This window comes from Achromobacter sp. ACM04, assembly GCF_014851465.1.
GTDB classification, from domain to species: Bacteria; Pseudomonadota; Gammaproteobacteria; order Burkholderiales; family Burkholderiaceae_B; genus Achromobacter; species Achromobacter aegrifaciens.
In genome coordinates, this window is sequence record NZ_JACUZS010000001.1 from 559,854 (window position 1) to 672,695 (window position 112,842).

Consider the following 112,842-nt stretch of genomic DNA (forward strand, 5'->3'; position numbering starts at 1 on the left):
GATGGTTTCGTTGTCGTTGGCGCCAACTTGGATCGTCAGCTTGTTGTCGGCCGACAGAACCTTCACGCCGTTGAATTGCGTTTGGGTCGACACGCGGTCGATTTCGTCCAGGCGTTGCTGGATTTCGTCCTGGATCGAGCGCAGGTCGGAATCGGAGTTGGTGCCGCTGACCGCTTGCACCGACAACTGACGGATGCGCTGCAGGTTGTTGTTGATTTCGTTCAGGGCGCCTTCGGTCGTTTGAGCGATCGAGATGCCGTCGTTGGCGTTACGGGCAGCTTGGGTCAGGCCATTGACGTTGGCGGTGAAGCGGTTGGCGATGGCTTGGCCAGCGGCGTCGTCCTTGGAGCTGTTGATGCGCAGGCCCGACGACAGGCGCTCGATGGCGCTGCCCAGCGACGATTGCGACTTGTTCAGGTTGTTTTGAGCAACCAGCGAGAGGTAGTTGGTATTGATGACTGCAGCCATGTTCAGGCTCCCAAGAGAGAAAGGCTTCTTCAAACTGGGCAGCAAGGCCGCCCACTGGTGTTAACGGGAAAGTTCGTCGACTTGGTGTCTGGGAATCTCTCCGTTGCCAGGATTACGGCAGTCCAAAATCAATCTTTAGCGCTATTTCGCGAAAGTCGACATTTTTCTTCTATCCGGCCGGCTAGGGCGGGCATCAGAGCCAAGTCCGGCGGCTACCGCTACCGCTGCTGCTGCTGCTCCCTTAATGTAAAGACATCGTTCTTTGGAAGTTTGCAGGCAACGCATGTCCCCGATGTCGCTGTATGTGGTCTCTTCAGGCATCGCCCAATGAGAAACGGACGCGAAGTGCGTCCGTTATGTTGAGAGCCTTTCGTGGCGAGGGGGATGAGTGTGCGGCAAAGGTGCCTCCCCACCCGACGTTCTTCTATATCACCTGCGCAATCTGTCCATCCTGGGGCAATTCCTGCCAAGCCTGTTCCTTCAGCTTCGCCCGTATCCGCGCCGTCGCCTGCGACCTCAGTTGGCACACCCGTGCCTCGGTCACATTCAGGATCGCGCCGATTTCCTTCAGGTTCAGTCCTTGCTCGTAGCAAAGTGACAACAGCAACTTTTCACGCTCGGGCAGGGCGTCGATCGCGTGGATCAGCGCCTGGCGGAAGTCCCCGGCCAGCAGCGAATCCAGCGGATTGCCGCCGGCCGCGCCATGGTTCAGGGTGGCCGCCCAGTCGGATTGACCGCCAGCCGAGTCAGGCTCGGTGGTGAAGTCTTCGTAATGCACGATCTGCACGCCCTGGGCGTCGTGCAACAGTGTTTGATAGTCACCCAGGGGCATGTCGAGCTGTTGCGCGATTTCTGCTTCGGTCGGCGCGCGCATCAAACGCTGTTCGAGCTGCTGGATGGCCTGCTCGATCTTGCGCGCCTTGGCGCGCACGCTGCGAGGCAGCCAATCCTGTCCGCGCAATTCGTCCAGCATCGCGCCGCGGATGCGGGTGGTGGCGTAGGTCTCGAATTGGGCGTCGGCCGTTTCCTGGTAGCGGCGCACGGCATCGAGCAGGCCGATCATGCCGGCCTGGATCAGGTCGTCGAGCTCTACGCTGGCGGGTAGCCGGGCGAGCAATTGCAGGGCCAGCTTCCGCACTAGCGGGGCATATTCGACCAGGCTGTCATCTGCGTGAGGCATTGCGGGAGTGTCGGGCGGTGTCCATCGTGGCGCGTGGTCTGTTGTTGTCAATTTGCGACATTGTCGACAAACGCGCGTCGGCGCTAAAGCTAGGTGGATTTAGTGATCTGCAAGCTGCCATTGTCGGCAAACAACACCGTTTCATTCCCCAAAGTACGCAATGTTTTGAATGCTTATTTGCCAAATTGACGTAAATTCGTCTGAAATTTATATGTCAAGGTGTATCGGAAACGGTAAGTTGCGCAACATCAACAAAGTTTTGTCATATAAGTCATAGAAAATGACATCAGCTGTGGTAAATTTTACTTAAATTGCGAACAAATGATACATTTCGCATCAAAGCGGGATGTATCGAACGTAATGGCAACGGAATTCCGGTGCTTTTGCTTACACAAGCCCCCATCGGCGGGATAGGGAATAGGGAGTTGGGCGTGCAACAAGTCGAAAATTCATTGCTGACAGACATTCGCGAAGTGAATCTGTCCTATTTGTTACTGGCACAGCGCATGCTGCGCGACGACTACGCGGCGTCGATGTTCCGCCTGGGATTCAGCAATGAAGTTGCTGACATCCTCATGCGCCTTTCGCCGGCGCAATTGGTCAAGCTCGCAAGCTCCAGCTCGTTGCTGTGCCGCTTCCGCTTCGATGACTACAGCCTGCTGTCCGCGCTGACCCATGACGTTCTGGGCGGTGCGCTGCAGCAAGCGCACGCAACTATCCTGCTGGCCAAGCAGCCTGTCGAAGAATTGGCCTGACGGCCTGATCATTCCATCCGGAAGCACGTGTAATGGCCACCAAGAGCGTTTCGCAGGAAGCGGATGACATTCTGCTAGCCAGCTCCATGATCACTTTGGGAGCCCGGCTGCAGGTGCTGGAGGCTGAAACCAGCCTCAGCCATGACCGCCTGGCGCGCCTGTACCGCGAAATCCGCGGCTGCTCGCCACCCAAGGGCATGCTGCCCTTTTCGGTTGACTGGTTCATGACCTGGCTGCCGAACATCCATTCCTCGCTCTTCTACAACGTGTATTCGTTCCTGAATACGCGCACCAGCAGCAAGGGCATACGCGCCACCATCGACGCCTATCGCCTCTATCTCGAAAACGCCGGCACCGATGCCGCCGAAGGCGCAGAGCCCGTCCTGAGCTTCACGCGCGCCTGGATGCTGGTGCGCTTTTTTGATAGCGGCATGCTGCAAATGTCCGCCTGCCGCCAATGCGGGGGGCATTTCATCGCCCATGCCCACGATCCCCAGTCGGATTTCGTGTGCGCGATCTGCCGGCCGCCCCCCCGCGCTGGCAAGACCCGCGCTGCGGCCAAGGCGCGCTCCGGCACCCGCCCCGCACCCGTTGCGAATGCCGCCCGGCTCTGACCGGCGGTATTCAAATACATCAAAAGCCCTGGAAAACCCCCCGTAACCCGCCTTTTTGGGTCGAGGGGAACAGGGGATCATTGACGCCAGTTTTAGACTTCGTTGGCAGGGGCCTGATGTGTTGATTGTTATCGGTTTTCTCGTGGTGGCCGTGTCGGTCGTCGGCAGCTTCATAGCGCTGGGCGGCCATTTGGGCGCGCTATACCAGCCGTTCGAGCTCACGCTGATTTTCGGGGCGGCTTTTGGTGCCTTCCTCGCCAGCAACAGCAAGAAGTCGTTGATGCTGGTCAAGTCCGCCTTGCCCGACGCCTTGAAAAGCTCGCGCTACGGCAAGGACGTGTACATGGAGCTGATGGCGCTCTTGTACGTGCTGCTGAACAAGGCACGCCGCGAGGGCCTCATGGCCATCGAGTCGCATATCGAAGACCCGGAGTCCAGTCCGATCTTCAGCGAGTACCCCCGCATCGCCAAAGACGCCAAGCTGATGGAGTTCATCACGGACTACCTGCGCATCATGATCAGCGGCAACATGAGCTCGTTCGAAATCGAGACGCTCATGGACGAGGAAATCGAAACCTACCGCCATGAGCGCGAAGTTCCTGTGCGCGCACTGCAGCAAATGGCCGATGGCCTGCCGGCCTTCGGTATCGTGGCCGCCGTGCTGGGCGTGATCAAGGCGCTGGCCGCCGTGGACCAGCCTCCGGCGATCCTGGGCGACCTGATTTCCAAGGCCATGGTGGGCACGTTCCTGGGTATTCTGCTGGCCTACGGCTTCGTGGGGCCGCTGGCGTCGCGCATCGAGCGCCGCAGCGATGAGGCCACCAAGGTGCTGGAATGCATCAAGACCACGCTGCTGGCCAGCATGAACGGCTATCCGCCCCAGCTGGCCGTGGAGTTCGGCCGCAAGGTGCTGTTCTCCGCAGTGCGTCCGACCTTTGGTGAGCTGGAAGAGCACGTCCGGCAAGCCAAGTCCACCGCCACCGGCAAGGCCTGACGGAGCGGGCCATGAGCACGGTAAACAACCACCGTGTGGTGATCCGCCGCAAGAAGGTCCACGGCGGCGGGCACCACGGCGGCAGCTGGAAGATCGCGTACGCAGACTTCATCACGGCGATGATGGCGTTCTTCCTGGTGATGTGGCTGATCAGCGTGGTCCCGCGCGAAGAGCTCAAGGGCATTGCGGAGTACTTCCGCATGCCATTGCGCGTCGCCATTACGGGCGGGCCCAGCAGTTCGGCCGAAACCAGCGCGGTTCCAGGAGGCGGCAGGGATCCCTTGCGCAGCGAGGGCGATGTGCGCCGCGCGCAGGGCAACCGCGTCGAGGCCCAGCCCATGGGCGACGCCGAACGCCGCGAACAGCATCGCCTGGAAAATCTGAAAAAGCGGCTCGAAAACGTCATCGAGACCAGTCCGGTGCTGAAGAGCTTCAGGCCGCAACTGCTGATCGACCTGACTACGGAGGGTCTGCGCATCCAGATCATCGACAACCAGAACCGTCCGATGTTCGCCACCGGCCGCGCGGAAGTGCAGCCTTACATGCGCGACATCCTCAGGGAACTGGGGCCGGTCCTGAATGAATTGCCCAACAAGGTCAGCATCTCCGGTCACACCGACGCCTCGCAATACGCTCGCGGAGAGCGCGCCTATAGCAATTGGGAGCTGTCGGCCGACCGCGCCAATGCGTCGCGCCAGGAGCTGGTGGCGGGCGGAATGAACGAAAGCAAGGTCCTGCGCATCCAGGGGCTGTCGTCCAGCATGAGCCTGGTTAAAGATGACCCGTATGCGGCCGTTAATAGACGTATCAGCCTTGTGGTGCTCAACCAGAGCACCCAGCGGCGCATCGAAAGCGAGAACGCCGCGGCTGCGGACGTCAGCGCCAAGGATGCCCGCGAGGTAGGAACGGCGGTGGAAGCGGCGCAAGCCGCGGCCCAGGCCACGACGGCAACCAAACCAGGCGAGGCGGAGAGCAACCCGCCCGCGGAAGGGGTTCGATAGCAATGGCTGCAACGATTCTTGTGGCGGACGACTCGGCGACGATGCGCATGATCGTCCAGGCGACGTTGACGGGTGCGGGATGGAAAGTCCTGACGGCCGGCAATGGCCAGGAAGCGCTGGAATTGGCCAAGAGCCACCCGGTGGACCTGGTGGTCAGCGACTGGAACATGCCGGTCATGGGCGGTCTGGAGCTGATCCAGGGACTGCGCCAAGAGGACGAGTACCTGGACGTGCCGGTCCTGGTGTTGACCACCGAGGACGACGTGGACAGCAAGATGGCCGCCCGGGATCTGGGGGTCTGTGGCTGGCTTTCCAAGCCGGTCGACCCGGATGTGCTGGTGGAATTGGCGTCTGAACTGCTCGACGAGCAGGCTGGCGCGTAAGCAAGTTCATTTTTGAAGGCGTACGGGTCATGAGTTCTGGTTTGGACCTCAGTCAGTTTTACGAGACCTTTTTCGACGAGGCGGACGAGCTGCTCGCGCAGATGGAGCAGCTGCTGCTCGAGCTGGATGTGGGCGCGCCCGACATCGAACAGCTCAACGCGATCTTCCGCGCCGCCCACTCGATCAAGGGTGGGGCGGCCACCTTCGGCTGCTTCACGCAGCTGGCGGGCACGACCCATTTGCTGGAAAACCTCCTGGATGCGATCCGTCGCGGCGAAATGGCGCTGCGTACGGACATGATCGATATTTTCTTGGAAACGAAAGACGTGCTCAAAAGCCAACTGGATGCCTATCGGGCCTCCGAAGAGCCCGATGAAGCCGTGTTTGAGCGTATCTGCGCCGTACTGAGGCAGCTTGCGCTGGAGCATAAGGATCCCGCCGCGGCAGCCGCGCCGGCCGAGGCCCCTGCACCCGTGGCAGCGCCGGTTCCGGCCCCTGCTCCCGTGATCGCCCCGGCGCCTGCCCCCGAGCCCGCCGCGCAAGCGCCGGCAGCGGAAGCCGGCAGCTTGCCTCTGCGTGTGCGGATCACCAAGGTTTCGGACAAGGACGCCGCCTCCCTCCTCGAGGAAATGGGCAATCTCGGCAACGTCAAGGCCAGCGAACGCGCCGACGGCGCCCTGACCGTCTGGATGGACAGCACCTGCACGCCGGACGATATCGAGGCAGTATGCTGCTTCATCGTCGACGGCGACCAGCTGGAAATCAGCCGCGAGGCTGCTCCGGCGGGCGTAACGCAGGCTGCTGCTCCAATTGCGGCTGCGACGCCCGCGCCGGCTCCCGCACAGACGGCGCCCGAAGTGCCGGCCGTCGCCGAGTCGGCTGCGGCCGCCGAGGCCATCACACAGTCCACCCGCGCGGCCCGGCCCGCTGCGGCAGCTCCGGCGCACGCGGACAAGGAATCCACCTCGATCCGCGTCGGCGTCGAAAAGGTCGACCAGGTCATCAACCTGGTGGGCGAACTGGTCATTACCCAAGCCATGCTGGCCCAGACCGCATCCACGCTGGATCCGGTGCTGCACGACCGCCTGCTCAATGGCATGGAACAGCTTGAGCGCAATGCCCGCGACCTGCAGGAAGCGGTCATGTCCATCCGCATGATGCCGATGGATTACGTGTTCAGCCGCTTCCCACGCCTGGTGCGTGACATCGCCAGCAAGATGGGCAAGCAGATCGAACTGCAAACCCACGGCCGCGCAACGGAACTGGACAAGAGCCTGATCGAACGCATCATCGATCCGCTGACCCACCTGGTGCGCAACAGCCTGGACCACGGCATCGAGACGCCCGAAAAGCGCGTCGCCGCTGGCAAGGACCCCGTCGGACAGCTGGTGCTGTCGGCCCAGCACAACGGCGGCAACATCGTCATTGAAGTCAGCGACGACGGCGGCGGGCTGAACCGCGACAAGATCCTGAAGAAGGCGATCGCCCAGGGCCTGCCCGTCAACGAGAATTCGCCGGACGACGAAATCTGGCAGCTGATCTTTGCGCCGGGCTTCTCCACCGCCGAAAAGGTGACGGACATCTCCGGCCGAGGCGTGGGCATGGACGTGGTGCGTCGGAACATCCAGGACATGGGCGGCCACGTGCAGCTGTCGTGCGAACCGGGCAACGGCACCACGACGCGCATCGTCCTGCCGCTGACGCTGGCCATTCTGGACGGCATGTCGGTGCGCGTCGGCGAGGAAACCTTCATCCTGCCGCTGAACCATGTAACCGAATCGCTGCAGCCCTCCAATGACCAGATCTACTCGGTGGCGGGCAACGAGCGCGTGATGCACGTGCGCGGCGAGTACCTGCCGCTGGTCGAAATGCACCGGGTGTTCTCGGTCAGCGACGCCCAGACCGATCCCACGCAGGCCATCGCGGTCATCATGCAAGCCGAGGACCGCCGGTTTGCGTTGCTGGTGGATCACCTGATCGGCCAGCACCAGGTGGTGGTGAAGAATCTGGAATCGAATTACCGCAAGGTGCCGGGCATTTCCGCCGCGACCATCCTGGGCGATGGCAGCGTGGCCCTGATCGTCGACGTATTTGCGCTTGCGCGCGCCAACCGCGAGCGTTGGTCGCAGCCCGAAGCCATTCTGAATTGATGGAGAAATAAACCTCATGGCAGCCAAACCGCAAGCGCAAGCCGCGCGCAATGAAGATGTCGGCAGCGAGTTCCTGGTGTTCACGCTGGGCGACGAAGAGTACGGCATCGACATCCTGAAGGTGCAGGAGATTCGCGGCTACGACGCCGACACGGTCACCCGCATCGCGAATGTTCCGCCGTTCATCAAGGGCGTGACGAACCTGCGCGGCATCATCGTGCCGATCGTCGACCTGCGCATCAAGTTCAATCTGGGCCGCGTCGACTACAACGAGCAGACCGTGGTCATCATCCTGAACCTCGACCGCCGCGTCGTCGGTATCGTGGTGGATGGCGTGTCCGATGTGCTGATGCTCAATTCGGGCCAGATCCGCCCGGCGCCGGAATTCGGCGCCACTTTGTCCACCGAGTACCTGACGGGCCTGGGCACGGTGGACGAACGCATGCTGATCCTGGTGGATATTGAAAAAATGATGACCAGCGACGAAATGGCGCTGGTGGAGAAGGTCGCGTCCTGATCGGAACGGCCTGCTGGGAGGTAAAAGCGCCATATTGAACCCAATGTGGCGCTTTCCTTTAACGACTTCAATCTGGGAGTGGTTCTTGTGATGCGCAAGTTCTTCGCAAACATGACGATACGCAGCAGCCTGTTGTGGGTGCTGGCGTTTTTCTCATTCATGTTGGTGATAGGGGCCGCGTTGGGCGTGCTGTCCCTGCGCATCAGCAATGGCACCCTGGCGCAGATCAAGCAATCGCAAGAGCTGGATGACGCGGTCGGCCGCGTGGTCTCCAGCTACAAGGACACCATGACTGGCCTGGGCCGCGCGGCCGCCGCCAACTATGCGGACATCGTGAAGAGCGTGGGGCAGCCCACCTTGCTGACCCAGGGCTTGTCCTCCGAGGCGGCTGGCCTGCTGGAGCGGGCCAAGGCCTCCATGAACAAGGGGCAGGCCGAGTACGAGTATTACAAGAGCCTGGCTCGGCCCGCCGAAGCGGCCGACGCCCTGAAAGAAATCGACGAATCCTATGACGCGCTGGTCCGGCAAGGGCTGACGCCGCTGGTGGCCGCCTTGGAAAAGGCGGACATGCCTGCCTACCAGAAGCAAGTCCAGACAGTACAGGACGCTCTCGAGGGGCGGTACGCGCGCGCCATCGAAGGCTTTGATTTCTGGCGCGCCAGCAAGACGCTGGATGCGCACGAAGTGGCACAGGTGCGCTACCAGTTCGTCCTGATGGCAGTCGCCGCCGGCGGCGTGATCGCCGCGCTGCTTGTGTTCGCCACCTATGTGTTCCTGCGTCGCCGCGTGCTGCTGCCGCTGAAGGAAGCCGGTCATCACTTCGACCGCATCGCCGGTGGCGACCTCACCGCCCGCGTGGACGCGCGCAATACCAACGAAATCGGCCAGCTGTTCGCCGCCTTGAAGCGCATGCAGGAAAGCCTGACCCGCACCGTGGCGTCAGTGCGCCGCGGCGTGGATGAGATCAACGTCGGTTCGCACGAGATCGCGGCAGGTAATACGGACCTGTCCAGCCGCACCGAGCAGCAAGCGGCCTCGCTGGAAGAAACCGCGGCTTCGATGGAAGAGCTGGCCTCTACCGTCAAGCAGAACGCCGACAATGCGCGCCAGGCCAACCAGCTGGCGGCCAGCGCCTCGGACGTGGCAGAGCGCGGCGGTTCGGCGGTGTCGGAAGTGGTCCACACCATGCAGGAAATCTCGGCAAGTTCGCGCAAGATTTCCGAGATTGTGTCGGTGATCGACGGCATTGCCTTCCAGACCAACATCCTGGCGCTGAATGCGGCGGTGGAAGCTGCCCGAGCGGGCGAGCAGGGCAAAGGCTTTGCCGTGGTGGCAGGCGAAGTGCGCTCGTTGGCGCAACGCAGCGCCCAGGCGGCCAAGGAAATCAAGGGCCTGATCGAGGATTCCGTGACCAAGGTTGGCGCGGGCTCGCAGCAGGTGGAGCGCGCCGGCTCGACGATGCAGGAGATCGTGGCCTCGGTGAAGCGCGTGACGGACATCATGGGCGAGATCTCGGCGGCGTCCGAAGAGCAGTCCAGCGGCATCGAGCAGGTCAACCGTGCCGTGTCGCAGATGGACGAGGTGACGCAGCAGAACGCGGCGCTGGTGGAAGAGGCTGCAGCAGCTGCGGGTTCTCTGCAGGAGCAGGCGCAGCGCCTGGCCGAAGCGGTGTCCGTGTTCAAAATCAACGTGGGTGAGGTCATCGAGGTTCCGGCCCAGCGCCTGTCGTCGGCGCGTTCCGCCGGTGACGACACCCGCTTGCAGGCGCCTGACGCGCTTGCGCTTGGGCACTGAGGATCGCAGTGGCTACAGCAGCGGCAACCCAGGCGCCGTCCATTTCGGTGGAACGCCAATTCGATTTTCGCGACGCGGACTTTTCGCGCGTGCGCAAGATGATTCACGCCTATGCGGGAATTTCGCTGGGCACGCACAAGCGCGAAATGGTCTACAGCCGGCTTGCCCGGCGCCTGCGCGCGCTGGGCATGCAGGATTTCGGCAGCTATCTGGACCAGCTTGAAAACGAGCCGAATGCGGCCGAGTGGGAAGATTTCGTCAACGCATTGACGACCAACCTGACCGCCTTCTTCCGCGAATCGCATCACTTCCCCATCTTGGCTGACTTTGCCAAACGGCGCGGCGGCCCGGTGTCGGTGTGGTGCTGTGCGGCCTCCACCGGGGAAGAACCGTATTCCATCGCCATGACGCTGGTGGAAGCGCTGGGCCCTCGGGCCAGTGCAAGTTCGGTGCTGGCCACCGATATCGACACCAATGTGCTCACCCGTGCGCGCGCGGGGGTCTACCCGGCCGAGCGCGTGGACAAAATGGATAACGAGCGTCTGCGGCGCTTCTTCTTGAAAGGCCGGGGCGCCAACGAAGGGCAGGTCCGGGTGCGTCCCGAGATCGCCGACATGGTCCGATACGAGACGCTGAACCTGTTGGCGCCGACGTGGCAGATCAACGAACAGTTTGATGTGATCTTCTGTCGCAACGTCATGATTTATTTCGACAAACCTACCCAGGCCAGGATCCTGGAACGGTTTGTGCCGCTGCTCAAGCCGGGTGGCTTGCTGTTTGCTGGCCATTCCGAGAACTTCACCTATATCAGCCGGGACTTTCGTCTGCGCGGGCAGACTGTCTATGAATGCGCGGGCAGGTCCTGAGCGGGCCGAGGCAGCAAAAATGAAGAAAATTAGCGTTTTGTGTGTGGACGATTCGGCGTTGGTGCGTGGCCTGATGACCGAGATCATCAACAGCCAGCCGGACATGGAGGTGGTCGCAACCGCGCCCGATCCGCTGGTGGCACGCGAACTCATCAAGCGCCATAACCCCGACGTGCTGACGCTGGACGTGGAAATGCCCCGCATGGACGGGCTGGATTTCCTGGAAAAACTGATGCGCCTGCGGCCCATGCCGGTGGTGATGGTGTCGTCGCTGACCGAGCGAGGCGGCGAAATCACGTTGCGGGCCCTCGAACTGGGGGCCATCGACTTCGTCACCAAACCCAAACTGGGCATCCGCGACGGCCTGCTCGAATACACCGAGATCATCGCCGACAAGATACGCGCCGCCTCGCGCGCCAAGCTGCGCGCGCCAGCAGCGCACGCCGCGCCCGCCGCACCCGCGCCCATGTTGCGCCGTCCGCTGTCCAGCTCGGAAAAGCTGGTCATCGTCGGCGCGTCCACGGGCGGCACGGAAGCGATCCGCGAGGTGCTGCAGCCGTTGCCGCCCGACAGCCCGGCCATCCTGATCACCCAACACATGCCGGCGGGCTTCACGCGCTCCTTTGCGCAACGCCTGGATGCCCTGTGTGCGGTGACGGTCCGTGAAGCCGTGCACGGCGACCGCGTGTTGCCCGGGCACGTTTATCTGGCGCCGGGCGGTGACATGCACATGCGTCTGGGCCGCAGCGGTGCCAACTACGTGATCGAGCTTGAAGCCAGCGAACCCGTCAACCGCCATCGCCCGTCGGTGGACGTGCTGTTCAACTCGGCGGCCGTCGCCGCGGGCAAGAACGCCATCGGCGTCATCCTGACCGGCATGGGCAAGGACGGCGCGGCCGGCATGCTGGCCATGCACCGCGCGGGCGCCCACACGATTGCGCAGGACGAGGCCAGCTGCGTCGTCTTCGGCATGCCCCGCGAAGCTATCGCCTTGGGCGCCGCGGATGAAGTGGTTTCGTTGTCGGCGATAAGCGAACGCATTCTGACTCGCCTGGGCGATCGCGGGCACCGCGTCTGACGCGCAAGGCTCCCCGATCGGTCCAAGCTAAATTTTTTCTGGAGTAGAAGATGGTAGACAAGGGCCTGAAGATTCTGGTGGTGGATGACTTCCCCACCATGCGGCGGATCATCCGCAACCTGCTCAAAGAGCTGGGTTTCGAGAACGTGGATGAGGCCGAAGACGGCGCCATCGGCCTGGAAAAGCTGCGCAACGGCGGTTTCCAGTTCGTGGTGTCGGACTGGAACATGCCCAATCTCGACGGCCTGGAGATGCTCAAGCAGATCCGCGCCGACGCGGCGCTGGCCTCGCTGCCCGTGCTGATGGTGACGGCCGAGGCCAAGAAGGAAAACATCGTTGCCGCGGCCCAGGCCGGCGCCAACGGTTATGTGGTCAAGCCTTTCACGGCGGCGACGCTGGAAGAGAAGCTCAACAAGATCTTCGAGAAAATCGCCGGTTGAGGTGAGCCATGAGCACGACGGAACATGAGAGCCCGGGCGAATCCCCCGACCTGATCCACCGCATCGCGTCGCTGACGCGCATGCTGCGCGACAGCATGCGCGAACTGGGGCTGGATCAGGCCATCAAGGACGCAGCCAACGCCATTCCCGATGCCCGCGACCGTCTGCGCTACGTGGCGCAGATGACGGAGCAGGCCGCCAACCGCGTCTTGAACGCCACCGAGCAGGCCGGCCCCATCCAGGACGGCCTGTCGCGCTCGGCACAGGCGCTGGATGCGCGCTGGCAGCAGTGGTACGACCAGCCCCTGGAATTGCCCGAGGCGCGCGAGCTTGTGAAGGACACGCGCGCCTACCTGCAGGATGTGCCGAAGCAGGCGCAGCAGACGCAATCCCAGCTGATGGAAATCATCATGGCGCAGGATTTCCAGGACCTCACGGGCCAGGTCATCATGCGCATGATGGACGTGGTCGGCGCGATCGAGCGTGAACTGCTGCAGGTGCTGCTGGACAACGTCCCGCAAGAACGCCGCGACGAAGCCAACAGCCTGCTCAACGGGCCGCAGATCAGTCCGCAAGGCAAGACCGACGTAGTGACCAGTCAGGACCAGGTCGACGACCTGCTGGCCAGCCTGGGCTTCTAGCCGGGAGCCGCGCCGCCGGACTGGGACTCCGGCGGTGCATTTTCCGGGTGGTGCCGCCCGCGCATGAAGGTAGTCCCTAAGGGCGCAAAGCGCGCCTCGTGGATAGACTCCCCTCCAAAACAATAATCAGGGGCCGTGCAGCGTGAATCATGGCGCGCAATGCGCGCCAGGCAACGGATGCCCATAGAAGGCGATCCGGGCCGGCACAAGGAGATTGATCATGGCCAGATCCGTATTCCGCCTGGGCGGCATGTGGCGGTTGTTGCGGCGGCTCAATCGCGGCGACGCGACCCTGTCGGAACGTACGCTATCCATCAGCCCGGCCGTTTGGCCGCTGTACGGTTTCATGGCGCGCATACGCAGCCGCATCATGACCGTACGCCAATCCAGCATCGAAATCGCGCTGAACGCCGCCCGCACGCAGTTCCAGGCGGGCCATTGTTCGATCCTGGCACAGGAGCAGGCGCGGGCCGCGGAAGCGCTCGCGGCCAGCGGCGCGCAAATCGCCGCGTTGTCGACGTCAACCTCCACCCATGCGCGCGAGATTGCCGAGGTGTCAGGGCAAAATCTGCACGCGGCGCAGCAGGCGCTGGCCGAACTGTCCGACGTCAAGGCGCGGGTGGAGCGCATGACGCGGGAGATGGCCTCATTCACCGAGGTGGTCGGTCAACTGACAGACCGCGCCCACTCCGTTGGGGACATCAGCAAGCTGATCAAGGAGATCGCCTTGCAGACTCAACTCCTGGCCTTGAACGCCGGGGTCGAGGCGGCCCGGGCGGGGGATGCGGGGCGGGGATTCGCCGTGGTCGCCAGCGAGGTCGGGCGGCTGGCCGAGCGTGTGAACTCGGCTACCAGCGATATCGGCCGGCATACCGCCGAGATGTTGGAGCTGGTGGAGACGACCCAGCATCAGACCGGCACATTGCGCGAGGACGTCAACGCGTCCGGCTCAGTGCTGGATCGGACATGCTCCGGCTTTGAGCGTTTCGTGCGGGACTTCGACAGCATGAATCGCCAGGTCGGCGACGTTGTCCAGGCCATAGGCGAGGTGGACTCCACCAACCACGGTATGAGCGAGGAGGTGGGGCGGATAGCGGCGTTGAGCGCCGACGTGTTGAATCGCGTCGGCAACATGTCCAGCGAAATCGACCGCATCCGTCGCCAGACGGAGAGCGTGCAGGAGGTGCTGGCCGACATACGCACCGGCAATACCGCCTTTGACGGCCTGTCCCAGGCTGTCGAAGCCTTCCGCGACGCCGCTGTCAACCTTCTGGAAGACGCCAGAAGCCGTGGTGCCGATGTGTTCGACCGCCACTACCGGCGCATTCCCGGCAGCGAACCTGCGCGCTACCACACCAGTTACGACCGGCAGATCGATGAGACCGTGACGCAGTTGCTTGATAGTGTGCTGGATGGCGTGCCGGGCGGGATCTACACGATCCTGGTGGACGGCCGGGGATACGCGCCGGCCCACAATCGCCGCTTTTCGCAAGCGCCTACCGGGGATCCGAAGCAGGACATCCTGCGAGTGCGCAACAAGCGCATCTTCGATGATCCGGTGGGCTTGCGCCTGGCGACCAATACCGGCGGGATGCTGCTGCAGACCTATTCCCGCGATACGGGCGAAATCGTCAATGACATTTCCATCCCGGTCTATCTGGGGTCGGAACATTGGGGCGCGGTGCGGATCGGCCTGGACTTCAACCGCTTCCAGGCGGCGGCCGGAGAGGGCGAGGCAGACCGGCTGGCGGTCGCCACAGGCCACTGACGTGGCTGGCCTGCCCGGGCCTGGGGGCGTTCCGGGCGGGCCTGGAGCGCGCCGCCTGAAACGCATCCGGGAATAGCGCCGCTTTCCCCCCGTTTCTTGGCTTATCGCCAGACCCCGGGGCCTCCTAGAATCTCGGCGGGCAGCTCGTAATTCCAGAATCCGCGAGCCGCAACGACACCGCAGAGCATGGCCGAAGAAAGCGACCTCGAAAAAACCGAAGCCGCCTCTCCCAGGCGCCTGGAAAAGGCGCGCGAGGAGGGGCAGATTGCGCGTTCCCGCGAGTTGGGAACGTTCATGATGCTGGCGGCGGGCGTGGGCGCCATCTGGGTGGGCGGCAGCTCGCTCTACCGGACCCTGAGCGGCGTATTGCGCAACGGCCTGGCGTTCGATCAGCGCATCGTTCTCGATCCCGGCGTGATGGTCGAGCGTGCGGTGGAGGGTTTCGGCCAGGCCCTGCTGGTGCTGTTGCCGATTTTCGGGCTGTTGGCTGTCATCGCCGTGTTGTCCAGCGTGCTTTTGGGCGGCATCGTCATCTCGGGCAAGCCCCTGCAGTTCAATTTCTCCAAGCTCAGCCCCATTTCCGGGGTGAAGCGGATGTTCTCGTCACAGACGGTGGTGGAGCTCATCAAGGCGCTGGCCAAGGCCGCGCTGGTCGGCGGCGTGGCGGTCTGGGTCATCTGGCGCTACCACGACGACATGCTCAGCCTGATGCACGTGGCGCCATCGGCGGCGCTGATCAAGGCGCTGACGCTGGTGGCGATGTGCTGCGCCTTCATCGTGGCGTCGCTGATGATCATTGTCATGCTGGACGTGCCGTGGCAGATCTGGAGCCACCTGAAGAAGCTGCGCATGTCCAAGGAAGACGTGCGCCAGGAACACAAGGAAAGCGAAGGCGACCCTCACGTGAAGGCGCGCATCCGGCAGCAGCAGCGCCAGGCGGCGCGCCGCCGCATGATGGCAGAGGTGCCGAAGGCGGACGTGGTGGTCACCAACCCCACGCACTACGCCGTGGCCCTGAAGTACGACGAGGAAAAGAGCGGCGCGCCGCGGGTGCTGGCCAAGGGTACGGGCCTGATCGCAGCCAAGATCCGCGAGCTTGCCGCCGAGAACCGCATCCCCACATTGGAAGCGCCGCCCTTGGCGCGCGCATTGCATCAACACGTGGAGCTTGGGCAGGAAATCCCGTCCGAACTCTACACCGCGGTGGCAGAAGTGCTGGCGTGGGTCTTCCAGCTGCGCTCCTGGCGGGCCGGTTGGGGCGCCGAGCCGACGGCCCCGACCCGGTTGCCCGTGCCGGTCGAGCTGGACCCGCAAGCCAAAACCGCAGCACAAGGAGCTTAAGGAATGAGCGCTTTGCTCACCATGTTGAAAAGTAACGGGGCCACGCATGCGCGGCTGCTGGCAGGGCCCATCCTGATCGTGATGGTGCTGGGCATGATGGTTTTGCCCCTGCCCACGTTCCTGCTCGACCTGCTGTTCACCTTCAACATCGCGTTGTCCGTGATGATCCTGCTGGTGGCCATGTTTACGCGCAAGCCGCTGGATTTCGCGGCATTTCCGGCCGTGCTGCTGTTCGCCACGCTGCTGCGCCTGTCGTTGAACGTCGCTTCCACCCGCGTGGTGCTGCTCCATGGCCACACCGGGCCCGACGCCGCTGGCAAGGTCATCGAGGCCTTCGGCCACTTCCTGGTCGGCGGCAACTTCGCCGTGGGGATCATCGTCTTCGTGATCCTGACCATCATCAACTTCATCGTCATCACCAAGGGCGCGGGCCGTATCGCCGAAGTGGGCGCGCGCTTCACCCTGGACGCGATGCCGGGCAAGCAGATGGCGATCGACGCGGACCTGAACGCGGGCCTGATCGGCGAAGACGAGGCGCGCAAGCGCCGCGCGGAAGTCTCCCAGGAATCCGACTTCTTCGGCTCGATGGACGGCGCCAGCAAGTTTGTGCGCGGCGACGCCATCGCCGGCCTGCTGATCATGGCGATCAACATCATCGGCGGTTTGATCGTGGGCGTCGCCCAGCATGACATGTCGATGGGTGATTCGGCGCGCGTCTACACGCTGCTGACCATCGGCGACGGCCTGGTGGCCCAGATCCCGGCGCTGGTGATCTCGACCGCGGCGGGCGTGGTGGTGTCGCGCGTTTCGACCGACCAGGACATCGGCCAGCAGATTCTCAGCCAGCTGTTCTCCAACCCCAGCGTGCTGTTCCTGACCGCCGGTATCGTCGGCATCATGGGCCTGATCCCCAATATGCCGCACGTTGCATTCCTGACCCTGGCCGCCGCGCTGGCCTGGGGCGGCTGGATGCTGTACAAGCGACAAACCGCGGCAGCGGCCGCGGCGGCCGAGGTGCCGCCACAGGCGATTACGCAGGCGCAGGCCGCGGCGGCCGAGGCCAGTTGGGACGACGTGTCCATGGTGGACCAGCTAGGCCTTGAGGTCGGCTACCGCCTGATCCCGCTGGTGGACCACGCCCAGAATGGTGAACTGCTGCACCGCATCCGCAGCCTGCGCAAGAAATTCGCGCAGGACGTAGGCTTTTTGCCCCCGGTCGTGCATATCCGCGACAACCTGGAGCTCAAGCCCAACGATTACCGCATCCTGCTGTCCGGCGTGGAGGTCGGTCACGGCGTCGCCATGCCTGGCCAGTGGCTGGCCATCGACCCGGGCGGCGTGACCGTGCAGATCAAGGGCACGCCCACGACCGATCCCGCCTTCGGCTTGCCGGCGCTGTGGATCGACGGCAGTCTGCGCGATCAGGCGCAGGTGGCGGGCTACACAGTGGTTGATGCGGGTACCGTGGTCGCTACCCATCTGAATCACCTGATGCATCGTCACGGTTCCAATCTGCTGGGCCGCCAGGAAGTGCAGCAATTGTTGGACCGCATTGGACGCGATGCGCCCAAGCTGGTCGAAGATCTGGTGCCCAAGACCCTGTCGCTCACGGCATTGCAGAAGGTATTGCAGGGCCTGCTGTCGGAAGAGGTGCCGATCCGCGATATGCGCACCATCATCGACACCTTGTCCGAGCACGGTCCGCGCCTGGCGGCGCTGGCCGCGGGTACGGGCAGCCAGCCCGACATCAACGAACTGATCGCGCTGACGCGCCGTTCGCTGGGCCGCGCCATCACCCAGCAATGGTTCCCTGGAGAGGGCGAGCTGCGGGTGATTGGCCTGGACGTGAAGCTTGAGCGTGTGCTTTCGCAGGCGATGACGACCAGCGGCGGCCTGGAACCCGGGCTGGCAGATACCTTGCTGCGCGAAGCGCAGGCTGCGGTCGAACGCCAGGAATCGCAGGGCAACGCGCCGGTGCTGCTGGTGTCTCCGGTCTTGCGTGCGCCTTTGTCGCGCTTCCTGCGGCACCATCTGCCGCAGCTGGGCGTGTTGTCGAATACGGAAATACCCGATGAGCGCATGGTGCGTGTTACCGCGCTGATCGGCGGAGGTAATGGGGCATGAAGATAAGCCGATTTTTTGGGGCGAATAGCCGCGATGTGATGCGCCAGGTCCGGCAGGTGCTGGGCCCGGACGCGCTGATCGTGTCGAACCGCAGCGTCGATGGCGGTGTGGAGGTGCTGGCCACCGTCGAAGGCGCTTTTGACGATGTCGGCCATGAGGCCGCGCCGCGCCAGGACGCCGCGCCCGTCCGGCCGCCCGAAGCGCTGCCGCCTGCGGGCATGCGCTTCGATCTGCCTGAGCAGGCAGGGCGCGCGTCCACGCCTGTGATGCCGCAGGGCGGATATGCGACGCCGTCGCGTTCGATCGCCGCATACCAGACCGCCTACGCCTCTTCGACACAGCCTGAAGATGAGACGCCCCAGGTTGCTCCGATAGCGCCGCAGCCGGTGGCGCCGGTGCGCGTTGAGTTGCCATCCCTGCCGCCGTTGCGTCAGGTCCCCGCAGATCAGTCCGCCGCATCCGCTGCCGCGCCTGGCGCTTCTGCTGCATCATCCGCGTACGCTGCTGCGCCGGCTGGGCTGGCCCCGGCGGCGCCTGTGGCCTATGCGGGCGTCCCTGCAAGCGCAGCTCCGGCGCCTGCGGCTTTTACGCCAGCCGTACCCCAACCGGCGCCTGCGGCTTATGCGCCGGCTGCACCCCAATCGGCTCCCGCGCCTGCGATGGCCCGCATGCCGGACGCGCCGTTGCGCCAGCCGCCGGTCTTGCCGCCTGCGGCGATGCCGGCCGACACTGCAGCCGGACTGCAGGACGCCATCAGCGCGCTGCGTGGCGCGCTGGAAAGCCGCATGGACGGCCTGCTCTGGGGCGGCCGCCAAGGGCCAGGCCGGGAACCCGCGGGCGCGGCTCTGTTTCGCAGCCTGCTGGATGCGGGATTCAGCACCAAGCTGGTGCGTACCCTGGTGGAGCGCCTGCCGGAAGGAATGACGCCGGAAGCGGCGCTGAGCTGGGCCCGCAACGAACTGGTCACCCACCTGCCGGTGCTGCGTTCCGAAGATGAGTTCCTCGCCGGCGGCGTATATGCCCTGGTCGGCCCGACCGGTGTGGGCAAGACGACCACGCTGGCCAAGCTGGCCGCACGCTGCGTGGCGCGCGAGGGCCGCGAGCAGGTCGCGATGCTGACCACCGACAATTTCCGGATCGGCGCGCTGGAACAGCTGCAGATCTACGGACGCCTGATGGGCGTGCCCGCCCACTCCGTGCGCGACGCGGGCGAGTTGCGCCGCATCCTGGCCGAATTGGGCAGCCGCAAGATCGTGCTGATCGATACCACCGGCATCAGCCAGCGCGATCGCCAGGTGGCGGAACAGGCAGCCATGCTGTGCAATGCGGGCAAACCCGTGCGCCGGCTACTGGTGCTCAACGCGGCCAGTCAAGGCGACACGCTGGATGAAGTGGCGCATGCGTATCGCAATGGCGTGGGCGAGGATGTCGCCGGTTGCATCATTACCAAGCTGGACGAGGCTACGCGCCTGGGCGCGGCGCTGGATACGGCCATCCGTCATCGCTTGCCCATCCATTACATGTCGGTCGGGCAGAAAGTGCCGGAACACATGGAGCTGGCCCGCGCCGACGTGCTGATCGACCGCGCCTTCTCGATGGTCGAGCGCGCCCGCGCGCTGTACACCCCTAGCGAGGCAGACCTCGCTACGCTGGTGTCCGCGTCGCGGGAGCCGGAAAGCGTGGATCCAGCTCGCAAGCGGCAGTTGTTGGCGTCCGCCATCCTGCGTCCACAAGGCGGCGCGGGGTCCATCGAGGCCGCGCAGAACCTGGACGACGCGATCACCTGGCTGGAAAGCGATCCCGCCTGCGTGCAGGCTCGCGCATCCTGGCGCGGCTATGTCGGCGACAGTTCGGGCGCGAGCGTAGCCGCCTTGGGCGATGACCCCTTGGCGATGGTGCGTCGAGAGTTTTCCGCGGTTTGCGGACGGCACCTGCTTGCCATGCACGGCAAAACCGCCATGAAGGGGGAGGGCCTCCCGGGCGGGGCCTTGCTGGGCACGCTGCTGATGAGTGATCGGGGCACGGCTTTGGCGGCACCGGCGCAGCAATTGGTGCTGCCGCACGGCCTGTTGTCCTCCTTTGCGCCAGCGGCGCCGGCGCAGCCGGACGCGGCCCTGGCGCTACAGGCGCGAGTGGCCTGGCTGGCCGAGAAACTGGCGCGCGTCCCGGTCGTACACATGCTGGAAACCGGTACTTCCGCCTTGTGGCCAGCTTTGAACGAGCAGGGCGTTGCCTGGGTTGCGCGCAGCGCTGGCGGGCAGCGCGTCATCCAGGATGACTGCCCGACCAATCTGAATGCCGTGGGCAAGAGCGTGGGCTATCTGCCCGTCGGCCAACCTGGCGGCATGCCGGGGCTGCACAGCGTCCAGGGCAGCAAGCGCGTGCCCCTGGCGTTGTGGGCCTCAGGTACGGAAGTGATCCTGCCGGGCCGCAACGGTGGCGAGCCCGTCCGGCTGGTCTGCGCCCGGCTGATCGACACGGTCAGTGGTGAGGTGGCCGGACAGTTGTTCGGCATGACCAATCTGCCCGCGTCCCAAGCGGATGCCGCCACCGTGGCGCGCTGGCTGGTGCTGCAGGATGAGGCCAAGGCGGGGTTCCGCTATATGGCGAATGCGTGGCAGGCTTTGCCGGCGGTGGACGGCGCTCATGCCTTGGCGCGCCAATCGCTAATGGCCGGCCAGATGGGCGCGGCATGCTGGCAGCTGGCGCATACGCCGGCAGCGGAAGTGCTGCGCGGCCCCCTGTCGGGCATCATGGGAACGGATCGCAAGCTGTCCGGGCGCATGTTGCCTGTGGCTTTGCTGAAGATGTATGCGATGCTGGAAATGACGGCGGGGTGACGACGGCCGTTGTCGCAGTGGCTTTGCGCAAATATGTGATGGGTTGCGCGCGATAGCGAGGTGGGATCTTGCGCGCGAACTGGCGCGCTTTACCCATCCTGCCAGGTTCAACCAGCGACGATGGGCTTGCGGCCCGGGCCGCTGCGGGCGCCACGCCCGCGGGCGTCGTAAGTGGACACGGTGCCACCCGCCGCGCCCAAGCCGCGCAGGGCGTCCAGCGACTGCTGCGTGTAGCGCAGGTGCACGTCGATGAGCGCGCCGTTGCGCAGGTTGATTTCGTTGGCGGATGCCGATTTGCTGAGCAAAGCCTGCCAGACGCCGGACAGTTGCGGGTGCAGAACAGCCGCCTGCTCGGTGCCGGTGTGCCCGGCGGGCAGGCCAATTTCCGCGAGCAGGGAGTCCCGGACCTGGCTCAGGTCCACAAGCTTGCGGGCGACGTCGCCCTTGCGCTCGGTGATTTCCTGCAGTGTGCCGACGCTTCCCAAGCCCACCAGCACCTCGGTCTCTTCTTCCAGAATGGCGGAGAACTCGGTGATCAGGGCATCTTCCTGGCGCATGCAGGATTGCAGGGATTCGACGGTGCTCATGGTCATGCTGTTGGACTCGGGAGATTCGGGGTTACTTCAGCAAATCGCGGGCGCTGGCAATCAGACTGTCCGCGATGCGGCCGGTGTCGATCTTCAACTGACCCGATGCGATTGCCGCACGGATGGCGGCGACGCGTTCAACGTTGATGTCATTGGAGCCGTCCTGCAGCGCCAACAGTTTGCGCGACGCCGAGCTCAGCGCCACCTGCGAGCTGCTGGAGCCGCTGGCGCTACTGGCGCCATAGGCCTGGGCAACCGCCGAGTCGGCGCGGGGCGCGACGGCGTCAGCCGATAGGGGGCGGTTGGTGGTCGAATTGATCTTCAAGATTTTCTCCGCAGGGCGTCCTGGGTCGGTTGTGCGACGGTTTCGCCTACTTATGCCTCAGTAACGGCAGGGCCGGACGGAACTTTAGGGGCAGGCGGCGTGTTGGTGCAATGCGACATGTAACAACAATTACAGTTGTATTTCCACCAGGCCGGCGTTGCGCACCACGCCGCTGACCACTTGGCCGCCTGCGGTGCGGACCTGCACGGTTGCGCCAGGTGCGGCGTTGTCGAGCGCCTGGCCTTCGCTGCTGACGACGAAGCCCTTCCCGCGCGCGTTGATGCGGACGTTGGCGCCGCGCACCACCGATTGTGCGTTGCGCAATCCGGAACCCCGCACCGCTTGCCCCGCATTGATCCGGTGCACGGCCGACATGCCCACCACGGTTTGCGGATCTGTAATCGCGCCAGGGGGCAGGGAGACCAAATCGCCGTCTCTTGGAGCGAGGTCGTCCGGCGTCAGGGCCTGCCCCGCAGCAATCATGCGGGCGGCGACGTAGTAGTGGCCCGGCACGCTCACCGTCGCCTGGACATACGCCGTCCAGGGCTTGGGCGCGTTGCAGCGCACCCCGACCGTCATGCGTGAACGCAGTTTCATACCCGAGGGCATAAACGGGGACATGGCGTCGCAAGGCGCCAGGCGTTCCGCGCGCGGCGGGTCTATCGCGATCGAGGGCTGCCCTGGAAGGCCGGCCAGTTGATCCAGCAGATAGGTTTGTGCGGCAAGAGCGATCGCCTCGGGTGCCTGGACGGCGGCTTCCTGCCCCTGCGCGGCGGCCAGGGGCAGCAGCAGGGCTGCCAGGCAGCCTGCGCGCGCGCGGAGTCGGAGTGCGGATATTTTCATGATGGAGGAATTGTAGAAGTCCGCGGCATTCGGCAATACGTGAATTGGATGAGAAATGACGGGTTATTTGGCTGATTGTGTTGAGCCCCCGGCCCCTATGATGCCGTCATCCAATGGGATAACGGTCTGTCCGGCGTCCCTGGCTTTATCTGAATTGCAACGCACCAAGGCGCCCCGATGCTAGACAGGCTTAATGAAGATTTTCGGTTCTTCCAGCAGTCCCTGGGACTGCGCGCGCAACGCCAGGAAGTGCTGTCGTCGAACATCGCCAATGCCGATACGCCCAACTACAAGGCGCGCGATTTCGACTTCAAGACGGCCATGGCCAACGCCATGGAAGGCACGAAACGCCTGCCCGACACCGCGCTCACGCTGACTGCCGCTCGCCATATCCCGGCCAAGGCCGTATCGCAAGGTCCAACGGAACTCCTGTACCGCCTGCCGTACCAGCCGAGCATGGATGGCAACACGGTGGACATGGACATCGAACGCGTGCAGTTCGCGGATAACACCCTGCATTACCAAAGCACGATGCAGATGCTGTCTGGCCGTATCCGGACCATGATGGCCGCAATTCAGGAATGATTCTTTAAAGGGAGCGGCAGGCAATGTCCTTGTTGAGCATTTTCGATATCGCCGGTTCGGCGCTCAGCGCGCAATCGCAGCGCATGAACGTGGCGGCCAGCAACATGGCCAACGCCGACAGCGTGGTTGGCCCCGACGGCAAACCCTACCGCGCCCGTCAGGTCGTGTTCCAGGTGAATCCCCCGGCCGGCCAGGCGCTGGGCCAGGAAATCGGCGGCGTGCGCGTGGCTGGCGTGGTCGAAGACCAGTCCCCCTTGAAGCAGGTCTATGACCCGCAGCACCCCATGGCCGACGCGCAGGGTTACGTCAGCATGCCCAATGTCGACCCGGTGGCCGAAACCGTGAACATGATCGCAGCCTCGCGCTCTTACCAGGCAAACGTGGAAGTGCTCAACACCGCCAAGGCCCTGATGCAGAAGACCCTGACCATCGGCCAGTCCTAATTTCCGGAACCAGTTAATCCATGACCACTATCGACCAATCGACGAGCAAGACCGGCTTGGGCCTGGCTCAAACGGGCGCCAATAGCAGCAGCACGGCGCAAGGCCTGCAGGACCAGTTCCTGAAACTGCTGGTCACGCAGCTGCAGAACCAGGATCCCCTGAACCCGATGCAGAATGCCGAGCTGACCTCCCAGCTGGCGCAGATCTCCACGGTGGAAGGCATCACCAACCTGAAGAACACCATGCTCGCCATCAGCGGCCAGATCGACGTGTCGCAGTCGATGAATGCCGTGGCCATGATAGGCAAGGGCGTGCTGATTCCCGGCTCCAAGATCAAGTCTGGCGTGGATGCGGCAAATCCCGAGGCCCGCGTCGTCACGCCTTACGGTCTGGACCTGCAGGGCGATGCCCAGAAAGTGCAGATCCGCATTTCCGACGCCAATGGCGCGGTCGTGCGCACGATCGAAACGACAGACCAGAAGCCCGGCGTGTACACGCTGTCCTGGGATGGCAAGAACGATAACGGCATTGTGCTGGAACCGGGCGCGTACACCGTGTCCGTCCTGGCTACGGATGCCGATGGCAAGAAGGTGAATGCGGAAGTCCTGAGCTACGGCCAGGTCAAGAGCGTGGCGTACTCCACTGAAGGCCTGAGGCTGGATCTGGGCCTGGAAGGCCAGACCAGCATGCTGGACGTGCGCAAGGTGATCGGCGCCTGAAGCGGGCGCAATGTATCGGTGCCGGCGCAAGGGCGGCGGCTTCCCCTAGTTAAAGATTAGCGAGAACAAACATGGGTTTCGGACAAGGATTGAGCGGCTTGAACGCCGCAGCGCAGAACCTGGACGTCATCGGCAACAACATCGCCAACTCCGGCACGGTCGGCTTCAAGTCCGCCACCGCGTCGTTCGCCGACGTTTACGCCAGTTCGCGCGTCGGCCTGGGCGTGAAGGTTGCGGCCATCAACCAGCGCTTTACCGTGGGTACGGTGAACGGCGGCGGCGGCGAATACGACATCGCCATTGACGGCGCCAAGGGCATGTTCCGCGTAACCGACCAGAGCGGTGCGGTGATGTACACCCGCAACGGCGAATTCCTGGTCGACAAGAACAACTTCATCATCAACGCACAGGGCTATCGTCTGACGGGTTATCCGCCGGGCTCCGTGGGCGCGAATCCGGTGGAATTGCAGTTGCCTACTGCCAACGTGGCACCGAAGGCGACTTCCACTGGCACCACCGTGGCCAACCTGGATGCCAACGCGAAAGTCATCTACGAAACGGATACGCAAACCAAGGCGCCTGTCCTTGGGAAGGTCACGCTGGGTGCGGCGCCTGGCACTGTGTACACCTTCAGCCGAGATGCCACGGGTACCGCCAAACTGGAGGATACTGAGCCCGCCGGTGGTGGGCTGCCCGCCGCGGGCTCCACCTTCACCGTCGGTACGGAAACGGTAACCGTGGGCGCGGGCGGAGTTATTACGAGCGGTGATCTGTCGAAGATGGGGGCGTTCACGGAGTACACGGCGGCTGTCGTCGAAACTGGCAAGCCGTTCGACCCGAAGCTGTCCAACACCTATACCAACGCCTCGCCGATGACGGTGTTCGACTCGCTGGGCAATTCCCATCAGGTCATGCAGTACTTCGTGAAGCGCCCCGCAGCTACTGCGGATACCAGCACGTACGACGTTTACTACACGATCGACGGGCAGGCCATGGCGCCGACCACCGAAGCGGGCGGAGTCTGGGGCAACCCGCAGAAGTTCACCTTTAACAAAGCCGGCGTGATGACCAGCGCACCTGTCGTCAACCTGTCCTTCGCCAACCCGGGCGGCGGCACCACGCCCGCAGATCCGATCAACATTGCGATGAACTACGCCGGCACCACACAGTTCGGCAGCGCCTACAAGCTGGTAGCCAAGCCGGACGGATACGCTTCCGGCGAGTTCAGCGGCATCAACATCAGTGGTGACGGCAGCATAGTGGCGAGCTACACCAACGGCGAGACCCAGGTCGTCGGCACCATCGTGCTGGCTGACTTCTCCAACCTGCAGGGGCTGCAGCCCGTGGGCAACAACGCCTGGACGGAAACCTCCGCCTCCGGCCAGCCCATCCTGGGCCAGCCCGGCACCAACGGCCTCTCCAAGGTCGTGGGCCAGGCCACTGAGTCGTCCAACGTCGACATGAGCAAGGAACTGGTCAACATGATCATCGCCCAGCGCACGTACCAGGCCAACTCGCAGACCATCAAGACCCAGGACGAAATCATGCAAGTCCTGATGAATCTGAAGTAAGCCGGGCAGGCACGAGACGACACCGACGGAATAGGCAATGGACCGTATCATCTACACCGCCATGAATGGCGCGGCGCGCATCACCGAGCATCAGGCCGCGCTTTCCAACAACATGGCCAACGTGAACACGGCGGGTTTCCGCGAGCAGATCGCGCTGTACCGCTCCGTGCCGGTCACGGATGGGACGAGTCTGCCCACGCGTGTTTCGACGGTGGCGTCCACGCCGCGCAACAGCTTCCAGATGGGCAATATGCAGACCACGGGCCGGGACCTGGACGTGGCGCTGTCCAGCGAGCGTGGCTGGATCGCCGTGCAGACGCCGCAGGGCGAGGCGTACACCCGCGCCGGCAGCCTGCAGGTCGGCATCAATGGCTTGTTGCAGACCTCGTTGGGCCAACCCGTGTTGTCGGACCAGGGCGGCCCTATCGACGTGCCCGACCAGGCCGCGCTGACCATCACCGCGGACGGCACCATTACCGCCATCGGCGCAGGCGACGCGCCGAACAACATCCTGAACCTGGGCCGGATCAAACTGGCCAGCCCGCAGAACGAGCAGCTGGTGCACGGCGACGATGGCGTCTTCCGCATGGCGCCCATCAATGGCCAGCCCGCGCCTCCGGTGCCTGCCGACCCCAGCCTGCGGCTGTTGTCGGGCGTGCTGGAAGGCAGCAACACCAATCCGATGGCGGCGATGGTCGGCATGATCGCCAACGCCCGCCGCTTCGAGCAGCAGATGCAGGTGATCCAGCAGTCGGACCGCAACGCCGAGCGCGCCAACGGCATCCTGTCGGTAAGCGCGTGATACGGCAACTGAACTAGAAACATTTTTTGCGCGCGGCCGGGCCGCGGCACCAGGAGTACTTCATCATGATGCGTTCGTTGTGGATCGCCAAGACGGGTCTGGAAGGTCAGCAGACCTCCATGGACGTGATTTCGAACAACTTGGCCAACGTTTCGACCAATGGCTTCAAGCGTGGTCGCGCCGTGTTCCAGGACCTGATGTACCAGACGCTGCGTCAGCCTGGCGCCCAAGTCGGCGACGCTACCCAGCTGCCGTCGGGCCTGCAACTGGGTACCGGTGCGCGCGTGGCCGCGACCGAGCGCATTCACACCGCCGGCAATCTGAACAACACCGGCAGCGAGATGGATATCGCCATCAATGGCCGTGGTTTCCTGCAGGTCGAACTGCCTGACGGCACCCAGGCCTACACCCGCGACGGCGCACTGCAACGCGACCAGAACGGCCAGTTGACGACCGTCAGCGGCTACGTGATCCAGCCGCCGATGAACATCCCCGACAATGCGCTGTCGATCTCCATTGGTAACGACGGCATCGTTTCGGTGACGCAGCCCGGCGCCGCTGGCATCAACGTGCAGATCGGCCAGCTGCAGATCGCCACGTTCATCAACCCCACCGGCTTGCAGAGCGTCGGCGAGAACCTGTACCTGGAGACCGACGCTTCGGGACCCGCCAACCTGTTGCAGCCTGGCGTGGACGGCGCCGGTTCGATCATGCAGAAGTACGTTGAAACCTCCAACGTCAACGTCGCTGAAGAGCTGGTCAACATGATCACCACCCAGCGCGCCTACGAAATGAACAGCAAGGCCGTCAAGACCTCGGACGAAATGCTGGCCCGCCTGACCCAACTGTGATGCCCATGTCTGTCCTGCGCCTGGTATCGAGTGCGGCCCTGGCTATGCTGGTGGCCGGTTGCGCCATGATCCCGCCCGAGCCCATCGTGACCGGGCCGACGACGGCGGCGCCGCCGCCGCCGCCCACGCCCATGGCGCAGCCCACGGGCTCGATCTATCAGCCGACGACCTACGGCAACTATCCCTTGTTCGAGGACCGCCGGCCGCGCAACGTGGGCGATATCGTCACCATCGTCCTGAACGAAAAGACCAACGCTTCCAAGAACGTCGCCACCAACACCAACCGCAGCGGCAGCGCTTCCCTGGGCATCGCCGCCGCGCCGTCCTTCATGGATAGCTGGGCCAATGCCAACCTGAACACGGACGCCAAGGGCGGCAATGTGTCGCAGGGCAAGGGCGACAGCACGGCGAACAATGCCTTTACCGGCACCATCACGACCACGGTGGTGGGGGTGATGTCCAACGGCAACCTGCAGGTCGCGGGCGAAAAGCAGATCGCCATCAACCGGGGCAGCGAATTTGTGCGCTTCTCCGGCGTAGTCGATCCGCGCTCCATTACCGGCACCAACACCGTGTCGTCCACGCAAGTGGCCGACGCCCGCATCGAGTACCGCAGCAAAGGCGTCATGGACGAAGTCCAGACCATGGGCTGGCTGCAACGCTTCTTCCTGATCGCTTCGCCGTTCTGAACATGAAACAACCGAATCCGATATCCGCCTTGGTGTCCTTGTTGGCGCGCGTCTGCATTTCGGTCGGGCTGATAGCCGGCGCGGGTGCGGCGCACGCCGAACGGCTCAAGGACCTGGCGTCGATCCAGGGCGTGCGGGGCAACCAGCTGATCGGCTATGGCCTGGTCGTGGGTCTGGATGGCAGCGGCGACCAGGTGCGGCAGACGCCGTTCACGCAGCAAAGTCTGACCAATATGTTGTCGCAGCTCGGTATCACCGTTCCGCCCGGCAGCAATATGCAATTGAAGAACGTGGCCGCGGTCATGGTCACGACCACGCTGCCGGCTTTCGCCCGTCCGGGCCAGACGTTGGACGTGGTGGTTTCGTCCATGGGCAACGCCAAGAGCCTGCGCGGAGGCACATTGCTGATGACCCCGCTCAAGGGGGCCGATAGCCAGGTCTACGCGATCGCCCAGGGCAATATCCTGGTGGGCGGCGCAGGCGCCTCCGCCGGTGGCTCCAGCGTGCAGATCAACCAGTTGAATGGCGGGCGCATCAGCGCGGGCGCCATCGTAGAGCGCGGCGTGCCCACCACGTTCGCGCGTGACGGCTACGTTTATGTGGAACTGAACAATACCGATTTCGGCACGGCGCAGAATGTGGCCATGGCGTTGAACCGCAAGTTCGGCCAAGGCACCGCCACTGCGCTGGACGGTCGCGTGGTGCAGGTGCGCACACCGATGGATCAGGCTTCGCAGGCGCGCTTCCTGTCGCAACTCGAAGACTTGCAGGTGGCGCGCGCGCCCACGGTGGCCAAGGTCATCATCAATGCGCGCACGGGTTCGGTCGTCATGAACCGCACCGTCATGATCGAAGAAGCCGCCGTGGCCCACGGCAATCTGTCGGTCATCATCAATCGCCAGAACCAGGTATCGCAGCCTGACACGCCTTTCACCGAAGGGCAGACGGTGGTGGTACCCAATACGCAGATCGAGGTGCGTCAGGAGAACGGTTCCCTGCAACGCGTGAGCACCAGCGCCAATCTGGCGGATGTGGTCAAGGGCTTGAACGCCCTGGGCGCCACGCCGCAGGACCTGCTGGCGATTCTGCAGGCCATGAAGACCGCCGGCGCCTTGCGTGCCGAACTGGAAATCATCTGACGGCCATGGCGTACACCAATGATGCGGCGCGCGGCGCCAGCCGGCAGGATTCGGTTTTCGACATGGGCCGCCTGTCTGACCTGAAGCGCGATGTCAAAAAGGATCCTGAGGGGACCGAGCAGCAGAAACAGGTTGCCAAGCAGTTCGAGGCCCTGTTCCTGCAAATGATGGTCAAGCGCATGCGCGAGGCGACGCCTAAGGAAGGGCTGTTCGACTCGCAGCAGACGCAGATGCTGCAGTCCATGGCGGACGAGCAGCTGGCCCTGCATCTGGCGTCGCCTGGCATCGGCCTTTCCGGCGCCATTTTGGCGCAGATGCAGCAGGGCAAGCCCGGGGAGTTGGGCGCGGACGCGGTCAAGCGCCTGGGAGAGGGCGCGGACCTCGACTTCCGCGCCGCTGGCTCGCGCGAAGTGTCGGCATTGCTGAATGTGATGCGCAATAACAGCGCGCAGAACCGGGCGCTGGCCGCTGCGGAAGGCGCGCCCGACCACGTGGTCGCCTTCGTATCCAAGATGTCGCGCGCAGCCAATCTCGCTTCCCAGCAAAGCGGCGTGCCGGCCCGCCTCATCATGGGCCAGGCGGCGCTGGAGTCGGGCTGGGGCAAGCGCGAGATCAAGCACCAGGACGGCAGCACCAGCTACAACCTGTTCGGCATCAAGGCGGGATCCAGCTGGAAGGGGCAGGTTGTCAACGTACTGACTACTGAATACGAAGACGGCGTGGCGAAAAAGGTGACGCAACCTTTCCGCGCCTACGCGTCCTACGAGGAATCGTTCGCGGATTACGCCCGTCTGATCGGCAACAGCCCGCGCTACGAGGGCGTCACGCAGGCCCGCAACGAGATCGAGGCGGCGCGCCGGATCCAGGATGCGGGTTATGCGACGGATCCCCAGTATGCGCAAAAGTTGATCGGCGTGATGAGCCAGCTGCGGGGTGCGGCATCCAAGGTGGAAATTTCTCGCCAGATGTTGGAAGGACTCTAAATTCGGATCACCTCCTGCCGTTAATTGGATATCCAGGTATATCAGCGGTTAAATACGGGGCATTGTCAGCATGAATATGTATAAATTGGCGCTGGGCGGGCTGAACGCCGCTCAGGCAGGGCTGGCCACCACCAGCCACAATATCAACAATGCCACCACGGTTGGTTACAACCGCCAGCGCGTCATGGTTTCGACTGCCGGCGCCCAGGCGACCAGCAACGGCTACATAGGCCGAGGCGTGCAGGTCGACACGGTCGTGCGCAGCTACGACAGTTTCCTGTACAAGCAACTGGTCGGCGCTCAGGGCAGTGGCGCCCAGTTGCAGACGCAATACAACCAGGTTTCGGCAATCAACAACCTGTTCGCCGACCGCACCGTCGGCATCGCGCCGGGCCTGACCAATTTCTTCACCAGCATGAATGCGGTGGCCAGCAAGCCTGCCGACCCTGCCGCGCGCCAGGATTTGCTAGGCAAGGCCAATAGCCTGGCCACCCAGATCCGTTCGGCCTACACCGAGATGCAAAACCAGCGCATCGGCCTGAACACGCAGATCACCACGACGGTCGAGCAGGTCAACAGTTATCTGACGCGTATCGACGATCTGAACCAGCAAATCTCGCTGGCTACGGGCAAGGCGGGCGGCAGTCCTCCGAACGATCTCCTGGATCAGCGCGACCAGGCCGTCATGGAACTGAATCAGCTGGTAGGCATCACCACCTACGAACAAGGCGACAAGATCAACATTACGTTGGCCAACGGTGGCCAGGCGCTGCTATCCGGCAACACCATCTATCCGCTGCAAGCGGTGGCTTCCTCCAAGGATACGGGACGCACCGCCATTGCCTACACGCTGCCGGCCGGCTCGGGTAAGACGGTCGCCGTGGAGCTGGATGATGCGGAAGTGACCGGCGGCTCGCTGGGCGGCCTGTTGCAATTTCGCGCGACTTCGCTGGATGTCATGCAAAGCCAGCTGGGTCAGATGGCCGTCGGCCTGGCGCTGTCCTTCAACGAGCAGCACAAGCAGGGCCTGGACCAGAACGGCAATCCCGGCACGGACTTCTTTGGCATCGGTTCGCCGCAGGGCGTACCGAATGCGCAGAACAAGAGCAACGCGTCGCTTTCGGGTCAGTTCACGAACCTGAACAACATCAACGCCAAGGAATACGAGATTTCCTTCGACGGCACGAACTACCGCGTGCTGCGCATGCCGGAAGGTTCGCAGGTCTACAACGGTCCGGCCACCGGGACGCCGGGCACGCTGAATCTCGACAGCGAGATGGGTGTGACCCTGACCATCAGCGCGCCGCCCCAGGCTGGCGACAAATGGTCGCTGGCACCCACGCGCGATGCGGCACGCGATCTTACCGTTCTGATCTCCGATCCTTACAAGATCGCGGCGGCCGACTTAGAAGGCGGTGACGCCAACGGCAAGAACGCGCTGAAACTGGCTCAGCTGCAGAACAGCAAGGTGCTTGGTAACGGCACGATGAGCGTGAACGATATGTTCGGCCAGGTGGTGAATACGGTTGGGGTGCAAACCGCTCAACTCAAGTCCGCGGCGACCGCGCAGGCAAACCTGATCACGCAGAAGACTGCGGCGCAGCAGGCTGTCTCGGGCGTCAACCTGAACGAAGAATACGTCAGCCTGTCGCTGTACCAGGAACAATATCAAGCCAGTGCTCGCATCATTGACGTGGCCAGCACCATGTTCGACACGCTGCTGGGTCTGCGCGGCTGATCGGATCGTTGAATCGTGACAAATAAAGAAAATTTCGGAGCTTCACCATGCGCCTGAGCACCTCGATGATGTACTCGAACGGCCTGAAGGGCGTTCTCTCTCAGGAATCCGATATGAACCGCCTGGTTGAACAGGTCGGTAGCGGACGCAAGAACCTGACTCCGGCGGATGATCCCCTGGCCGCTGCGTTGGCCATTAGCGTGGCTCAGACGCAGAGCATGAACAATACGTATGGCATGAACCGACAGACGGCCAACACGAATTTGGGTCAGGAAGGCAATACCTTGACGGCGGTGACAAACGCCTTGCAGGAAGCGCGGACCCGTATCATTCAGGCAGGCGGTGTGCTCTCTGATAGCGACCGCCAGACGTTGTCCACCGCGCTCAAAAACACGCGCGATGCGCTGTTGGGTCTAGCGAACACGACGGACGGCAATGGCCAGTATCTGTTCTCGGGCAACGATGGCAACGTGATACCGTACTCCAAGGACGCCACGGGCAAGATCGTCTATAGCAATTCGGTAGGTGAGCGGACCATTCAGGTTGACCAAAGCCGCCAACTGTCCACCAGCGATCTGGGTAAGGATATTTTCGGTCGCGCCAATCCGGGATCGCAAGCCTTTGTCGCGTCGGGGGCAGACTCCAATACTGGCACCGCCGAGTTTGGCTCGGCATCCGTGACGCCGGGCTCGGCCAACGCTGGCAAGAAGTTCGCGGTGCAGTTTGAAACCGATGTGGCTACTGGAAAGATTGGGTATCGGGTCACGACGACGAATCCCGATGGTTCCAGCACGACTGTTCCGGCGGCCGGGTCGCCTGCAGCTTACGCTGACGGCGCCACGATCAATTTGGGTAGCGGTGTATCCGTATCGATCAAGGGCGCCCCGAATGCGGGTGACGTGATCAACGTCGATAGCGTCCAGGCTATCGATATGGACGTGTTCGCTACCCTGGACAATGTCATCGCTGCGCTGGACGCACCCAGCGCTGGCGACCCCGTCGCGACCGCCAAACTGAACAATGCACTAGCGACGGCCAACAAGAAGCTGGCGAACACCTACGACAACGTTCTCACGGTGCAGGCTTCGGTCGGCGCCAGGATGAACGAACTGGACGCACTGAACTCCACGGGTACGCAGAAAGGCCTGTCTTACTCGAAGTCTCTGTCTGATCTGGAAGAACTGGACTACTACCAAGGCGCCAGCCAGCTCGCGTTGCGCCAGGTCGCGCTGCAAGCGGCGTCGGCAGCATTCATGACCATCCAGGGATCAAGTCTGTTCAGCCGCAAGTAGCAATGCGGTAGGTTCAAAAGCGCGCCATCGGGTGCGTAGGGTTGCGCCTTTGCGGACGCTACTGGCCAGGGGCCGGGGCGTCCGTGTGTGCGTGCAGAGTAGGAAATAGTCGTTTCACATTGCTTAACGCTCGGATATTCCATGCTTGTCAACTTGAAAGTCCGCACCTGTCTCGTTCTGGTGTTGCTGCTCTTCACGGGCGCCATGTTCATCTCAAATGGCGTGGCGTGGATGGGGCTGAACTCGAGCAATGAGAAGCTGGAGCGGGTCAACGACGCCTATTCCACGCAGGCCTCGCAGCTGAACCGGGCCTACATCCTGTTCCTGCGCGGCCGCTTGCTGTTGGCGACGTCGCTGATGGATCTGCAGCAAGGAAAGACCGAACAGGCGACTTCGCAGGCCAAGCGCGCGGAAGGTTTGATGCAGGAAGGCGCTCAGGCGCTGGACGCATACCGCAAGGCACCGCGCCTGGAAGGCTCGGAGGCTTTGAATCAAAAGCTGGAAGGCGCCTACAAGCAATTCAGCGACGTGGTCAGGCGTCAGGCGGCCGCTTTGTCGACCATGGCGGTGCAGGACTACCTGGATCTGAACGACGCGGGGAGCGCGGCGAACACGGCTCTGAGAGAGGCCGTCGGCGGCGTGCTGGCGCATATCGACTCCAGCACCGATGAGCTGGTGGTGCAGGCCGAAGCGGCCCACGGCGTTTCGCGCACGGTCACGATAGTCATGCTGGCGATCTCCCTGGCCTTGGCATTGGGCTGCTGGCTGTTCATCAGCCGGACCGTGCTGCGCCCGTTGCGGGAAGCGGGCGACCATTTTGAAAAGATCTCGGGCGGCGATTTCACCGGTCGCATCGACGTGCGCAGCACCAACGAGATCGGCCAATTGTTTGGCGCTATCAAGCGTATGCAGGAAAGCCTGACCCGCACCGTGGCGCTGGTGCGCCGTGGCGTGGACGAGATCAACGTGGGCTCGCGCGAGATTTCCGCCGGCAACACGGACTTGTCCAGCCGCACCGAGCAGCAGGCGGCCTCGCTGGAGGAAACCGCGGCGTCGATGGAAGAACTTGCGTCGACCGTGAAGCAGAACGCGGACAATGCGCGCCAGGCCAATCAGCTGGCGGCCAGCGCGTCCGACGTGGCCGAGCGCGGCGGTTCGGCGGTGTCGGAAGTGGTCAGCACGATGCAAGGCATTTCGGCCAGCTCGCGCAAGATCTCCGAGATCGTGTCGGTGATCGACGGCATTGCCTTCCAGACCAACATCCTGGCGCTGAATGCGGCGGTGGAAGCGGCGCGCGCGGGTGAGCAGGGCAAGGGCTTTGCGGTGGTGGCGGGCGAGGTTCGCTCGCTGGCGCAGCGCAGCGCCCAGGCGGCCAAGGAAATCAAGGGCCTGATCGAGGATTCCGTGAGCAAGGTCAGCGCGGGCTCGCAGCAGGTGGAGCGCGCAGGGTCGACGATGCAGGAGATCGTGGCCTCGGTGAAGCGGGTGACCGACATCATGGGCGAGATCTCGGCGGCGTCCGAGGAACAGTCCAGCGGCATCGACCAGGTGAACCGTGCCGTATCGCAGATGGACGAGGTGACGCAGCAGAACGCGGCGCTGGTGGAAGAGGCGGCGGCTGCCGCGGGCTCCCTGCAGGAACAGGCGCAGCGCCTGGCCGAAGCGGTGGCCGTGTTCAAGATCAATGCGGGCGAAGTGATCGAAGTCCCCGCGCAGCAATTGGCATCGCAACGCAGCGCGCCCCGCATGCCGGCGCCGCCCACACAGCCGCAGGCTGCGGCAGGCAAGGTGCCCGCCGAACCCGCCAACGCTGAAGCGCCTCAGCCGGCGGAACCTGCACCCAAGGCGGCGCCTGCGCCACGCCTGACTCAGGTCGCCCGGCCCAAGCCAGCGCCGGAAGCGGCTACCACCGTTCGTCCGCTACGCCGGCCAGCCAGTCGCCCGGCGAGCGCCAAGGATGCCGCGCCTGCGGCGCCAGCCTCCAGCCGGCGCCCAACGCCTGCGGCGGATGACGATTGGGAGTCTTTCTGACGGAGGGATCCGTCAGCGCAGCACAGGCAGTAAAGCTACCCCCCTATTTACGGCCTGGCGGCAAGAGTGCCGCCGGGACGACTACCGGAATATACGGAAATGTTTAGCAATCTGAAGGTGCGTACGGGCTTGATGCTTGCCCAGTTGGCCGTAGCGCTGGCAGCGCTGGTTTCCATCGTTCTGGGCTGGAACAGCATGCGTTCCAACTCCGAGGCGATCAATGCACTGGATAGCTTGAGCGTACAGCAGGCGAATCTGATCAAGGACGCTTACACGCAGATGCTGCGCGCGACCATACGCGCCGACATCGCTGCCGCGCAGCGGGCCACGGGCGACGCCAATGGCGCCAGCGAGAACACCCGTACGGTGCAACAGCTGGTCGCCGACGCCAAGAAGAAGATGGAGACCTTCAAGGCCATCCCGAAGACCACGGCGGTAGGCAAGAGCGCCGAGGGTGACCTTCTTTCCTCGTTCAACGGCTTTGCAGACGCATTGCAAGCCATGATGTCGGCGTTGGACAAGGGCGATTCGGCGGCTTACCTGGATTTGAAAAACACCAGGGCCGGCGCCGCGAGCGGGGCGTTCTCGAAACAACTGGGCGAATTCGCCAAAGACATTACCTCCTATAGCGAAGAGATGGTGTCGTCCTCGCGCTCGCAGGCGGCGACGATGGCCATTGTGTACGCCGCGTTGGCGGTGCTGATCGTGGCGGTATGGCTGGGCGCCTTCCTGTTCATGAATCGTGTCGTTCTGCGGCCTTTGCGCGCTGTCAGCGACAGCTTCGACAAGATCGCTGGCGGTGATCTGACCGTCCGCGTAGACGTGACCTCGACCAACGAGATCGGCACGTTGATGGCTGCGGTCAAGCGCATGCAGGAAAGCCTGACTCGTACCGTATCTGCGGTGCGCCGTGGCGTGGACGAGATCAACGTGGGCTCGCGCGAGATTTCCGCCGGCAATACGGACCTGTCCAGCCGCACGGAAGAACAGGCCGCTTCGCTTGAGGAAACCGCGGCTTCGATGGAGCAACTGGCATCGACCGTGAAGCAGAATGCGGATAACGCGCGCCAGGCCAACCAGCTGGCGGCCAGCGCGTCCGACGTGGCCGAGCGCGGCGGTTCGGCGGTGTCGGAAGTGGTCAATACCATGCAGGAAATCTCGGCCAGTTCGCGCAAGATCTCCGAGATCGTGTCGGTGATCGATGGCATTGCCTTCCAGACCAACATCCTGGCGCTGAATGCGGCGGTAGAAGCGGCCCGCGCGGGTGAGCAGGGCAAGGGTTTTGCCGTGGTGGCGGGCGAAGTGCGCTCGCTGGCGCAGCGCAGCGCCCAGGCGGCCAAGGAAATCAAGGGCCTGATCGAGGATTCCGTGTCCAAGGTCGGCGCGGGTTCGGAGCAGGTGGAGCGCGCCGGCTCGACGATGCAGGAGATCGTGGCCTCGGTGAAGCGCGTGACGGACATCATGGGCGAGATCTCGGCCGCGTCGGAAGAACAGTCCAGCGGCATCGACCAGGTCAACCGTGCCGTGTCGCAGATGGACGAGGTGACGCAGCAGAACGCGGCGCTGGTGGAAGAGGCTGCCGCGGCCGCGGGTTCGCTGCAGGAACAGGCGGAACGCCTGGCCGAAGCAGTGGCTGTGTTCAAGGTCAATGCGGGCGAAGTGATCGAAGTCCCCGCGCATCAGTTGGCGGGTCAACGTCCGGCGGCGCGCGTGGCTGCCCCGGTCGCGGCCGCAGTGCAGGCGGACGCGCCCGCGGCGGAGGCCAAGGTAGTGCCGGCCGTGCGCTTGACGCATTCCACCCGGACCAAGCCGGCTGCGGCTGAAGGGGCGACAGCGGCGCGGCCGCTGCGCCGTCCCACGGTACGTCCGGCTGCTGCACCGGCGGCCAAGCCCGCCGCGACGGCTGGCCGCCGATCAGCGCCTGCGGATGACGACTGGGAATCTTTCTGACACCGGCGTTGCCGGTAAATGGGTAGGGTATGCGAGGCTATATACATCTTCTGGCGACGGCCGTGGTGGCGGTTCTTCTGGTCGGCTGCGCGGCGTCCGGGCACAATTTCGACCCGGACAAGCTGTCGACCTTGACCCCTGGGCAAACGACGCTGGAAGAGGCTTCACGTGCACTGACCGCCCCGCCCGACAAACTCTACAAGCAGACCGACGGTACGCTGCTCGCGCTCTGGGCCTTCAAAATCACCTTCGTCGCGGACGGCTTGTACAGCCGCAAGGAAGCGCTGCTGCAATTCGGTCCGGACGGCCGACTGCTGCGCCTCGTCGACAGCACCAATATCTTGCTGGAACCCTGGGAACGCCAGAAGCTGCTGGGACCCGCGCCTATGCCTGACTTGCGTCAGGAGATGGCGCCGCCCGCCGCGGCCCCCGAGGTGCAGACCATCTACATACCGGGTCCGGGTGAACCGGCCGGATTGCAGCCTCAGGGCAAATAGCGCCCTGTAGTCCAGCGGGGAGCATCGCGGCGCGAGCCGCGATGTACGTCGCCCGGAGTGCATGTCTCGTGTAACAAGGCATGTCCATCGGGTGGTTTTTTATTTGGTCAGAGTAGTTCCTGAGGGATGGGGAAATAATATGGAAGCGAGTCTCGAGTCCGGTACGAAGTCCGGAAAGGTCGGCAAGAAGAAGGCCGCGCGCGCACCCAAGGTGAAGCGCAAGCTGCGGTTGCGCGATGCCCGCGTCGGCACCATGTTGCTGTGGGTCATGGCGTTCTTCGCCGTGTTGATCGCGGCGGTGGGCGGTCTGGCCGCGTATTTCCTGCAGAACAACTATGAGTCGATTCGCGAGGTCAATGCACTGACCGAACGTTCGAAGCAGGTCGAAGTGATCAACAGCGACATGTTGCGCGCGCGGGTTGCCTTGATGGTCGCCGCGCGCCACCTGCAGGAATCCGGCTGGGGCAGCGGCGAGAACTCGGCCCGCGATGCCGCGGCGGCCTTGAAGGGCGCCACGGACCTGCTGACCGGCGTGCGCAGCCGTTTCGCCGATTTCCAGAAGAACATGCTGCAGGACGATACGGGCCGCCAGCTGTCCATGAACCTGGTCCGTCGTTATCGTTCCTACATCGACGACGGCGTGGATACCATGGTCGAAGCCCTGCGCAGCGAAGACTATTCCACCTTCTACATGGTGAACAACGAGTACGGCACGCCGCGCAGCGCAGCCTTCATCGAGGCGCTCAGCGAGTTTGGCAAGTACATCGGTGACCAGCAGCAAGCCACGATCGAAAAGGCCGAAGCCAATTTCAACCTCGCCATGGTGGCGGTGGGTGTCGCGGTCGGCCTGGCTGTGCTGCTGATGATTCTGGCGCGTCTGGTGTTCGGCCGCCTGGTGGTGCGCCCCTTGGTGGAAGCCGGCCAGCATTTCGACAAGATTGCAGCCGGAGACCTGACCAGCCGCGTGGAAGTGCGTTCTCACAATGAGATCGGCCAGTTGTTCGCCGCGCTCAAGCGCATGCAGGAAAGCCTGACCCGTACCGTATCCGCGGTGCGCAGCGGCGTGGACGAAATCACGGTGGGTTCGCGCGAAATCTCGGCCGGCAATACGGATCTGTCCAGCCGCACGGAAGAGCAGGCGGCTTCGCTGGAGGAAACCGCGGCTTCGATGGAAGAACTTGCGTCGACCGTGAAGCAGAACGCGGACAATGCGCGCCAGGCCAACCAGCTGGCGGCCAGCGCGTCCGATGTGGCCGAGCGCGGCGGTTCGGCGGTGTCGGAGGTGGTCAGCACGATGCAAGGCATTTCGGCAAGCTCGCGCAAGATCTCCGAGATCGTGTCGGTGATCGATGGCATTGCCTTCCAGACCAACATCCTGGCGCTGAATGCGGCGGTGGAAGCAGCGCGCGCGGGTGAGCAGGGCAAGGGCTTTGCCGTGGTGGCGGGCGAGGTTCGCTCGCTGGCGCAGCGCAGCGCCCAGGCGGCCAAGGAAATCAAGGGCCTGATCGAGGATTCGGTGAGCAAGGTCGGCGCGGGCTCGCAGCAGGTAGAGCGTGCGGGTGCGACGATGCAGGAGATCGTGGCCTCGGTGAAGCGGGTGACCGACATCATGGGCGAGATCTCGGCCGCTTCCGAAGAGCAGTCCAGCGGCATCGACCAGGTGAACCGTGCCGTGTCGCAGATGGACGAGGTGACGCAGCAGAACGCGGCGCTGGTGGAAGAGGCGGCCGCGGCCGCGGGTTCGCTGCAGGAGCAGGCCCAGCGCCTGGCCGAAGCAGTGGCCGTGTTCAAGATCAACACGGGCGAAGTGATCGAAGTTCCTGCGCACCAGTTGTCAGGCGGTTACGCCGCGCCGACGCTGACGCAGGCTTGATGCCCGTCGTCTGACGTCAGTAACAGGACCGCGGCCGCGCTGATGCGCGGCCGCGGTCCATATGCTTTGCGCCTTGGCGTGCGCAAATTCATGCGCACGTTAAGTTTTCGAAAATTTGGTCGTTAACAACAATAACGCCTGAAAAGGGCGGTGAACAGTGTTCGAAAATGCGGGGCCGTGCCGTCCCGGAGCCTGACGAACCTGGCGGGGGAACACGTCTATGCGGGGCGTCAGATCCGGTTTGCTCGCCGATATTCATTCGCTGCTCGACATGATGTATCCGGAGGCAAGCTGTGCGCGTCAACCTACCCGTCCACAATGTAGAAACCAAGCTGCGCGAGGATCAATACCTGATCTCGCGTACTGATACCAAGGGCCGGATCGTCTATGCGAACCCGGCTTTTGTCGAAGTCAGCGGTTTCTCCCGCGAAGAACTCATCGGCAAACCGCACAACATCGTGCGCCATCCCGACATGCCGCCCGAAGCCTACGAAGACCTGTGGGAAACGCTGCAGGCCGGAGAGTCGTGGCTGGGCCTGGTGAAGAATCGGCGCAAGGACGGCGGTTACTACTGGGTGCTGGCCAATGCAACGCCCATCGTCGAAAACGGCGAGGTCGTGGCGTATTCCTCGGTACGGGTGCGCCCCTCCGAAGAACAGATCGAAATGGCTGAGGATTTGTATGCCCGAATTCGCGAGGGCACGGCCAAGGGCGTGCGCATCCTGCGCGGGCGTCCCGTGCGGGCGGGCTGGCGGCGCGGCGTGGACGTGCTGGCATTTCCATTCCGGCGCAATGTCCGCAGCCGCATGCTGCGCCACGCGCTGCTGTCATCCGCAATCATGGCTGGCGCGGGCATTTACGGCCTGCGGGCCAATTGGGCGGAACTGGGCACCTTGGGCGCGAGCGTTGGCTGCGCGGCCATTGCGCTGGGCGTCATCGCCATCTTTGGCATGGGCTGGCGCCTGTCGCGCTCGCTGCTGGATCCGATGGTGGATGCCGCCAATATGGCGCGTCAGGTGGCCGCGGGCAATCTGACCACGCAGATCGTGGCGGATTCCGACGATGAAGTCGGAAGTTTGAAGTTCTCGCTGGAAGTGATGCGCAAGAGCCTGATCGGGATTGCACAGGACGTGTATCGCGGCATTGAAGGCACGACCCATGCCGCAGCGCATATCGCGCGCGGCAACCAGGAACTCGCGGGTCGTACCGAAGGCCAGGCGGCGTCCTTGCAGCAGACCGCGGCCAGCATGGAACAGCTGACGTCCACGGTGCGGCAGAACGCCGACAACGCGCGTCAGGCCAACCAGCTTGCGGCCAGCAGCATGGAAGTGGCGCGCAAGGGCGGCGTGGCGGTCGGGCAGGTGGTCAGCACCATGCACGGCATTTCGGACAGCTCCCGCAAGATCGCCGATATCGTCAGCATCATCGAAGGCATCGCGTTCCAGACCAACATCCTGGCCCTGAACGCCGCCGTGGAAGCGGCCCGCGCCGGGGAGTCCGGCAAGGGCTTCGCGGTGGTGGCGGGCGAGGTCCGCAGCCTGGCGCAGAAGAGCGCGCAGGCAGCCAAAGAGATCAAGGGCCTGATCGAAGACTCGGTGGAGCGCGTGACCGAAGGCTCCCAGCAGGCCGAGCAGGCGGGCGCGACGATGCAGGACATCGTGGCCGCCGTGCATCGTGTCACCGACATCATCGGCGAGATCTCGCAGGCTTCGCAGGAACAGTCCAGCGGCATCGAGCAGGTGGATACGGCGGTGTCGCAGATGGACGTGATGACGGTGCAGAACACCGCGCTGGTTCAGGATCTGGGTGGCGCCGTGATGCAGCTGGGCAACCAATCCGGCGCGCTGCGCGAGACGATCCGGGTGTTCCGCCTTACCGGGCAGCAGTAAACGGAAACGGGCGGTGTCACGCACCGCCCGGCATCCACCACTACCAGTCCAGTCCTATTTGCCCGCCAGAGCGTCGGCGACCCGGCTCATCGCCGTGAGCCCAGATTCGAACAGCGATTCCAGGAACGGCCCGGCGTGCGGCAGCACGACCGTCAGAATGGTGACGCCGATGATGAGCGTTACGGGAAAGCCGATAGAGAACACTGACAGCTGCTGCGCCGCGCGGTTCAGGATGCCCATGGCCAGGTTGATGGTCAGCAGCGCGCAGATCAGGGGCAGGGCCAGCAACAGGCCCGATACGAATATGGTCTTGCCCCATTCCACCACCACGCCAAAGCCGTTCTGATGCAACTGGATCATGGCGACGGGCAAGGTGTCGAAAGAGCGAACCAGCGCAGCCAGGACCAGCAGATGGCCGTCCAGGGCCAGAAAAGTCAACATCGCGATGATGTTGAACAGGCGCGACAGCACCGCGGTGTTGGCGCCGGAAGCCGGGTCGAAGAACGAGGCGAACGACAGGCCCATCTGCAGGCCGACGAATTCGCCGGCGGTCTGCACGGCGGCGAACACCAGGCGCATCGTGAAGCCCAGCGAGATGCCGATCAGCACTTGCTGCATGACCATCCACAGCCCGGTAAACGAACCGGGCGCAATGGGCGGCACGGGATCGAGCGCCGGACTGATGGCGACGGCCAGGACGAAGGACAGCCCGACCTTTACCTTGATGGGTATCAGCGATTCGGAGAACAGCGGGGCGGTGCCCACGAGCGCCAGGATGCGCACGAACGGCCAGAGAAACTGACCGATCCAGCCGTTGAGCTGCTCGAGCGTGAAGGCGATCATGGGAAAAGTCCGGTGTCCGGCGGCGGGTGCCGCTCAGGACACCAGCATGGGGATCTGGCCGATCAGCTGCCGTATGTAGTCGACCATGACGCCGATAAGCCAGGGGCCCAGCAGCACCAGCACGCCGCACATGGCCAGCAGCTTGGGAATGAACGACAGCGTCATTTCGTTGATCTGCGTGGCGGCCTGGAAGATGCTGATGACCAGGCCGACCACCAGCGTCACGAGCAGCAAGGGCCCGGCCATCGCCAGCACGATCTTCATCGCCTGGTAGGTCATGGTCATGACGGTTTCGGCGGTCATGGCGATTTTCCTCCAGGCGTTATTGGTAGAAGCTTTGGGCCAGGGAGCCCATGAGCAGGTTCCAGCCGTCGGCCAGCACGAAAAGCATCAGCTTGAAGGGCAGGGCCACCGTCACTGGCGGCACCATCATCATGCCCAGCGCCATCAGTACGCTGGCGACGACCAGGTCGATGATGAGAAAGGGGATGAAGATGGTGAAGCCGATCTGGAACGCGGTCTTGAGTTCGCTGGTGATGAACGCCGGCACCAGGATGCGCAGGGGCACCTGAGTAGGGTCTTCCAGTGCCGGCTGCTTGGCCAGGTTGGCGAACAGCGACAGATCGTTTTCGCGCGTCTGGTGCAACATGAAGGTACGCAGCGGCGCGGCGGCGCGCTCGACGGCCGCCTCGAACTGGATCGAGCCTTCGGACAGCGGCTTGTAGGCGTCGGTGTAGATCTTGTCGAACACCGGCGACATCGTATAGAAGGTCAGGAACAGCGCCAGGCCGATCAGCACGTGGTTGGGCGGCGACATGGCCGTGCCCATGGCGCTGCGCAGCAGGCCCAGCACGATGATGATGCGGGTGAAGCCCGTCATCATCAGCAGCGCGGCAGGCAGGAACGACAGCGACGTCATCAGCAGCAAGGTCTGCATGCTGAGCGAATAGGTTTCGGAACCGTTCGGACCCGGCGTGGCGGTCAGCGCTGGCAAGGTGGCCTGCGCGACGACACCCGCGGGAAACAGGGTGAGGCCCAGCAGGGCGGCGGCGCCGAGCAGGTGCAGTGCGCCGGGCCGGGCGCGGACGAGTGTCGTGCTTGTGGGCAAACTCATGGGTGTCGCTTGGAGGGCGCTGCAGCGCTAGCGGCGCTTGAGCGCCTGGCCCAGCTTGGCCGCGAAGGCGGCCGCGGGCAAGGTCGAAGCCTCGGGCAACTGGCCGGCGGGCAGGGTATGCAGGGTATTGAGCTGGTTCGGGCCGACGCCCACCACCAGCCAGGTATTCTCGACTTCCACCACCACGATGCTCTGGCGCGGACCGACGGGCAGGCTTGCGACCTGCCGCAGCAGGTTGCCGCCGCCGCGTTGTGTCAGCCCGGCGCGGCGCGCCAGCCAGGCCGAGGCCAGGATGGCGGCCACGACCAGGATCAGGCCGGCAACGACGCGCAGGAGGGCGGTATCGTCCATGGCGCCAGGGTCAGCGGCGGTTGTTCAAGCGGTTGATCCGCTCGGACGGCGTGATGATGTCGGTCAGGCGGATGCCGTACTTGTCTTCCACGACCACGACTTCGCCCTGGGCGATCAGGTAGCCGTTGACGAAGATGTCCATCGGCTCGCCTGCCAGGCCGTCCAGCTCGACCACGGAGCCCTGACCCAGCTGGAGCAGGTTCTTGATGGTCAGGCGGGTGCGACCCAGCTCGACCGTCAGCTGGACGGGTACGTCCATGATCAGGTCGATGTCGGCGCCAGCGCCGCCGGCGGTGCCGGCCAGGGGCTTGAACACGGATTGCGCAGCCGGTTGGGCTGCTGCGGCAGGAGCTGCAGGTGCCGCCGCGGCAGGGGTCGGCGCGGCCGCGGGAGCGGCCGCGCTGGTTTGCTCGGCCATGGCGGCGGCCCAGTCGTCCTGCGGCTTCAGGCCGTCGGCCTGGGTGGGCGGATTGGCGCGGGATTGTTCGGCGAGCGCGTCGGCCCAGTCGTCGGCCGGGGACGAGCCGGTACCGGGCTCGTTCTTGTCAGTCATGGTCAGAGGCCTCGTTGGATTCTGTATCGTGGGTAAACATGTTCTGTACGCGCAGGGCGTACTGGCCGTTGAAGACGCCGTAGCCGCATTCCATCAGCGGCACGCCGTCGACGCTGGCGACTATGGTTTCGGGTACGGTCACGGGGAGGACGTCACCGACCTTCAGGCTCATCAGTTCGCGGATCGACGAGGGGATGCGGGCAAATTCCGCTACCACGTCGATGTCGGCGCTACGTACCTGGCGCGAGAGCTGCTGCGCCCAGCGCTGGTCCACTTCTTCGAGCGTGGTTTCCTGCAGCGGGCGCGTCAGCAGATCGCGCACCGGTTCGATCATGGAATAGGGCAGGCAGATGTTCAGGTCGCCGCCGGTCGCGCCGAATTCGATGTGGAACGAGGTGACGACCACCACTTCATTGTTGCCGGTGATGCTGGCGAACTTGGTGTGCATCTCCGAACGCACGTACTCGAATTCGATCGGATAGACGGGATCCCAGGACTTGCCGTAGCTTTCCAGGGTCAGGTTGAGCAGGCGCCGGATGATGCGCTGTTCAGTCGTGGTGAAGTCGCGGCCTTCGACGCGCGTGTGGTAGCGGCCATCGCCGCCGAACAGGCTGTCGATGACCAGGAACACCAGGTTCGGGTCATAGGTGAAGAGGGCCGTGCCGCGCAGGGGCTTCATCTGAATCATGTTCAGATTGCTCGGCACGGGCAGGTTGCGTTCGAAATCCGCGTACTTCTGGATCTTGATCGAACCTACGGTTATGTCCGCGCTGCGGCGCATGAAGTTCAGCAGCACGTGGCGCATCTGCCGGGCGAAACGCTCGTTGATGAGCTCCAGCGTCTGCATGCGGCGGCGTACGACGCGCTCGGGCGAACTCAGGTCGTAGGCGCGGGCGCCGGCGTTCGGGTCCGTGGCGCTAGCTTTGCTGTCGCTTTCGCCGGTGACGCCCGCCAACAGCGCATCAACCTCGTCCTGCGAAAGAAATGCCTCGTAGGCCATGCTTATTGCACCACGAACGCCGTGTACAGTACGTCGGTGACGTACTGGCCGTCCGGCAGGGGCGAGAAGGGGCGATTCACGGCCTGCTTGATGGCGTTGGCCATGTCGGTCTTGCCTTGCTGAGTCTGTACGCCGGTGGGCGATTGCGACGACAGCACCATCAGGATGCGGCTGCGCACTTCAGGCATGTACTTTTCGAGGCGCGTGCGGGTTTGTTCGTCGCTGACGCGCAACGTCAGGCCCACGTGCATGATGCGTTCCGTATCAGGATTCTGCAGCGTGACGGTGAAGGGTTCGATCGGCACGAAGATCGGCGCGGGCACGGCGACCGGGTTGGCCGGCGGCGCGACAAAGGTGGTCGGGGCTGCTTGCGGGCCTTGTTCGGGTTGGCCGGGCTGACCGGGTTGGCCAGGTTGCCCTGCCGGCACCTGACCGACGCCGAGCTGCACGGTTGCGCTGTTCTGCGGCTGCATGCGTTGGGTGATGAACCAGGTTGCGCCGGCGCTGGCCGCGGCAACGATGAGCAGGACCAGGATTGCCAGCAAGGGGCGAAGAATACGGCCCATGCCGCCGGAGCGGGAAGAAGGCGCGCCGCGCGCAGGCATGGGTGAAGGTTTGGAAGTCGCCATCTCGGTGTCGATGCGTGTTTTGCCGCTGATGAAAACGGGTTCTTAGTGGATGAAAGCATTCTGCCCCAAATGCCGCTTCCGCTTGGAGGCGAAAAACAGGGCGAAAGCCGCGTATCTCAAGCTATTGCTGCACCGCCCGCAGCCGTGGCCGGGAGCGATGCGTTGCTTTGTCAGGCGAAGGTGTCCACCAGCGCGTTGGCGTTGCGCGGGGCCGTTACCGCAGCCGGTGCTTCAGCCACGGCTTCGGCGCCAGTCTGGGCGCCTCCGGCATGGCGTTGCGAGCTGTTGCCGCCTTGTTGCGCGAACTCCTGTTGGGCGGCTTGTTCACCCACGCTGGTCTGCCCCAGCGAGATGCCGGCCTGGGCCAGCGCCTGCTGCAGTTGCGGGATGGCGGTTTCGATCGCCTGGCGTACCGAGGCGTGGGCCGACACGAACGAAGCGCTGGCGACGCCGTCCGACAGGTTCAGGCTGACGCGCAGCGGGCCGAGATCGGGCGGATCGAGGCGCAGTTCGGCAGTTTGCATGCCTTGGCGCGCGTTGTGGCTCATCATGACGACCTGTTGGCCGAGCTCCGTGCCCCAGTGGGTGCCGCCGACGGGAGTGGCGACTTGCAGCACGACCGGCACGACCGGAGCGGCGACCGCTGCAGGGTTTGCAATGGGAGCGGTGGCAGGACGCTGCGCGGCTGCGGCAAGCGCCTGGGCCAGATGGTCCTGGGCCGAGGCGCCATGCTGGGGTGCCTGGAATTGCTGTTGCGCGCTGGCCAGGGCAGGGGTCTCGTCGGTCTGTTCTGGCATGGTGCCATGGTCCGCGGCGGGGCGTGCGTCGCGCGCGGGACGGGGCAGCGCGACCTCCGCAGCGAGTCGCGGCGTTTCGGCCTTGACGGGCGCGGTAGCGGCCGGGGTGCGGACCGGCGTTTGCGCGACGGCCGCGGCGTCAGTGCCGGGCTTGGCTGCCGCGGTGACGACCGGTACGGCGATTTCTGCCTCGCGGGCGGCCAACGCGGCGGCAGCCTCTGCCTGCGGAGCGGTCAGGCCGACAGCGCCAGAGGCTGCGATGGCAGCGGCCTGCGCCTGCGTCGCGGGTGCCGCGTCGGCGGCATTCAATGCGGCGGTCAGAACGGCGGCGCCGCTGCTCATCGCTGCGGCGGCAGCGGTGGCGTTGCCGCGCGCGAGCTGCACTTGTTCTGCGGCCTGGGCCGCGATTTCGAGGGCTTGCTGCGGGAGTATGACCGCGGGTTGCGCGGCCGCAACGGCGAGTGCGCCTGCCTCGGCCTGCGCGGCGGCTTGCACCGCCTCGTCGATGGCGCCGGCGGCGGCGCCTTCGGCGCGGGCGGCTGGGTCGCTGGATGTCTTGCCATCAGCCGGCGTCTTGGCGCCGTTGTTGGCGGGGCGCGAGTCGGCGGCCTGGTTGGGGCGTTGTTGCGCGGGACGCTGCTGGGCCAGCACGTCGGAGAAGCTGGGGCCCTTCTTGTTATTTGTAGGCGCGCTCTTGGCGCCGAGCGCGTCGGCGATCGACGATGGCGCGGCGGGCGCGATGGAGGGCAGGGGCAGGGGAGCGTTCATCTGGGGCTTCCTGTTAGGTATTGCTTAATGCATGCCGGTCTGGCGCTGGACCAGACGGGCGGAATATTCATCGTTGGCGCGCTGTTCGCGGCGGGATTCCACCACGGCCTGGGCGCGCAGTTCGCGCTGCGCCAGGGCGTCGTAGGAGTTGAGCTTGCGCTTTTCCTGTTGCCAGTAGAGCCGGCCCTTGGCGAGGTTGTCGTCGGCTTGGCGCAACACGCCTTGTTGTTGGCTGATGGCGTCGTCCAGCGTGCTGATGAAGCGCTGGTAGTTATGGCAGTCGCTGGCGGACATTCCGCTGGTCATTGCCTGTTGCAACCGTTCCAGGTAGTCCTGACGGTAGTCGTGCAGCATGGACAGCTGGCGTTCGGCGTTGGTGCGTTCGGCGCTGAGCCTGCCGAGGAGGCGGGCGGCTTCGTCCGTGCTCTCTTTGGCCAGGTTGATCAGCATGTCCAAAGGCAATTGGCTAGGCATAAGCGTCCCTCAATTCGAAACTGGCGCGCAATTGGCTGACGGCGGCTTCATAGCCGACGTTTTCGCCGATGTCTTGTTGCAGGAAGGCTTCCAGGCGTGGATAGCGGGCGATGGCCTCGTCCAGCTGCGGATCATTGCCGGCAGCGTAGGCGCCCACCGCGATCAGATCGCGGTTGCGCTGGTAGCGCGACAGGCTTTGCTTGAAGCGGCGCACCACGGCGAACTGCTCGGGCGTGATCAGCGAAGTCATGGCGCGCGAGATCGACGCTTCGATGTCGATGGCCGGGTAATGGCCTGCTTCGGCCAGGTGGCGCGACAGCACGACGTGGCCATCCAGGATGGCGCGAGCCGAATCGGCGATCGGATCCTGCTGGTCGTCGCCTTCGGCCAGCACGGTGTAGAAGGCGGTGATCGAGCCGGCCTTGCCGGATGGTCCAGGCGCGCCCATGCCGGCGCGCTCGACCAGCGTCGGCAGCTTGGCGAAGACCGAGGGCGGATAGCCCTTGGTTGCCGGCGGCTCGCCGATGGCCAGCGCGATCTCGCGCTGCGCCATGGCGTAGCGGGTCAGCGAATCCATGATCAGGAGCACGTCCAGGCCCTGATCGCGGAAGTGTTCGGCCAGGCGCGTGGCGTAGGCGGCGCCTTGCAGGCGCAGCAACGCCGACACGTCCGCCGGCGCAGCCACCACGACGGAGCGCGCCAGACCCTCCGGGCCCAGGTTGTGTTCGATGAATTCCTTGACTTCGCGGCCACGTTCGCCGATAAGGCCGACGACGATGACGTCGGCCTTGGTGTAACGGGCCATCATGCCGAGCAGCACGCTCTTGCCGACGCCGGACCCTGCGAACAGGCCCATGCGCTGTCCTCGGCCCACGGTGAGCAGGCCATTGATGGCACGCACGCCGGTGTCGAGCACCGTATCGATGGGGGCGCGGGATAGGGGGTTGATCGGTTGGGCGGACAGGGGGGCCAGTTCGGCGCCCGTGAGCGGGCCCAGTCCGTCCAGCGGGCGGCCGGCGCCGTCCAGTACCCGGCCCAGCAAGGCGTTGCCCACCGGCAGGTGGCGGCCCAGCTGCGGCTTGGCGTTGCCGTTCAGTTCGGCCTTGCGCGGCAACGGAATCTGGCGTTGCACGGGGGGCTCGCCAGGCACGACGCGCGCGCCGGGCGGCAGGCCCGAGATATCAGCCTGCGGCATCAGGTAGAGCGTGTGGCCGTCGAAACCCACGACTTCGGCATCCGCCCAGTGGTCGTGGCCGCGAGCGATTTCGATGCGGGCGGCTGCTCCGACGGGTAGACGCAGGCCGGTCGCGTGCAGCACCAGACCTGTGGCGCGCGTGATCTTGCCGCTGACGAGCCACGGATCGGTCGAGCCCGCGCGGATGGAGCCGATTTGCAGTTGGGTCTGCCAGCGGTCGATGACCGGAACCGTAATAGCGGGCGCAGCCGGTTGGCCTGGCTGGAGGGAGGCCGGATTGGCGCTCACACCGGTTCCTCCCAGGATACGTTGCGGCCCAAGGAGGCCGCGACCCGGCGCCAGCGCGTCTGCAAGGTGGCGTCGATGTCACCAAAGGGCGTTTCGGCGCGGCAGCCTCCGCGCGAGATGGACTCGTCGGCCAGGACGCGCCAGTGGCCTTCCTTGAGCTCATCCGCCAGATGCAGGCGGATCAGTTCGATGTCTTCGGGGTTGGCCCACAGGCGCATCTGGCCGCCGGCGGTGGGGTTGATGTGCAGCACTTCCCGCACCGCGTTGATAACGGTTTCCGGCTGGTCTGCGAGCGTGGTGCGCACTACCTGCTGGGCGATGTCCAGGGCGAGGGTCAGCAGGCCCTGGCCCATTTTTTCTTCGAGCGAGCCGAGGGAAGCGGCGCAGGCTTCGACCAGCGCATGCAGGCGCTGTGCTTCCGCGGCGCCCTGTTCACGCGCCTGGACGAGACCTTCTGCGTAGCCTTGTTCGCGGCCGGCGGCCAGGCCGGCTTCGTAGCCAGCCTGTTGGCCAACTTCCAGGCCGGCGGCATGGCCCTGCGCGTGGCCTTCCTCGCGGCCTTCGACAAGCGCCTGGGCGCGCAGCTGGGCCATCACCACTTCGGGATCCGGTCCCGGGTCGGGTTCGGGTTCCGGCTCCGCTTCGACGACCGCGGGCTCGTCGAACGACAGCATCTGCCAGCGCCGCCAGGCGGCGCTGCGCGAGATGAGCGTCGTGGCGCCGCTGTCCACCTCAGACATAGGTGTCGTCTCCCTGGTTGCCCAGGACGATCTGGCCGCTTTCGGCCAGGCGACGCGCGATCTGCAGGATCTTCTTCTGCTCGGTCTCGACCTTGGACATGCGGATCGGACCTTGCGCGTCCAGGTCTTCGCGCAGCATTTCGGCGGCGCGGCTGGACATATTGCGCAGGAACTTGGCGCGCAGCTCTTCCGGGGCGCCCTTGAGCGCAACCATGAGCGTGTCGTTGTCGATTTCCTTGAGGATGAGCTGGATGGCGCGATCCTCGACGTCGAGCAGGTTGTCGAAGACAAACATCTCGTCGATGATCTTCTGTGCCAGATCGTTGTCGCGCTCGCGCAGGCTGGCGACCACGGTTTCTTCCTGGGTCGAGTTCATCATGTTCAGGATCTCGGCCGCGGTGCGCACGCCGCCCATCTTGCTGCGCTTTGCGCCCTGGCCGGCCAGGACCGAATTCAGGACTTCCGTGAGCTCGGACAGCGCTGCGGGCTGCACGCCGCCGAACGTGGCGATACGCAGCATCACGTCGTTGCGCAGGCGGTCCGTCAGGAGCGCCAGTACGCCGGCGGCGCGGTCGCGCTCCAGGTGCACCAGGATGGTCGCGATGATCTGCGGGTGTTCGTCGCCGATCAGTTCGGCCACGGTGTTCGGATCCAGCCAGTTCAGCGCATCGATGCCGCTGCCGCCTTCGCCGGCTTCCAGGATGTCTTCGATCAGGCCGGCCGCGCGGTCGCTGCCCAGTGCCTTGGTCAACACGGTACGGATGTAGTCGTCCGAGCCCAGCGTGACGGCCATGAATTGGTCGGCTTCCTGGCGGAACTCTTCCAGTACCACCGCAACGTCGCTGCGCGTGACCTGTTTCAGGCTGGCCATGGCGGCGCCGACCTGCTGGACTTCACGGGCGCCGAGGTATTTGAAGACCTCGGCCGCCGCATCTTCGCCCAGCGACATCATCAGCACGGCGCTGCGCGTCATGCCGTCCAGCGGGGTGGAATCATTTTTCATCTTTATTCATCCAGGTGCGCAGAACCATCGCGACGGCGCGCGGATCCTTGTTGGCCATCGTGCGGGCGCGTTCGAGGTTGTCCTGGTAGCGGTCCACTTCCTTGGCGCGGGCCGCGTCCTGGGCCTCGCGTGCAGCTTCGATGCGTTCGGCTTCAGCCTGTTCCGGATCGACCGGCGGGTAGAGGTAGTCGCCCACCGTGCGGCGCAGCAGGCGATACAGCCACAGTGCCAGCACGCCACCGACCAGCCAGGCCAGGATCGTCTTGAACAGCGAGATCATTTCCGGATCGCGCCACATCGGCACCGGCGGCGGGCCATCGTTGAACTGACTGTTGACCAGGTTGAGCGAGTCGCCACGGGTCTCGGAGTAGCCCATGGCTTCGCGCACGAGGTTGGTCAGCTTGTTCAGCTCTTCGGCCGGCAGGGGCTGCAGTTCGCCGTCTTTGTCGCGCATGTAGTTGACCACCACGGCCACCGACAGGCGCTTGAGGTTGCCTACCGGCTGCTTGATGTGGCTGATCGTGCGATCCACTTCGTAGTTGGTGGTGGCGTCGCGGCGTTCATTGAGGTTGCCGGTGACCGCTTGCGTGCTGGTCTGCTGCTGGGCGTTGGCCGGTTGCTGCGGCTGGCCGGGGCGGGGCGGCTGGGGTTGCGGCGGGTTGGCGATGGGGGCCTGGGGGTTGGCCGGCGCCTGGTTCGACAGCGCGCCGGGCACGCCTTGCGCGGGGTTGATGCCGCGCTGGGTCGAGTCGCTGGTTTGCTGGCTGCGCACGGCGGCCTGGCCGGGCTCCTGGTTCGGGCGGTAGACCTCGGACGTTTCTTCGCGGCGGGCGAAGTCGACGTCGGCGCTGGCCTGGGCGTGCACGTTGCCGGGACCAACCAGCGGATTGAGGATGGTGAGGATGCGTTCGACCGTGCGCTGTTCCATTTCGCGCACGAAGCGCATCTGGTCGGCGTCCATGCCGCGGCCTTCGCCCATCGGCGCCGACAGCAGGCGGCCGTTCTGGTCCACGATGGATACGTTCTCGGCGGTGAGTTCGGGGACGCTCGAGGCCACCAGCCAGGAAATCGCGGAGACCTGGGCGTCGCTCAGGCTGCGTCCCGGATGCATGTTCAGCAGCACCGAGGCGGTGGGCGCCTGGCGTTCGCGCACGAAGAGAGACTGGCGCGGCATGGCCAGGTGGACGCGGGCGTGCTGCACGGTGTGCATGGCTTCGATCGAACGCGCCAGCTCGCCTTCCAGGCCGCGCTGGTAGTTGATCTGTTCCGTGAACTGGCTGGCGCCGAAGCGGGCGTTGTCCATCAGTTCGAAACCGACGGAGCCGCCGCGCGGCAATCCCTGGGACGCCAATTGCAGACGCGCGTCGTACACGCGGTCGGCCGGAACCAGCACGGCGGTGCCGGTTTCGTTATAGCGGTAGGGCACGTTCATGGTCCCGAGCGCTGCCACGATGGCGCCGCCGTCGCGGTCGTCCAGGTTCGAGAAGAGCACCTTGTATTTGGGTTCGCTGCTCCACATCGCCACGGCGACGATGACCGCGACGAGAGCCGCCGCCGCGCCCAGCAGGACAGGCTTGGGCAGTGCGCGCACCTTCTCCAGCACGGGGAACTTCGTCAACAACGACGAACTCAGGGTGGCCTGCTGGTTCATTGGCGGCCCCCGCTGGCCACGCGGAGCTGGAATTGGGACTTCATGTCTGGGTAGGGCAGATTACACATGCAACGTGCTTCTGGTCTGGGGAGAGCGTGGATTATTGCCCCTGAGACGTCCATCCCAATCGTTGAAAACAGCCGGTTTTTGGCGTTACTTATCTCCTATGTCCCCGACAAGGCGAACCGAGCCGCCGTCGCCCTGGCTGCAAGCGGCTGCATTCGTGGAAATGTCGGGTTTTTTGGCGGTTCTTGTCAGCTATGAACCGGCGGGGTTGGCGTTACGCTGGGCGCACTATTGGTGTAATCCCAAACAGCAAGGAAATCAGGTAATGGCTGTATCAGGCTTGTCCGGCATCGAAAGCATGCTCCAGCAGATGCGCGCGGTAGTGAGCAAGGCGGAGACCGGTAACCTCAGCGCGGGTGAAATGGTCGGTCAGCCGGATGGCTTCGCCGCGGAACTGCAACGTTCCATCCGTCGCGTCACTTCCGCCCAGAACGCCGCCACGGCCCAGGCCAAGGCGTTCGAGCTGGGGGCTCCCGATATTTCCCTCAACGACGTCATGATCGACATGCAGAAGGCCAGTATTGGCTTCCAGACGGCGGTGCAGGTGCGCAACAAGCTGGTTGCGGCTTACAAGGAAATTTCTTCGATGGCGGTCTGAGTCCCATCGCGGGAACTGCGCTTGCATATACACCGCAAGCGCAGCAGGCATCAGGCGAGGCGCTTGCAACGCGTGGCCCCGCGTCTATCCATCAATTGCGCTGGGCGCCTCTTTCCAGGCGCCAGACCACCTGCTGCAGCCAGTTTTCCTGGCGCGCGTCGAGATTCAGGAAGATGGCCCCCAGATGGCTGACCGGCGGCTCGCCAGTCAGCGAAACGTGCTTGGCCGGCGGTTCGTCCGGATTGGCGGACGAAACCATGGGCTGCCCCGAGACGGGATATACATTGCGCACTTCCAGGCTGGCGTTGAGCTTGCCATGGTCGCCAAAATCCAGTTGCACGTTTTCCATCACGGTACCGCGCTCCGGCAGGGCGGGAACCGCCAGCCCTGCACGCAGGCCTACGCCGTCCACCGAGATGTCGCGTATCGTGAACGAATAGGGCTTGTCGTTGAGGGTGGCTTGCCAACTGGCGCGGCATAGATTGGCGGCCGCGATCAGGGACGCGCGGAACATCTTGCGGCGCTGGATACGGGCCAGGCGTTCTGGAAACGGCGATACCAGCGCGGCGCTGCCGTCGTCGAAATGAATGATCTGGGGGCGCTGCACACGAAAGCGGATCTGCACGCCGCCGTAGGCGGTGGCATGGAAGTGGAAGGTGGTGCCGCTCAGCAAGCCCATGGAGTCGGACTGCTCGAAGTCTGCCCCGGCGTAATCGCGGGGCCTCCAGAAGAACTCGCCCGCCTGCTTGTCCACGCCGAGGATCAGCACGGCCATCTCCCGGTCCGCGGCGTCGCGCACCAGGATGTGGCTGTCAGGGTGCGTCAGCTCGAACAGGGCCGAACGCATCTCGTCAGGCCGGGTCAGCAGGAACTCCGGATCGCTGGCATCCAACACTTTGGTCTTCCTCAGGTAATAGGGTCAGGCGGGCGTAGCGGGTTCGGGGAACTCGCGCGATTCCAGGCGGTAGAGCCAGGCCAGCAATTCTGCCACCGCTACATAGAGTTGGGGAGGAATATGTGCGTCCAGGTCCACCTGCATCAGCAGGCCGACCAGTTCTCGCGACTCGTGGACGTAGAGGCCGTTTTCCTGCGCGGCCCGGACGATGGTGTCCGCCAACTGGCCGTAGCCCTTGGCGACGACGCGCGGAGCGCCTTCCTTTTCTTCGTACGAAATGGCTACCGCCGCGTTGCGGCCGGCGTTCGGATCCGATTCCGGATGGGGGGGCAGGCGGCTCATCAGATATCGGCGGGAATGTCGGCGCGCGGTTCGATCACGCTCACCATCAGATTGCTCAAGGTCAGGCCCGCGGCCAGCAGGCGCGAACGCAGCGTGTCCGAGGAGTCATTGATCTCGGCCGCGCTGTGCGGCGCAATGAGTTGCAGGACGATCTGATCGCCGGCCAGATTCAGTCGGGCATCGACCAGGCCCAGGCGGGGCAGGTCCAGCTTCAGGCGCGTGGCCCAGGTGGAAACTGCGGAGTCCGGGTCGCCGCCGTATGGGTCGCGCTCGACTTCCCATTCCATTGGCGTGCCGGGCCAGGCTTCACCTTGCCAGGTCAGCGTCTGGTTGGCCAGCACGTCCAGTTGTTGGCGAACGAGTACGGTCAGGTCCTGGTGTATGCCGGTGATGGGCGTGCCGGGAGCAGGCGTGCCGGAGGCGGGCGAGCTGGCGGAGCCTGCGCCGCCGGGTGTGGCGTCGACGCCTGTGCGGCCGCTGGGGGCTGCGCCCGCCCGCGGCCGCGAAGGCGCGGCCTCCTGCGCGGGCGGATTCTTGCCGAGCACCGCCTGCGGCTCGTTGCGCAATTGCTCGGGGTTGGCGCGGCCGAAGACCATGTCCGTCAGATGGGACTCGTAAAACAGGCCGCTGCCTTGGAGCGCCTGACGCAGAGCCTGTCCCAGCGCGCGCGCCGAAGGTCCGCCAGCCGCCAGGGCGACATGCGCGGCAGCGTCGGGTCCTTTGGCGGCGCTGGGATTGACGCCCGGTCCGGCCGGCCGGTCCTGTGTTGCACCGGTTGCCGGAGTGTCGCCGTCAAGCGCCGCCGCGGCCGAAGCCGCGAGCGCGCCGGCTTGCTGGGGAAGGGCCGGCGCCGGCGTTTGGCCAGGCAATGGCTGGGATGCTTGCGCAGTGGCCTGTGCCGTTTGTTGGCCTGCTTGCGCTGCCGGCAAGGGGCCGGCGCTAGCGCCACCGCCGGATTGGCCCGGCTGCGCATGCGCGGTCCATAAGGGGGCACGGCCCTGGACCGCAGGTGCGGCCTCTGGGAATTGGGCGAGCAAGGCAAGAATCGTACGCGCCGTCGTGCCCAGCGTGGTCGGGGCCGATGCGGTGGTGTCGCTGCTGGTCACCAGGCCGCGGGCGGCCAGCGCCAGCGCTGCAGCGGTTTTGGGGTCGACGACAGTATTCGGACGGTCGCCGCGGGCGCCGCCGGGCTGTATGCCTTGCCGCGGGTCGCGTGTTGATCCATCCGAGGCGCCGGGCTTTTCCAGGCTGCCGGGCTGGCTGACTGCGTCGGGGCGGGCGCCGGATACCTGGTTGGCGCTGGCGGCGGACATCGTCGTGCCCAGCACGGCGTCCAGCCGCTGCACCAGGACGTTGCCGAGTGCGGCGGGACCTACGCTCATTCTTCAGGCGCCTGCTGGTAACCGTAGGCGGACAGCAGGGTCTGCTGGCGCTTCATGCGTCCCAGAAGGTCGCCCAGACGGGCCAGTTGCGGCAGCGCCAGATCCCGGGTGAGCGCGTCGTTTTCCAGGATGCGCACGAGCAGGTCGTATTTCATGGCGCGGCCGGCTTCGTCCAGTGGCGCCGAATGTTCGGTCTGGCGCAGTCGTTCCACCAGTTCGCAATATTGCTGTCCATGGACCATGGCGCCGTCCCAGTCGCCGGCTTGCGCCGCCACTAGCATTTCTCCCGTGATGAGAGCGATCTCCTGGTAGTGTTCCAGGATGGGGGAGGTGTACTGGGTCGTGGACGTCATGGAAATCTCGGGCGTTCGATGGCTGGCTGGGGCTTATGCGATGCCGTCAAGGCTGCACGCCCCCGGCAGGGCGATCAATGGATGTTTGCCAGGCCTCGGCCAGATCGGCCAAGAGGCGGTCTGCCGTTTCGAGCGCTTCCGCGTCTGCTTTCAGATTTGCCATCAACAGCGTGCGGATAATGTAGTCGTACAAGCGCGCCAAGTTTGCTGCGATTTCGCCGCCTGCCTCCATGTTCAGGCCCATCTTCAGGCCTTCGTCTACGATCTTGATCGCCTTCGAGAGGGCGGCGCCACGTTCCGTGATTCTGCCTTCCTGGAGATGCAAGCGTGCCTGCCCGATTGCCGCCCGGGCTCCCATGTATAACAGCGAAATCAGCCGTTCAGGGCTGGCCCCAAGAATTTGCGTTTCCAGGCCGATATCGGTGTAGGAACGTACGGAGTGAGATCCGGTTGGGCGTCGGGCGGCGTAAGTCATCAATACATCTTCTTTAAATTACTTGGACTTGCTCATGGCCGCGAATTGCTGAGTCAGGTAGTTCGCCGTGACGGTTTGTTGCGAGACGAACTTGTCGAGCGCGACGAATTGGGCGCGCATAGCGGCCATGGATGCCGCGCTGGAAGCCTTTGCGCGCGCCATTTGTTCCTTCACATCCTTGATCGATTCACTCAGGCCTTCCTGGCTGATCTTGATCGACCCACTGTTCCCATTTGCGCCGAGGATGCCCTTGGTTGCGGCGTCAAACTTGGCCGCGAGGCCTTCTGGCGAAGTCATGATGCGCTTGACGTCGGCCGGATTGGACGTCAAAGCCTTGTTCAATTCCGTTTGATCCAGTTTCAGGAGGCCGGTTTTGGGGTCCATGGCGATGCCAAGGTCTGCCAGCGAGCGCAGCGAGCCTTCGCCGGTTATGACCTGCAGGGCGCCGGAAAGAGAGGTCTGTATGCTGCGTGTCGTGCTGTCGCCGGTCAGCGCCTGGTTCGTTTGCGCGGTGACATCAAAGGCGGTCAGTTTCGCAATCGTGCTTTGCAGCGTGTTGTACGCGCTGACAAAGTCCTGGACCGCCTTGCTGGCGACGCTGGTGTCGCTTTGCAGCTTCAGGACGGTCGGCTTGTCGGCGGCGGTCTTGGCAGTGAGGTTAAGCGTCACGCCGTCGATTGCGTCGGAAATGGTGTTGCTGCCACTTTTGACCACAATGCCGTTGATCTCGATCTCAGCATTGATGGCTGCAGTCTGCTGAGTCATCTGTGCACCGGAGCCAGAGTTGTAGCTCAGGATATCCTGCAGTTTCTGGTCGCCCGTTACTGTGATGGAACTTACCGATGCTTGCACCCCAGTGTCCTTGGCACTGAGCATCAGGTAGCTGCCGCTCTCATTGGTGATGATGCTTGCTCGTACGGGTGCCTTGTCGTCGCTGTTGATCGCTTTAGCAATGCCGTCCAGCGAGGTGTCGCCCGTCAGGTCGATGGTGTGCTTGTCGCCGTTGGTCAACTGGATTTCAAACGAACCGCTGGCCCCGTTGGAAATCTTTCTATCGGCGACCTTGCCGGATTGGAGGGTCTGGGCGGTCGCCAGGGCATTGATCTTTATGGCGTATTCACCCATCGAGGCGCCATTCTCACCGATCGTCGCGGTCAGGCCGTCGCCGGTCACTACGGGTTTGACCGCGTCCAGCGTGGATGATTTGCCCAGTGCCGCCGCTGCCTTCTGCAGCGCTTCAACCGCGCTTTGAATCTGACCAAAGGCGCTTACCCGGGCCTCGTAACTGGCCTGGCGAGTCGTGTAGAGACTGAGCTTCTTGTCCTCGGCCGCCTGGAGATCGGTGAGGATCTTTTCGAGGGGCAAGCCGGTGGTCGAGCCGAGGTTGGTGATAGAGGCCATGTGAAATTCCTTCCTAGCGATGCGATTCTGTCAAAAATACGGTGGCGGTGATTGGCCGGGTAAGGGCATTAGGCGGGCCTAATTCGACGCTTCCATGGACGGCCCGCTCGATGGCGGCGGGGTGCATGAAATCGGGGTCGAATCAAGCTGTGGTTTTGATGCCGTTTCCTTGCATGTTCACGATCATTTTGGCGATTTTCAGTAGTGTTTCACTGGGGATGGTGCGTATGACGTCGCCCGACTCTGCATCGATCACTGACACCACTACTTGATGCACATTGGGATCGATTTCGAACTGAAGCTGTGTGGACCAAGCCTTCATCTGGTCGTTGATTTCGTCCAGCGCCTTGTCCAGAGGAAGTTTCTGCGAATCTGACTGATCTGATGTCGCGCTGTCCGACGCTCCGCTGTTCGTTGCGGCCGCCGCGGGAAGCACGCTAACGGTGGGGTCTGGCGCGACAGGCGCAGGCGCGGCCGGCGCTGGCGCAAACGATGGGGGAGCTATGGGAATTACGGCCATGATCACTCCAACGGCGATGTGGGCGTCTCGGAGGAACGCGCTGTTTTCAGGGAATTCTCAGCTACCATTACGGCAGGCCCGCAGGGAACTTTAGCCGCCGGCGAGCCAGATGTTTCACGTGCTAAACAGTTCGGACCAGGTAATGAGTGTCAAGACGGCGCTGCGAGTTATCGAAATCATCGAAACCTATGCCCGCGAAAAGCGCGCGCTGCCGCTATCGGAACTGGCCCGGTTGCTGGATGTGCCGGTGTCCAGCTGCCTGGCCCTGATCCGCACCCTGACCGGCCTGGGTTACCTGTATGAAACCGGCCGGCGCCAGGGCTACTACCCGACCGGCAGGCTATTGGCCATGGCGCAGCGCATCGCCCGCGCCGATCCGGTGCTGGACCGGGTCTATCCCAGCCTTACCGAATTAAGGGACGCCACCCGCGAAACGATTGTTTTCGCCAAGCTGAGCCAGGACGGCCGGGTGGTCTACCTGGATGTGCTGGATTCCCCGCATACGATCAGATACGCGCCGGTTGCGGGTGAGTTCAAGGACGTTCACGCAAATTCGCTCGGAAAGGCGCTGCTGTCCCTATTGGACACACCGGCCCGCGACGCCATGCTCGCGGACATGACCATGACCCGCCACAACGAGCGCACCCTGGTGACGCGCGAGGCGCTGCTGGCGGACCTGGAGCTGTCGCGACAGCGCGGCTGGTTCATGAACAGTGGCGAGTCCATTGCGGACGTGGGCGCCATCGCCTGGCCCGTTACGCTGTCCGGCGAACACTACGCGATTTCGGTGGGCGGGCCGATCTACCGGATCGAGCCGCAGCAGGAGGCCTACGCGCGCATCCTGCGCTCGGCCTGCACCGCGCTGGAGCAGCAGGCCTGACGGGCAGGCCTGGGCGCCTATCGAACGCCGTCGCTCAGTAGGACCTGGGCAGTCCCAGCACTTTCTCCGCGATGAAGCACATGATCAGCTGCGGACTGACCGGCGCGATGCGCGGAATGAAGCTTTCGCGCAGCAGGCGCTCCACATGGTATTCCTTGGCGTACCCCATGCCGCCCAGGGTCATGACCGCGGTCTGGCAGGCGTTATAGCCGGCCTCGGCCGCCAGGTATTTGGCCGAGTTGGCGTAGGGGCCGCAGGGCTTGCCCGCGTCATACAGGCTGGCGGCCTTGAATACCATAAGGTCGGCGGCTTCGAGCTGCATCCAGGCCTGGGCCAGGGGGTGCTGGATGCCTTGGTTCTGGCCGATGGGACGTCCGAATACGGTGCGTTCTCCGGCGTATTTCACCGCCCGGTCCAGGGCGGCTCGGCCGATGCCCACCGCCTCGGCCGCGATCAGGATGCGCTCGGGGTTCAGGCCGTGCAGGATGTACTCGAACCCCCGGCCTTCCTCGCCGATGCGGTCGGCCACGGGGATGCGCAGACCGTCGATGAACAGCATGTTCGAGTCCACTGCCTTGCGGCCCATTTTCTCGATTTCGCGCACTTCTATCTTGCTGCGGTCCAGGTCTGTATAGAAGAGCGACAGGCCCTGCGTGGGCTTTTCGACGTCTGACAGCGGGGTGGTGCGGGCCAGCAGCAGCATCTTGTGGGCGACCTGGGCGGTCGAGATCCAGATCTTGCGGCCATGCACCACGTACTCGTCGCCCTGGCGCACCGCGCGGGTGCTGAGCTTGGTGGTGTCCAGTCCGGCGTCGGGTTCGGTGACGGCGAAGCAGGCCTTTTCGCGGCCCGCGATCAGGGGTGCAAGCCAGCGCTGGCGCTGCTCGTCGCTGCCGAAGACCACTACCGGGTTCAGGCCGAAGATATTCATGTGGACCGCCGAGGCGCCGGTGAAGCCCGCGCCGGAAGCCGCGATGGTCTGCATCATCAGCGCCGCTTCGGTCATGCCCAGACCCGCGCCGCCATATTCCTGCGGCATGGCGATGCCCAGCCAGCCGTCGCGCGCCAGATCGGCATGCAGGGGTTCCGGAAAGCCGCCTTCGCGGTCGCGTTCCAGCCAATATTCGTCCGGATAGCGTTCGCAGATGCGGGACACGGCGTCCCGCAGGGCCAACTGGTCGGGGGTGAATTCAAAGCCCATCAGTCGTTTCCATCCAGGGTGATGCCGCGGGCCGTCATGGCGTCGATCCGGGCAGGGTCATAGCCGGCTTCGGCCAGCACCTCGCGGCTGTGCTGGCCCAGCCTGGGGGCGGGGCGGCGTATCGAGGTGGGGGTGTTTTCGTATCTGCCCAACGGCGCGGTCGTGCGGATCCGGCCTTCGCTGGGGTGGTCCATGGGCGGGATGAAGCCGGTCGCGGCCAGGTGCTCGTCCTGCAGCAGATCGTCCACGGAATAGAGCGGCGAGGCGGGAATGTCCGCCCGCGCCAAGCCTTCCAGCCAGTCCTGGCTGCCCCGGCTGGCGATGACGTCGGCGACAAAGGCGTAGACCTCGCCGATATGGGCGGCGCGCGCGCCGTGGGTGCTGAAGCGCGAATCCCGCGACAATTCCGGGCGGCCGATCAGGTCGAAGAAGTTGCGCCAGTGTTTGTCGTTATAGATCAGCAGGCTGATATAGCCGTCGACCGTGGCGTAAGGGCGGCGATGCGGCGCCAACAGGCGCGCGTAACCCGTGGGGCCGAGCGGGGGATCGAAGGTGGCGCCGCCGAGATGGTCCCCCAGCACGAGGTGGGCCATGCCCTCGAACATGGGGATTTCCACCTGCTGGCCTTGTCCCGTGCTGCGGGCGTGCAGCACCGCGGAGACGAGCGCGATGCCGACGTGCAGTCCGACCGCGCGGTCGGCCAGGGTCAGCGGCGCGTAGCGCGGCACATCTCCACTCTGCTGGGCGGAGAGGGCGGCGATGCCGGTCTGGCCCTGGATCAGGTCGTCATAGGCGGGACGGCCGGCGTACGGGCCGGCCTCGCCATAGCCGTAGGCGCCCAGGTAGACGATGCGCGGATTGCGCGCCGCGACCGTTTCGTAGGACAAGCCCAGCCGGGCCATCGCCTGCGGGCGGATGTTGTAGAGCAGGGCGTCGCAGCTTTCGGCCAGTTTCAGGCAGGCCTCAAGCCCCTCCGGCGTCTTCAGGTCCAGCACCACCGATCGCTTGTTGCGGTTCAGGTGCAGATAGATATGGCCCATGCCGGGGTTGCGCATGGGGCCGACGGCCCGCATGTTGTCGCCTGCCGGCGGCTCGACCTTGATGACGTCCGCCCCCAGGTCGGCCAGGACCTGGGTGGCATAGGGCCCCATCACGACGGTGCTCAGGTCCAGGATGCGTACGCCCGCCAGCGGGCCGCCGGGAATTTCGGATTGCGGCCGGTCGCTCATTGCTGCTCGATTCCCGCGTCGCGGATCAGTTTGCCCCACAGGTCCAGCTGCGAGCCGACGAACTGGGAAAAGGCCTCGGGCGTGCTGGAAAAGGCGTCGAAACCCAGGCCGGCCAAGCGCTTTTGCACGTCAGGCTTGGCGACCACCTGATTGATCGCGGCATTCAGCTTGGCCACGATCTCCGGGGGCATGCCCGCCGGGCCGAAGTAGCCGTTCCAGGAGTTCAGGTCGAAGTCCTGCACGCCGGATTCGGCCATGGACGGCAGGTCCGGGACGATGGCGCTGCGTTCGGCGGTCGACACGGCCAGCGCGCGCAACTGGCCCGATTGCACGAAGGGCAGGCCGGAAGCCAGGTCGGTGAACATGAAATCGACCTGCCCGCCGACCACATCGGTCAGCCCTTGCGGCGTGCCTTTATAAGGTACGTGCAGGATGTCGATCTTGGCGCGGTTGGCCAGCGTGGCGCCGGCGACGATTCCCGTGCTGTTGCCGCTGGCGTAGGTGATGCGGCCGGGATGCTGGCGCGCGTCGGCCACCAGTTCGCCCACGGTCTTCCACGGGCGTTTCGGGTTTACGACCAGGATGAAGGGCAGGTTGCCGCCGCGGGCGATGGGGGTGAAGTCCTTGACCGGATCGTAGGGCACGTTCTTCATCAGCCAGGGCGCGGCCGAATGCGAGGTGTTGGTGGTGACGAAGAGCGTGTAGCCGTCGGGCTTGGCGCGCGCCACGTAGTTGGCGGCGATGGTGGCGTTGGCTCCGGGCTTGTTCTCCACCACGACCTGTTGGCCGAGGATGTTGCCCAGCTCGGCGCCGAAGATGCGGCCCACGGCGTCGGTGCCGGATCCGGCGGGAAAGGGGACGATCAGGGTGATGGGTTTCGCGGGATAGTCGGCGGCGTGGGCGGCGGGGCCGGCGAACAGCGCTGCGCCGCCGATGAGGGCGGCGCCCAGCAGGCTTAGGGGTCTCATGGGTTTGTCTCCTGTGTGCTTCGGGTCCAGGCGCGGTTTCTGCGTCCGCTGCCCGGGGCTGCGCCGCGTCAAGCGGCTGGGGATGGCGCCGGAAAGCCGCGTATCACGCGGTCTGGGGATTCTTCATAAGGGGGCGTATAGATCACCAGCAGGCGGGCGGGCTCGTCGCTGGTGACGGTGAAGACGTGCGGAATGTCCGGGGGGAAATAGCAGCAGTCGCCGGGTCCCATGTCGGCCCATTCGTCCTGCACCTGCGCGCGCGCCGTGCCGGACAGCAGATAGCAGACCTGCTCGATGCCGGGGTGGGCGTGCGGCAGGGCGCCCTTGCCCTTGTCGATCACGCCCAGCAGCACTTCCACGCCCCGGGAGCCGACGGTGTCCGGGCCGATCAGGCGCCGGTTCAGGGTGCCGGTGTGATTGGCGGGGTGGTAGCCGGGCACGTTGGCCTCGCGCACCAGCCAGGCGGGAGTCTTGCTTTGCGTCATGGTTGATCCGTTTAAATTTTCATACGTGAAATTATTTTTATGTATGAGAAAAATAGTGGCAAGCAGTTTTTCGCTGCGGATACCTTGCCGCTCCCTGGGGGATTAGGGAAAACACCGGGCGCGGACTGCTAAAATCGAAGGCTGATCTCACTACCGGCTTTGTCATGTCTTCTGCCCGCACGCCCGACGTTTCCGCCACCCTGTCCGATTGGCTGCAGTACCTGGAATCGATCCACGCCACCGCCATCGACATGGGTCTGGACCGGGTGCGCGAGGTGGCGGGGCGCCTGGGGCTGGAGCTGTCCGGCGTGAAGTTCGTCGTCGGCGGCACCAACGGCAAGGGTTCCACCTGTGCCATGCTGGAGGCAATCCTGCTTGCGGCCGGCTACAAGGTCGGGCTGTACACGTCCCCGCACCTGATCAATTTCAACGAACGCGCCCGCATCAATGGCCAGATCGCCACGGACGAGGCCTTGATTGCCCAGTTCCAGGCGGTCGAAGCCGCGCGCGGCGACGTGTCGCTGACGTACTTCGAGTTCACCACGCTGGCAATCCTGCGACTGTTCTCGCAGTCGAAACTGGACGCCGTGGTGCTGGAAGTCGGCCTGGGCGGACGGCTGGACGCCGTCAATATCGTCGATGCGGATTGCTCCGTCGTCACCAGCGTGGACCTGGACCACACCGACTGGCTGGGCGATACGCGCGAGAAGATCGGCTTCGAGAAAGCCCACATCTACCGCAGCGGCCGGCCGGCGATCTGCAGCGATCCCATGCCGCCGCAATCGCTGCTGGACCACGTCCAGGAAATCGGCGCGGACCTGTGGCTGTTCGGACGCGACTTCAACTATTCCGGCGACCGCCAGCAATGGGCCTATGGTGGCCGCGAACAGCGACGCAACTCGCTGGCCTATCCGGCGCTGCGCGGCGCCAACCAGCTGCTGAACGCGTCGGCCGCGCTGGCCGCGCTGGAATCGATGCGCGACCGCCTGCCGGTGCCGCAACAGGCCGTGCGCCTGGGCTTGCTGCAGGCGTCCCTGCCGGGCCGTTTCCAGATCCTGCCGGGCCAGCCCGCGGTCATCCTGGACGTGGCGCACAATCCGCATGCCGCGGCGGTGCTGGCGCAGAACCTGGACAACATGGGCTTTCATCCCTACACCCACGCGGTGTTCGGCATGCTCAACGACAAGGATCTGGCCGGCGTCATCGCCAAGCTCGGCACGCGCATCGACAACTGGTACTGCGCCGGCTTGCCGGGGCCGCGCGGCACCTCTGGAGACGCGCTGGCGGAGCAGGTCGCCGCCGCGCTGCCGCCTGCGCCGGCGGATGGCGAAAAACCAGGTATCTCCGCTTACCCGGATCCCGCCCAGGCCTTTGCGGCAGCGCGCGAACGGGCAGGGGAGAATGATAGAATCGTGGTGTTCGGCTCGTTTCTCACCGTAGCCTCGGTTTTGCAGGCTCTGGGTCGCAAGGCATAGGCAGCAGCGGGTCAGTCGCGTCCGGCGGCCCGCCGCCATATCGCCGCAAGGAATTCTCCTCCATGGGTTTTTTCAAACGCAAAGATCCTGCCGACCAGGCGCAGTCCTCCAAGCGGGCGGCTGTGCCCAGCGAGGTGCAGGCTGCGGAGCTGCGCGGTCGCGCGCGGCGCAGGCTGGCAGGCGCTGTCGCGCTGGTGCTGGCAGCCGTCATCATCCTTCCCATGGTGCTCGATTCGCAGCCCACGCCTGTGGACGACAACATTCCCATCAGGGTGCCGGAACGCAATACGCCGTTCCAGCCGCAAGTGACCGAACCGCAAGTCGCCGCGCCGCAGACGCCCGCGCCGGGCAGTGCTGCGCCGACGGATCCTTCGGCCATCCCGACGCCGCCTCCCGTGACGTCCGTGCAGCCGCCGGCGACGACGACGCCTCCGGCCGCGCAACCTGCGACGCCGCCCGCGACGGCGGCCGTCACGCCGCCCAAGCCCGAGCCCAAGCCGGCTACACCACCCAAGCCGGACCCCAAGCCCGCGACGCCGGCCAAGCCCGATAACCGATCGGATGACGGCGCGCGCGCGCTGGCCTTGCTGGAAGGGCGTTCGGCGCCTGCGGCTTCGGCGCCCGCGCCCAAGCCCGCCGCCAAGGGCAATTTCGTGTTGCAGATCGCCGCCTATACGACCTCCGAGGACGCCCAGTCGCGGCGCGGCAAGCTGCACCAGGCCGGCGTCACCAACGCATTCGTGGAACAAGCCACCATCAATGGCAAACAGCAGTACCGTCTGCGGGTGGGGCCGTTCCCCTCGCGCGAGGCGGCGCAGGCGGCCCAGGCGCGGTTGCGCACCCTGGGCTATGACAATGGTTTCATCGCCGCCCAATAGTGACCGGCTTCGACTTCGTCGTGCTGGCCATCCTGGTGGTTTCGGGTGTGCTGGGCCTGGTGCGCGGCCTGCTCAAAGAGGTGCTGTCGCTGGTCGCCTATCTGCTGGCCTTCGTGGCGGCGATATGGTGGGGGCCCACGGTCTATGCCTGGCTGGAGCCCTATATTGAAACGACGCTGCTGCGCATGGGAGTCTCGTACGCCGCGGTGTTCATCATCGTGCTGCTCGGCGTGGGCTTGGTCAACATGACGCTTGCCGCCCTGATCCGCAGCACCGGACTGAGTCCCGCCGACCACGGCCTGGGCGGGATGTTCGGGCTGGCCCGTGGCCTGTTGATCGTGCTGGCGCTGGTCGCCGCCGCAGGCTACACGCCGCTGCCGCAGGAGCCGTGGTGGAAGGACGCCATGTTTTCGCATTCGGCCATCGAGGCCATCAAACATATCAAGACGTGGCTGCCGCCGTCCCTGGCGACGTGGCTGCCGTATTGATTAGCTTTAAATCAACCAGGAAATCTCACCATGTGTGGAATCGTAGGGGTCATCGGGCGCGGGCCGGTCAACCAGCTGCTCTATGACAGCTTGCTGCTGTTGCAGCATCGCGGGCAGGACGCCGCGGGCATCGCGACATCGCAAGGTAACCAATTCAATATGTACAAGGCTCACGGCCTGGTGCGCGACGTCTTCCGCACGCGCAACATGCGCGCGCTGCCGGGTACGTCGGGCGTCGGCCAGGTCCGCTATCCCACCGCGGGCTCCAGCGCCAGCGAGGAAGAGGCCCAGCCGTTCTACGTCAACGCGCCGTTCGGCATCATGTTGTCCCACAACGGCAACCTGACCAACTGGCGCGAACTGCGCGAATCGCTCTACCGCGTCGACCGCCGCCACATCAACACCAACTCCGATTCCGAAGTCCTGCTGAACGTGCTGGCGCACGAGCTGCAATCGGCGGCCAGCGGCGTGTCGCTGGACGACGACGCCATCTTCCGCGCCGTATCGGCCCTGCACAAGCGCGTGCGCGGCGCCTATGCCGTGGTGGCGCAGATTTCCGGTTACGGCCTGCTGGCCTTCCGTGATCCCAACGGCATCCGTCCGCTGTGCATCGGTCGCCAGGAAACCGAAGAGGGCGTGGAGTGGATGGTCGCGTCGGAATCGGTGGCGCTGGAAGGCAGCGGCTTTGCCTTCGTGCGCGACGTCGAGCCCGGCGAAGCCGTGTTCATCGACCTGGACGGCCGCTTCGTCAGCCGCCAGTGCGCCGACAATCCGCAACTGGTGCCCTGCATTTTCGAGTACGTGTACTTCGCGCGTCCGGACTCCCTGATCGACGGCGTGTCGGTGTATGACGCCCGTCTGCGCATGGGCGAGTACCTGGCCGACAAGGTCGCGCGCAACATGCGCCTGGGCGATATCGACGTGGTCATGCCGATTCCGGACTCCTCGCGTCCCGCAGCCATGCAGTTGGCCGCCCGCCTGAACCTGGACTACCGCGAAGGCCTGATCAAGAACCGCTACGTGGGCCGCACCTTCATCATGCCGGGCCAGGCCGTGCGCCGTAAGTCCGTGCGCCAGAAACTCAATGCCATCGGCATGGAATTCAAGGGCAAGAACGTGCTGCTGGTGGACGACTCCATCGTGCGCGGCACGACCAGCCGCGAGATCGTGGACATGGCTCGCGCCGCAGGCGCCAACAAGGTCTACTTCGCCTCGGCTGCTCCCCCGGTGCGTTTCCCGAACGTCTACGGCATCGACATGCCTACGCAGAGCGAACTCATCGCCACCGGCCGCAGCGACGAGGAAATCGCCCGCGCCATCGGCGCCGACTCGCTGGTCTACCAGGACCTGCACGACATGCAGCAGGCAGTGCGGGACATCAACCCCAAGCTGTCGCGCTTCGAGGCTTCGTGCTTTGACGGCCAGTACGTCACGGGCGACATCACCCCTGAATACTTGGCTCGCCTGGGCCAGTCCCGTGGCGAACCGGGCGAGGAAGGCGGGGCCAGCGGCCTGCAGTTCAACATGGGCTACGCCGCCAGCGACGCCTGACGCGTTTGCCTGGTGGCAAGAAAAATGCCGTCCTCCGGGACGGCATTTTTTATTGCGGGGTACTGGGCGCCTGCACTGCGATATCAGGCCGCGGCCTTCCACAAGGTTTCGCGTGTCGCCTCCAGGTGCGTCAGATACAGCCGCAAGTCGAACTCATACTGGTGGTACTGCGGTTCCATGCGCAGGCACAGGTTGTAGAAGGCCTTGTTATGGTCCTTTTCCTTTAGGTGGGCCAGTTCATGCACCGTGATCATTTTCAGGAATTCCGCCGGCACGGTCTTGAACAATGTGGCCACCCGGATTTCGTGCTTGGCCTTCAGCTTGCCGCCCTGCACGCGCGAGATATACGTGTGTTGTCCCAGCGCGTGCTGGATCACATGGATCTTGCTGTCGAAGGCGACCTTGTTGATCTGGTCGCCGTTGCGCATGTAGCTGTTCTTCAGGTCCGTTACGTATTGGTAGAGCGCCCGGTCGGTGCGCACGTCGTGGGGACCGGCAGGGTAGCGCGCCAGCAGCGCCGGGCCCAGCTTGCCTTGGTCGAGCAGCTTTTGGGCCTGGGCGAGCAGGGATTCCGGGTATCCGGTCAGGTACTTCAAGGCAGGCATGATCAAGAGGGTATGACAATAAGCCGCGGCCAGGTGTCGGCATGGCGCTTGGTGGCCAGCCGCGAGGCGTAGGCCTGGCGATCCGCTGCGGGGCTGGGCCGCAGTACTAGTCCGAACAGGTCGGTCAGCCCATAGGGGGCAATGATATCCACCAGGCCATCCCGTGTCAGGCGCACGGCCACGCAAGTGGCGGTTTCGGGCCAGCTGGCGATGCCTGCGGCCAACGATGCCGCCGGGAGTGGCGCCTCGCCCGCACTGTCGCGATGCCACAAGTGCACGCGAGCCTGATTCACGACCTCCCAGGGGGCATCAGGCGCCGCTGCGCGCAAACGGTCAGCGACCCGGGCCTCGTGCTCGCGCGAGAGATCAGTGGGATCGTGATAGATGAAGTCGATGTCGGTCGGTGCGTGGCTGCCTATGGGATAGCCATGCAGGTGATTCCAGACCAGGGAGCGCACCGCGCCCGCGCCGATGTAGCCACCCGAGGGGCCATGGTCGCGGGCGACGCACAGCCAATGCACCAACGGTGCGTGTGCAAGGACCAGCCGGCGCAGCGCAGCGGCATGCGGATCCTCGGGCTGCGCCTGCACCGGCTTACTGCGATCCGCCGCGCCGGAACACGACCGGCAGCGCCATGAAGAAAATGATGACGAAGAGCGCCAGGCTCCACAGTGCATATTCGATGCCCAGCACCGGCACTTTGGCGTCCATACAAGTGGCATAGATGCCGAACAGCCATGGCACGGCGCTTTCCAGGCCGATGCCGGTCATGAAGCGGTCGGCGAAGGTCTGGTCGCAGGACAGCATGTTGGCCGCTACGCTGTACTGATACCAGGCCGCGGCGATACCGCCCAGGGACAATAGCGCGGTGAGCGCGCCGCACAGGCGCGTCAGGGCGCGTCCGCCGCCGAATCCGCCCACCAGCGCAATCACGCCGATCACCAGGTAGATCAGGCGCTGCATGACGCACCAGGCGCAGGGCGGCATGTCGAAGACGTGCTGGGAAACGAGGGCAAGGCCGACGGCGCCGAAGCAGAAGAGGGCGATCAGGCGGAGCAGGCGTTCTGAGCGAGAGGTCATTGTTGCTTTGCAAGGGTTGGAAAAGGGGCCGGACGCGGCCCCGAGCCAGGCTTAGGCCTTGGGAATCGGAATTGGTTGCATCACTTGCTGCAACACGCCCAGCAGCAGTTCGCGCGAGCCTTCCCAGAAGATCTGTACGCCGAGGCACAGCATGATGAAGGCCGAGAGGCGCATGAACACGGCGGTGCCATTGTCGCCCAGGCGGTGCAGCATTTGCGCGGCAAAGCGCAGGCATATGTAGAGCGTGACCGATACGACGATGATGCCCGGAATGGATCCACCCAGCCGCACCAGGCTCAGCACGTGGTTCTGATCGCGCAGCGACACCCCCACGGTGATGGCCGCGGCGATGGATCCGGGACCGCAGCTGATGGGGAAGGTCAGCGGATAGAACGCGCGGGCCTTGGCCATCTCCGGGGTGAACGACTCGGCCATGCGCGCCACGCGCTCGGTATCGGCGTCGGGCGAATTCACCAGCCGCCAGGCGCTGGCGATCACGAGCATGCCGCCGCCGACCCGCACGATGGACAGCGAAATGCCGAAGAAACTAAGCAGCACGTTGCCCGCGACCATGGCGACGATCAGCATCAGGCAGACATTGATGGCCACGCGCTTGGCCAGCACCATCCGGGTGGATGATGACGCGCCCTCGGTCAGCGACAGGAAGATCGGCGCGATCGCGGGCGGGTTCAGAAAGGGCAGCAGGGTGGCCAGCGCGAAAAAGAAGCTGGTGCCGAAAACGCGCAGATAATCGTTTAGCTCCATGGGGAGGGTATCGCCTGGCCGAAAACCGGGATTGTATGCGGTCCCGGCGGCGCTGGCGATGCCAGGCACCCGTGATCAGGCGGCGCGCTGCTGGGCTTCCTCGCCCGCCAGGGCGTCCAGGACGTCGCGTTCGAACTGCATCTGGCTGCGCGGGCGTGTCAGCGCCGAACCGTCGACGATGAATACGTCCTCGACCCGGTCCCCCAGCGTCATGATCTTGGCCATCAGCAGGTTCACTTCGTGCCCGGCGAAGACGCGCGCCAGCGCGTGCAGCAGGCCGGGGCGGTCGGTCGCGGTTACCGACAGGCGCCAGGAGGTGCTGCGCTCGTCGGGCTGCAGTTCGGCCTGCGGCATGACCGGGAACACCCGTGACACGCGGGACTGCCGGCCGCGGCCGTAGTAGCCGCCGCGCGCGGGCTGTTGCAAGGCGGCGGCGTGCGGGTCCTTGAGGCGTTCGGCCAATTCATGTTCGACCAGGGTGGCCTGGGCGCGCAGGTCGCTGGCGCCTTCCGGCAACAGCACGATGAAGCTGTCCAGCGCCCAGCCGTGGCGTGTGGTGTGGATGCGCGCATCCTGAATGGAAAGCGATTTGGCGTCGAAATAGCCGCAGATCGCCACGAACAGGTCGGGCGCATCGCGGGTGTACACCATGATCTGCAGGCCTTCGCCATGTTCGGTGGGGCGGGCCTTGACCACTGCCTGCGCTGGCGCGACCTGATGATAAAGATGGCGCGTGTGCCAGGCGATGTCCGAGGCGTCGTGGCGCAGGAAATACGCCACGTCGAGCTGGTTCCAGAAGGCTTCCCGGGCATCGTCGCGCAGGCCCGCCAGTCGGGTCAGGCGGGCGGCTTCTTCCTTGCGCTCGGTCAGGACGGTGTGGGCGTCGGCGTGGGCGCCGCCCAGGGCGGCCAGCGTCAGCTTGTACAGGTCTTCCAGCAACTTGCCTTTCCAGGCATTCCAGACCTTGGGGCTGGTGCCGCGGATATCGGCCACCGTCAGCAGGTACAGGGCGGTCAGGTGGCGTTCGTCCTTCACGGTGGCGGCGAAGTCCTGCACCACGGCCGGATCGGACAGGTCGCGCTTCTGCGCCACGGCCGACATCAGCAGGTGCTGGCGGACCAGGAATTCGACCAGCTTGGCGTCCTCGGGCTCCATGCCGTGGTCTTGGGCGAACTTGCGCACTTCGCGCGCGCCCAGTTCGGAATGGTCGCCGCCGCGGCCCTTGGCAATGTCGTGGAACAGCGCGGCCACATACAGCAGCCAGTGCCGGTCCAGGCCGGCGATCAGCTGGCTGGCCAGCGGATACTCCTGGGCATGTTCCGGCATGGTGAAGCGGCGCAGGTTGCGCACCACCGCCAGCGTGTGCTGATCCACCGTATAGGCGTGAAACAGGTCATGCTGCATCTGGCCGACGATGCGGCGGAATACCGGCAGATAGCGCGGCAGGATGTTCAGCATGGTCATGCGCCGCAGCTCATGCACGATGCCGCGCGGCTGCTGCAGGATCTGCAGGAACAGCTTGCGGTTGACCGGGTTGCGGCGGAATTGCGCGTCGATGCGGTGGCGCGAATGCCAGATGGCGCGCAGCGTGCGCGCCGACATGCCGGTCAGTTCCGGATGCTGTTGCATCACCAGGAAGGCCCGCAGCAGCAGGGTGGGATTGCGCTCGAAACCGTCGTCGCGAATGATGTCCAGGCGGTCGCGCAGATTGCGGAAGTCGTCGTCGATGTCGCGCGCGTCGCTGTCCGGACGCGGGAACAGCCGTTCCTCGATGTTTTGCACCAGGATGCCGTTCAGCTGGGTCACCAGCCGCGCCGCCCAGTAGTAGCGCTGCATCAGCAGCTCGCTGCCGCGGCGGGTGGCGGTGGCATGGATGCCATAGACTTCGGCCAGGGCGGGCTGCAGGTCGAACAGCACGCGGTCTTCGCGCCGGTTCGCCAGCAGGTGCAATTCGATGCGCAGGCGCTTGAAGGCTTGTTCTGCTTTGCGCAGGTCGCGCGCCTCGGACGAGGTCAGCAGGCCGGCTTGCGCCACGGAGCGCCAACTGTTGCCAAAGCCGGCTGCCCGGGCCATCCACAGGATGACCTGCAGGTCGCGCAGTCCGCCCGGCGACTCCTTGCAGTTCGGCTCCAGCGCATAGGGCGTGTCCTGGTAGCGCGCGTGGCGCTGCTGCATTTCGACGCGCTTGGCGCGAAAGAACGCGCGCGGGTCCAGGCGCGACTTGGTCGCGGCTTCGAAGGCCTTCATCAGCGTGCGGCTGCCGGCCAGCCAGCGGGATTCCAGCAAAGCCGTTTCCACCGTGATATCGGCGTCCGCCTCGCGTTCGCAGTCCTCGATGGTGCGCACGCTATGGCCCGGCTCCAGGCCCAGGTCCCACAGCGAGGCCACCAGCTTTTCGATGGCCGACTCGTCCTCGGGCGTGGGAGCGTGCGGCAGCAGGATCAGCAGGTCCACGTCGGAGTGCGGGTAAAGCTCGCCCCGGCCATAGCCGCCCACGGCCGCCAGCGTGGCGCCGGCGGGCAGGGGGCAATGCTTGATCAGGTCGCGCAGCGCGGCGTCGACGATGCGGCGCAGCTCGGACAGCAGGGTGTCTGGCCGCAGGTGCGTGCGGAATTGCGCCACCGCGGTCCGCCGGGCTTCCTGGATGCGTTCGCGCAGGGCGCTGAGAATGGCGGCGGTCATGGTGGCTAAGGTTGTGTGTCAGACGGCTGGGATGACCAGGGGTTCGGTGACGAAGGCGGGCGGCTTGGGCATCCCCGGCGACAGGGTCAACACTTCGTAGCCGGTCTCGGTGACACAGACAGCATGCTCCCATTGGGCCGACAGGCTGTGGTCGCGGGTGACGACCGTCCAGCCGTCGGACAGCTGGCGGATCTCGCGGCGGCCCGCATTGATCATCGGTTCAATGGTGAACAGCATGCCCGTCGTCAGCTTCACGCCCGTACCCGGCTTGCCATAGTGCAGCACCTGCGGGTCTTCGTGGAAGCGCTGGCCGATGCCGTGGCCGCAGAACTCGCGCACCACTGAAAAGCCGTTGGCCTCGGCGTGCTTCTGGATCGCGTTGCCGATGTCGCCCAACGTGGCCCCGTTTTTCACCTGCTGGATGCCCTTCCACATGCACTCGAAGGTGATCTCGGTCAGGCGGCGCGACAATATGGATTGTTCGCCCACTGCGTACATGCGGCTGGTGTCGCCGAACCAGCCATCCTTGATGATGGTGACGTCGATATTCAGCGAATCGCCGTTTTTCAACACCTTGTCGCCCGGGATGCCATGGCAGACCTGGTGGTTGACCGAGGTACAGATGGCGCCGGGGAAGGGCGGGTAGCCCGGGGGCGCATAGCCCACCGTGGCCGATTTCACGCCCAGCTCATCGGTCAGGTACTCCAGGCAGAGGCGGTCCAGCTCTCCGGTGGTGACCCCAGGCTTGACGTGCGGCGTGATGAAATCGAGGACTTTGGCCGCATCCTGGCAGGCGGCGCGCATCTTGGCCAGGTCGGCTTGATTGGTGATAGTGCCCATGGAATAGCTTGGCGATGTCTCGCTTGAATGTCTGCTTGAAAGAATAGTAGAATTATAGGCTTCCCTAAAATTTTGGGGAGCAATCGGGTTACGGCAAAGGCCGAACCCGGCGGGTGCAGGCAGCGGAACCGATGTCACGCAAACCCGGCAGGTAGTCTGGCAGCAGGTCCTTTCATAGTGATCGGCGGCGCGCCCTGAAGTTTCACCGCAAGCGAAGGTTGTGGAGCGAAATCGGGCAGGTCGTTGGTTCCGTGGGTGGGCACGCAGGCAGGAAACCAGTCGGGCGGGCGGAGCGGCGGCAAATTCGATGCAGGCGCCAGGCTGGGGACGCGGCGTGCTTGTAAGCCCGGTCATGTTTTAGAGCGGCGATGCAGGCTCAGGGTTTGGACTCGGTATGGATGTCGGCTTAAGTTCTTGAAAACGTTCGCGTTTTCTTAAGAAATGCCCCGATGGTCTGATGCGCGGTCGAACTGAAGCCAGGGTGTGACAACCCCGCGCTTGAACGCGAAGAGCTGGATTTTCCAGAGCTGGATTTCGCCGCCAACAAAACAGGTCCGGGTGCGCTTTCGGGAAACCGCCGGAAACTTCCAGGAAATTCCTGGTGGGTCTGGAAAAGCGCCTGCAAGCATGCGGTGCAAGGCTCTTGGTCGTGGCGGCCGTCTGGGTTTATCGCGGCAGCGTAGTAGAAGGCGCCCCAGGGCGTCGCAGTTATTGCGGCAGTGATCGGTCGGCCCGGTTAAAATTTTGTCATCCCGCATTTGCGGGAAATCGCGCGCAACACCACCCAGGGTGTCAGCCAGAGGCTGATGCAGGTGCGGCGCAAGAAATCAACCCTTGGAGAAAGTTATGTCTTTGATGCGCGAAATGCTGGAAGCGGGTGTCCACTTTGGTCACCAGACCCGCTACTGGAACCCCAAGATGGCCCCCTTCATCTTCGGCCATCGCAACAAGATTCACATCATCAACCTGGAAAAGACGGTTGATAAGTACCAGGAAGCCACCAAGTTCGTGAAGCAGCTGGCTGCTCGCGGCGGCAACATCCTGTTCGTCGGCACCAAGCGCGCTGCTCGCGAGCTGGTCGCCGCTGAAGCCTCCCGTTGCGGCATGCCCTTCGTCGACGCCCGCTGGCTCGGCGGCATGCTGACCAACTTCAAGACGGTCAAGACCTCGGTCAAGCGCCTGAAGGACATGGAAGCCGTGGTCGCCGAAGGCGGCGCCGAGCGCATGATCAAGAAGGAAGGCCTGCTGTTCCAGCGCGAACTGGAAAAGCTGAACAAGTCGATCGGCGGCATCAAGGACATGAACGGTCTGCCTGACGCCATTTTCGTGATCGACGTCGGCTACCACAAGATCGCCATCGCCGAAGCCAAGACCCTGGGTATCCCCGTGGTCGCCGTGGTTGACACCAACCACTCGCCCGAAGGCATCGACTACGTCATCCCCGGCAACGACGACTCGGCCAAGGCCATCGCGCTGTACGCCAAGGGCATCGCCGACGCCGTGCTGGAAGGCCGCGAACAGAACCTGAACGGTCTGGTCGAAGAACTGGGCGAAGGCCAGGAAGAGTTCGTCGAAGTGCAGGACAACCAGGCCTAAGCCTGTTGTCATGTCCGGCGGTTAGCGTCTGGGAGCGGTGCCGAAATCGGTCCGCTCCCGCCTCGCCGGCAATGCGAAGGTGGGCTCCCATCTTCCTGATCCGCTAGTCGCGGATGTCCCATCGAATCAAACCACTGTCCCGGTTTCCCGGGGCATGTTCTAGCAAATTGGAGCAAACATGGCTGAAATTACCGCTGCCCTGGTCAAGGAACTGCGCGAAAAGACCGACGCGCCCATGATGGAGTGCAAGAAGGCCTTGACGGAAGCCGAGGGTGACCTGGCCCGCGCCGAGGAAATCCTGCGCGTCAAGCTGGGCAACAAGGCCAGCAAGGCTGCCGCCCGCGTCACCGCTGAAGGCCTGATCGGTCTGTTCATCTCCGCCGACGCCAAGAAGGGCGCCGTCATCGAAATCAACTGCGAAACCGACTTCGTCGCCAAGAACGACGACTTCGTCGGCTTTGTGAACAAGCTGGCCGAGCTGGTCGCCACGCAGAACCCCGCCACCGTGGAAGCCCTGTCGGCGCTGCCCTACGGCGACGGCACGGTCGAAAGCACCCGTACCGCCCTGATCGGCAAGATCGGCGAAAACATCTCTATCCGCCGCTTCGAGCGCATCGAGACCCCGAACTCGCTGGCCAGCTACGTGCACGGCGGCAAGATCGGCGTGCTGGTCGAATACACCGGCGCGGAAGAAGTGGGCAAGGACCTGGCGATGCACATCGCCGCCACCAAGCCCAAGGCCCTGAACGCCGACGGCGTGAACCCCGCCGACATCGCCGCCGAACGCTCGGTCGCCGAACAGAAGGCTGCCGAATCGGGCAAGCCGGCTGACATCGTCGCCAAGATGGTCGAAGGCTCGGTCGCCAAGTTCCTGAAGGAAGTCACCCTGCTGTCGCAGCCGTTCGTCAAGAGCGACAAGCACAGCGTTGAGCAGATGCTCAAGGAAAAGGGCGCTTCGATCAGCAAGTTCGTGCTGTTCGTTGTCGGCGAAGGTATCGAGAAGAAGACCAGCGATTTCGCCGCTGAGGTCGCCGCTGCCGCCGCCGGCCGCGCCTGACCCAGGGTAGTGCTTAAGGGCCGGCGCTAGATTAAATTCTAGTCCGGCCTATTTCTTGTCTTACACTTTCGTCGGATTGTTCTTCGGGATATCACCTATGAGCAGCAGAGCATACAAACGGGTTCTTCTCAAACTTTCCGGCGAGGCGCTGATGGGCGACGATGCATTTGGCATCAACCGCTCCACCATCGTCCGCATGACCGATGAGGTCGCTGAAGTCGCCGCCACGGGCGTCGAGCTGGCCATCGTCATCGGCGGGGGCAATATTTTCCGTGGCGTCGCCCCGGGCGCGCAGGGCATGGACCGCGCAACCGCCGACTACATGGGCATGATGGCCACCATCATGAACGCGCTTGCGCTGCAAGACGCGCTCAAGCACAAGGGTGTCGACACCCGCGTGCAATCGGCCTTGAACATCGATCAGGTCGTCGAGCCGTACATCCGCCCGAAGGCGCTGCGCTACCTCGAAGAGGGCAAGGTCGTCATCTTCGCGGCAGGTACCGGCAACCCCTTCTTCACCACGGACACGGCCGCTGCGTTGCGCGGCGCCGAGATCGGGGCGGAGATCGTGCTGAAGGCCACCAAGGTCGACGGCATCTACAGCGCGGATCCCAACAAGGATCCCACCGCCACGCGTTACTCGCGCATCAGCTTCGACGAAGCGATCGTCCGCCGGCTGGAAGTCATGGACGCCACCGCCTTTGCGCTGTGCCGTGACCAGAAGCTGCCGATCAAAGTGTTTTCGATCAATAAGTCCGGCGCCCTCAAGCGGGTCGTCAGCGGCGAAGACGAAGGCACCTTGGTACACGTCTAAAGAAAAGGAAATTCCATGAGCGTCGCAGAAATCCGCAAATCCGCCGAAGCCAGGATGGCCAAGTCGCTTGACACGCTCAAGACCAACCTGGCCAAGATCCGCACGGGCCGCGCCCATACCGGCATCCTGGACCACGTGCAGGTCGAGTACTACGGCTCGCCCGTGCCGATCAGCCAGGTTGGCAACGTGAACCTCGTGGACGCCCGCACCATCAGCGTGCAGCCCTACGAGAAGAGCATGGCCTCCGCGATCGAAAAGGCGATCCGCGAATCGGACCTGGGCCTGAACCCCATGTCGATGGGCGACACCATCCGCGTGCCGATGCCCGCGCTGACCGAAGAGCGCCGCCGCGACCTGACCAAGGTTGTCCGCAGCGAAGGCGAGGACGCCAAGGTGGCCGTGCGCAACCTGCGCCGCGAAGCCAACGAAGCGCTGAAGAAGCTGGTCAAGGACAAGGAAATCTCCGAGGACGACGAACGCCGTTCGCAGGACGACGTCCAGAAACTGACCGATCGCAGCGTGGCCGAAATCGACAAGATGGTTACGCAGAAAGAAGCGGAAATCATGACCGTATAATTCCTGGATGCCGTCAGGGTGATAGGCTAGTCCGTATCCCCCTGGCGACCAGGATATCCTGCCTGAGCGCCGTCCTGTCCATTGGTTCGCAGCATTGCTGCTTAGCGGTGGAACGACGGCGCAGGCTTTTCTTCACGTAGTTCCGTTTTCGCCGTTTCACCGCGCGCAACCCCAGACCAATGGCAACCAGTTCGACCCAGGCGGTTCCCGCTACCCGCGACATTCCCGAGCACGTCGCCATCATCATGGATGGCAATGGCCGGTGGGCGACGAGGCGGCTGCTTCCGCGCACTGCGGGCCATGCCAAGGGCGTGCAGGCGGTGCGGCGCGTGGTCGAGGCGTGCGGGCGCGCCGGCGTGCGCTATCTGACGCTGTTCGCCTTCAGTTCCGAGAACTGGCGCCGCCCGGCCGAGGAAGTGTCGCTGCTCATGCGCCTGTTCGTGCAGGCGCTGGAGCGCGAGATCGGCAAGCTGGAAGAGCAGGGCGTGCGTCTGCACGTCATCGGCGACCTGTCGGCCTTCGAGCCCCGTTTGCAAGAGCTGATCTTCGCGGCGCAGGAGCGCACGGCCCACAACGACCGCCTGCACCTGACGGTTGCCGCCAACTATGGCGGACGCTGGGACATCCTTCAGGCCACCCGCGCCATGCTGGCCGCCGAGCCCGCACTGGCCACGCAGCCCCAGTTGGTGGACGAGGAGCGCCTGGCGCGCCATCTGTCCATGGCCTGGGCGCCAGAACCCGACCTGTTCATCCGCACCGGCGGCGAACAACGCATTTCCAATTTTCTGATCTGGCAGATGGCTTACGCGGAGTTCTACTTCACGGACCGCTACTGGCCGGATTTCGGCGCCGCCGAGCTCGCGGCCGCCTTTGACTGGTACCGCACGCGCGAACGCCGTTTCGGCCGTACCAGCGCGCAACTCAGCGAAAACGGCGCGAAATAAAACGGACGGCGACTAGCGCGTCTTTCCAGGGCTGTACACGAGGAGACCGTCATATGTTGGGCCAGCGTATCGTTACCGCAGTCGTTCTGTTGGCCGTTCTGGCTGCCGCGATGATCAGCGCGAACCCGTGGTGGTTCGTTGCGCTTCTGGCTCTGGCGGCCGCCTGCGCCAATTGGGAGTGGCTCCGCCTGACCTTGCCGCAACCGCCTTCCCCTCTCATTGCCGTCGGCGTTGCCGTCCTGCTGTTCGCGGGCATGCTGACGTTGGCCTCCGCATGGCTCGCGGGACAGAATGCCGGAATCGCAGATCCCGTCTGGGTGCTGCGCTACGTAGTGCCGGCGGTGGCCGCGGTCTGGCTGTTCGGCGGCCTGACGGCGGTGGTGCGCGGGCGTTCCGATGCGCCTCCCGCCAGTGTGGGCTGGTCGATTTTCTCCGTGCCCGCGGCGTTTGCCGCCTGGGCCGTGCTGGCGCAGATGTTCGTGGCGCATGGAGCCGGTTTCGTAGTGTCGCTGCTGGCGCTGGTCTGGGTCGCCGATATCGCCGCTTATTTTGCCGGCAGAGCCTTCGGCAAGCGTAAACTGGCCCCGCGGGTCAGCCCGGGCAAAACGATCGCAGGCGCGGTCGCTGGCGTCCTGGGGGCGGTGGTCTGGATCGGTCTTTCCAGCCTGTGGGAAGGCACGTACGGCCACGCGCTGGTCGAACGCTGGACCTTCTGGCTGGCGTTGCCCATTGCCGCTGTGCTTGGCGTGCTGTCGATCGTGGGCGACCTGTTCGAATCGCTGCTCAAGCGGCGCGCCGGACGCAAGGATTCCAGCACGCTGCTGCCTGGCCACGGCGGGGTCTATGACCGCATCGACGCGATTCTCCCGGTCGCGCCGTTTGCGCTACTTTTGTCTGGAGTGTTGTTTTGACGGCTTTTCAACGCGTCGTCGTGCTGGGATCGACCGGTTCGATCGGTGAAAGCACGCTGGATGTGATCGCCCGCCACCCCGAGCGCCTGGCGGTTTATGCGCTGTCGGCGTACAGCCAGATGGCGCGCCTGGCGGAGCAGGCACAGGCCAGCCGCGCCGCGGTCGTGGTGGTGCCCGACTCTGCGGCGCGCGAGAAATTCATTGCCGCATGGGCTGGCGGCCAGTCCATGCCGGAAATCCGCGTCGGCGCCCAGGCGCTGGCCGATACCGCCGCCGATCCCCAATGCGACTCCGTCATGGCGGCCATCGTGGGGGCCGCGGGCCTGCCCGCCGCCCTGGCGGCTGCCCGCAGCGGCAAGCGCGTCTTGCTGGCCAACAAGGAAGCGCTGGTTGCGGCCGGCTCGCTTTTCATGCAGGCCATACGCGACAACGGCGCCGAACTGCTGCCTATCGACAGCGAACATAACGCCATTTTCCAATGTCTGCCTCACGGCGGACGAGCCGTCGCGCCGGATAGCCCCGCACCCGGCGTGCGCCGGCTGCTGTTGACCGCTTCCGGCGGTCCGTTCCGCGGGCGCGACCTGGAAGACCTGCACGACGTGACGCCGGCCCAGGCTTGCGCCCACCCGAACTGGAGCATGGGCCGCAAGATTTCGGTCGATTCCGCCACCATGCTCAACAAGGGGCTCGAGGTGATCGAGGCGCATTGGCTGTTCGCCATGCCTGCTGATCGCATCGAGGTGGTGGTGCACCCCCAGAGCGTGGTGCACTCCATGGTCGAGTACGACGACGGCTCCGTGCTGGCGCAGCTCGGTCAGCCCGACATGCGCACGCCCATTGCCTATGGCCTGGGCTTTCCCGAACGCCTGGACAGCGGCGTCGGCCCGCTGGATCTGACGCGGCTGGGGCGTCTGGACTTCGAGAAGCCTGATCTGGCGCGTTTTCCGTGCCTGGCCTTGTCGTTTGCGGCGCTGCGAGCCGGGCAGGGGGCCTGCGTGGCATTGAATGCCGCCAACGAGATCGCCGTGGAGGCCTTCCTGAGCGGCCGGCTGCCCTATACCTGGATTCCGCGGGTAATCGAGGCTTCCCTGGAGTGGCAGGCACGGCAAGCATCTGTTACGCTCAACAGTCTTGACGACGTGCTCGCGCTGGATTCTGACGCGCGCGTCTTCGCTGGCAACCTGGGCCTGGCCTGATGCGGGCTCGGTCGCCCGTCCGCCGGCCTCTGATTTCCTAGATTTCTTCGATTCCGATGCTTTTCACCCTGCTGGCCTTTGCGGTTGCGCTTGGCACCCTGATCATCTTCCATGAACTGGGGCACTATTGGGTGGCCCGCCTGTGTGGCGTGAAAGTGCTGCGCTTCTCGGTGGGGTTCGGCAAGGTCATCCTGCGGCGCACCGACCGCCACGGCACGGAATGGGCGGTCTCGGCGCTGCCGCTGGGCGGCTACGTCAAGATGCAGGACGATCCCCCCGCCGGCGCGAGCCCGGCGGAAGTGGCAGGGGCCTTCAATAGCAAGCCCGTCGGCCAGCGTATCGCCATCGTTGCCGCCGGCCCCATTTTCAACCTGATACTCGCGGTCTTCCTCTATGCTGGCCTGAACATGGCCGGCACCGAGGAGCCCGTGGCTGTCATCGCCCAGCCCGCGGCGGACACGCCTGCCGCGCGCGCCGGCCTGCTCTCTGGCGACCGCATCCTGGCCATCGACGGCGAAGAGGTCGCTTCCTGGTCCGACGCGCGCTGGCGCCTGATGGACGTCATGGCTACTGGCGGCAGCGCCAGGATCGAGGTCAAGACCCCTGCGGGCGCCGTCCAGCAGCGTGAACTGGTCCTGCCGTCCAACACCATGGATCCGGCCGGCGGCGACCCGCTGGCCGCAGCCGGCGTGCGCCTGGCTCAGCCCAAGCCCGCAGTGCGTGTCGTCAATGATGGCGGCGAAGGGCAGGCGGCCGGGCTGCGGACGGGCGACCTCATCCTGGCCGTGAACGGCGTTCCCACCCCGGATACCGGCGCGCTGGTGCGGCAGATTCAAGAAAGCGCCGGCAAGACCCTGGCACTGACGCTGGCGCGCGACGGCGCCAATATCTCCCTGAACGCCACGCCCCGCGCCGAGACCGTCAACGGCCAGGTGATCGGCCGCCTGGGCGTCCAGCTGGGTGGCGACGTTCCCATGGTGACCGTGCGCTATGGCGTATTCGAAAGCCTGTGGAAGGGCGCCGTGCGCACCTGGGATACCGCCTGGTTCTCGCTGCGCATGATGGGGCGCATGATCACGGGCGACGTTTCCTGGCGCAATGTCAGCGGTCCCGTGACCATCGCGGACTACGCCGGCCAGACCGCCAGAATCGGAATTGTTGCGTATATCGCTTATATCGCCTTGATCAGCATCAGCCTGGGCGTACTAAATTTGCTGCCTATTCCCATGCTGGACGGTGGCCATCTGCTGTACTATCTCGTCGAAATTGTGCGGGGTAGCCCGCCGCCAGCAAGGTGGATCGATATCGGACAGCGCGCCGGCATAGGTTTATTGGCAAGCCTGATGGGGCTTGCGCTGTTCAATGATTTCACGCGTTTGTTCACTTGAACGCGATTTAGCATAAAATCCCCCGCCATTTGCACGACCGAGGATACTCAAGGATGTCTTTTCGCCGGATGTTTCATCACAAAAAGGGTGTACTGCCGGGTTTGATCGCCGCACTGCTGGTTCCGGCCATCGCCCACGCCTTCGACCCTTTTGTCGTGCGGGATATCCGCGTAGAGGGTATTCAAAGAACTGACGCCGGCACCGTCTTCGGCTATCTCCCCGTCAAAGTGGGCGAAAAGTTCACCGAAGAAGAAGCCACTGAAGCCATCCGCCGCTTGTACGGCACCGGCTTCTTCACCGACGTACAGATCCAGACGGACAACAACGTCGTCGTGGTGGTCGTGCAGGAACGCCCCACGATCGCGTCGGTGAACTTCAACGGCATGCGCGAGTTCGACTCCAAGGCCATCACCACGTCGCTGGCCCAAGTGGGCTTCGCCGAAGGCCGCATCTTCGACCGCTCCATGCTCGAGCGCGCCGAATACGAACTGAAGCAGCAGTACCTGTCCAAGGGCAAGTACGGCATCGAAGTGACCTCCACCGTGACCCCGCTGCCGCGCAACCGCGTGGGCGTGAGCTTCGACGTGTTCGAAGGCTCGGTCGCGCGCATCCAGGAAATCCGCTTCGTGGGCAACAAGGCTTTCTCGGAGAGCGACCTGCTCGACGAATTCAAGCTGACCACGCCGGGCTGGTTGACCTGGTATACCGATACCGACAAGTACTCGCGCGAAAAGCTCGAGGGCGACCTGGAGCGCCTGCGCTCCTTCTACCTGGACCAGGGCTACCTCGAATTCTCGGTCGAGCCGCCCCAGGTCACGATTTCGCCCGACCGCAAGGACATCCGGATCACGATTACCGTGCACGAAGGCGAGCCCTACAAGGTGCGCAGCGTGAAGCTGGCCGGCAATCTGCTGGGCCTGGACAAGGAAATCAACGCGCTGGTGGAAATCAAGCCGGACGAAACGTTCTCGGCCGCCAAGGCCAACGGTTCGGCCAAGGCCATCACCGACTACCTGGGCGAACTGGGCTACGCGTTTGCCAACGTCAACCCGAACCCGCAGCTGGACCGCGCCAAGCATGAGGCCGACCTGACGTTCTACGTCGATCCCAGCCGCCGCGTGTACGTGCGCCGCATCCAGATCGGCGGCAATACCCGCACGCGCGACGAAGTCGTTCGCCGCGAAATGCGCCAGCAGGAAGCCGCCTGGTACGACGCCAAGGACATCAAGGCCTCGCGCGACCGTGTCGACCGCCTGGGCTATTTCAGCGACGTCAACGTCAAGACCGATCCGGTTCCGGGTTCGCCCGACCAGGTCGACGTCAACGTCGACGTCAAGGAAAAGCCCACCGGCATGATCAACCTGGGCGTGGGTTATGGCTCGTCCGAAAAGGCCATTCTGTCTGCCGGTATCAGCGAAGACAACGTCTTTGGCAGCGGTACCAACCTGACCCTGCAACTGAACACCAGCAAGACCAACCGCGCCATCGTGCTGTCGCATACCGATCCGTACTGGACCAAGGACGGCATCAGCCGCACCACGTCCGCCTACTATCGCGTGACCGAGCCCTGGAACAACAACGACGGCGACTACCGCGTCAAGGCCATGGGCCTGGGCATGAACTTCGGCGTGCCGATCTCGGAATACGACCGGATCATGCTGGGCGCGAACGTCGAACGTAACCAGATCGACCTTTTCAACAACTCGCCGGCGGCCTACGAGAAGTTCGTCAAGGACTATGGCGACGCGACCAACTCGGTGATCTTCACCACCGGCTGGACCAAGGACACCCGCGACAGCGGCCTGGCGCCGACCAAGGGCGGGTACACCCGCCTGAAGGCCGACCTGTCGACCATCGATCTGCAGTACACGATGCTGACGGCCCAGCAGCAGTATTTCGTGCCGCTGGGCGGCTCCTACACCCTGGCCTTGAACGGCATGGTGGACTGGGGGCAGGGCTACGGCAGCAAGGATTACCCGATCATCAAGAACGTCTATGCCGGCGGTATCGGCACGGTACGCGGCTACGAGGGCTCGTCGCTGGGCCCGCGCGATACCAAGACGGGCGACTACCTGGGCGGCACGCGGCGCGTCATCGCGAACGCGCAGCTCTATCTGCCGTTCCCGGGCGCGTCGAAGGACCGCACCCTGCGCTGGTTCATTTTCTCGGACGCGGGCCAGGTTTCGGCCGGCAGCGGCCAGAGCTGCACCGGCGGCAAGCCTGGCAGCGAGGTCGAGGATCCGTGCGGCTGGCGCTTCTCGGCCGGTATCGGTCTGTCGTGGCAGTCGCCGATGGGGCCGCTGCAGCTGTCCTATGCCCGTCCGCTCAATTCGAAGTCGGGCGACGACAAGCAGAGCTTCCAGTTCCAGATCGGGACTGGTTTCTAAGCGCGCCGTTACGCTTGAAAACAAGGGAGAAGGGCGCACGGCCGGCTCCCTTGCTGTTTAGTGGCACAATACACACTTTGGCTTTGCCTTACTGGAAGGTGAGATTTTCATGATGTCTGATTCCGCACTTAAAACCTCGAAATCGCTGCGCACCACGCGCCGCGGCAAACTGGGCGGCTCCATTGCCCTGGTAGGTGCGCTCATTCTCGGTTCGGCTGCTGCGATTCCCGCGCAGGCCCAAGGCACGAAGATCGGTTTCGTCAATACCGAGCGGATCCTGCGCGAGTCGGGTCCGGCCAAGGCAGCGCAAAGCAAGATCGAAGCTGAATTCAAGAAGCGCGACGACGAGCTTCAGCGCCTGAACAACAGCCTGCGTTCGCAAGCCGAGAAGTTCGACAAGGACGCGCCTGTCCTGTCGGAGTCCGATCGCGTCAAGCGCCAGCGTGAACTGTCCAACCTGGATACCGACCTGCAGCGCAAGCGCCGCGAGTTCCAGGAAGACTTCAACCGCCGCCGCAACGAAGAATTCTCGGGCATCGTGACGAAGGCCAACGACGCCATTAAGCGCATCGCCGAGCAGGAAAACTACGACCTGATCATCCAGGACGCAGTGACCGTCAACCCGCGCATCGACATCACCGACAAGGTGATCCAGAGCCTGGGCAAGTAAGCAGCACCCGTCACGTTATGCCGGTTCTACTGGATCTTGCCCGCGCGCCAACGCTGGAAACACTGTTGAGCGCCGCCAACACCCAGGGGATGGACTGGCGCATCAGCGCGGTTCCCGGCGCGGACCCCATGCGGGTCTGCGGCATCGGAACCCTGTCATCGGCGGGTCGGCAGGAAATCGCTTTCCTGGCCAACCCCCGCTACCAGAGCCAGCTAGGCGCCACGCAGGCTGGCGCCGTCATCGTCTCGCCGGACGTGGCGCAGGCTCTGGAGGCCGAGGGCAACGCCCGGCCGCCGTTCGCGCTGGTCGTCTGTCAGCATCCCTATCTGCTTTACGCCCGCGTGGCGCAATGGTTCGATGCCGCGAGACGGCCCGAGCTGCCCGCATCCACGCATCCTTCCGCGGTGGTCGCCGCTGACGCCATCATCGAAGAAGGCGTGCGCATCGGCCCGAATTGCGTCGTCGAATCCGGCGCCCGCATCGGCCGCGATACCGTGCTCGGACCTGGCTGCGTCATTGGCGCAGGCTCGTCCGTCGGCCCTGGCAGCCGGCTGTACGCCCACGTCACGCTGTACGACGGCGTCAAGGTGGGCGCACGCGCCATCATTCATAGCGGCGCTGTGCTGGGCGCGGATGGTTTCGGTTTCGCGCCGGATCCCACGCTGGGCAAGGGCGCTTGGGGCAAGATTCCCCAGCTCGGCGGCGTGACGGTCGGTGACGACGTCGAAATCGGCGCCAACACCACCGTCGACCGGGGCGCGCTGGAAGACACCGTCCTGGCCGATGGCGTCAAGCTGGACAACCAGATCATGGTGGCCCACAACTGCCGGATCGGCGCGCATACCGCGATTGCGGCCTGCGTGGGCGTGGCTGGCTCGACCACCATCGGCGAGCGCTGCACCATAGGCGGAGCGGCCATGCTGTCCGGACACCTCACGCTGGGCGACGATGTGCATGTCTCCGGCGGCACCGCGGTGACGTCCAGCATCTCGAAGCCTGGCCGCTACACCGGGGTCTTCCCGTACGCGGAACATGGCGAATGGCAGCGCAACGCCGCCGTGATACAACAGTTGGCGCAATTGCGCCGGCGCGTGCGGACGCTGGAAAAAGACTAGGGCGGCGCATCGCCGCCCCTGGCGCGTCCGCGCCGCACAATTACTTTACTTCGCAGGAAAGCATAGAAAAATGGAACTCGACATCAAGGGGATCATGGAGAGGCTGCCGCATCGTTATCCGATGCTGCTGATTGACCGCGTCGTCGAAATGGTGCCTGGCAAGTCCATCGTGGCCATCAAGAACGTCTCGATCAATGAACCGTTTTTCAACGGCCATTTCCCGCACCACCCGGTGATGCCGGGCGTGCTCATCGTGGAAGCCATGGCTCAGGCCTCCGCCCTGTTCTCGTTCACCGACGAGAATGGCGGCCTGAAGTGCGAAGGTTCCAAGACCGCGTATTACCTGGTCGGCATCGACGGCGCGCGTTTCCGCCGCCCCGTGGTGCCGGGCGACCAGTTGCGCATCGAGGTCGAAGCCGAACGCCTGAGCCGCAGCATCTGTAAGTATCAAGCGCGCGCGACGGTGGATGGCCAGGAAGTCGCTTCGGCCAAGCTGATGTGCGCGATTCGCAGCCTGGAAGAGTAAATGGCAGGAAACATTCACCCCACCGCCGTCGTTGATCCGGCGGCAAAGCTCGACCCGACCGTCGTGGTCGGTCCGTTCGCGACCATCGGTCCCAACGTGACCATAGGCGCGGGCACCGAGATCGGCCCGTACTGCATGGTGGACGGGGTGACGACCATCGGGCGCGACAACCGTTTCTACCGGTACTGCTCGATTGGCGGCATGCCGCAGGACAAGAAGTACCAGGGCGAGCCTACCCGCCTGGAAATCGGCGACCGCAATACGTTCCGGGAATTCGTCACGCTCAACACGGGCACCGTGCAGGACGGCGGCGTTACGACGATTGCCGACGACAACTGGGTCATGGCGTACGTGCACGTTGCACACGATTGCCACATCGGCAGCAACACCATCCTGGCCAATTCGGTGCAGCTGGGCGGCCACGTCCACGTTGGCGATTGGGCCATCGTGGGCGGCCTGACCGGCGTGCACCAGTTTTCGCGCATCGGCGCGCACAGCATGACGGGCGGCAACAGCTCCCTGATGCAGGACACGCCGCCGTTCGTGCTGGCTGCGGGCAATCCGTGCCGTCCGGTGGGCGTCAACGTCGAAGGACTGAAGCGCCGCGGCTTTACGGCGGCCGACATTGCGGCGCTGCGCGACGCCTACAAGATCATCTACCGCCGGGGCCTGTCCCTGGACGCGGCGCGGGCCGAACTGCGCGCCCGCCAGCAGGCGGAGCCCGAGGTCGCCCCGCACCTGCAGACCATGCTCGACTTCCTGGACGTCGCGAGCCGCGGCATCATCCGTCCATGAACGCCCGGATCGGCATGGTGGCCGGCGAGCCTTCGGGCGACCTGCTGGCCGGTCGCATCATTGCCGGTCTGCAAGCGCGCGACGCCGGCGTGCGCTGCGAGGGTATCGGCGGGCCGCAAATGCAGGCCCGCGGCTTCGATACCTGGCACCCCATGCATGCCTTGACCGTGTTCGGCTATGTCGACGCGCTCAAGCGCCTGCCCAGCCTGCTTGGCACCTATCGCGACGTCAAGCGGCGCTGGTTGGCGCAGCCGCCCGCCGTGTTCGTCGGTATCGATGCGCCGGACTTCAATCTGCGGCTGGAACACCAGTTGCGCCAGGCGGGCACGCCCACCGTGCATTTCGTCGGACCGTCGATCTGGGCCTGGCGCTATGAGCGGATCCATAAGATCCGCGAGTCGGTGTCGCACATGCTGGTGCTGTTCCCGTTCGAGGAAGAGATCTACCGCAAGGAAGGCATTCCGGTCACCTATGTGGGCCATCCGCTGGCTGGCGCCGTGCCCATGCAGCCCGACCGCGCCGCGGCGCGCGAGCGCCTGGGCATCGACCAGAATGCGCGCGTGCTGGCGATCCTGCCGGGTAGCCGCTCGTCGGAGATCCGTCTGCTGGCGCCGCGCTTCCTGCAAGCCGCGCAGATCCTGCAGAAGAAGGATCCGGCCCTGCAATGCGTCGTCCCCATGGTCAACGACCAGCGGCGCGCGGAGTTCCAGGCCATCCTGGCCCAACACCCCGTGCCTGGACTGCGCTGCGTCACCGCGAACGATCTGCACGGCGAGGGCGGAGAGCGCCAGGCGCCCGTGGCCTGGTCCGTCATGGAAGCGGCCACGGCAGTGCTGGTGGCCAGCGGCACCGCCACCCTGGAAACGGCGCTGTACAAGCGGCCCATGGTGATTTCCTACGTGCTGTCGCCCTGGATGCGCCGCATCATGGCCTGGAAGTCCGGCCAGCAGCGTCCCTACCTGCCCTGGGTGGGGTTGCCGAACGTACTGCTGCGCGATTTTGCCGTGCCGGAGCTGCTGCAGGACGACGCCACGCCCGAGAAACTCGCGGAGGCGACCTGGACGTCCCTGACCGACGACGCGGGCAGGGCGCGCATCGAAGCCCGCTTTACCGCCCTGCATCAGGAGCTGCTGCGCGACACGCCCGCGCTGGCTGCGCAGGCGATCCTGGAGGTGGCCGGTGGAGCAGCCTGACCTGTTCGCGGCTCCTGAACAGCCCGTCATGATCACGGCAGGCGTGGACGAGGCGGGCCGCGGCCCGCTGGCGGGCGCCGTGTACGCTGCGGCCGTCATTCTGGATCCGGCCCGGCCCATCGCGGGCCTGGCGGATTCCAAGGTGCTCAAGGCTGCCACGCGCGAGGCGCTGGCGCTCGAGATCCAGGAATTTGCCGTGGCCTGGTGCATCGCCAGCGCCAGCGTGGCCGAGATCGACAGCATGAACATCCTGCGCGCCACGATGCTGGCGATGCAGCGCGCGGTGCAGGGCTTGTCCACCTTGCCGCAGCTGGCGTTGGTGGATGGCAACCAGGCTCCCAAGCTCGGCTGCACCGTGCAGACCGTCATCAAGGGCGACGCCCTGGTGCCCGCGATTTCCGCGGCTTCCATTCTTGCCAAGACCGCGCGCGATGCAGACCTGCTGCGCCTGCATGCCCTGTATCCCCAATATGCCTTCGATCAGCACAAGGGTTATGGCACCCCGCTGCATCTGGAGATGCTGCGCGAGCACGGCCCCTGCGCCGAACACCGGCGCAGCTTCGCCCCCATCAAGGCCTTCGGCCTGACTTCATGAAGCACATCAGTTCTCGCGACAATCCCGCAGTCAAGGCGCTGGCCAAGCTGGCCGGCACGGCGGGCAAGCGCGGCGCGCCGGTGCTGCTGGATGGCGTCCACCTGTGCCAGGCCTGGCTGCAGCATCACGGCGCGCCCGATCAGGCCATCTTCGATGTGGAGCGCTTGTCCCAGCCCGACATAGCGGCGCTTGCGGCCGCTGTGCCGGACCGCGACTGCCTGGCCCTGGACGCGCGCTTGATGCAGTCCCTGGCAGCCGTGGAAAGCGGGCAGGGCGTGGCCTTTCAGGTGACGCCGCCGGTTCTGGACTTGCCTGACGCTGTGGACGAGAACTGCGTGCTGTTCGACCGCATCCAGGATCCCGGCAATGTCGGCACGTTGCTGCGCACCTGCGCCGCAGCGGGCGTGAAGCGCGTCTTCCTGGCCACGGGCACGGCCGCGGCCTGGTCTCCCAAGGTGCTGCGCAGCGGCCAGGGCGCCCATTTCGCCTTGGCCATCCACGAACACGTGGATCTGGCTGCCTTGCTGCCGCGGCTGAAGGTGCCGATGGTGGCGACCGCGCTGGACGGCGCGCGCGATCTGTACGAAGGCTTGTTGCCGGAACGTTGCGCCTGGGTGTTCGGCCACGAAGGCCAGGGCGTGGCCGCGGAGCTGATTGCCGCCGCCAGCCTCAAGTTGCGTATTCCGCACGACATGGTGGCGGTGGAATCGCTCAATGTGGGCGCCGCAGCCGCGATCTGCCTTTTCGAGCAGCGGCGCCAGGCTTTGCGCGGCAAGCCGGACTGAACGCCGATCTGCCCTTCGTTTCGCCGCTTTTCCGCGGATTGCGGGCACCGTCCCCTGTTTATACTGCCCCGTTTTCCCGAGCCGGAGCGGTCCTGAGCCGCGTCTGGCGGCCGGGATCCGATCAAGGACGGGACATGAAAAGCTGGATCAAATCGAGTCTTGCCGCGCTGGGCGCGGCGGTGTTGCTTTCTGCGTGCGCCGGTCCCCGGTATGGCGATGTGGCGGACCGCATCCCGGCGCTGGAGGCTGCGGAAGGCCGGATTTACTTCTACCAGCCCGTGACGTCCAACGGCGACAAGGTCGCGCAGCCCGCGATCCTGGTCGACGGCCGCAAGGTCGGTCGCTCCAAATCCGGTCGTTTCTTCTTCGTGGACCGCGCGCCCGGCGAGGTGGAAGTGATCACCGCCACTGACCGCAAGGAGCGCAAGGACGCGCTCAAGGTTCCGCTGGCCGCCGGGCAGACCCAATATGTGCGCGTCGATATTGCGGGCGGCAGGCAGGTCCTGAGGTTGGAGGGCTCCGCTGACGTAGCCGTGCAGGCGATGTCTGACCTGCGCTATTGGGGTGCGGGACGCCGCGAGCGCGAGCCGCTGCGCTATGAGTAAAATTACAATATGTAGTGTTTAAATTCATTCACATACTTTCGCGCCTGGACCAATCATGTTGGGTGGCCAGCGGGATCGGCAAATCGGAGAAGACGGAATGAAGCGCAGGTTCAAGATGGTGGCTGCCGCCGTGCTGGGCGCGGCCTTGTTGGCAGGTTGCGGCGGACCCCGGTACAAGGACGTCGCCAGCACCATCCCCATGATGGTGCCGGAAACGGGGCGGATCTACTTCTACCAGCCGCCGGCGCCGGTTGGCGTGGTGTCGGCCCAGCCATACCTGCGCGTGAACGGCGTCAAGGTCGGCCGTTCCAAGCCGGGCAGCTTCTTTTACGTGAACCGGCCTGCCGGCCAGTACGTGGTCGACACCTTGCGCGACGACGAACAACTGTCGTTCACGCTGGCCCCGGGCCAGACCCGTTACGTGCGCTTGAGCATCGAAGGCGTGAGCGGCAATTCGTCCAATGTGGGTCGCCAGGACATGCGCCTGGAAGACTCGGAGGCGACCGCCCAACAGGAAATGGGACCGCTGAAGTACTGGGGCGCGGGCTCGCGCGAACGCGTCAAGCTGCGTCCCTGATCCGGAGCACGTTGCAGGAGAGGGCGCGCCACGGGCGCGCCCTTGTCGTTTTCAGCCCCGGTCCAGGCCGACTTCCTGCAGCACCGTCGTGGCGATCTCCTCGATCGATTTGGTGGTGCTGGACAGCCAGGAAATGCCCTCGCGGCGCATCATGCGTTCGGCCTCGGCCACTTCGTAGCGGCATTGCTCCAGCTGCGCGTAGCGGCTGTTGGGGCGGCGCTCGTTGCGGACTTCGGCCAGGCGCTCGGGCTGGATCGACAGGCCGAACAGCTTGCCGCGGTGCGGGGCGATGGTCGAGGGCAGGGTGCCGCGCTCGAAATCGTCCGGCGTCAGCGGGAAGTTGGCGGCCTTGATGGCGTATTGCATGGCCAGGTACAGGCTGGTGGGCGTCTTGCCGCAGCGCGATACGCCAACCAGGATCACGTCCGCCTGGTCCAGCTGGTTGACGAACTGGCCGTCGTCATGCGCCAGGCTGAAGTTGATGGCGTCGATGCGGTTGCGGTATTTTTCCGAATTGGCCTGCATGTGCGAGCGGCCGATGGAATGGCTGGACTTCAGGCCCAGCGCCTGCTCGATGTGGCTGACGAAAGTGCCAAACAGGTCCAGGAAAACGCCGTTCGCCTGGCGAACGCGCGCCAGGATATCCGGATTGACCAGGGTGCTGAACACGATCGGGGGAACTCCGGCCTCCTGGGCGCTGCGATCGATGCGCATGGCCACTTCTGCGGCCTTTTCCAGCGTGTCGACAAAGGGCAGGCGGACAGGCTTGAAATTGACCTCTTCAAACTGCGAAAGCACTGACTGGCTGAAGGTTTCTGCGGTGATGCCGGTACTGTCGGAAACGATGTATACCGTGCGTACGATCGGGGTAGATGTCATGTGTAAAAAATTCCAACCAGGCAGATGGCCGGACGCACTCCACCGAGTACAATCAGGCCCCTATAAGTCACCCCAAGGGCGGTCCAAGGCCAGTTTGGTCAGCGCGTAAATCGGGGCTGTGATCCAGCTTTCCGACGCATTGACCAAACTCGCTTTCATTCCATTGTAAAAGGTGACTTCAATGTCGTACGTTGTTTTGTTCGAGCAGCTCCGCATGACGGACGTGGACTCGGTAGGAGGCAAGAACGCATCACTAGGTGAAATGATCAGCCAGCTGTCTGGCGCGGGTGTCCGCGTGCCGGGCGGCTTTGCCACGACCGCTGATGCTTTCCGCGACTTCCTCAAGGCCTCCGGCCTGGACAAGCGCATCGCCGAACGCCTGACCACGCTGAACCCCGAAGACGTGCGCGAACTGGCCAACGCCGGCTCGCAGATCCGTCAATGGATCATCGACGCGCCGTTCTCGCCCGAGTTCGAATCGCAGATCCGTACCGCCTTTGCCAAGCTCGACGCTGATGGCAAGGGCTCGTTCGCCGTGCGCTCCTCCGCCACCGCCGAAGACCTGCCCGACGCTTCGTTCGCCGGCCAGCAGGAAACCTTCCTGAACGTCGTCGGCATCGACGACGTGCTGGACAAGATCCGCCACGTGTTCGCGTCGCTGTACAACGACCGCGCCATTTCCTATCGCGTGCACAAGGGCTACGCCCACGCCGACGTCGCGCTGTCGGCCGGCATCCAGCGCATGGTGCGTTCCGACAAGGGCAGCGCCGGCGTCATGTTCACCATCGACACGGAATCGGGCTTCCAGGACGTGGTCTTCATCACCTCGTCCTACGGCCTGGGCGAAACGGTGGTGCAGGGCGCGGTCAACCCCGACGAGTTCTACGTCTTCAAGCCGACGCTGGCCCAGGGCCACTACCCGATCGTGGGTCGTCGCATCGGCTCCAAGCTGATCAAGATGGAGTTCGATCCCGAGCGTCCCGAAGGCCGCGCCGTGCGCACGGTCGACGTGCCGGTGTCCGAGCGCAACCGCTATTCGCTGACCGACGACGAGGTCAACGAGCTGGCTCGCTACGCCGTCATCATTGAAAAGCACTACGGCCGCCCGATGGACATCGAGTGGGGCCGCGACGGCATCGACGGCAAGATCTACATCCTGCAGGCGCGTCCGGAAACGGTGAAGTCGCAGCAGGGCGCCAACGACGTGCAGCAGCGCTACCGCCTGAAGGCCACCGGCCAGGTCCTGATCACCGGCCGCGCGATCGGCCAGAAGATCGGCGCGGGTCCGGTGCGCGTGGTCGGCGACATCTCCGACATGGACAAGGTCCAGCCCGGCGACGTTCTGGTCACCGACATGACGGATCCCAACTGGGAGCCCGTGATGAAGCGCGCCTCGGCCATCGTCACCAACCGCGGCGGCCGCACCTGCCACGCGGCGATCATCGCGCGCGAGCTGGGCATTCCGGCAGTCGTGGGCTGCGGCAACGCGACCGACCTGCTCAAGGAAGGCCAGGCCGTGACCGTGTCTTGCGCCGAGGGCGACGAAGGCCGCATCTATGACGGCCTGATCGAAACCGAAGTGGAAGAAGTGCGTCGCGGCGACATGCCCCCCATCGATCTGAAGATCATGATGAACGTGGGCAACCCGCAGCTGGCTTTCGACTTCGCGCAGATCCCCAACGGCGGCGTGGGCCTGGCCCGCCTGGAATTCATCATCAACAACAACATCGGCATCCACCCCAAGGCGGTGCTGGACTACCCGAACGTTGATGGCGAACTGAAGAAGGCTGTGGAATCGGCCGCCCGCGGCCATGCCAGCCCGCGCGCCTTCTTCGTCGAGAAGATGGCCGAAGGCGTGGCGACCATCGCCGCCGCCTTCTACCCCAAGCCCGTCATCGTGCGCATGTCGGACTTCAAGTCCAACGAGTACCGCAAGCTGGTCGGCGGTTCGCGCTACGAGCCCGAGGAAGAAAACCCCATGCTGGGCTTCCGCGGCGCGTCGCGCTACATCGCCGAGGACTTCGCCGAGTGCTTCCGCATGGAATGCGAAGCGCTCAAGAAGGTGCGCGATGAAATGGGCCTGACCAACGTCGAGATCATGGTGCCCTTCGTGCGCACCCTGGGCCAGGCGGCCAAGGTCGTGGACCTGCTGGCCAAGCACGGCCTGGCGCGCGGCGAAAACGGCCTGAAGCTCATCATGATGTGCGAAGTGCCGTCCAACGCCATCCTGGCCGACGAATTCCTGCAGTACTTCGACGGCTTCTCGATCGGTTCGAACGACATGACCCAGCTGACGCTGGGCCTGGATCGCGATTCGGGCATGGAGCTGCTGGCCGCCGACTTCGACGAACGCGACGAGGCCGTGAAGTTCATGCTGCGCCGCGCGATCAAGGCTTGCCTGGCCGCCAACAAGTACGTGGGCATCTGCGGCCAAGGCCCCAGCGATCACCCGGACTTCGCGCAATGGCTGAAGGAAGAGGGCATCCTGTCGATGTCGCTCAACCCGGACACCGTTGTCGATACCTGGCAGCGCCTGGCCAAGAGCTGATCGGTTTGCCGATGTGAAAACCCCGCGCCTGCAAGGGCGCGGGGTTTTTTTTATGCGTGCAGGCGGGAAAGGGCTACGCCGCCAGCGCTTCGCGCGCAATCAGTTCGCGCTTGCGGTCTATGCCCCAGCGGTAGCCAGCCAGCGAGCCATCCGTGCGCACCACCCGGTGGCAAGGAATGGCCAGCGCGATGTTGTTGGTGGCGCAGGCGCGGGCCACGGCGCGCACGGCGCGTGGGGAGCCGATGCGTTCGGCGATGTCGGTATAGGTGGCGGTTTCACCCACGGGGATCTCGCGCAGGGCTTGCCATACCTGGCGCTGGAAGGCCGTGCCGCGCACATCCAGGGGCAGGTCCAGGCCGCGAGAGGGGTCTTCGACGAAGCCCACCACGGCCGCCACCCAGCCTTCGAATTGCGCGTCCGCGCCGATCAGGCGGGCGGCCTTGAAGCGGTCCTGCAGGTTGCGCACCAATTGTTCCGGGTCTTCGTGCAGCGCGATTTCACAGATGCCGGTATCGCTTGCCGCCACCAGCAGCGCGCCCAGGGAGCATTGCGCCACCGCGAAGCGGATATCCACGCCCTCGCCACTCTTGCGAAAGGCGGTGGGCGTCATGCCCAGGATGGCGGGGGCGGCTTCGTAGAAGCGGCCACTGGAATTGAAGCCGGCGTCGTACATGGCGTCCGTGACGCTCGCGCTCTGCTTCAGATGCTGGCGGGCGCGGCTGGCGCGCAGGGCGTCGGCGTAGGCCTTGGGGGTGATGCCGGTGGCCGCCTTGAAGACGCGGTGGAAATGGAAGCGGCTCATGCCGGCCTGTTCGGCCAGGGTGGACAAATCCGGCGGCTGCTCGGCTTCCAGGGCGCGGCAGGCGCGCTCGATGGCGGCGGCGTGCTGTTTGCTCAGGGCGGCGGCTTGGTTCATGAAAAAGCTCCTGTTGCGCGTGGATTCGCGCGCTTGGACCCATCGTCTCAAAAGCCTTCCGCCGCCGCACTCCGTATATTGCGCGGTGGCCGCGCAGGGCGCTACGCGGGTGCGTAGGCGTCCAGAAAGCGCCGCAGGAGACCGCCCGCGACGGGCGTGGCGCGGACATTGGCGGACAGCCCCGGGACGTCGAGATTTTCAGCCGCATAGCGGCGGCCGAAGCGTTCCAGATGGGCGCGGATGAAGTCAGGGCCGAATTCGGGATGGAACTGGGTCGAGAACACGTTGCGGCCGATGCGGATCATCTGGTGTTCGTCCAGGTCCGAGCGCGCCAGCACGGCGGCGCCAGGCGGCGGCTGCAGCACGGTCTGCGCATGCAGCATCTGGGCGGGGAAGGTGGACGGCAGTCCGGCCAGCAGCTTGTCGCCGGCCGCGGGCGGCAGCAGTTCCACGGTCTGGGTGCCGACTTCGCGCCCGGCGGGGTTGTAGCCGACCTTGCCGCCCAGCGCGTAGGCCAGCAACTGATGGCCGTAGCAGACGCCGAACATGGGCAGGCCGGCTGCGGCGGCTTCGCGCAGCCAGGCGGCGGTGTCCTCGCTCCAGGGTTCCTTGTCGGTCACCATGGCGGGCGAACCCGTGATCAGCGCGGCGCGATAACGGGCGGGAGCCTGCGGCCGCTTGCCTTCATGGACGGGCACGATTTCCATGGCCTCGGCGGTCAGGCCGGCGGCCTGCGCGAGTTGTTCGGCATAGCCGCCGAACTGGCTTTTGAGCGTGTCGTCCGGATCGCCGGTGTGCAGGATCAGGACGGGGAGAGCGGTGGGTATTGCAGCGGTCATTGGGGGCTTGTGCGTAAAGGATGCGGGCGCCGGGTTCCAGGGGGAGATCCACCGCCAGCGCACATCATAATCCAGCCCTCCGATCCGTGATGAAAGGCGCTTTTCCGTTCCGTCCCGGAAATACGTACAATTCCGCTCAGAGACTCATCCTTTCGGGCGAACGAAGACTATGTGGATTTGGCTGGGATTGGCTGCGCTGGCCCTGATCGGGGAATTGGCGACCGGCACTTTCTATCTGCTGCTGGTGGCCCTGGGGCTGGCGGCGGGGGGCGTGGCCGCATGGTTCGGCGCAGGCCTGGAATGGCAACTGGTAGGCTGCGGCATCGTGCTGCTGCTGGGTTTGCTGGTGCTGCGCAAGACCCGCGTGCTGAAAAAGCGCGAGGTCGATTCCGCCCGCAACGCCGACGTCAACCTGGACATCGGCCAGACGGTGTCGGTAGAAGCCTGGTCCGACCAGGGCACCGCGCGCGTCTGGTACCGCGGCGCGCACTGGCAGGCAGAGCTGGCCCAGGGCCAGCCGCCCGTGGCCGGAGAACAAACCATCATCGAAATGCGCGGCTCGATCCTGGTGCTGGCCCCCAGGGGCGTGCCGGGTTCGGTCTGACGAAGGCCATCCCGCCGCGGGCGGGACCGGCTGCGGGCGTCCGCAAGGTCCGGACGTTTCCCGCATATGTATTTACCAGAAGGAGAGGCTCCGAATCATGATGATCGATACATCCACCATCGTCCTGCTCGTCATCGTCGCGCTGGCGATACTGATAGTCATCAAGGCGATCGCCATCGTGCCTCAGCAGCACGCCTGGGTGGTCGAGCGCCTGGGCAAGTTCGACCGGGTCCTGTCGCCCGGCGCGGGCTTCGTCATTCCGTTCATCGAGCGCGTGTCGTACAAGCACTCGCTCAAGGAAATTCCGCTGGACGTGCCCAGCCAGGTTTGCATCACGCGCGACAACACGCAACTGCAGGTCGACGGCGTGCTGTACTTCCAGGTGACCGATCCGATGCGCGCGTCGTATGGCTCGTCGAACTACATCTCGGCCATCACCCAGCTGGCGCAGACGACCCTGCGTTCGGTCATCGGCAAGATGGAACTGGACCGCACCTTCGAGGAACGCGACTCCATCAACAGCAACATCGTCTCTTCGCTGGACGAGGCGGCGCTGAACTGGGGCGTGAAGGTGCTGCGCTACGAGATCAAGGACTTGACGCCGCCCAACGAGATCCTGCGCGCGATGCAGGCGCAGATCACCGCCGAACGTGAAAAGCGCGCGCTGATCGCGGCCTCGGAAGGCCGCCGCCAGGAACAGATCAATATCGCCACCGGCGAGCGCGAAGCCGCCATCGCCCGTTCCGAAGGCGAGAAGCAGGCCCAGATCAACCAGGCCCAGGGCGAGGCCGCCGCGGTGCTGGCGATCGCCGAGGCCACCGCCAAGGCCATCACCCAGGTGGCGGACTCCGTGCGCCAGCCGGGCGGCATGGAAGCGGTGAACCTGAAGGTGGCCGAGCGCTACGTCGAGGCCTTCGGCAATGTCGCCAAGGAAGGCAACACCTTGATCCTGCCGGCGAACCTGGCTGATGTGGGCGGCATGATCGCCTCCGCCATGACCATCGTGAAGTCCACCCGCAACAGCTGATAACCGCGCCTGGCGGCGCCTGACGATGATCGCTCCCGTTAACTTGCTTTTGATAGCAGCATTGGCGGGAGTGCTTGCGCTGTGCGTGCTGGGGTCGCTGGCCCGCAGCGGCATGGCGGGCATCAAGGAGGCGATACGCGCCAACCTGCTGACGCTGGCGGCTTTCGGGCTTTACGCCTTCCAGGTCACCGAGGCGCCGCTGTGGGTGTCGGTGATGGCGGCGAACACCGCCGTTGCCCTGGCGCTTTGCGCCTACTACACGGGATTGCGCCGGCTGGTCGGCCTGACCGTGCCCAAGCGTCTCATGGCGCTGGCTTCCTGTACGGCGCTGCTGGCGCTGGCGTACTACACCTATATCGATCCCCAGGTCGGGCCGCGCATGGTGGTCATGTCCTGGCTGATGTTCGGGTTCATGGTGGCCATTGCCATGACGGTCAAGCGCGGCATGCCGATGAACCGGTCGCGCTACAGCTACCATTTCGTGCGCGTGGTGGCCCTGATCTCCGCGCTGGTGTGCGCAACGCGGGCCGTCGTCTACATGTTCGACATCGCCATCGCGCAGGCCCTGCTGCTGCCCACGGCATGGAACGTCGCGTTCATGACGCTGGGCGTGCTGACGATGCCATGCCTGACCCTGGGCACGATCATGATCATCCACGACCGCATGCTGGCCGACCGCGAACAGGAGGCCAGCACCGACTTCCTGACGGGCCTGATGTCGCGCAAGGCGTGGTGGCTGCAGGCCGAGCGCTATTGCGCCCAGGCGCTGCGCACGCGGCGGCCGCTGACGCTGCTGTTGCTGGATATCGACTATTTCAAGCGCATCAACGATACCCATGGCCACGCGGCCGGGGATGCGGTGCTGCGCCATTTCGGCCTGCTGGCGACCGCCACGCTGCGCACTGGCGACCACGTCGGGCGCGTCGGCGGCGAGGAGTTCGCGGTGCTGTTTCCGGACATGCGCAGCGATGCAGTGATGGATGTGGCGGAGCGGCTGCTGGATTCGGTGCGGCGCACGCCCTGTGCGCACGGAGGCAGCACCATTTCCTATACGTTCAGCGCCGGAGTCGCGGACTGGATGCCCGGAGAGAGCCTGCAGGCGTTTTTCGAGCGGGCCGACCGCAAGCTGTATGCGTCCAAGTCGGCCGGGCGCAACCGCATCACGGGACCGGGGCAGGAGGCCGAGCGCCAGACGCTGCCCGAGGCCGCCTGATCAGTCGTCCTTACCCTTGCGAGGGGCGCGGGTGTCGTGCTTCATCATGCGCTCTTTCTCGCGCTGCCAGTCTTTCTCGCGCGCGGTATCGCGCTTGTCGAACAGCTTCTTGCCGCGGCCCAGCGCGAAGTCCAGCTTGATGCGCCCGTTCTTGTAGTGCAGGTTGAGCGGCACCAGCGTGTAGCCGCGTTGCTCGACCTTGCCGATGAGCTTGCTGATTTCCTCGGCCTTGAGCAGCAGCTTGCGCGTGCGCATGGCGTCGGGGTGGATATGGGTGGAGGCCGTGGGCAGGGGGCTGACGTGCATGCCCAGCAGGTAGAGCTCGCCGTCGCGCACGATGACGTAGCTTTCCTTGAGCTGCACGCGGCCATCGCGGATCGCCTTGACTTCCCAGCCTTGCAGCACCAGGCCGGCCTCGTAGCGGTCTTCGATGAAATAGTCGTGCGTGGCCTTGCGATTGTCGATAATGCTCATAAAGCCCTTGTGCCTGGGTGCCGCGGGCCCGCGCTAGGCGTATTTTGGCCCCAGGTCGTGTTGTGCCGGTAAAATCGTGCCATTCTAGCCATTTGCGATAGTCGATGCACAAAGTACAACGATCCGTCCTGGTGCCTTACAGCGCCGCCCAGATGTTCGATCTGGTCGCCGACGTGGAGAAGTACCCCGAGTTCATGCCCTGGTGCGGCGGCGCCGAGGTGCAGACCCGCGACGAGCACGGCATGCAGGCCTCCATCCTGATCAGCTTCGCGGGCATGAAGCAGCGCTTCACCACCCGCAACACCCATGCCTATCCCGACCGGATCGACCTGGAACTGGTCGACGGCCCGTTCTCCAGCCTGGTCGGGCACTGGGAGTTCCAGCCGCTGGCCGAGGACGCCTGCAAGGTCCTGTTCACCATGGAGTACGCGTTTTCCAACCGCGCGCTGGAAATGGTGGTGGGCCCGGTGTTCAACCGCATCGCCACCAGCTTCATCGATTCCTTCACCAAGCGCGCGCAGGCCAAGTATGGCGAATGAGCCGTCCGCGGCGCAGATCGGCGTCAGCGTCTGTTATGCCCTGCCGGGCCATGTCTGGCTGCGTGAATTGCGCCTGCCCGACGGCGCCACGGTGGCCGACGCGCTCGCGGCCAGCGGCTTTGCCCAGGCTTTTCCGGTGGTGCAGCCCTGGAGCCGGGGCGTGGGTATTTTCGGACGCGCCACCGAGCCGCAGGCCAGGCTGGCCGATGGCGACCGGGTGGAAATCTACCGCGGCCTGAGTTTCGATCCCAAGGAATCGCGGCGCCGCCGCGCCGAACACCGCCGCGCCAAGACGGCCAAGAACGGCAGGGTGCGCCCGGCCGGGCTGCTGTAGGGAAGCGCTCCGAGGGGGGGGCGCGCCGCCCCGCACAATGTCGCAAATAGGACAAATTCCTTTGCCGCTTCCGGCGTAACATAGGCACCGTCACGCATTTACGTTTACGTCAACGTCATGTCAAAATCGACGAGCTGGCGTTCACGAGACGGCAGCAACGCCAACAGACAATACTCAGTACAACAGGAGACAGGCTGTGGACTTGGAACTGACCGACGAGCAACGCGCTTTTGCGCAGGCGGCGCGCGACTACGCCGAGGGTGAACTGGCGCCCAACGCGGCGCGCTGGGACGCCGAAGGCATCTTCCCGCGCGAGGCCTTCGCCCGTGCGGGCGAAATGGGTTTTTGCGCCATCTATGCCAGCGAGGACATCGGCGGGCTGGGCCTGCCGCGCCTGGATGCCACCCTGGTGTTCGAGGAAATGGCGGCGGTCGACCCGTCGACCACGGCCTTTCTCACGATCCACAACATGGCCACCTGGATGGTCGGCAAGTGGGGCCAGCCCGCGCTGCGCGAAGCCTGGGGGCCGTTGCTGGCCAGCGGCCAGAAGTTGGCGTCCTATTGCCTGACCGAGCCGGGCGCCGGTTCGGACGCCGCATCGCTGTCGACCCGGGCGCAGCGCCAGGGCGATGACTACATCGTCAACGGCGCCAAGGCCTTCATTTCGGGCGGCGGCGACACAGACCTGCTGGTGGTCATGGCGCGCACCGGCGGCGAGGGCGCGGGCGGCATCAGCGCGTTCGCCATTCCGGCCGACAGCGAGGGCATAGGCTATGGCCGCAAGGAAGAGAAGATGGGCTGGAACAGCCAGTCCACGCGCCCCATCACCTTCGAGAACGTGCGCGTGCCGGCGGCCAACATGCTGGGCCAGGAGGGCGAGGGCTTCAAGATCGCCATGAAGGGCCTGGACGGCGGACGCATCAACATCGGCACCTGCTCGGTCGGCGCGGCGCAAGGCGCGCTTGATGCCGCCCGGCGCTACATGGACGAACGGCGGCAGTTCAACCGCCGCCTGGCCGAGTTCCAGGCGCTGCAATTCAAGCTGGCCGACATGGCGACGCACCTGGTGGCGGCGCGCCAGATGGTGCGCCTGGCGGCCTGCAAGCTGGATGCGGGGGCGCCGGACGCGGCGACCTACTGCGCCATGGCCAAGCGCTTCGCCACCGACATGGGTTTCCAGATCTGCCTGGACGCGCAACAGATCCACGGCGGCTACGGATACCTGCGGGACTATCCCTTGGAGCGTCTGGTGCGCGATACTCGCGTTCATCAGATTCTGGAGGGGACCAACGAGATCATGCGCGTGATCATCGCCCGCCAATTGTTGGAAAAAGGAGCCGACATAAGATGAATGCACCGGTGCTGTTCGAAGAGAAAACCGCTGCCAATGGAGTACGGTTCGGGATCGCGACGCTGAATTCGCCGCAGACCCTGAACGGCCTGTCGCTGGAAATGGTGGACCTGCTGGCCGAACGGCTGGACGCCTGGGCCCGCGATCCCGGCGTGGCCCTGGTGGTCCTGCAGGGTGCGGGCGACAAGGCCTTCTGCGCGGGCGGAGACCTGCATGGCCTGTACCGCAGCATGACGGAAAACGCCGGCAAGCCGGGCTGGAACAACGCCTACGCGCGCCGCTTCTTCGAGCACGAGTACCGGCTGGACTACCGCATCCACACCTATCCCAAGCCGGTGCTGTGCTGGGGCCATGGCATCGTCATGGGCGGCGGCATCGGCCTGATGATGGGCGCCAGCCACCGCGTGGTCAGCGAGACCTCGCGCCTGGCGATGCCGGAGGTCACGATCGGCCTGTTTCCGGACGTGGGCGGCAGCTGGCTGCTGAACCGCATGTCAGGCAGGATCGGACTGTTCCTGGCCTTGACCGGCGCGCAGCTGGGTACGTCGGACGCTTTCTTCGCGGGCCTGGCGGACTTCCGCCTGGATCACGCGGATTGGCCCAAGCTGCTGGCTTCGCTGGAAGAGCAGCCCTGGGCCGGCCAGGCGGCCGGCGCGGCGGAGGATGCCATTCCTCCGCGCGCGATCAACGACGGCCTGCTGCGCCGCGCCCTGACGGCGCTGGAGCCCAAGACGCCGCTGGCGCCGGGCAACTTGCGGCAGCACTCGTTCCTGATCAACAGCCTGTGCAGCGGCAATCGCCTGGACGACATCTACGAAGAACTGGCCGCGCTGAAGGACCACGAGGATCCGTGGCTGGCGCGCGCGGCGCAGACGATGCTGGCCGGCTCGCCTGGATCGGTGCGCCTGTCGTTCGCGCTGCAGCAGCGGCTGCGCCTGCGCTCGCTGGACGACGTTTTCCGTGCCGAGTACATCGCGGCGCTGGCCTGCACCGCCCATGGCGATTTCGCCGAGGGCATCCGCGCCTTGCTGATCGACAAGGACAAGAAGCCGCGCTGGAATCCCGCCGTCATCGACATGGCGACCGACGCCTGGGTGCAGAAATTCTTTGACGAACCCTGGCCCGAGGGCGAGCCCCACCCGTTGGCGGACCTGGGCCAGGAAGGCCGCTAGGCGCCACGCGGCGGCGGACCGGCCGCCGCCCGCCGGCGCGGCAACGCTAGTACCACGATGGTTTCACACCTATAGCAATAGCAACAGGAGACAAGACATCATGAGCAGCATCGCGTTTATCGGTTTGGGCAATATGGGCGCGCCCATGGCATTGAATCTGGTCAAGGCCGGACATAGCGTGACGGTTTTCGATCTGGTGCCGGCAGCGGTGAAGACCCTGACGGACGCCGGCGCCCGCGCCGCCGCGTCCGCTTCGGAAGCCGTCAAGGGCGCCGAGGTGGTGGTTTCGATGCTGCCCGCCAGCAAGCACGTCGAAGGGCTGTACCTGGGCGAGGACCTGCTGGGCAAGATCCCGTCCAGCGCGCTGGTCATCGAATGCAGCACCATCGCGCCGGACTCGGCGCGCAAGGTGGCGCAGGCGGCCGAGGTGCGCGGCATCGCCATGATCGACGCGCCGGTGTCCGGCGGCACGGGTGGCGCAGCAGCCGGCACGCTGACCTTCATCGTCGGCGGCCAGGCCGCGGCGCTGGAGCGCGCCCGTCCGGTGCTGGAAAAAATGGGCAAGAACATTTTCCACGCAGGCCCGGCCGGCGCCGGCCAGGTGGCCAAGATCTGCAACAACATGCTGTTGGGCATCCTGATGGCGGGCACCTCCGAAGCCCTGGCCCTGGGCGTGGCCAACGGGCTGGATCCCAAGGTGCTGTCGGACATCATCGCCAAGAGCTCCGGGCGCAACTGGGCCACGGAACTCTACAACCCCTGGCCCGGCGTGATGGAGCACGCGCCGGCCTCCAAGGGCTACGCCGGCGGCTTCGGCGTGGACCTGATGCTCAAGGACCTGGGCCTGGCGGCCGAGGCCGCCCTGTCGGCGCGCGCCTCGATCCCGCTGGGGGAGCTGGCGCGCAACCTGTATTCGCTGCATAGCTCCGGCGGTTCGGGCAAGCTGGACTTCTCCAGCATCGTCAACCTGGTCAAGCGCGAGCAGGACTGACATGGCGTCATCGCAAGCGCCGCTGGACCCGGCCGCCAGGGTCCAGGAGAGCTTCGCCCGGCAAAGCATCATGACATTGCTGGGTGCGCAACTGGACGTGGTCGAGCCGGGCAGGGTGGACATCGTGCTGCCTTACCGAGCCGACCTGTGCCAGCAGAACGGCTTTCTGCACGCCGGCATTTCCACGACCATCGCCGACAGCGCCGGCGGCTATGCCGCCTACACGCTGTTTGGGCCTGGCGAGGACGTGCTGACCTCGGAGTTCAAGATGAACTTCCTGGCGCCCGCCAAGGGTAGCCGCTACGTGGCCAGCGGCCGCGTGGTCAAGCCGGGCAAGCGCCTGTCCGTCTGCCAGGTCGAGGTGCATGCGTACGACGGCGAGCAAGCCACGCTTTGCGTGATAGGCTTGCTTACCGCGGTGCGCGTGACGCCGCGCTGAATCCCGCGCGTGGCGGGTCCTGCGCAAGCCGGACCCGCCACGCGTTCATCGCGCGGCGCATGGGTTTCTGGCAATGCCTTCAAAAGAACATCATCGGATTTTCCGCAGCAACTGGCTGCGCGCGGCCGTCCTGGGCGCCAACGACGGTATCGTGTCCACCGCCAGCCTTATTACCGGCGTGGCAGCGGCCCAGGTCACGCATGACGCCATCCTGACCTCGGGCGTGGCCGGACTGGTGGCGGGGGCGCTGTCGATGGCGGCGGGCGAATACGTGTCGGTGCGGTCGCAGGCCGATACCGAGGCCGCCGACCTGCGCATGGAGCAGCGCTCGCTCAAGCGCAATTCCGGCGAGGAACTGGCCGAACTGATCGACATCTATGTGGCGCGCGGCCTGACCCGCGACCTGGCCGAGCAGGTGGCGCGGCAATTGACCAGCCACGATGCGCTGGACGCGCATGCCCGCGACGAGCTGGGTATCTCCATCCATAACCGCGCCCGTCCGGTGCAGGCCGCGGTGGCGTCCGCGGCCTCGTTTGCGGGCGGCGCGGCCTTGCCGCTGGCCGTGGCGGCGACAGCGCCTTTGCCGCAATTGATTGTGTGGGTCATCGGCGCATCGGTCGCCTGTCTGGCCGGCCTGGGCGCTCTGGCTGCGGGCGCAGGCGGCGCGCCCAAGGGGCCGGCCGCGTTGCGGGTGACGATCCTGGGCGGCCTGGCGATGGCGGTGACGGCGGGGGTGGGCGCGCTGTTCGGCGTGGCGGTGTAAGGGCCGGCTTGGGAGCGTCCGGCCCGGCGCAACCGCGCCGGCTCAGGCGCGGCGGCCTTTGGTTTACGGCGTGATGGAGTAGGGCAGCGCAGCGGCCGCAATGCGCGGACCGTCCACGGCGCCCAGCCGCAGGTCGCCTTCCGGCAAGGCTGCCAGCGTGGTTTCGAATAGCACCGAAACGGCGCCTTGCGCGGCGGCCGCGTCCACGATACGCCCGGTGGGTTCGCCGGGCTGGCTGGCGTCATAGACATCCATGCCGGCCAGCGCCTGGCCTTGGACGGCGGCGTCGGCAATGGTGCCGTATGCCATGCGCCGCTTGACCGTGCCGCGGTAGTGGCTGCGCGCCACCACTTCCTGGCCCGGATAACAACCTTTGGTGAAACTGACGCCCTGGATCAGGTCCAGATTGACCGTTTGCGGGATGAAGACGTCCTGCGTGGCCGCAGTGATCCACGGGATGCCTGCGGCCAGGTCGGCGGCGTGCCATTGCGCGGCCGGCGCCAGGCCTAGCGCGCCTGCCAGCGCGGCGGACTGTTCCAGTTGTTCGTCGGACGCGATCCACCACCAGCGCAGGCGCGCGTCGGCGGACGGCGCGGCGATCCAGGTGCCGGACGGCAGGTCGGCGCGCTGCCAGGGTTCGCGCGGCAGCGCGCCGGCGGCGGCTTCCAGCGCGGCCACGTCCGTGGCCGAAGCCGTCACGCCCGCCACATGCAGCGGCGTGGCGGCGAGCTTGGCCTTGGCGCGCAGCACGAACATCGACAGGCGCTTGAGCAGCGCCTGCGCCAGATCCTGGCGCACCAGGCCATAGAGCTGGGGCGCGTCGTCCGCGCCGGGGGCGGCGCGCCACATCACCAGGGTGGCCAGCAGGCGGCCCTTGGCGGTGCAGTAGCCGGCCAGGCGGGCGGCGTCCCGGGACAGGCCGGTGACGTCCTGCGTGAGCTGGCCGTGCAGGAAGCCGAGGGCGTCCGCGCCGGATGCGGAAAAGACCAGGAAGTCGTCCAGCGGCGCAATTTGCGCGCAACCTTCCGCGCGGGCGGGAATCGAAGAATGGAAAGCGTGCATGGAGGCGGTGTTATCGCGTCATCAAAGTGCTGATGATAGCCGTGTTCCCCTCCGGGCTGGGCCATGTCCCCGCGGCGCGCAGGGCCGCGCGCTACGTTCCGCCCCTCTTTAGCCGCAACAGGTCCGCGCGATCAATTAAACTTCCGACACTTATGAAGAAGCGACTCTTTTTTTTCGTCCTGTGGTTTTTCCTGTTGATTGCGCTGGCTGCCGCCGCAGCCGTGGGCGGCGCCTGGTATTGGGCGCACAAGCCCATGCAGCTGAAGGCCGACAGGATAGATTTCGTGGTGGATCCGGGCAGCAGCCCGCGCACGGTGGCGCGGGTGCTCAACGATGCCGGCGTGCCGGTCTGGGAGCCTGGCTTCATCTGGATGGCGCGCCTGTCCGAACTCGACAAGCAGATGAAGGCGGGCGGCTACCAGGCCATCAACGGCGACTCGCCCTGGAAGTTGCTGGAGCGCCTGGCGCGCGGCGACATGACGCAGCGGCAGATCACCTTCCTGGAGGGCTGGACCTACCGCCAGATCCGCCAGGCGCTGCGCGCGAATCCCGACGTCAAGCAGACGCTGGGCGAAACCACCGATGAAGAACTGATGGAACGCCTGGGCTCGGAAATCAAGCAGCCGGAAGGGCTGTTCTTCCCGGACACCTATATCTTCACGCCCGGCAGCACCGATTACGACCTGCTGCGCCGCGCCTACCAGGAAGGCCAGCGCATCCTGCAGGACACCTGGGCCAAGCGCCAGCCGGACCTGCCGGTGACCACGCCCTACGAGGCCCTGGTGCTCGCATCGATCGTTGAAAAGGAAACCGGCCACGGCCCGGACCGCCGACGCGTGGCCGGCGTATTCACCAACCGGCTCAAGATCGGCATGCTGCTGCAGACCGATCCCACCGTGATCTACGGCATGGGCGACGCCTACCAGGGCCGCATCCGCAAGCGCGACCTGCAGACCGACACGCCCTGGAACACCTATACGCGTCCGGGCCTGCCGCCCACGCCGATCGCGGCGCCGGGCCGCGCGGCGCTGTTGGCCGCGGTGCAGCCGGAGCAGCACAAGTTCCTCTTTTTCGTTTCCCGCGGCAACGGCACCAGCGAGTTCTCGGTCAACCTGAACGAGCACAACCGCAACGTTTCCCGCTATATCCTGGGCCAGGGCCAAAGCCAGAATGCCGCGCCCGGCCCGGCTTCGAGCCGCGGCGCAGCGACTGGCAACCAGGCCAACGGCACGCCCGCAGCCGCGCCCAGCGCCAGCCCGGCGCCGGACGCCGCGCCCGAGCCGGATCAGGGACAGGCACAAGTACAAGGACAAGACCAATGACCACGCGCGGACGCTTTATCACGCTGGAAGGCGTGGACGGCGCGGGCAAGAGCACGCACACCGTCTGGATCGCCGATTTCCTGCGCGCGCAGGGGCTGGACGTGGTGTCCACCCGCGAACCCGGCGGCACGCCCTTGGGCGAGAAGTTGCGCGCCTTGCTGCTGACCGACCCCATGGGGCTGGACACCGAGACGCTCCTGATGTTCGCCGCACGCTGCGAACATCTGCACCAGGTCATCGAACCCGCGCTGGCGCGCGGCGCCTGGGTGGTCTGCGACCGCTACACCGATGCCACCTATGCCTACCAGGGCGGCGGGCGCGGCCTGGGCGCGGCGCGCGTGGCCGCGCTGGAAGCCTGGATGCAGGCGGGCCAGCCCGACCGCACCTGGCTCTTCGACGTGCCGCTGGAAGTGGCGCGCGCCCGGTTGACCGACGCGCGCGAGCCGGACCGCTTCGAGCGCGAGGGCGCGGCCTTTTTCGAACGCACCCGCGAGGCCTACCACGCCCGCGCCGAGGCTGATCCGAAGCGCATCCGCATTGTCGATTCCACCCAATCCATTGCCCAGATCCGCACCGGCCTGGAGGCGGGACTGCGTGAATTGCTGGGGCAGGCGGCATGAACGCGACCCGCGCCGCCAAAGATGAGGACGCCACGGCTTCCAATGCGCCGCAGTTCCTGCCCTGGCAGGCCGAGACGGCGCGCAACTGGCTGGGCAACCGCGACCGCTTCGCCCACGCCTGGCTGATCCATGGGTTGGCCGGCATCGGCAAGCTGGACTTCGCGGTCGCCGCGGCGGCCAGCCTGCTGTGCGAAACGCCGGACAATGGCCTGGCCTGCGGCCGTTGCGCCGCCTGTGCCTGGTTCGCCAGCGGCAATCATCCCGACTTGCGCCGCATCCGGCCCGAAGCCGTGGCGGTGGAAGAGGGGGCGGACGCCGCCGAACCCTCGGAAGACGCCGAACCCGCCACGGGCGCAGCCAAGCGCGCGCCGTCCAAGGAAATACGCATAGACCAGATCCGCTCCCTGGAGTCCTGGTTCAACACCGCAACGCACCGCGGCGGCTGGCGCGTGGCGCTGCTGTACCCGGCCCATGCGCTGAACGTGGTGTCGTCCAACGCCTTGCTCAAGGTGCTGGAAGAACCGCCGCCGCACACGGTGTTCCTGCTGGTCGCGGACGCGCCGGACCGCCTTTTGCCCACGCTGGTGTCGCGCTGTCGCCGCCTGCCGCTGCCGGCGCCCGACCCGGAGACCGCGCTGCAATGGCTGCGCGAGCAAAACGTGGAACCGGCCCGCGAATGGCTGGCGGCCGCCGGCGGCGCGCCGCTGGCGGCGTTGAGGCTTGCCCAGTCTAACGAGGCCGCTTGTCCGCCCTGGCTGACCCAGCTGGTCGGGCCGCTGTCCAAGGGCCAGTCACCCGACGTGGGCACGCTGGCCGAGGCCCTGGAAAAGGTGGCGGCCACTGAGTGGATCGACGCCTTGCAGCGCCTGTACACCGACCTGATGCTGGCCAGCGCGGGGGCGCCGTCGCGCTACTTCCCGGCCCTGGGCAGCGCGGTCGCACAAGTCGCCGCGCGCATGAATCCGGCCAAGGTGGCCGAGGCCGCGCGCTGGCTGACGCGCCAGCGCGCGCTGGCCACCCATCCTTTGAACGCCAAGCTCTTCGCCCACGCGACCCTGCAGCGCGTGGTGCTATCCTGCCTGGCGTAAGCCCTTGATCCGGCGGCGCTTCGTCCGGCAAAGGGCGCAGCGCCGCGGCACTTGTATCCAGACTCATCATGTACGTCGATTCCCACTGCCATTTGAACTTCCCGGAACTGGCGGCCGACCTGCCGGCCATTCTTGACCGGATGGCCGCCAACCAGGTCACCCACGCGCTGGTCGTCAGCGTCAACATGCCGGAATGGCCGGGCCTGATGTCGCTGGTCGAACCGCAGGCCAATCTGTGGGCCTCGGTCGGCGTGCATCCCGATTACGAAGACACTCCGGATCCCACGCCCGAGGAGCTGGCGCGCCTGTCGGAGCATCCCAAGGTGGTGGCCATCGGCGAGACCGGGCTGGACTACTACCGTCTGTCCGAACCGCTGGACTGGCAGCGCGAGCGTTTTCGCCGCCACATTCGCGCCGCCCGCGACACGGGCCTGCCCCTGATCGTGCACACGCGCTCGTCCGCCGAGGACACCGTGCGCATGTTGCGGGAAGAGCGCGCGGCCGAGGTCGGCGGCGTGATGCATTGCTTTACCGAAAATTGGGAAGTGGCACAGGCTGCGCTGGACCAGAACTTCTATATTTCCCTGTCCGGCATCGTGACCTTCAAGAATGCACAGATCGTGCATGAAGTGGCCGCCAAGGTGCCGCTGGACCGTTTGCTGATCGAAACCGATTCGCCGTATCTGGCGCCGGTGCCGTACCGCGGCAAGCTGAACGATCCGTCCAAGGTGATCCACGTGGCGGAGAAGATCGCGGATCTCAGGGGCATACCCGTGGCCGAAGTGGCGCGTGCATCAACCGAAAATTTCTTCCGTCTTTTCAATAAGATAAAGAAATAATCTAATCTAATTTATTTAAAGTGATTTATAGGAAATCCATGGCTGCCCGCAACGCTTCCGTCCAGAACGCCTTCTTGTCGTGTTGCCGTGGAGCGCTGCTGGCGCTGGCCGTGGGCATGGCGGTTCCCGCTGCGGCGCAGGCCGCCAATCCCGGCGATTGGTGGGTCTACGTCGCCAATGACTACCCGGACGACATCAAGGAACTGCTGGCGCGCGGCGAAGATCCCAACGTGCGCTACAAGAATGGCCAGCCCGCGCTGATGCGCGCGGTGGTGGACGGCGCCTGGAAGGTGTTCGACGTAATCGCCGCCGACAAGCGCACCGACGTCAACGCCGAGAACCCGGCGGGCGAGACGCCGCTGATGTACCTGGCCATCGCCGGCCAGACCGAACGCGCCAAGAAGCTGATCGCGCGCGGCGCCCAGGTCAACCGCCTGGGCTGGACGCCGCTGCATTACGCGGCCTCGAAGGGCCAGCTGGAAATGGCGCGCCTGCTGCTGGCGCACAAGGCCATGGTCAACGCGCCCGCGCCCAATGGCGAAACGCCGCTGATGATGGCGGCGCTGTCGGGCCGCAAGCCCATGGTGGACCTGCTGCTCAAGGCGGGGGCGGACGTGGGGTCGCGCGATACCAAGGGCCAGACCCCGGCCGATTGGGCCAGGACGGGCAAGTCCACGGCAGTGGCGGCGGAACTGGACAAGCTGATCGCGCAACAAGAAGAAACCCGCCGCAAGCTGCGGGCGGCGCGGCCGGCCGAAGAAGGCGCCGAGGCGGCGGGGACGACGACGGGCGCGGCAGCGGACACGCCGACCAGTCCGGAGCAGGGCGCGGCAGCCGCGCAGGCTCCCGCCGCAGAAAAGAAAGCCCCGGCCGCATCTTCCGCGGTCCAGGGCGTTTCGGGCGTGAAGCTCAATAACTACGACGAGCCCGCCGCGCCCTGAGGCGCGGGCTTGCCCGAGGCCGGCCCGCAAGGGGCCGGCCCGATTCAGATCACGTAGTTCTTGTAGCGCTCGATGTAGTCGCGGGCGCTGCCGTTCAATTCGCGCACGCAGCGTTCGGCCTCGTCGCCGTCGCCGCGCACCATGGCGTCCAGCAGGGCGCGGTATTGCTTGATCCCCATCTCTGAGCGGCCCGGCAGCAGGGCCACGCGGCGCATCGACACGCGGGTGCGGTCGTAGATGCGCTCGATCATGTCGCTCAGCACCGGATTGCGCGCCAGTTCCTTGATGTGGTTGCGGAACTGCTCGATCGTGGCCACGTGCGCCTCGATGTCGCCGCTTTTCAGGCTTTGTTCGAAGGGCTCGCCCAGCAGGGCCTGCATCGCTTCCCAGTCGGCGGGCGTGGCGTTGGCCATGGCCAGCCGCACCGCCAGTCCGTCCAGGGCTTCGCGCACCTGATACAGGCGATAAGTGGTTTCCATGTCGACCAGGGCCACCACGGCGCCCTTGTTGGGCACCCGTTCCACCAGCGCGCGGTCTTCCAGCGTCGCCAGCACTTCGCGCGCCTTGGCGCGCGGGATGTCATAGGCCTGCGCCAGGTCTTCTTCCGGCACGCGGGTGCCGGGCAGCAAGGCCTGCGACGCAATGCGTTCCCGCATATCCAGTATGACTTCGTGGGTGGAGGCCGCCTTGCGTGTTTCGGGGGCGGCGGCGTCAGCAGAGGCAGTCGCGCGTTTAGTGGGCATGTAGGCACCTGGGTTGAGTGGGGCAAAGCATATCACAATTTGAACGCAAGATTGTGCACAATTTAGAATGCGTAGTTGTAAA

At 65.0% G+C, this 112,842-nt stretch carries 113 protein-coding genes (1 of these 113 cut by a window edge); 72 read left to right on the plus strand and 41 right to left on the minus strand.

What is annotated here, in order from left to right; all coding sequences use genetic code 11:
• Together IB259_RS02705 and IB259_RS02710 are read right to left on the minus strand one after the other, a co-directional pair.
• Positions 1–468 carry the beginning of a FliC/FljB family flagellin gene (locus tag IB259_RS02705; RefSeq protein WP_192327434.1) on the minus strand. Its footprint begins 786 nt before the window's first position, so only the first 468 of its 1,254 coding nucleotides appear in the window; its start codon is at positions 466–468; its stop codon lies beyond the left edge, outside the window.
• 424 nt (positions 469–892) lie between these two features.
• The gene (locus IB259_RS02710) at positions 893–1,648 is read right to left on the minus strand and encodes an RNA polymerase sigma factor FliA (RefSeq protein WP_054456655.1); all 756 of its coding nucleotides are present in this window, start codon (positions 1,646–1,648) and stop codon (positions 893–895) included.
• A gap of 431 nt (positions 1,649–2,079) precedes the next feature.
• Here IB259_RS02710 and flhD point away from each other — a divergent pair, with 431 nt between their 5' ends.
• The 16 genes from flhD to flhF all read left to right on the plus strand — a co-directional run bounded on the left by flhD (position 2,080) and on the right by flhF (position 20,954).
• Complete coding sequence (gene flhD, locus IB259_RS02715; protein ID WP_013393369.1) at positions 2,080–2,403, plus strand: flagellar transcriptional regulator FlhD; 324 nt, start codon at positions 2,080–2,082, stop codon at positions 2,401–2,403.
• 32 nt (positions 2,404–2,435) lie between these two features.
• Entirely contained in the window at positions 2,436–3,017 is a 582-nt protein-coding gene (gene flhC / locus IB259_RS02720) for a flagellar transcriptional regulator FlhC (RefSeq protein ID WP_118934083.1), read from the plus strand.
• Between the two features lie 118 nt (positions 3,018–3,135).
• A complete protein-coding gene (gene motA / locus IB259_RS02725) occupies positions 3,136–4,011 on the plus strand; it encodes a flagellar motor stator protein MotA (RefSeq protein ID WP_054456657.1) in 876 nt (291 codons plus the stop codon).
• 11 nt (positions 4,012–4,022) lie between these two features.
• Positions 4,023–5,012 carry a flagellar motor protein MotB gene (gene motB, locus IB259_RS02730; protein ID WP_054456658.1) on the plus strand — a complete coding sequence of 330 codons (990 nt, stop codon included), beginning with the start codon at positions 4,023–4,025 and terminating at the stop codon, positions 5,010–5,012.
• 2 nt (positions 5,013–5,014) lie between these two features.
• A complete protein-coding gene (locus IB259_RS02735; protein ID WP_054456659.1) occupies positions 5,015–5,395 on the plus strand; it encodes a response regulator in 381 nt (126 codons plus the stop codon).
• Positions 5,396–5,424: 29 nt separating this feature from the next.
• On the plus strand, positions 5,425–7,545 hold the full coding sequence (gene cheA / locus IB259_RS02740) for a chemotaxis protein CheA (protein WP_192327437.1): 2,121 nt from the start codon (positions 5,425–5,427) through the stop codon (positions 7,543–7,545).
• A gap of 16 nt (positions 7,546–7,561) precedes the next feature.
• Positions 7,562–8,062: a chemotaxis protein CheW gene (gene cheW / locus IB259_RS02745; RefSeq protein ID WP_054456661.1), complete on the plus strand. Its 501-nt coding sequence runs from the start codon at positions 7,562–7,564 to the stop codon at positions 8,060–8,062.
• A 90-nt stretch (positions 8,063–8,152) separates the two neighbouring features.
• On the plus strand, positions 8,153–9,856 hold the full coding sequence (locus IB259_RS02750) for a methyl-accepting chemotaxis protein (protein WP_119451937.1): 1,704 nt from the start codon (positions 8,153–8,155) through the stop codon (positions 9,854–9,856).
• An 8-nt stretch (positions 9,857–9,864) separates the two neighbouring features.
• Complete coding sequence (locus IB259_RS02755) at positions 9,865–10,722, plus strand: CheR family methyltransferase (RefSeq protein ID WP_175180784.1); 858 nt, start codon at positions 9,865–9,867, stop codon at positions 10,720–10,722.
• Between the two features lie 19 nt (positions 10,723–10,741).
• Positions 10,742–11,800: a chemotaxis response regulator protein-glutamate methylesterase gene (locus IB259_RS02760; RefSeq protein WP_013393378.1), complete on the plus strand. Its 1,059-nt coding sequence runs from the start codon at positions 10,742–10,744 to the stop codon at positions 11,798–11,800.
• 50 nt (positions 11,801–11,850) lie between these two features.
• Positions 11,851–12,240, plus strand: a complete 390-nt coding sequence (gene cheY / locus IB259_RS02765; RefSeq protein ID WP_013393379.1) for a chemotaxis response regulator CheY — start codon at positions 11,851–11,853, stop codon at positions 12,238–12,240.
• An 8-nt stretch (positions 12,241–12,248) separates the two neighbouring features.
• Entirely contained in the window at positions 12,249–12,881 is a 633-nt protein-coding gene (gene cheZ, locus IB259_RS02770) for a protein phosphatase CheZ (protein ID WP_054456663.1), read from the plus strand.
• A gap of 220 nt (positions 12,882–13,101) precedes the next feature.
• Complete coding sequence (locus IB259_RS02775) at positions 13,102–14,649, plus strand: methyl-accepting chemotaxis protein (RefSeq protein ID WP_225596766.1); 1,548 nt, start codon at positions 13,102–13,104, stop codon at positions 14,647–14,649.
• Positions 14,650–14,835: 186 nt separating this feature from the next.
• Positions 14,836–15,990 (plus strand): flagellar biosynthesis protein FlhB, encoded by a 1,155-nt coding sequence (flhB, locus tag IB259_RS02780; RefSeq protein WP_054456664.1) that lies wholly within the window; start codon positions 14,836–14,838, stop codon positions 15,988–15,990.
• A gap of 3 nt (positions 15,991–15,993) precedes the next feature.
• Positions 15,994–18,114 carry a flagellar biosynthesis protein FlhA gene (gene flhA, locus IB259_RS02785; RefSeq protein ID WP_054456665.1) on the plus strand — a complete coding sequence of 707 codons (2,121 nt, stop codon included), beginning with the start codon at positions 15,994–15,996 and terminating at the stop codon, positions 18,112–18,114.
• Positions 18,111–20,954, plus strand: coding sequence for a flagellar biosynthesis protein FlhF (flhF, locus tag IB259_RS02790; RefSeq protein WP_192327440.1), 2,844 nt, complete (start codon positions 18,111–18,113; stop codon positions 20,952–20,954). Before flhA ends, flhF begins: the two co-directional genes overlap by 4 nt.
• A gap of 107 nt (positions 20,955–21,061) precedes the next feature.
• Here flhF and IB259_RS02795 read toward each other — a convergent pair whose 3' ends face one another.
• The 3 genes from IB259_RS02795 to flgA all read right to left on the minus strand — a co-directional run bounded on the left by IB259_RS02795 (position 21,062) and on the right by flgA (position 22,709).
• The gene (locus IB259_RS02795; RefSeq protein ID WP_054456868.1) at positions 21,062–21,541 is read right to left on the minus strand and encodes a flagella synthesis protein FlgN; all 480 of its coding nucleotides are present in this window, start codon (positions 21,539–21,541) and stop codon (positions 21,062–21,064) included.
• 31 nt (positions 21,542–21,572) lie between these two features.
• A complete protein-coding gene (gene flgM, locus IB259_RS02800; RefSeq protein WP_054456667.1) occupies positions 21,573–21,866 on the minus strand; it encodes a flagellar biosynthesis anti-sigma factor FlgM in 294 nt (97 codons plus the stop codon).
• Positions 21,867–21,995: 129 nt separating this feature from the next.
• On the minus strand, positions 21,996–22,709 hold the full coding sequence (flgA, locus tag IB259_RS02805; protein ID WP_125473406.1) for a flagellar basal body P-ring formation chaperone FlgA: 714 nt from the start codon (positions 22,707–22,709) through the stop codon (positions 21,996–21,998).
• A gap of 177 nt (positions 22,710–22,886) precedes the next feature.
• Here flgA and flgB point away from each other — a divergent pair, with 177 nt between their 5' ends.
• The 16 genes from flgB to IB259_RS02885 all read left to right on the plus strand — a co-directional run bounded on the left by flgB (position 22,887) and on the right by IB259_RS02885 (position 41,761).
• Positions 22,887–23,294 (plus strand): flagellar basal body rod protein FlgB, encoded by a 408-nt coding sequence (gene flgB, locus IB259_RS02810; protein ID WP_054456668.1) that lies wholly within the window; start codon positions 22,887–22,889, stop codon positions 23,292–23,294.
• A 23-nt stretch (positions 23,295–23,317) separates the two neighbouring features.
• Positions 23,318–23,737: a flagellar basal body rod protein FlgC gene (flgC, locus tag IB259_RS02815; protein ID WP_054456669.1), complete on the plus strand. Its 420-nt coding sequence runs from the start codon at positions 23,318–23,320 to the stop codon at positions 23,735–23,737.
• A gap of 20 nt (positions 23,738–23,757) precedes the next feature.
• A complete protein-coding gene (locus IB259_RS02820; RefSeq protein ID WP_054456670.1) occupies positions 23,758–24,456 on the plus strand; it encodes a flagellar hook capping FlgD N-terminal domain-containing protein in 699 nt (232 codons plus the stop codon).
• A 71-nt stretch (positions 24,457–24,527) separates the two neighbouring features.
• Entirely contained in the window at positions 24,528–26,027 is a 1,500-nt protein-coding gene (locus IB259_RS02825) for a flagellar hook-basal body complex protein (RefSeq protein ID WP_192327444.1), read from the plus strand.
• A 37-nt stretch (positions 26,028–26,064) separates the two neighbouring features.
• On the plus strand, positions 26,065–26,829 hold the full coding sequence (locus IB259_RS02830) for a flagellar basal body rod protein FlgF (protein WP_119452090.1): 765 nt from the start codon (positions 26,065–26,067) through the stop codon (positions 26,827–26,829).
• Between the two features lie 65 nt (positions 26,830–26,894).
• Positions 26,895–27,680, plus strand: coding sequence for a flagellar basal-body rod protein FlgG (flgG, locus tag IB259_RS02835; RefSeq protein WP_054456673.1), 786 nt, complete (start codon positions 26,895–26,897; stop codon positions 27,678–27,680).
• The gene (locus IB259_RS02840) at positions 27,680–28,369 is read left to right on the plus strand and encodes a flagellar basal body L-ring protein FlgH (protein ID WP_119452089.1); all 690 of its coding nucleotides are present in this window, start codon (positions 27,680–27,682) and stop codon (positions 28,367–28,369) included. The genes flgG and IB259_RS02840 overlap by 1 nt, the downstream gene beginning before the upstream one ends.
• A gap of 2 nt (positions 28,370–28,371) precedes the next feature.
• A complete protein-coding gene (locus IB259_RS02845) occupies positions 28,372–29,508 on the plus strand; it encodes a flagellar basal body P-ring protein FlgI (RefSeq protein ID WP_054456675.1) in 1,137 nt (378 codons plus the stop codon).
• 5 nt (positions 29,509–29,513) lie between these two features.
• On the plus strand, positions 29,514–30,491 hold the full coding sequence (flgJ, locus tag IB259_RS02850; protein ID WP_175180788.1) for a flagellar assembly peptidoglycan hydrolase FlgJ: 978 nt from the start codon (positions 29,514–29,516) through the stop codon (positions 30,489–30,491).
• 70 nt (positions 30,492–30,561) lie between these two features.
• On the plus strand, positions 30,562–32,229 hold the full coding sequence (gene flgK, locus IB259_RS02855; protein ID WP_054456677.1) for a flagellar hook-associated protein FlgK: 1,668 nt from the start codon (positions 30,562–30,564) through the stop codon (positions 32,227–32,229).
• A gap of 47 nt (positions 32,230–32,276) precedes the next feature.
• Complete coding sequence (gene flgL, locus IB259_RS02860) at positions 32,277–33,521, plus strand: flagellar hook-associated protein FlgL (protein WP_175180789.1); 1,245 nt, start codon at positions 32,277–32,279, stop codon at positions 33,519–33,521.
• 141 nt (positions 33,522–33,662) lie between these two features.
• Positions 33,663–35,552 (plus strand): methyl-accepting chemotaxis protein, encoded by a 1,890-nt coding sequence (locus IB259_RS02865; RefSeq protein ID WP_192327448.1) that lies wholly within the window; start codon positions 33,663–33,665, stop codon positions 35,550–35,552.
• Positions 35,553–35,651: 99 nt separating this feature from the next.
• A complete protein-coding gene (locus IB259_RS02870) occupies positions 35,652–37,502 on the plus strand; it encodes a methyl-accepting chemotaxis protein (protein ID WP_192327451.1) in 1,851 nt (616 codons plus the stop codon).
• Between the two features lie 29 nt (positions 37,503–37,531).
• A complete protein-coding gene (locus IB259_RS02875; protein WP_192327454.1) occupies positions 37,532–37,999 on the plus strand; it encodes a hypothetical protein in 468 nt (155 codons plus the stop codon).
• Positions 38,000–38,138: 139 nt separating this feature from the next.
• Positions 38,139–39,872, plus strand: a complete 1,734-nt coding sequence (locus tag IB259_RS02880; RefSeq protein WP_054456682.1) for a methyl-accepting chemotaxis protein — start codon at positions 38,139–38,141, stop codon at positions 39,870–39,872.
• Between the two features lie 293 nt (positions 39,873–40,165).
• On the plus strand, positions 40,166–41,761 hold the full coding sequence (locus tag IB259_RS02885) for a PAS domain-containing methyl-accepting chemotaxis protein (RefSeq protein WP_054456683.1): 1,596 nt from the start codon (positions 40,166–40,168) through the stop codon (positions 41,759–41,761).
• Between the two features lie 54 nt (positions 41,762–41,815).
• Here the strand turns inward: IB259_RS02885 and fliR are convergent, their stop codons facing one another.
• The 13 genes from fliR to fliF form a co-directional block, all read right to left on the minus strand.
• Positions 41,816–42,604, minus strand: coding sequence for a flagellar biosynthetic protein FliR (gene fliR / locus IB259_RS02890; RefSeq protein ID WP_054456684.1), 789 nt, complete (start codon positions 42,602–42,604; stop codon positions 41,816–41,818).
• A 33-nt stretch (positions 42,605–42,637) separates the two neighbouring features.
• The gene (gene fliQ / locus IB259_RS02895) at positions 42,638–42,907 is read right to left on the minus strand and encodes a flagellar biosynthesis protein FliQ (protein WP_008163193.1); all 270 of its coding nucleotides are present in this window, start codon (positions 42,905–42,907) and stop codon (positions 42,638–42,640) included.
• Positions 42,908–42,926: 19 nt separating this feature from the next.
• Complete coding sequence (fliP, locus tag IB259_RS02900) at positions 42,927–43,718, minus strand: flagellar type III secretion system pore protein FliP (protein WP_166738293.1); 792 nt, start codon at positions 43,716–43,718, stop codon at positions 42,927–42,929.
• 27 nt (positions 43,719–43,745) lie between these two features.
• Complete coding sequence (gene fliO, locus IB259_RS02905) at positions 43,746–44,069, minus strand: flagellar biosynthetic protein FliO (RefSeq protein ID WP_054456686.1); 324 nt, start codon at positions 44,067–44,069, stop codon at positions 43,746–43,748.
• A gap of 10 nt (positions 44,070–44,079) precedes the next feature.
• A complete protein-coding gene (fliN, locus tag IB259_RS02910; protein ID WP_054456687.1) occupies positions 44,080–44,622 on the minus strand; it encodes a flagellar motor switch protein FliN in 543 nt (180 codons plus the stop codon).
• Complete coding sequence (fliM, locus tag IB259_RS02915; protein WP_119452079.1) at positions 44,615–45,622, minus strand: flagellar motor switch protein FliM; 1,008 nt, start codon at positions 45,620–45,622, stop codon at positions 44,615–44,617. The genes fliN and fliM overlap by 8 nt, the downstream gene beginning before the upstream one ends.
• 2 nt (positions 45,623–45,624) lie before the next feature.
• Positions 45,625–46,251, minus strand: coding sequence for a flagellar basal body-associated protein FliL (fliL, locus tag IB259_RS02920; RefSeq protein WP_054456689.1), 627 nt, complete (start codon positions 46,249–46,251; stop codon positions 45,625–45,627).
• 170 nt (positions 46,252–46,421) lie between these two features.
• Entirely contained in the window at positions 46,422–47,816 is a 1,395-nt protein-coding gene (locus IB259_RS02925) for a flagellar hook-length control protein FliK (RefSeq protein ID WP_192327457.1), read from the minus strand.
• A gap of 24 nt (positions 47,817–47,840) precedes the next feature.
• Positions 47,841–48,290, minus strand: a complete 450-nt coding sequence (gene fliJ, locus IB259_RS02930) for a flagellar export protein FliJ (RefSeq protein WP_054456691.1) — start codon at positions 48,288–48,290, stop codon at positions 47,841–47,843.
• Positions 48,283–49,773, minus strand: coding sequence for a flagellar protein export ATPase FliI (gene fliI / locus IB259_RS02935; protein ID WP_175180796.1), 1,491 nt, complete (start codon positions 49,771–49,773; stop codon positions 48,283–48,285). Before fliI ends, fliJ begins: the two co-directional genes overlap by 8 nt.
• A complete protein-coding gene (gene fliH / locus IB259_RS02940; protein ID WP_054456693.1) occupies positions 49,770–50,513 on the minus strand; it encodes a flagellar assembly protein FliH in 744 nt (247 codons plus the stop codon). Before fliH ends, fliI begins: the two co-directional genes overlap by 4 nt.
• Entirely contained in the window at positions 50,506–51,516 is a 1,011-nt protein-coding gene (fliG, locus tag IB259_RS02945; RefSeq protein WP_054456694.1) for a flagellar motor switch protein FliG, read from the minus strand. Before fliG ends, fliH begins: the two co-directional genes overlap by 8 nt.
• Positions 51,506–53,167 (minus strand): flagellar basal-body MS-ring/collar protein FliF, encoded by a 1,662-nt coding sequence (gene fliF / locus IB259_RS02950; protein ID WP_054456695.1) that lies wholly within the window; start codon positions 53,165–53,167, stop codon positions 51,506–51,508. The genes fliG and fliF overlap by 11 nt, the downstream gene beginning before the upstream one ends.
• Before the next feature lie 331 nt (positions 53,168–53,498).
• Here fliF and fliE point away from each other — a divergent pair, with 331 nt between their 5' ends.
• Entirely contained in the window at positions 53,499–53,831 is a 333-nt protein-coding gene (fliE, locus tag IB259_RS02955; RefSeq protein WP_054456696.1) for a flagellar hook-basal body complex protein FliE, read from the plus strand.
• Positions 53,832–53,922: 91 nt separating this feature from the next.
• On the opposite strand, the gene IB259_RS02960 is transcribed toward fliE, so the two are convergent.
• The 7 genes from IB259_RS02960 to IB259_RS02990 form a co-directional block, all read right to left on the minus strand.
• Positions 53,923–54,726 (minus strand): flagellar brake protein, encoded by an 804-nt coding sequence (locus IB259_RS02960; protein WP_192327460.1) that lies wholly within the window; start codon positions 54,724–54,726, stop codon positions 53,923–53,925.
• Between the two features lie 24 nt (positions 54,727–54,750).
• Positions 54,751–55,068: an EscU/YscU/HrcU family type III secretion system export apparatus switch protein gene (locus tag IB259_RS02965; protein WP_192327463.1), complete on the minus strand. Its 318-nt coding sequence runs from the start codon at positions 55,066–55,068 to the stop codon at positions 54,751–54,753.
• The gene (locus IB259_RS02970) at positions 55,068–56,450 is read right to left on the minus strand and encodes a flagellar hook-length control protein FliK (RefSeq protein ID WP_192327467.1); all 1,383 of its coding nucleotides are present in this window, start codon (positions 56,448–56,450) and stop codon (positions 55,068–55,070) included. Before IB259_RS02970 ends, IB259_RS02965 begins: the two co-directional genes overlap by 1 nt.
• Positions 56,447–56,803 (minus strand): flagellar protein FliT, encoded by a 357-nt coding sequence (locus IB259_RS02975; protein WP_054456700.1) that lies wholly within the window; start codon positions 56,801–56,803, stop codon positions 56,447–56,449. Before IB259_RS02975 ends, IB259_RS02970 begins: the two co-directional genes overlap by 4 nt.
• 46 nt (positions 56,804–56,849) lie before the next feature.
• Positions 56,850–57,278, minus strand: coding sequence for a flagellar export chaperone FliS (fliS, locus tag IB259_RS02980; RefSeq protein WP_175180799.1), 429 nt, complete (start codon positions 57,276–57,278; stop codon positions 56,850–56,852).
• A gap of 18 nt (positions 57,279–57,296) precedes the next feature.
• Positions 57,297–58,679 carry a flagellar filament capping protein FliD gene (gene fliD, locus IB259_RS02985; protein WP_175180800.1) on the minus strand — a complete coding sequence of 461 codons (1,383 nt, stop codon included), beginning with the start codon at positions 58,677–58,679 and terminating at the stop codon, positions 57,297–57,299.
• A gap of 142 nt (positions 58,680–58,821) precedes the next feature.
• The gene (locus IB259_RS02990) at positions 58,822–59,199 is read right to left on the minus strand and encodes a flagellar protein FlaG (protein WP_175180801.1); all 378 of its coding nucleotides are present in this window, start codon (positions 59,197–59,199) and stop codon (positions 58,822–58,824) included.
• 142 nt (positions 59,200–59,341) lie between these two features.
• Between IB259_RS02990 and IB259_RS02995 the strand changes: the two genes are divergently transcribed.
• On the plus strand, positions 59,342–60,079 hold the full coding sequence (locus IB259_RS02995; RefSeq protein WP_054456704.1) for an IclR family transcriptional regulator: 738 nt from the start codon (positions 59,342–59,344) through the stop codon (positions 60,077–60,079).
• A gap of 34 nt (positions 60,080–60,113) precedes the next feature.
• On the opposite strand, the gene IB259_RS03000 is transcribed toward IB259_RS02995, so the two are convergent.
• From IB259_RS03000 to IB259_RS03015, 4 genes are all read right to left on the minus strand, one after another.
• Complete coding sequence (locus IB259_RS03000) at positions 60,114–61,280, minus strand: acyl-CoA dehydrogenase family protein (protein ID WP_192327470.1); 1,167 nt, start codon at positions 61,278–61,280, stop codon at positions 60,114–60,116.
• Positions 61,280–62,509 (minus strand): CaiB/BaiF CoA-transferase family protein, encoded by a 1,230-nt coding sequence (locus tag IB259_RS03005; RefSeq protein ID WP_192327473.1) that lies wholly within the window; start codon positions 62,507–62,509, stop codon positions 61,280–61,282. Before IB259_RS03005 ends, IB259_RS03000 begins: the two co-directional genes overlap by 1 nt.
• Positions 62,506–63,477, minus strand: coding sequence for a tripartite tricarboxylate transporter substrate binding protein (locus tag IB259_RS03010; RefSeq protein WP_192327476.1), 972 nt, complete (start codon positions 63,475–63,477; stop codon positions 62,506–62,508). The genes IB259_RS03005 and IB259_RS03010 overlap by 4 nt, the downstream gene beginning before the upstream one ends.
• Positions 63,478–63,545: 68 nt before the next feature.
• Complete coding sequence (locus IB259_RS03015) at positions 63,546–63,962, minus strand: cupin domain-containing protein (protein ID WP_175180803.1); 417 nt, start codon at positions 63,960–63,962, stop codon at positions 63,546–63,548.
• A 164-nt stretch (positions 63,963–64,126) separates the two neighbouring features.
• Here IB259_RS03015 and folC point away from each other — a divergent pair, with 164 nt between their 5' ends.
• The 4 genes from folC to purF all read left to right on the plus strand — a co-directional run bounded on the left by folC (position 64,127) and on the right by purF (position 68,354).
• Positions 64,127–65,437, plus strand: a complete 1,311-nt coding sequence (gene folC / locus IB259_RS03020; RefSeq protein WP_192327478.1) for a bifunctional tetrahydrofolate synthase/dihydrofolate synthase — start codon at positions 64,127–64,129, stop codon at positions 65,435–65,437.
• Between the two features lie 62 nt (positions 65,438–65,499).
• Positions 65,500–66,315, plus strand: a complete 816-nt coding sequence (locus IB259_RS03025) for an SPOR domain-containing protein (RefSeq protein WP_175213240.1) — start codon at positions 65,500–65,502, stop codon at positions 66,313–66,315.
• Positions 66,315–66,803, plus strand: coding sequence for a CvpA family protein (locus IB259_RS03030; RefSeq protein WP_054456710.1), 489 nt, complete (start codon positions 66,315–66,317; stop codon positions 66,801–66,803). The genes IB259_RS03025 and IB259_RS03030 overlap by 1 nt, the downstream gene beginning before the upstream one ends.
• Positions 66,804–66,833: 30 nt before the next feature.
• Positions 66,834–68,354, plus strand: a complete 1,521-nt coding sequence (gene purF, locus IB259_RS03035; RefSeq protein WP_054456711.1) for an amidophosphoribosyltransferase — start codon at positions 66,834–66,836, stop codon at positions 68,352–68,354.
• Positions 68,355–68,437: 83 nt separating this feature from the next.
• Here the strand turns inward: purF and IB259_RS03040 are convergent, their stop codons facing one another.
• The 6 genes from IB259_RS03040 to map all read right to left on the minus strand — a co-directional run bounded on the left by IB259_RS03040 (position 68,438) and on the right by map (position 74,326).
• Positions 68,438–68,959: a M48 family metallopeptidase gene (locus IB259_RS03040; protein WP_175180804.1), complete on the minus strand. Its 522-nt coding sequence runs from the start codon at positions 68,957–68,959 to the stop codon at positions 68,438–68,440.
• Positions 68,960–68,961: 2 nt separating this feature from the next.
• Complete coding sequence (locus IB259_RS03045) at positions 68,962–69,549, minus strand: nucleotidyltransferase family protein (RefSeq protein WP_175180805.1); 588 nt, start codon at positions 69,547–69,549, stop codon at positions 68,962–68,964.
• A gap of 4 nt (positions 69,550–69,553) precedes the next feature.
• On the minus strand, positions 69,554–70,039 hold the full coding sequence (locus IB259_RS03050) for a disulfide bond formation protein B (RefSeq protein WP_054456714.1): 486 nt from the start codon (positions 70,037–70,039) through the stop codon (positions 69,554–69,556).
• A gap of 51 nt (positions 70,040–70,090) precedes the next feature.
• Positions 70,091–70,804: a MarC family protein gene (locus IB259_RS03055; protein ID WP_013393435.1), complete on the minus strand. Its 714-nt coding sequence runs from the start codon at positions 70,802–70,804 to the stop codon at positions 70,091–70,093.
• 75 nt (positions 70,805–70,879) lie between these two features.
• Entirely contained in the window at positions 70,880–73,486 is a 2,607-nt protein-coding gene (locus IB259_RS03060; RefSeq protein WP_054456715.1) for a [protein-PII] uridylyltransferase, read from the minus strand.
• Positions 73,487–73,504: 18 nt separating this feature from the next.
• Entirely contained in the window at positions 73,505–74,326 is an 822-nt protein-coding gene (gene map, locus IB259_RS03065; protein ID WP_119451964.1) for a type I methionyl aminopeptidase, read from the minus strand.
• Between the two features lie 846 nt (positions 74,327–75,172).
• On the opposite strand from map, the gene rpsB reads away from it, so the two are divergent.
• From rpsB to IB259_RS03155, 18 genes are all read left to right on the plus strand, one after another.
• Entirely contained in the window at positions 75,173–75,922 is a 750-nt protein-coding gene (rpsB, locus tag IB259_RS03070) for a 30S ribosomal protein S2 (RefSeq protein WP_054456717.1), read from the plus strand.
• A gap of 178 nt (positions 75,923–76,100) precedes the next feature.
• Positions 76,101–76,979, plus strand: coding sequence for a translation elongation factor Ts (gene tsf / locus IB259_RS03075; RefSeq protein ID WP_119451963.1), 879 nt, complete (start codon positions 76,101–76,103; stop codon positions 76,977–76,979).
• 97 nt (positions 76,980–77,076) lie between these two features.
• Positions 77,077–77,793: a UMP kinase gene (gene pyrH / locus IB259_RS03080; RefSeq protein ID WP_013393440.1), complete on the plus strand. Its 717-nt coding sequence runs from the start codon at positions 77,077–77,079 to the stop codon at positions 77,791–77,793.
• Positions 77,794–77,808: 15 nt separating this feature from the next.
• On the plus strand, positions 77,809–78,369 hold the full coding sequence (frr, locus tag IB259_RS03085; RefSeq protein ID WP_054456719.1) for a ribosome recycling factor: 561 nt from the start codon (positions 77,809–77,811) through the stop codon (positions 78,367–78,369).
• 179 nt (positions 78,370–78,548) lie between these two features.
• Positions 78,549–79,313 (plus strand): polyprenyl diphosphate synthase, encoded by a 765-nt coding sequence (gene uppS, locus IB259_RS03090; protein WP_054456720.1) that lies wholly within the window; start codon positions 78,549–78,551, stop codon positions 79,311–79,313.
• A 53-nt stretch (positions 79,314–79,366) separates the two neighbouring features.
• Entirely contained in the window at positions 79,367–80,224 is an 858-nt protein-coding gene (locus tag IB259_RS03095) for a phosphatidate cytidylyltransferase (RefSeq protein WP_054456721.1), read from the plus strand.
• Positions 80,221–81,420, plus strand: coding sequence for a 1-deoxy-D-xylulose-5-phosphate reductoisomerase (locus IB259_RS03100; RefSeq protein ID WP_175162960.1), 1,200 nt, complete (start codon positions 80,221–80,223; stop codon positions 81,418–81,420). The genes IB259_RS03095 and IB259_RS03100 overlap by 4 nt, the downstream gene beginning before the upstream one ends.
• Positions 81,421–81,476: 56 nt before the next feature.
• On the plus strand, positions 81,477–82,808 hold the full coding sequence (rseP, locus tag IB259_RS03105) for an RIP metalloprotease RseP (protein WP_054456723.1): 1,332 nt from the start codon (positions 81,477–81,479) through the stop codon (positions 82,806–82,808).
• Between the two features lie 53 nt (positions 82,809–82,861).
• A complete protein-coding gene (gene bamA / locus IB259_RS03110; RefSeq protein ID WP_192327481.1) occupies positions 82,862–85,195 on the plus strand; it encodes an outer membrane protein assembly factor BamA in 2,334 nt (777 codons plus the stop codon).
• A gap of 109 nt (positions 85,196–85,304) precedes the next feature.
• Positions 85,305–85,865 carry an OmpH family outer membrane protein gene (locus IB259_RS03115; RefSeq protein WP_054456725.1) on the plus strand — a complete coding sequence of 187 codons (561 nt, stop codon included), beginning with the start codon at positions 85,305–85,307 and terminating at the stop codon, positions 85,863–85,865.
• 17 nt (positions 85,866–85,882) lie between these two features.
• On the plus strand, positions 85,883–86,980 hold the full coding sequence (lpxD, locus tag IB259_RS03120) for a UDP-3-O-(3-hydroxymyristoyl)glucosamine N-acyltransferase (protein WP_118933669.1): 1,098 nt from the start codon (positions 85,883–85,885) through the stop codon (positions 86,978–86,980).
• Between the two features lie 70 nt (positions 86,981–87,050).
• A complete protein-coding gene (fabZ, locus tag IB259_RS03125; protein ID WP_008167730.1) occupies positions 87,051–87,506 on the plus strand; it encodes a 3-hydroxyacyl-ACP dehydratase FabZ in 456 nt (151 codons plus the stop codon).
• Positions 87,507–88,301, plus strand: coding sequence for an acyl-ACP--UDP-N-acetylglucosamine O-acyltransferase (gene lpxA, locus IB259_RS03130; RefSeq protein WP_125470835.1), 795 nt, complete (start codon positions 87,507–87,509; stop codon positions 88,299–88,301).
• Complete coding sequence (gene lpxB / locus IB259_RS03135; protein WP_119451959.1) at positions 88,298–89,494, plus strand: lipid-A-disaccharide synthase; 1,197 nt, start codon at positions 88,298–88,300, stop codon at positions 89,492–89,494. Before lpxA ends, lpxB begins: the two co-directional genes overlap by 4 nt.
• On the plus strand, positions 89,481–90,089 hold the full coding sequence (gene rnhB, locus IB259_RS03140) for a ribonuclease HII (protein ID WP_370127902.1): 609 nt from the start codon (positions 89,481–89,483) through the stop codon (positions 90,087–90,089). The genes lpxB and rnhB overlap by 14 nt, the downstream gene beginning before the upstream one ends.
• Positions 90,086–90,874: an RNA methyltransferase gene (locus IB259_RS03145; protein WP_192327484.1), complete on the plus strand. Its 789-nt coding sequence runs from the start codon at positions 90,086–90,088 to the stop codon at positions 90,872–90,874. Before rnhB ends, IB259_RS03145 begins: the two co-directional genes overlap by 4 nt.
• A 134-nt stretch (positions 90,875–91,008) precedes the next feature.
• Positions 91,009–91,479, plus strand: coding sequence for a DUF2846 domain-containing protein (locus IB259_RS03150; RefSeq protein ID WP_054456731.1), 471 nt, complete (start codon positions 91,009–91,011; stop codon positions 91,477–91,479).
• A 97-nt stretch (positions 91,480–91,576) separates the two neighbouring features.
• Complete coding sequence (locus tag IB259_RS03155; protein ID WP_125470832.1) at positions 91,577–92,056, plus strand: DUF2846 domain-containing protein; 480 nt, start codon at positions 91,577–91,579, stop codon at positions 92,054–92,056.
• Positions 92,057–92,107: 51 nt separating this feature from the next.
• Here IB259_RS03155 and IB259_RS03160 read toward each other — a convergent pair whose 3' ends face one another.
• The gene (locus IB259_RS03160) at positions 92,108–92,935 is read right to left on the minus strand and encodes a pyruvate, water dikinase regulatory protein (RefSeq protein ID WP_042793329.1); all 828 of its coding nucleotides are present in this window, start codon (positions 92,933–92,935) and stop codon (positions 92,108–92,110) included.
• 181 nt (positions 92,936–93,116) lie between these two features.
• Here IB259_RS03160 and ppsA point away from each other — a divergent pair, with 181 nt between their 5' ends.
• Positions 93,117–95,483, plus strand: a complete 2,367-nt coding sequence (ppsA, locus tag IB259_RS03165) for a phosphoenolpyruvate synthase (RefSeq protein WP_054456733.1) — start codon at positions 93,117–93,119, stop codon at positions 95,481–95,483.
• 73 nt (positions 95,484–95,556) lie between these two features.
• Here the strand turns inward: ppsA and IB259_RS03170 are convergent, their stop codons facing one another.
• Complete coding sequence (locus tag IB259_RS03170) at positions 95,557–96,399, minus strand: bifunctional transcriptional activator/DNA repair enzyme AdaA (protein ID WP_054456734.1); 843 nt, start codon at positions 96,397–96,399, stop codon at positions 95,557–95,559.
• A 101-nt stretch (positions 96,400–96,500) separates the two neighbouring features.
• Positions 96,501–97,238: a glutamine amidotransferase gene (locus IB259_RS03175; RefSeq protein ID WP_054456735.1), complete on the minus strand. Its 738-nt coding sequence runs from the start codon at positions 97,236–97,238 to the stop codon at positions 96,501–96,503.
• Between the two features lie 169 nt (positions 97,239–97,407).
• Between IB259_RS03175 and IB259_RS03180 the strand changes: the two genes are divergently transcribed.
• The 3 genes from IB259_RS03180 (at position 97,408) to IB259_RS03190 (ending at position 100,082) form a co-directional block, all read left to right on the plus strand.
• Positions 97,408–97,842: an NfeD family protein gene (locus IB259_RS03180; protein ID WP_054456736.1), complete on the plus strand. Its 435-nt coding sequence runs from the start codon at positions 97,408–97,410 to the stop codon at positions 97,840–97,842.
• A gap of 100 nt (positions 97,843–97,942) precedes the next feature.
• Entirely contained in the window at positions 97,943–98,869 is a 927-nt protein-coding gene (locus IB259_RS03185) for an SPFH domain-containing protein (RefSeq protein WP_054456873.1), read from the plus strand.
• A 25-nt stretch (positions 98,870–98,894) separates the two neighbouring features.
• Positions 98,895–100,082, plus strand: a complete 1,188-nt coding sequence (locus IB259_RS03190; RefSeq protein WP_054456737.1) for a GGDEF domain-containing protein — start codon at positions 98,895–98,897, stop codon at positions 100,080–100,082.
• On the opposite strand, the gene smpB is transcribed toward IB259_RS03190, so the two are convergent.
• The gene (smpB, locus tag IB259_RS03195) at positions 100,083–100,556 is read right to left on the minus strand and encodes an SsrA-binding protein SmpB (protein ID WP_054456738.1); all 474 of its coding nucleotides are present in this window, start codon (positions 100,554–100,556) and stop codon (positions 100,083–100,085) included.
• 104 nt (positions 100,557–100,660) lie between these two features.
• Between smpB and IB259_RS03200 the strand changes: the two genes are divergently transcribed.
• The 7 genes from IB259_RS03200 to IB259_RS03230 all read left to right on the plus strand — a co-directional run bounded on the left by IB259_RS03200 (position 100,661) and on the right by IB259_RS03230 (position 106,145).
• Complete coding sequence (locus IB259_RS03200; protein WP_042793335.1) at positions 100,661–101,095, plus strand: type II toxin-antitoxin system RatA family toxin; 435 nt, start codon at positions 100,661–100,663, stop codon at positions 101,093–101,095.
• Positions 101,085–101,429, plus strand: coding sequence for an RnfH family protein (locus IB259_RS03205; protein ID WP_054456739.1), 345 nt, complete (start codon positions 101,085–101,087; stop codon positions 101,427–101,429). The genes IB259_RS03200 and IB259_RS03205 overlap by 11 nt, the downstream gene beginning before the upstream one ends.
• A 196-nt stretch (positions 101,430–101,625) precedes the next feature.
• A complete protein-coding gene (locus IB259_RS03210; RefSeq protein ID WP_054456740.1) occupies positions 101,626–102,780 on the plus strand; it encodes an acyl-CoA dehydrogenase family protein in 1,155 nt (384 codons plus the stop codon).
• The gene (locus IB259_RS03215; protein WP_054456741.1) at positions 102,777–103,952 is read left to right on the plus strand and encodes an enoyl-CoA hydratase/isomerase family protein; all 1,176 of its coding nucleotides are present in this window, start codon (positions 102,777–102,779) and stop codon (positions 103,950–103,952) included. Before IB259_RS03210 ends, IB259_RS03215 begins: the two co-directional genes overlap by 4 nt.
• Before the next feature lie 100 nt (positions 103,953–104,052).
• On the plus strand, positions 104,053–104,943 hold the full coding sequence (gene mmsB, locus IB259_RS03220; protein WP_054456742.1) for a 3-hydroxyisobutyrate dehydrogenase: 891 nt from the start codon (positions 104,053–104,055) through the stop codon (positions 104,941–104,943).
• A 1-nt stretch (position 104,944) separates the two neighbouring features.
• On the plus strand, positions 104,945–105,382 hold the full coding sequence (locus IB259_RS03225) for a PaaI family thioesterase (RefSeq protein ID WP_054456743.1): 438 nt from the start codon (positions 104,945–104,947) through the stop codon (positions 105,380–105,382).
• A 73-nt stretch (positions 105,383–105,455) separates the two neighbouring features.
• Positions 105,456–106,145, plus strand: a complete 690-nt coding sequence (locus tag IB259_RS03230; protein ID WP_054456744.1) for a VIT family protein — start codon at positions 105,456–105,458, stop codon at positions 106,143–106,145.
• Between the two features lie 63 nt (positions 106,146–106,208).
• On the opposite strand, the gene IB259_RS03235 is transcribed toward IB259_RS03230, so the two are convergent.
• Entirely contained in the window at positions 106,209–107,207 is a 999-nt protein-coding gene (locus IB259_RS03235; RefSeq protein WP_192327488.1) for a folate-binding protein YgfZ, read from the minus strand.
• 152 nt (positions 107,208–107,359) lie between these two features.
• Between IB259_RS03235 and mltG the strand changes: the two genes are divergently transcribed.
• From mltG to IB259_RS03260, 5 genes are all read left to right on the plus strand, one after another.
• Positions 107,360–108,529, plus strand: coding sequence for an endolytic transglycosylase MltG (gene mltG, locus IB259_RS03240; protein WP_054456746.1), 1,170 nt, complete (start codon positions 107,360–107,362; stop codon positions 108,527–108,529).
• The gene (gene tmk / locus IB259_RS03245; protein WP_192327492.1) at positions 108,526–109,149 is read left to right on the plus strand and encodes a dTMP kinase; all 624 of its coding nucleotides are present in this window, start codon (positions 108,526–108,528) and stop codon (positions 109,147–109,149) included. Before mltG ends, tmk begins: the two co-directional genes overlap by 4 nt.
• A complete protein-coding gene (gene holB / locus IB259_RS03250; protein WP_192327495.1) occupies positions 109,146–110,237 on the plus strand; it encodes a DNA polymerase III subunit delta' in 1,092 nt (363 codons plus the stop codon). The genes tmk and holB overlap by 4 nt, the downstream gene beginning before the upstream one ends.
• Positions 110,238–110,305: 68 nt before the next feature.
• Positions 110,306–111,076 (plus strand): TatD family hydrolase, encoded by a 771-nt coding sequence (locus tag IB259_RS03255; protein ID WP_054456749.1) that lies wholly within the window; start codon positions 110,306–110,308, stop codon positions 111,074–111,076.
• A 38-nt stretch (positions 111,077–111,114) separates the two neighbouring features.
• Positions 111,115–112,017 carry an ankyrin repeat domain-containing protein gene (locus IB259_RS03260; protein WP_175180815.1) on the plus strand — a complete coding sequence of 301 codons (903 nt, stop codon included), beginning with the start codon at positions 111,115–111,117 and terminating at the stop codon, positions 112,015–112,017.
• A gap of 44 nt (positions 112,018–112,061) precedes the next feature.
• Here the strand turns inward: IB259_RS03260 and IB259_RS03265 are convergent, their stop codons facing one another.
• Positions 112,062–112,760 carry a GntR family transcriptional regulator gene (locus tag IB259_RS03265; RefSeq protein ID WP_054456751.1) on the minus strand — a complete coding sequence of 233 codons (699 nt, stop codon included), beginning with the start codon at positions 112,758–112,760 and terminating at the stop codon, positions 112,062–112,064.
• Positions 112,761–112,842 lie beyond the last annotated feature (82 nt).

Excerpts from the sequence above, each read along its gene's own strand:
- folC (WP_192327478.1), top strand. The coding sequence starts at position 64,127 with ATGTCTTCTGCCCGCACGCCCGACGTTTCCGCCACCCTGTCCGATTGG.
- flgA (WP_125473406.1), bottom strand. The coding sequence starts at position 22,709 with ATGAAAATATCCGCACTCCGACTCCGCGCGCGCGCAGGCTGCCTGGCA.
- cheW (WP_054456661.1), top strand. The coding sequence starts at position 7,562 with ATGGCAGCCAAACCGCAAGCGCAAGCCGCGCGCAATGAAGATGTCGGC.
- lpxD (WP_118933669.1), top strand. The coding sequence starts at position 85,883 with ATGCCGGTTCTACTGGATCTTGCCCGCGCGCCAACGCTGGAAACACTG.
- flhB (WP_054456664.1), top strand. The coding sequence starts at position 14,836 with ATGGCCGAAGAAAGCGACCTCGAAAAAACCGAAGCCGCCTCTCCCAGG.
- IB259_RS03160 (WP_042793329.1), bottom strand. The coding sequence starts at position 92,935 with ATGACATCTACCCCGATCGTACGCACGGTATACATCGTTTCCGACAGT.
- IB259_RS03060 (WP_054456715.1), bottom strand. The coding sequence starts at position 73,486 with ATGACCGCCGCCATTCTCAGCGCCCTGCGCGAACGCATCCAGGAAGCC.
- IB259_RS03225 (WP_054456743.1), top strand. The coding sequence starts at position 104,945 with ATGGCGTCATCGCAAGCGCCGCTGGACCCGGCCGCCAGGGTCCAGGAG.
- lpxB (WP_119451959.1), top strand. The coding sequence starts at position 88,298 with ATGAACGCCCGGATCGGCATGGTGGCCGGCGAGCCTTCGGGCGACCTG.
- IB259_RS03000 (WP_192327470.1), bottom strand. The coding sequence starts at position 61,280 with ATGGGCTTTGAATTCACCCCCGACCAGTTGGCCCTGCGGGACGCCGTG.
- fliR (WP_054456684.1), bottom strand. The coding sequence starts at position 42,604 with ATGATCGCCTTCACGCTCGAGCAGCTCAACGGCTGGATCGGTCAGTTT.
- bamA (WP_192327481.1), top strand. The coding sequence starts at position 82,862 with ATGTCTTTTCGCCGGATGTTTCATCACAAAAAGGGTGTACTGCCGGGT.
- IB259_RS03095 (WP_054456721.1), top strand. The coding sequence starts at position 79,367 with ATGTTGGGCCAGCGTATCGTTACCGCAGTCGTTCTGTTGGCCGTTCTG.
- IB259_RS02975 (WP_054456700.1), bottom strand. The coding sequence starts at position 56,803 with ATGACGTCCACGACCCAGTACACCTCCCCCATCCTGGAACACTACCAG.
- smpB (WP_054456738.1), bottom strand. The coding sequence starts at position 100,556 with ATGAGCATTATCGACAATCGCAAGGCCACGCACGACTATTTCATCGAA.
- fliJ (WP_054456691.1), bottom strand. The coding sequence starts at position 48,290 with ATGCCTAGCCAATTGCCTTTGGACATGCTGATCAACCTGGCCAAAGAG.
- pyrH (WP_013393440.1), top strand. The coding sequence starts at position 77,077 with ATGAGCAGCAGAGCATACAAACGGGTTCTTCTCAAACTTTCCGGCGAG.
- flhF (WP_192327440.1), top strand. The coding sequence starts at position 18,111 with ATGAAGATAAGCCGATTTTTTGGGGCGAATAGCCGCGATGTGATGCGC.
- IB259_RS03260 (WP_175180815.1), top strand. The coding sequence starts at position 111,115 with ATGGCTGCCCGCAACGCTTCCGTCCAGAACGCCTTCTTGTCGTGTTGC.
- IB259_RS03215 (WP_054456741.1), top strand. The coding sequence starts at position 102,777 with ATGAATGCACCGGTGCTGTTCGAAGAGAAAACCGCTGCCAATGGAGTA.
- fliL (WP_054456689.1), bottom strand. The coding sequence starts at position 46,251 with ATGGCGACTTCCAAACCTTCACCCATGCCTGCGCGCGGCGCGCCTTCT.
- IB259_RS03170 (WP_054456734.1), bottom strand. The coding sequence starts at position 96,399 with ATGAACCAAGCCGCCGCCCTGAGCAAACAGCACGCCGCCGCCATCGAG.
- rseP (WP_054456723.1), top strand. The coding sequence starts at position 81,477 with ATGCTTTTCACCCTGCTGGCCTTTGCGGTTGCGCTTGGCACCCTGATC.
- flgL (WP_175180789.1), top strand. The coding sequence starts at position 32,277 with ATGCGCCTGAGCACCTCGATGATGTACTCGAACGGCCTGAAGGGCGTT.
- flgK (WP_054456677.1), top strand. The coding sequence starts at position 30,562 with ATGAATATGTATAAATTGGCGCTGGGCGGGCTGAACGCCGCTCAGGCA.
- fliF (WP_054456695.1), bottom strand. The coding sequence starts at position 53,167 with ATGAACCAGCAGGCCACCCTGAGTTCGTCGTTGTTGACGAAGTTCCCC.
- IB259_RS02880 (WP_054456682.1), top strand. The coding sequence starts at position 38,139 with ATGGAAGCGAGTCTCGAGTCCGGTACGAAGTCCGGAAAGGTCGGCAAG.
- IB259_RS03040 (WP_175180804.1), bottom strand. The coding sequence starts at position 68,959 with ATGCCTGCCTTGAAGTACCTGACCGGATACCCGGAATCCCTGCTCGCC.
- IB259_RS03235 (WP_192327488.1), bottom strand. The coding sequence starts at position 107,207 with ATGCACGCTTTCCATTCTTCGATTCCCGCCCGCGCGGAAGGTTGCGCG.
- IB259_RS03150 (WP_054456731.1), top strand. The coding sequence starts at position 91,009 with ATGAAAAGCTGGATCAAATCGAGTCTTGCCGCGCTGGGCGCGGCGGTG.
- mltG (WP_054456746.1), top strand. The coding sequence starts at position 107,360 with ATGAAGAAGCGACTCTTTTTTTTCGTCCTGTGGTTTTTCCTGTTGATT.
- fabZ (WP_008167730.1), top strand. The coding sequence starts at position 87,051 with ATGGAACTCGACATCAAGGGGATCATGGAGAGGCTGCCGCATCGTTAT.
- frr (WP_054456719.1), top strand. The coding sequence starts at position 77,809 with ATGAGCGTCGCAGAAATCCGCAAATCCGCCGAAGCCAGGATGGCCAAG.
- flhC (WP_118934083.1), top strand. The coding sequence starts at position 2,436 with ATGGCCACCAAGAGCGTTTCGCAGGAAGCGGATGACATTCTGCTAGCC.
- fliN (WP_054456687.1), bottom strand. The coding sequence starts at position 44,622 with ATGACTGACAAGAACGAGCCCGGTACCGGCTCGTCCCCGGCCGACGAC.
- fliQ (WP_008163193.1), bottom strand. The coding sequence starts at position 42,907 with ATGACCGCCGAAACCGTCATGACCATGACCTACCAGGCGATGAAGATC.
- holB (WP_192327495.1), top strand. The coding sequence starts at position 109,146 with ATGAACGCGACCCGCGCCGCCAAAGATGAGGACGCCACGGCTTCCAAT.
- fliE (WP_054456696.1), top strand. The coding sequence starts at position 53,499 with ATGGCTGTATCAGGCTTGTCCGGCATCGAAAGCATGCTCCAGCAGATG.
- ppsA (WP_054456733.1), top strand. The coding sequence starts at position 93,117 with ATGTCGTACGTTGTTTTGTTCGAGCAGCTCCGCATGACGGACGTGGAC.
- IB259_RS03155 (WP_125470832.1), top strand. The coding sequence starts at position 91,577 with ATGAAGCGCAGGTTCAAGATGGTGGCTGCCGCCGTGCTGGGCGCGGCC.
- fliG (WP_054456694.1), bottom strand. The coding sequence starts at position 51,516 with ATGAAAAATGATTCCACCCCGCTGGACGGCATGACGCGCAGCGCCGTG.
- IB259_RS03265 (WP_054456751.1), bottom strand. The coding sequence starts at position 112,760 with ATGCCCACTAAACGCGCGACTGCCTCTGCTGACGCCGCCGCCCCCGAA.
- IB259_RS02925 (WP_192327457.1), bottom strand. The coding sequence starts at position 47,816 with ATGAACGCTCCCCTGCCCCTGCCCTCCATCGCGCCCGCCGCGCCATCG.
- flgG (WP_054456673.1), top strand. The coding sequence starts at position 26,895 with ATGATGCGTTCGTTGTGGATCGCCAAGACGGGTCTGGAAGGTCAGCAG.
- IB259_RS02795 (WP_054456868.1), bottom strand. The coding sequence starts at position 21,541 with ATGAGCACCGTCGAATCCCTGCAATCCTGCATGCGCCAGGAAGATGCC.
- IB259_RS03200 (WP_042793335.1), top strand. The coding sequence starts at position 100,661 with ATGCACAAAGTACAACGATCCGTCCTGGTGCCTTACAGCGCCGCCCAG.
- tsf (WP_119451963.1), top strand. The coding sequence starts at position 76,101 with ATGGCTGAAATTACCGCTGCCCTGGTCAAGGAACTGCGCGAAAAGACC.
- IB259_RS02775 (WP_225596766.1), top strand. The coding sequence starts at position 13,102 with ATGGCCAGATCCGTATTCCGCCTGGGCGGCATGTGGCGGTTGTTGCGG.
- IB259_RS02990 (WP_175180801.1), bottom strand. The coding sequence starts at position 59,199 with ATGGCCGTAATTCCCATAGCTCCCCCATCGTTTGCGCCAGCGCCGGCC.
- fliO (WP_054456686.1), bottom strand. The coding sequence starts at position 44,069 with ATGGACGATACCGCCCTCCTGCGCGTCGTTGCCGGCCTGATCCTGGTC.
- motB (WP_054456658.1), top strand. The coding sequence starts at position 4,023 with ATGAGCACGGTAAACAACCACCGTGTGGTGATCCGCCGCAAGAAGGTC.
- IB259_RS03230 (WP_054456744.1), top strand. The coding sequence starts at position 105,456 with ATGCCTTCAAAAGAACATCATCGGATTTTCCGCAGCAACTGGCTGCGC.
- purF (WP_054456711.1), top strand. The coding sequence starts at position 66,834 with ATGTGTGGAATCGTAGGGGTCATCGGGCGCGGGCCGGTCAACCAGCTG.
- fliM (WP_119452079.1), bottom strand. The coding sequence starts at position 45,622 with ATGGCCTACGAGGCATTTCTTTCGCAGGACGAGGTTGATGCGCTGTTG.
- flhA (WP_054456665.1), top strand. The coding sequence starts at position 15,994 with ATGAGCGCTTTGCTCACCATGTTGAAAAGTAACGGGGCCACGCATGCG.
- flgC (WP_054456669.1), top strand. The coding sequence starts at position 23,318 with ATGTCCTTGTTGAGCATTTTCGATATCGCCGGTTCGGCGCTCAGCGCG.
- IB259_RS03190 (WP_054456737.1), top strand. The coding sequence starts at position 98,895 with ATGATCGCTCCCGTTAACTTGCTTTTGATAGCAGCATTGGCGGGAGTG.
- IB259_RS03055 (WP_013393435.1), bottom strand. The coding sequence starts at position 70,804 with ATGGAGCTAAACGATTATCTGCGCGTTTTCGGCACCAGCTTCTTTTTC.
- fliP (WP_166738293.1), bottom strand. The coding sequence starts at position 43,718 with ATGAGTTTGCCCACAAGCACGACACTCGTCCGCGCCCGGCCCGGCGCA.
- IB259_RS02825 (WP_192327444.1), top strand. The coding sequence starts at position 24,528 with ATGGGTTTCGGACAAGGATTGAGCGGCTTGAACGCCGCAGCGCAGAAC.
- flgJ (WP_175180788.1), top strand. The coding sequence starts at position 29,514 with ATGGCGTACACCAATGATGCGGCGCGCGGCGCCAGCCGGCAGGATTCG.
- IB259_RS02830 (WP_119452090.1), top strand. The coding sequence starts at position 26,065 with ATGGACCGTATCATCTACACCGCCATGAATGGCGCGGCGCGCATCACC.
- map (WP_119451964.1), bottom strand. The coding sequence starts at position 74,326 with ATGGGCACTATCACCAATCAAGCCGACCTGGCCAAGATGCGCGCCGCC.
- IB259_RS03180 (WP_054456736.1), top strand. The coding sequence starts at position 97,408 with ATGTGGATTTGGCTGGGATTGGCTGCGCTGGCCCTGATCGGGGAATTG.
- rpsB (WP_054456717.1), top strand. The coding sequence starts at position 75,173 with ATGTCTTTGATGCGCGAAATGCTGGAAGCGGGTGTCCACTTTGGTCAC.
- IB259_RS02735 (WP_054456659.1), top strand. The coding sequence starts at position 5,015 with ATGGCTGCAACGATTCTTGTGGCGGACGACTCGGCGACGATGCGCATG.
- IB259_RS02970 (WP_192327467.1), bottom strand. The coding sequence starts at position 56,450 with ATGAGCGTAGGTCCCGCCGCACTCGGCAACGTCCTGGTGCAGCGGCTG.
- flgB (WP_054456668.1), top strand. The coding sequence starts at position 22,887 with ATGCTAGACAGGCTTAATGAAGATTTTCGGTTCTTCCAGCAGTCCCTG.
- IB259_RS03205 (WP_054456739.1), top strand. The coding sequence starts at position 101,085 with ATGGCGAATGAGCCGTCCGCGGCGCAGATCGGCGTCAGCGTCTGTTAT.
- mmsB (WP_054456742.1), top strand. The coding sequence starts at position 104,053 with ATGAGCAGCATCGCGTTTATCGGTTTGGGCAATATGGGCGCGCCCATG.
- IB259_RS03015 (WP_175180803.1), bottom strand. The coding sequence starts at position 63,962 with ATGACGCAAAGCAAGACTCCCGCCTGGCTGGTGCGCGAGGCCAACGTG.
- tmk (WP_192327492.1), top strand. The coding sequence starts at position 108,526 with ATGACCACGCGCGGACGCTTTATCACGCTGGAAGGCGTGGACGGCGCG.
- IB259_RS02995 (WP_054456704.1), top strand. The coding sequence starts at position 59,342 with ATGAGTGTCAAGACGGCGCTGCGAGTTATCGAAATCATCGAAACCTAT.
- lpxA (WP_125470835.1), top strand. The coding sequence starts at position 87,507 with ATGGCAGGAAACATTCACCCCACCGCCGTCGTTGATCCGGCGGCAAAG.
- IB259_RS02870 (WP_192327451.1), top strand. The coding sequence starts at position 35,652 with ATGTTTAGCAATCTGAAGGTGCGTACGGGCTTGATGCTTGCCCAGTTG.
- uppS (WP_054456720.1), top strand. The coding sequence starts at position 78,549 with ATGGCAACCAGTTCGACCCAGGCGGTTCCCGCTACCCGCGACATTCCC.
- fliS (WP_175180799.1), bottom strand. The coding sequence starts at position 57,278 with ATGACTTACGCCGCCCGACGCCCAACCGGATCTCACTCCGTACGTTCC.
- IB259_RS02760 (WP_013393378.1), top strand. The coding sequence starts at position 10,742 with ATGAAGAAAATTAGCGTTTTGTGTGTGGACGATTCGGCGTTGGTGCGT.
- IB259_RS03145 (WP_192327484.1), top strand. The coding sequence starts at position 90,086 with ATGAAGCACATCAGTTCTCGCGACAATCCCGCAGTCAAGGCGCTGGCC.
- IB259_RS03115 (WP_054456725.1), top strand. The coding sequence starts at position 85,305 with ATGATGTCTGATTCCGCACTTAAAACCTCGAAATCGCTGCGCACCACG.
- IB259_RS03050 (WP_054456714.1), bottom strand. The coding sequence starts at position 70,039 with ATGACCTCTCGCTCAGAACGCCTGCTCCGCCTGATCGCCCTCTTCTGC.
- IB259_RS02710 (WP_054456655.1), bottom strand. The coding sequence starts at position 1,648 with ATGCCTCACGCAGATGACAGCCTGGTCGAATATGCCCCGCTAGTGCGG.
- cheY (WP_013393379.1), top strand. The coding sequence starts at position 11,851 with ATGGTAGACAAGGGCCTGAAGATTCTGGTGGTGGATGACTTCCCCACC.
- IB259_RS03175 (WP_054456735.1), bottom strand. The coding sequence starts at position 97,238 with ATGACCGCTGCAATACCCACCGCTCTCCCCGTCCTGATCCTGCACACC.
- IB259_RS02750 (WP_119451937.1), top strand. The coding sequence starts at position 8,153 with ATGCGCAAGTTCTTCGCAAACATGACGATACGCAGCAGCCTGTTGTGG.
- IB259_RS02965 (WP_192327463.1), bottom strand. The coding sequence starts at position 55,068 with ATGAGCCGCCTGCCCCCCCATCCGGAATCGGATCCGAACGCCGGCCGC.
- cheZ (WP_054456663.1), top strand. The coding sequence starts at position 12,249 with ATGAGCACGACGGAACATGAGAGCCCGGGCGAATCCCCCGACCTGATC.
- IB259_RS02845 (WP_054456675.1), top strand. The coding sequence starts at position 28,372 with ATGAAACAACCGAATCCGATATCCGCCTTGGTGTCCTTGTTGGCGCGC.
- IB259_RS02875 (WP_192327454.1), top strand. The coding sequence starts at position 37,532 with ATGCGAGGCTATATACATCTTCTGGCGACGGCCGTGGTGGCGGTTCTT.
- IB259_RS03010 (WP_192327476.1), bottom strand. The coding sequence starts at position 63,477 with ATGAGACCCCTAAGCCTGCTGGGCGCCGCCCTCATCGGCGGCGCAGCG.
- IB259_RS02865 (WP_192327448.1), top strand. The coding sequence starts at position 33,663 with ATGCTTGTCAACTTGAAAGTCCGCACCTGTCTCGTTCTGGTGTTGCTG.
- IB259_RS03255 (WP_054456749.1), top strand. The coding sequence starts at position 110,306 with ATGTACGTCGATTCCCACTGCCATTTGAACTTCCCGGAACTGGCGGCC.
- fliH (WP_054456693.1), bottom strand. The coding sequence starts at position 50,513 with ATGTCTGAGGTGGACAGCGGCGCCACGACGCTCATCTCGCGCAGCGCC.
- fliD (WP_175180800.1), bottom strand. The coding sequence starts at position 58,679 with ATGGCCTCTATCACCAACCTCGGCTCGACCACCGGCTTGCCCCTCGAA.
- IB259_RS02820 (WP_054456670.1), top strand. The coding sequence starts at position 23,758 with ATGACCACTATCGACCAATCGACGAGCAAGACCGGCTTGGGCCTGGCT.
- IB259_RS03005 (WP_192327473.1), bottom strand. The coding sequence starts at position 62,509 with ATGAGCGACCGGCCGCAATCCGAAATTCCCGGCGGCCCGCTGGCGGGC.
- IB259_RS03025 (WP_175213240.1), top strand. The coding sequence starts at position 65,500 with ATGGGTTTTTTCAAACGCAAAGATCCTGCCGACCAGGCGCAGTCCTCC.
- IB259_RS02840 (WP_119452089.1), top strand. The coding sequence starts at position 27,680 with ATGCCCATGTCTGTCCTGCGCCTGGTATCGAGTGCGGCCCTGGCTATG.
- cheA (WP_192327437.1), top strand. The coding sequence starts at position 5,425 with ATGAGTTCTGGTTTGGACCTCAGTCAGTTTTACGAGACCTTTTTCGAC.
- IB259_RS03185 (WP_054456873.1), top strand. The coding sequence starts at position 97,943 with ATGATCGATACATCCACCATCGTCCTGCTCGTCATCGTCGCGCTGGCG.